Raw genomic sequence first — 115,343 nt, 5'->3', positions numbered from 1 at the left:
ATCCGTACGGCTGGTGACGAGCAGGCCGGTGAGACGGCCGTCGGTCTCCGCGACGTATCCCTCCTGGATCCCGGGATGGCCGAGGAGCCGGCGGCCGCCGAACTCGGGTCCGTGGGAGAGGTTGCCCGGCTCCTCCCGCGACACCGCGTCGTGCAGCTCGCGGATCGCGGGCAGGTCAGCCTCGGTGGTGGGCCGGACCTCGACCTCACGCTCGGGCCTGGGCAGGGAGGTGAGTGCTCGCAGGTCGATCCACTGCTCGGGATAGCTGCCGGCCACTTCCCAGCCGTTGCGGCGGTAGAGGGTGTGGTTCATCGGATAGAGCGACGCCACTACCTCGCCGCGGTCGCGCATGGCCCGGATCGCCTCGTGGACGAGGGTGCTCGCGACTCCCCTCCCCCGCGCGTCGGGAGCGACGGCCACGCCGGACACCCCACCCATCGGCACCCGGCGTCCGCCGAACCACTGGCCGAGCTCCCACACCGCCAGCCGTCCCACGATCCGCTCGCCCTCGGTGGCCAGCAGCCGCCGGTCGAGCGGGTTCGCCGCCCGGTCGTTGGTGTCGTCGTAGGGAGCCGGACGGGCCGCGAATGCCAGCTGGCCGAGATCGTGAAGGGCCTGTCGGTCGTCGTCGCGAGCGGTCCGCACCTGAAGCGCCATGGCTGGCACGCTAGCGCCGACCTCGCCGCGATGGTGACCCGGGCGGATCACCACGCCGGTTCAGGCCGTAGGGCAGACCTACGCCTCCATCGAGTCGGCAGCCCCGCTGAACTCGGCGACAGCGGCGCGGGCCTCCTCGTCGGACTCCCCCTCCAGTGCCTCCTGGACCACTCGGGCGGCGAGCCCCGGCGAGTAGCCCTTCCGGGCCAGCATCGCCGCGAGTCGGCGGACCCTGGTGCGCCCGTCGAGCCCCCGGGTGGCGGCGAGCTTGCGGGCAACCAGAGCCCGGGCTGTTTCCAGCTCGGTCTCCGGGGACAGCTGGTCGAGCGCCTCGCCGACCTCGGAGTCACCCACCCCCCGGCGGCGCAGCTCGTGGGCCAGCGCCCGGCGTGCCAGCCCGCGCCCGGTGTGGCGGGAGTCCACCCACGCCCGGGCGAAGGCCGCGTCGTCGATCAGGCCGACGTCGGTGAACCGCCCGAGGACGGACTCGATGACGTCCTCGGGCACCTCCTTGCGTCGCAACGCCTGTTCCAGCTCCGCTCGTGAGCGGGGCTGGCCGGTGAGCTGGCGCAGGACGATGGTGCGGGCTGTCTGCTCGGGATCGGTCGCGGCGCGCTCCTGGTCGTCGTCCGACCGCGATGTCGATGACCTCGATGACCTCGACCTCGAGGATCTCGATGAGTTCTGCCTCACCTGTTCGTCTGCTCCTCGGCGCTAGAAGTCCTCGGGCTCGGGCTCGGACTCGTTCGCGGGCTGGTCCACCAGCGGGCCGATGCCGACCTTCTCCTTGATCTTCTTCTCCAGCTCCTCGGCAAGGTCGGGGTTGTCGCGGAGGAACTTCCGCGCGTTTTCCTTGCCCTGTCCGAGCTGGTCGCCCTCGTAGGTGTACCAGGCGCCGGCCTTGCGAACGAGGCCGTGCTCCACCCCGAGGTCGATCAGGCTGCCCTCGCGGCTGACACCTTCGCCGAACAGCATGTCGAACTCCGCCTGCCGGAAGGGCGGAGCCATCTTGTTCTTCACGACCTTCACCCGGACTCGGCTGCCCACCGCGTCCTGGCCGTCCTTCAGCGTCTCGATCCGCCGCACGTCGAGCCGGACGGACGCGTAGAACTTCAGCGCCTTGCCGCCGGTCGTGGTCTCCGGCGAACCGAACATCACACCGACCTTCTCGCGAAGCTGGTTGATGAAGATGGCGGTGGTCTTGGAGGAACTGATGACGCCGGTCAGCTTGCGCAGCGCCTGGCTCATCAGCCGGGCCTGCAGGCCGACGTGGCTGTCGCCCATCTCGCCCTCGATCTCGGCCCGCGGCACCAGAGCCGCCACCGAGTCGATCACCACGACGTCGAGCGCGCCGGAACGGATCAGCATGTCGGCGATCTCCAGCGCCTGCTCACCGTTGTCCGGCTGGGACACCAGCAACGCGTCGGTGTCGACGCCCAGCTTCTTGGCGTATTCGGGGTCGAGAGCGTGCTCGGCGTCGATGAAGCCGGCGACCCCGCCCGACTTCTGCGCGTTGGCCAGCGCGTGCAACGCGAGGGTGGTCTTACCCGAGCTCTCCGGCCCGTAGATCTCCACGACCCGCCCACGGGGCAGGCCACCGATCCCGAGCGCCACGTCGAGGGCGATGGCCCCGGTCGGGATCACCTCGATCGGAGCGCGGCCCTCCTGGCCCAGGCGCATCACGGCGCCCTTGCCGAACTGCCGCTCGATCTGCGCTATCGCGGTGTCCAGCGACTTGTCGCGGTCTTGACCTGCCATGCTCGCCATCCCGGTCGGATCGGGGGCTCGCCGTGAGCCCCGGGACTTCTTCTGCGTGGTCTTTTCGTTCATCACATCCGAGACGTTAGAGGTGACCACCGACATACCTGGATCCGGGCGGTGAAACCTGTGGACGCCACGGCCGTGAGCCGCATTGTGGACAACTCGCCACCGGCGAGTGCGGCCCACCAATGACACTCTACGACGATATGGCGAACACGCGTTCGAAGAGGTACGCCACGCCGGGCCGAGCGGATCCGACCGGTCTCGTTGCCCTGCTCGGCCCCGGAAAGAAGATCAGCGCTCCGAAGGCGGAAGCTCGAGGGCCTGCCACACCGCGCGCCAGACGGTCTTGGCGTCGACACCGGCGTCGAGGGCCTGCTGGGGAGTGCGACCGCCCAGCTCGGCCAGGACCTGGTCGCGCGCCCACGAGCGCGCATAGCCCGCACCGAGGTGGTGTTCCATTCGTCGCCAGAATTCCGTCAGTCGCACCGGCCCAGTATGACTGTCGCCCCCGCCCGGACCAGCGGCGGTCGTGGGCCCACCGACCCTCGGCCGGTCCGCGCCGCCTGCTGTGCGTACGCGCTGTAGGAGGAGTACGCGAACGCCTCCCCCTGCATCGCGGACAGGGTGTTCTCCCTCGCCTGCGGGGAGACGCGGATCGACGCCTGCGCGGTGCCGACCAGGTCCAGCCCGAGCAGTGCCCCCATCGCCACGATGGGGAGCCTCCTGGCTGTGCGCATCGGGTTCCCCTCCTCGAAGTGCCCGTCCAGTGAGTCGTCATCACCGAACGTGGTAGATCGTGAGGGGATCGTGACGAGCGTCTGCCGCCTGTCCTCGGTTCGGCCGAAAGGTCTCGGGACAGAGCTAGGGACAGATCCAGGAACAGGCGTCGGGGAAGGGGGAAAGCCTGCGACCTCACCTCGAGCGTGACCAGCGAGCCACTTCGCGGAGAACCTTCCTCACCAGGTCCGCCTGCTCGTCGGGCAGTTTTCGCACCAGCTGGTGCACCCGGCGGCGCAGCTGCCGGTCCGATGCCAGCCGGGCCGGCAGCCGCCGCAACGGGGCGTTGTGACGGACAGCGCGGACGGCCACGATGCGCCCCCCGCGGACGACCGCCGTGCCGATCGGGACGGCCGGCCGCTCTCCTGTGCCGTTGGTACGCAGGGCGATCGGGTGCCGTCCTGCCGGCAGCGCGGGTACGTGCTCCAGCGCCAGCACCGTGGTGCCGGCGGGCTGGATCCGGCCCGGCAACGTGTGCGAAGCGCCGGCACGGCCGATCACCACCTCCGCCTGGTGGGCTCCCGCGCCCGGGCCGGTGCGTACCGGCAGCGACAGCTGCAGGTGCGTACCACCCTCACTGACGTGCAGCGGACCCACGCCGAGCGACGCCACCGCGCTCGCGAGCGCCTGGCCGCGGGCGTCCACCTCGAGGGCCAGCTGTCCGTCCGGAAGGGTGCGCTGCGGTACGACGATCCTGGCCGGGTCGCCGACCACCGCGGGCACCATCGCCTGCTTCCAGCGCGAGCTGCCGTCCAGTGTGATCCGGAGCGATCGCCCGAGACCGAGAATCTGTGCCGACAGCCAGAGGTCGTGGCGGCCGCCGGCCAGCGGGCCGCCCCCCGCCAGCCGGTCGGGGTCCAGGGTGAACACGCCCGAGGCGACCACCTGGTGGTGCACCTGCGTACCGTCGTGCACCACCCGCTCCAGCGAACCGTGCAGGGGCTCGGGGGCGAACCACCACGTGTCGGAGTCCCGGTGGTGCACTCGCAGGTCACCCTGCACGTGCTCGCACGGGTCACCGACGTCCCAGCCCTCGGCGAGAGTGGGCAGCCCGGCCGCCAACTCGTCGTCGAGGTAGTACCTGCCGGCGCGTTCGGTGACCACGACAGGGCGCCCGTCGGGGTGAAGGAGCCGCGCGCGCACGCCGACCCGCAACGCACCGGCGCGCCAGGTCACCTCCTCCACCTCGGCCTCGGCTCGTACCTTCTCGCACCGTCGCGCGAGCTCCATCAGCCCGTCGAGCCGGTCGCGCTGGAGCAGAGTCACGCGCAGCCGCATGACCGGTGCCAGGCCGTCGACCACACCGCCGGGGCCGGACCCGAAGCGTTCCAGGGTGAGCTTGCGTACTTCCCGATAACCGGCGTTGCGGTAACCCTCGGAGTAACGGACCAGTCTCGGCTCCCGCAGCCGGGACATCATCTCCACCCGCAGGAGCCGGCGGAGGAGCCGGTCGCGCACCTCGCCGGGATCGGTGCCCTCCTCGATGGCGTCCATGACCTCGCGGACGTTGGCGTAGTAGCCACGCAGGTTGAGGGCGTTGCCGCTGTTGTTGCCGCCGTCGTCGCGCCGGAGCCAGTAGTAGCAGACGTAGTCGCCGACGATGGAGACCGACTTCGCACGGGTGTACGCGCGGGCCATGAAGAGCTGGTCCTCCAGGCGTCGCCTGCCCTCGGGGAACCAGATGCCGTTGTCCATCAGGAAGGAACGCCGGAACATCTTGTGTGGCGTGAGGCTCTCGATCAACGGGGCGTCCGCGACGGTGCAGGACGGCACGGTCTGCGCGAACACGGTGCTGGGGCCGGTCATCGTGCCGCCGACCTTGCCGAGAACGATGTCGGCGTCGTTGCTCGATCCCAGGGCGTACATGCGCTCCAGGGCCTCCGGCGCGAGTACATCGTCCTGGTCCACGAACTGGACGTACTCCCCGCGCGCGAGCTCGACGCCGACGTTGCGCGGCTTGCCCGGCCAGCCGGAGTTTTCCTGGTGGTGTACCCGCACCCGCGGATGGGTGGCCGCGAGCTCGTCCAGGTGCCGGGGTGAGTCGTCGGTGGACCCGTCGTCGACGAAGACGATTTCGTACTCGTCAGGAGGAAGGCTCTGGTTCAGCAACGACTCTGCGCAGTGCTGGAGGTACGGTCCGGGGTTGTAGACGGGCACGACGACACTGGCCTTGATCATTGAAACCCCCGTACAGCTTGGTCCCCGCGGCACTGGCGTACGTGACGATGAGGTTCCCGGTCACGCACCAGGACAAACCGCGGTAGACGCCAACGGGTTGCGTACAGGCCACTACTTTTTGATCTCTTATCACGGCCCTGTGCATGCAGGGCCGGACGCGACCGGCCCGGCGGACCAGCCGGGCCGTCAGCTCAGCTGGCCTGGCTCTCCCCCATCGCCTCCGGTGCCGTGCTGGGCTCGACGAACGCGGTGACCTGCTCCAGTTGCGGGCCGGCGCCGTGCTGGCCGTCCCACTCCAGGTCGGCCGCTGCCATCAGGGCGTCCGCGGCGGCGTTCCAGCGTTGCTGCGCGGGCGGCTCGTCGGGCCCGAGGAGGTAGGCCCGCGCCTGCACCCGGGCCTCCGCCTGCGGGTCGGATGTCAGGATCGTGTCCACGAGCTCGTTGATGTCCGCCCCGGGGTTCAGCAGGTAGGAGGAGTACGCGCTCGGGAACGCCGCCCGGAACTCGTCCTCGGACAGGCCCTTGGGGTTGGCGACCACGCAGGGCTTGCCCGTGGCCAGGAAGTCCGACACGACGCTGGAGATGTCGGCGACCATGACGTCGGCCTGGTTGTACACGTCGAACAGGTTCGGCAGTGCCCCCTCGACCAGTACGTGCCGCGCGCCCTGCGCCGGCCAGAACACCTCGTGCCACCGCGCGGTCAGGCGCTCGGCCTCCGCCACGGTCACGTCGTCGCCGGCCAGGCGTTCCTTCAGCTCGGCCAGCTCGGCGGCGGCCCGCTCCGGCACCGGCGGCATCCCCCGGGTCGCCGCCGCGATCGCCGCCTGGATCTGCCGGTCGGCCTCGGCCGCCCGCGGGTCGCGGGTGCCGGTCAGCGGGTGCGGCTTGTAGATGAGGCGGACCGGCACCGGCGAGGCCAGCAGCCGGTTCACGAGCTCCAGCCCCATGACCGTCAGCGAGGTCTGGAAGTCGTCGTCGGTCCAGCCCTCCCAGGTGGGGAGGTAGAGAACGGTCAGCGGCCGCTCGGCGGTGATCGGGGGCAGGGTGCCCGTCAGGCGTTCGATCACGTCCAGCTGCGGGCGTCCGACCTCGACGATCTCGTCGTCGCGGACACCGACCTGTGCGCGGGCGTAGCGTTCGCGGCCCGCCGGGCCGGCCACCCAGATCTCGTCGTACACCTTGCTGAACGGGTTGAAGCTCGCGACCTTGTCGCTGTCGCCGTGGCCGATGAACACGTGCTTGACCCGCGGCTCGCGCAGCAGGTGGATGTTGTTGCCGACGTTGGAGACGAACAACGCGATCCGGGCGTCCGACAACGTGAAGTTCATCAGGTCGACCTGGTTCGGGATGCACACGATCGGCAGCGTGGTGCGGCCGAGGTTGCGGATCGCGTGCCGCTGGCGTACGACGACGACGCCCTGGTGCGGCATGCGCTCGACCGTCCGCAGCCACATCTCGGCCTGGTAGAGCGAGCTGGCCGAACCACTGAAGTACAGCACGACTTCGGGGTGGTACTGCTCGCGAAGCGCGGCGCTCACTCCGTCCAGGAGCGCCTGGCGTCCCGGCCTGGAGCCGAGCGCGAACAGTTGCCGCAGCAGCAGCAGGCTGGCCACACCGACGACCACGACGTAGAGAACCATCATGATGCCGAACGGCCGGAAGTCGCTGAGCCGGACGCTGACCGCCCCCGCGAGCACCGGCAGGAGCCCCAGGGTGAGCAGCCGGAACGTCAGGTTGTCCACCAGGATCCCCGGCAGCGACGTCGGCCGCAGCTCCGCCGGCAGGTCGATGTTGCGCACCTCCACCGGCGGCTGGGTGCGCCGGCGGACCAGGGTGAGCAGTCCGAGATAGCCGATCCGGCCCATCGGCACCAACATCGCCACCAGGCTGACCACCAGAAGCTCCGGGCGGCTCATGTCGCGGTTGGCGTCGGTGATCGCGATCAGGAGCAGCAGCAGGAAGATCTGCACGAACGCGCGGTGGGAGATGCCGAACTGCGCCCGGCGCAGCAACAGCACCACCGGCCGGAACCTGCGTTCGACCACGATGTCCATCACCGCGGCGACGAGCAGGAAGAGCGCGAAGATCATCGGGGTGGCCAGGACCGCGGTCACCACCAGCGCGGCGTAGCTCGCGACGAGTGCGAAGAGGACGCCGATCAGCGGCCCTCGGCGGACGAGCGTCTGCAGCACGGGCGGTTCTCCCAGGTGGTCGTGGACGACGGCTGGCCGGTAGGCGGATGGTCGGTAGGCGGATGGTCGGCGGATGGTCGGCGGCTGGTCAGCCGGCGGACGGCCGGCCGGAGACGGTGGTCAGGTCCCGGCCACCGCCTTTCGCATGCGTTCCAGCGCCGGGGGCTCGGCCGGGCCGAGGAGCTCCGCGCGCAGGTTCGTGCGTTCGGTCGCGGCCGGGTCGGCCTGCCCGCGCCCGGCCGCCAGCAGCCGGTCCAGGCCAGCGCCGTCGGCACCGAGCAGGTAGCCGCCGCGGCAGGAAGGGTACCGAACGCCGAACTCCTCCTCGGGGAGACCGGCCGGGTTGGTGACGGCGTACGGCCGCTCGCCGGCCAGGAAGTCGGTGATCACGCTGGACACGTCGCACACCAGGACGTCGGCCGCGGCGAAGCAGGCGTACAGGCTGAAGTCGGGTCCGGGGACCACCAGGTGGGCCGGCGGCCCAGGCCGGTCGGCGAGCTGGGCTCCGGCCCAGGCCGCCTGCGCGGTGACCTCCTCCACCCGCGAGGTGGTGGCCGGTGCCGTCACGACGTCCAGGTCGTCGCGCGCGACGGCCAGCCGCGCAGGGGACGCGGGCCGGCGCACCCGGCGGTCGCCCAGCAGCGCGACGATCTCCCGGTGCGCCCGGGCGACCGCGGGGTCGCGGGTACCGGCCAGCGGGTGCGGGCGGTACAGGATCCGGACGTCCCCCTCGGCCAGCAGGCGCTCCAGAAGCTCCCGGCCGCCGGCACCCAGCGAGGTCTGGTTCGGCTCGTCGCCATACCCCTCCCAGGTCGGTGCGTACAACACGGTCAGCCGGCCGGGCACCCGGTGGCTCGCGGCGCGCACCTCACCGCCGCCGGCCACCTCGTCGAGCTGGGGCCGGCCGATCTCCACCACGCGGGCGGGGTCGACGCCGATCCCGGCGACCGCGAACCGCTTCCGCGCGGCCGGGCCCGAGACCCACACCTCGTCGTACGCCTTGAGGAAGGGATTGGTGGTCACCGGCTTGTCGCTGTCGCCGTGCCCGACGAACACGTGCCGCACACCGCGGCGGCGGAGCAGGTGCAGGTTGCTCACCGCGTGCGAGACGTACATCGCCACCCGAAGGTGCGGCAGCGGAAGCTCCATCAACACCGTGCCGTGCTCCACGCACAGCACCGGCAGGGTGGTCGGGCCGAGGTGGCGGAAGGTCTCCCGGTCGCGCAGGATCAGCAGGACCGACACGTCCAGACGTTCGAGCGTCTCGACCCACATCTCCAGCTGGTAGAGCGTGTCCGGGGCGGAACCGAAGTGCACCGCGACCTCCGGTGCGGCCTTCGCCAGCGCCTTGTCCACCGCCGCGCGCAGTTTCGACCGGCTCAGCCGGCGCATCGCCATCGCGGCGTAGCCGAGCGCGGCAACGCCGGCCAGCACCACGGCGGCGGCCACCACCACACCTGCCACCAGCGGACCCGCCGAGCCGGCGAGGACGGCCAGCGCCGCGCCGGCCGACACGGTGACGTCCGGAAAGCCCAGCGTGGTGTCGGCATGCCGGCCCAGTACCGGCGGCAGCGCCCGGGGCACCCGGAGCCTCCCCAGGTCGAGCCCGCGGCTGAGCACCGGCATCTTCCGGGCCCGGTGCACCAGCTCGGCGAGCCCGGCCCCGGCCGCCCGCAGGACGGCCAGGGCGAGCAACCCGGCCAGCGCGGTCACGAACCAGCCCCGGGGTGCGTCGGTACGGACCAGGAACGCCAGCACGGCCACCGCGCGCAGCAGGCCGCGCCACTGGGCACCCAGGCCGATCCGGCCCAGTGCCCAGCCGACGAACGGCGCCCGCACCGTGGCTGCCACCTCCAGGGCGGCCACCGCCAGCGCGGTCACCAGCAGGCCGGCCGCGGTGGGCGCCAGCGCGGCCGCCAGCAGTCCGGCGTACGCGAGGACGAGACCACCGGCCAGGCCGAGCGCCAGGCGTCCGGTGTCCGGCGCGGGTGCCCGCTCGGTGACCTGAACCAGACGAGGGGTCATCCGCGGTGCCGGTCGTTCCCGTCGCCCGTGTGCGTGCTCTGCCCCCGGCTCTCCGTGCCCACGTCGTCGACGTCCACCGACTCCACGGTGTCCACCTCGTCGTCGGCGGCGTGTTCCTCCACGTGCTCCAGCGCGGTCGAGATGTCCCGGGCGTGGTCGTGGTCGCCGGGCGGTGTGGTGACCGGCGCCGGGGCGGGGTCGCGCCTTACGTCGACGACGTTGCCCGTCTGCTCCGACAACAGCACGTCGAGGGAGGCCAGGCCCACGTCGCGCGCCGGCAGCAGCGTGCCCGGCGGCTCCTCGCCGAACGCACGGGTGCGCATCGGCGTCTGGGTGCGTTCGGGATTGACGCAGTTGACCTGGATCCCGTCGGCGGCCCACTCGTCGGCCAGTGCCTGGGTGAGGTTGACCACGGCGGCCTTGGTCGAGGAGTAGAGGCTGTAGCCCGCCCGGCCCCGGGTGTAAGAGCTGGACGTGAACAGCAACAGGTGGCCGCCGGTCTCGGCGAGGTAGCGGTGCGCGGCCCGCGCGACGTAGACCGGGCCCAGCAGGTTGACCTGCAGGCTCTGGGCGATGAGGTCGTCGGGGGCCTCGGCCAGCGGCACGGTGTGCAGCACTCCGGCCGTCACCGCGACGTAGTCGATCCGGCCGGCCTCCGCGTACGCCTGCTCCAGCGCGGCACGGACGTGCTCGGGGTCCTCCACGTGGGTGCCCGTCGCGGACCGGCTGAAGCTGAAGACCCTGGCCCCGAACTCGCGGGCGGCGTCGCCGATCTCGGCGCCGATGCCGTAGCTGCCACCGAAGACGACCAGCGTCTTGCCCGCCAGGAGCTGGCCGGCCTGCTCCGTCGACACCGGGCTGGGCGGGGTGTGCGAACCGAGCCGGAAGAGCTGGTCGGCGAGGAACACGTCGATCGGGTAGGTCACCTTCATGTTGCGCTCGGAGCCCTCCACCACCGTGATGGGCACCTCGGGGAGGTAACGCAGGACCACCGCGCAGTCGTCGGTGGCGGCGAAGTTCGGGTCGTCCGCGGCGACCTCGTAGGCGCGGCGGATCGTGGACAGCCGGAACGCCTGCGGGGTCTGCCCGCGCCGCAGTCGCGCCCGGCTGGGAATGTCGGTGATGAGCCCGTCGTCGACGACCACGATGGTGTCCGCGGAGGGGATCGCCACGTCGACCGCCGAGAAGGTGTCCAGCGCCTGCACGCAGTCGGCGATGATGCGGTGGTCCAGCAGCGGGCGTACGGCGTCGTGGAACAACACCTTGGCCTCGCCCGGCCCGACCGCCTCCAGCGCCCGGCGGGTGGTGTCGTTGCGGGTCTCGCCGCCTTCGAGGACGCGGGTGACCTTGCGGAATCCGGCGTTCTGGATGATCTTCTCGGCGTCCTCGGTCCAGCCCGGCGCCATCAGGACGACGATCTCGTCGATGTCCGGCGAGGTCTCGAACACCTCCAGGGTGTGCTCGAGGAGCGGCTTGCCGGCCACCTTGAGTAGCTGCTTGGGGAGGCGAAGGCCCACCCGGGTGCCCTGGCCGCCGGCCAGCACCACTCCCACCGAGCGCAGTGGTTCACCTGTCGTCGGCGTCGCCGGCGCCGTCGGCGTGGTCTCGGGCCTCGTGTCGGCCACGGTCGGGTCACATCCCCTCTGGTCGTCACTTTTCGTACCCGTCGACGCACGCGGTGCGCCTTCGCGTCCGGATCTGCCGGAGCCGGGCGGGGTCTCCGCCCGCTTCCGGCGGCCCGGAACCGTCGATGGCGGCTCCCAGGTCCGGTAGGTACGGTTCCAGGGATGGTAGACGGCCGGTGCGCCAGGCGTCCGGTCGCCCGCCGTCCGCCTGTCGTCTGCTGCTCGTCGGCCGGACGGCCGACGCCGACTCGCTCGGCGCGGCCCGGCGCCCGGCCGAGCGCACTCGGCTACCCTCTCACTGCGCAGCGACAGGTGACGATCAACGCATTCGAGGCCCCGTGGGAGGGGCGGAGGACGGGGCTGATGGCGGAGGAACTCAAGGTCAGCGTGGTCGTTCCGGTCTACAATCCCGGGCGCTACATCGAGGACTGCATCGCGTCGCTGCTGCGCCAGAGCCTGCCGGCGGAAGAGTTCGAGGCGATCTTCGTCGACGACGGGTCGACCGACGAGACCCCGGACCGGCTGGACGCACTGGCCGCTGAGCACCCACACATGCGGGTGATCCACCAGGAAAACTCCGGCTGGCCGGGCAAGCCGCGCAACGTCGGCATCGACGCGGCCCGGGGCGAGTACGTCCAGTTCGTCGACAACGACGACTGGCTCGGCGACGAGGCCCTCGAGCGCCTGTACGCCTTCGCCCGGGAGAACGACTCCGACGTGGTGATCGGCAAGATGGCCGGCAAGGGGCGCGGGGTCCCCCGGGAACTGTTCCGGCGTACGTACCCCAAGGCGACCCTGTCGACGGCACCGCTGGTCGACAGCCTGACCCCGCACAAGATGTTCCGGAAGGCGTTCCTCGACAAGAACAACCTGCGCTTCCCCGAGGGCCGCCGGCGGCTGGAGGACCACGTGTTCGTCACCGCGGCGTTCTTCGCCGCCGAGACGATCTCGGTGCTCAGCGACTACGTCTGCTACTACCACGTACGCCGCGAGGACTCCTCCAACGCGGGCTTCCAGCGGCTGGACCCGCACGCCTACTTCGCCAACCTCAACGAGGCTCTGGACGTCGTCGAGGCCAACACCGAGCCCGGACGGTTGCGGGACAGCCTGTACCGCCGCTGGCTGCGGGTGGAGATGGTCGAGCGCCTGCGCGGCAACAAGCTCCTGGCGGCTCCGGCCGACTACCGCCGCGAACTCTTCGACGAGATCGCCGACACCTGTGAGCGCTTCGGGCCCGGCGTGGCCGCCGGACTGCCCCCCAGCCAGCGGGTGGTGGCGGCGCTGATCCGCGCGCGCCGGCTGGACGACCTGGTGCGGCTGGCCCAATGGGAGAGCGGCATCCGCAACCACGTGGAGCTGGAGGACCTCGCCTGGCACGACGGAGCGCTGCGGATGTCGCTGACCTCGCAGCTGCGGGCCGGCCGCGCGCCGGTGACCTTCCGGCACGCCGACGGGCGCGACATCCTCGACCCGCCCCTGTCCGCCGAGACCGCCCAACTGGTCTCCGCGGCCGAGCTCGACGCCACCGACCGACTGGCGCAGAGCAAGGTGGACGTCATCCTCCGATCCCGCGACAACGGCGCGGAGCACTACCTCCCGGTGACCTTCGCCGCGGACCGGCCGGCAGCCGGTGCGGGCGACTCGACGTTCGCGCTGGAGTTGCGCGCGGAGGCCACGCTGGACGCCGACACCGCGGCGGGCGGTGCACCGCTGGAGCGGGGCATCTGGGACGTCGTCGTCCGGATCGGCTCCTGCGGCTGGCGGAAGGACGCCCGGCTGGGCTCGGTCCGCACGGCCCGGGCCGGCGCACACCGTGTCTCCGCGGTGGCGGGCGCACCCCCGAGGGTGATCACGCCGTACTGGACCGACAAGGGCAACCTGTCCGTCGACGTCGCCCAGCGGACCACCAGCGTCGGCAACGATCTGCTCATTCCCGGCGCGTCCACACTGGGCCTCGCGGTGGACTTCGCCGACTCCGCTGCCTCTGCCGGGTCTGCCGGCACGGATCGGGCGGGTGCGCCCGAACTCCTGCTCGCGATGCCGCTGCGCACCGTCGTGGCGAACGACATCGACGTGGCCGCCGTCCAATTGCTGCACGAGGGCAGCGGCGTGGCCGTGCAGGTGCCCGGCCGCCTCACTCCGTACGTCCACGACGGGATGGGCTGCTCGCGGTTGTCGGCGCAGTTCTCCCGGGACGCCCTCAGTGCCGGCCGCTGGTCGGTGCGGGTCCGTCTCGTCGCCGCCGAACAGGGCACGTTCGTCCCGCTGCCGGTGACCGTGACGGTCCCGGCCGGTGCAGGCCTACCGGCGCTGAACGAGTTCAGCCGGCGGTCCGGAGCCAACGGCCAGGCTCCTTTCCGGGACTCCGAGGACGGCGCGGGATCGGCCCAGGGCCTGCGACCGGAGCTGCTCGCCTGGCTGCGCACAGGTGGACGGCTCGGCCGCCGGGCCGCTCGCCAGCTTGGCCGCCGGGCAGGCAGAGTGGTCGCCGCCCGGATCAGGCGCGTCCGTCCGGGCGGTCGGTGAAACCCAGTCACCATAGTCCGGCGACGATCAGACGCGCGGACGGCGACACGGAACGAGGAGTTGAACGTTGCAGCCACTGAGCATCGACGGCGCCTGGCTCGCCCAGCCGCCGGTCTTCCCCGACAGCCGAGGCCTGTTCTCGCCGTGGTTCTCCGGTGAGGAGTTCCGCAAGGCCACCGGGCACGACCTGGACCTTCGCCAGGCCAATCTCTCGGTGTCCGCACGGGGGGTGCTGCGCGGCGTCCACTTCGCCGACGTGCCGCCGAGCCAGGCGAAGTACGTCACCTGCGTGCGGGGCGCGCTGCTGGACGTGGTCGTGGACATCCGGGTCGGCTCACCGACCTACCGCCAGTGGGAGGCGGTACGCCTGGACGACCAGACCCGGCACGCGGTCTACCTCAGCGAGGGCCTCGGGCACGCGGTGATGGCGCTCACCGACGACGCGACCCTGCTGTACCTCTGCTCGGAAGGGTTCGCGCCCAGCCGCGAACACGGCGTCCACCCGCTCGACCCGGCGCTCGGGATCGACTGGCCGGCCGACCTCGAGCCGCTGCTGTCGGACAAGGACGCGGGTGCGCCGACGCTGGCAGAGGCCGAGCACCAGGGCCTGTTGCCGTCGTACGCGGACTGCCTGGCCTACCGCGAGCAGCTGCGCTCCCGGGCCGGGTAGCCGGGAAGTCTCCTCGTTGCGTGCGGGTCGCTGAGGGCCGTGGCCCTCGGCGACCCGCACGCTCCGTCCCGCACGTGGCCGCGCGGGATTCCTCCGCGGAAGACTCCGCGCGGTGACCAGCAGGCTCGGTCAGTCGTGCTCGTGGTGGCCGAACCCCTCCGGTGGCCGGTCGAGGAAGCCGGTGATCTCGGTGACGAGGCCCGCTTCGTCGAGCCGGAGCACGTCGGTTCCGGTGGCGAACGACGTGCCGCCGCCGACGACGATCTCCCACCGCAGGCGGGCCCGGCCGTGGTGGGCCTCCGGCTCCGCGCGGGCCCGGAACCGATAGTCCGGGAAGTGCTGCGCGAACTGGTTCCGGAACGCGACCAGCTCCTCCACACCCCGCATCAGGGCCACCGGCGTACGTGAACTCACCTCCTCGGCGAACGTCTGCGCGGCCAGCCGCTGCTGGTCCTCCGGTGCCGCCGCGTTCCAGAACTCGACGTACCGGTCGACCGCCGGTACGCCGGCGGCGGCCGGACGGGATCCTTCGGACGGCTCCTGGTCGGCACGGGTGGTGCCGGTGGTCCCCGTGGTGTCGGTGGTGTCGGTGGTGTCGGTCATCTGCAGGTTCCTCCGCAACGCCTTGACGTGGGCCGCCGCCCGGCGTTCGGGCGGCGACGGTCTCGCAACGCCCATACGGTCGCTCGACCGGCAGTAGCCCGGCAATAACCTCAGACGTCATTGCCGGGCCGGACGGAGGGACGTCATCGTGGCGAACATGACTGCCACAGCCGCGCCGGAGGAGACGATCGGGATGCTGGTGAAACGGTGGCGCGAACGACGCCGCCGTTCCCAGCTGGACCTGTCGCTGGCCGCGGAGATGTCGGCGCGGCACCTGAGCTACATCGAGACCGGGAGGTCGAACCCCAGCCCGGCGATGATCGAGCGGATCTGCGGCGAGCTGGACGTGCCGCTGCGCGAACGCAACCGCTTCCACCTCGCCGCGGGCTTCGCGCCGGTCTACCGCGAGCGGCCGCTCACCGACCTCGGGGCGGCCCGGGACGCGGTCCGCGCGGTGCTCGCCGGCATGGAACCCAACCCCGCGGTCGCCGTGAACGTGCACTGGGACCTGCTCGCCGCCAACGGCGCCATGGGTGCGTTCCTTCGCGACCTGCCCGGCGAGCTCGGGCAGGCGCCGGTCAACATACTGCGGGCGACCCTGCACCCGGACGGTCTGGCGGCGCAGATCGTGAACCTCGCCCAGTGGCGGTCGCATGTGCTGCGGCGGGTACGCCGGCAGCTCGAACGCACCGCCGCCGACGGGCTCGCACCACTTCTCACCGAGCTCGAGGGCTACGGGCCGCCGGCCGCCCAGTCCACACCAACCGCGGCACCCGCACCGTCCACACCGTCCACACCGTCCGCGCCCACGGACGCGACCACCGCCGACGACCTGGTTGTCCCGCTGCGGATGACCACCCCGTACGGCGATCTCGCGCTGCTCTACACCGCGACGGTGTTCGGGTCGCCCCGGGACGTCACCTTGGACGAGATCGCGATCGAGACGTTCTTCCCCGCCGACCGGGCGACAGCACGCGTGCTCCGCTCCCTGGCGGACACCCGCAACGCCACACCGGGCGGGACACCCGCCTGACCAGGAACGCGAGAAGCCCTCCCCCGCGCTCCGTGGCGCGAGTGAGGGCTTCTCCGCATGTCCGCTCCGGCCGGCCCAGGTGCCGGTCAGCCGCTCAGCTTGCCGTGCCGTACCGCTTCTTCAGGATCCGCCGCTTGTTCGTGCCTTCGGCGTTCTTGCCCTTCTCGATGATCACGAGGTTGTGGTAGAAGTGCACCGCGACGACGTTCAGATCGGTGTAGGTGGGCTCGTAGCCTTCGGTGACGAACTCCTCGTAGTTGAGGCCGTCGGCCAGGCCCTTGAGCAGCGCCATGCTCGTGTTGGGGGCGTTCAGGTCCTCGCTGCCCATCCACTCCGGCCAGTACGACGACTGGATGTCCTCCACGGCGTAGATGCCGCCGTCGACCAGGAGCGGGAACAACGTCTCGAACGATGTGCGCACGTGCGGGCTGCGGTGGCTGCCGTCGTCGATGATGACGTCCAGCTGACCGATCTTCTCCGCGATGGCGCGCAACGAGTCCGGGTCGGACTGGTCGCCGACGAACGTCGTGATGCGATCCTCGTCCACGAAGGACTTGTCCTGGATGTCCATGCCGTAGATCTCGGCCTTGGGGAAGAACTGCTTCCACATCCGCAGGGACGCACCGCCCTGACCGGCCCGGCTGTAGCCGCCGATGCCGATCTCCAGCAGGTTGAACCGCTCGTTCTTCAGGTGCTGGAGGTGGCGCTGGTAGTGCTGCGCGTAACGGTGCCCACCCCACTTGTCGGTCTTGTAGTGCCGGGCGAGCTTGCACAGGTCGTCGGAGATCGCCTCGACGCCACCGGGCTTGGCGATCGGCTTGGAGGCCTGGGGCGACCTGGCGGCCAGCCGGCGCTCCACCTTCCGCCGCGTACGTCGCAACGTCTGCCATCCGCGCTCGCCGACGACGGCGCGAACCCTCTGCTTCACGGCGGGCGGAACGCTCAACCCGCTCACGTGGCGGTCGGAAAGGATACCTGGACGCTGCACTGGACGCTCCTAGTCGTCGTCGGACGGACACACCATACGGGTTACTCACCGATACTCGCCGCCATCAGCGGCGTGGCGAGGGTAGTAGGTGATGCCCGGTGTCAGGTCATCACTGCGAACGCTTCCCTCAGCGCGTCCCGCCAGGGCCGGATCGGCCGCATTCCCAGCTCCGCCCAGCGATCGTGGCCGAGCACGCTGTAGGCAGGGCGCGGCGCGGGGCGCGGGAACTTGTCGGTGGTCGTCGGCCGGACCCGCTCCGGGTCCGCGCCGAGCAGCCGGAACACCTCGCGGGCGAGGTCGCACCAGGTGGCCTCCCCCGCGCTGGTGGCGTGGAACACCCCGTGAGCGTCCGGACGCGCGCCGAGTGCGACCAGCGCCTCCGCGACGTCTGCCGTCCAGGTCGGCTGGCCGCGCTGGTCGTCCACGACCTCGAGAGTGTCCCGCTCGCCCTCCAGCCGGATCATCGTCCGGACGAAGTTGGCGCCGTGCTCGCCGTACAGCCAGGCGGTGCGGACCACGGTCCCGCTCTCCGGCAGCGCGGCGAGCACGGCCTGCTCGCCGGCGAGCTTGGTGCGGCCGTACGCCGTGAGTGGCCCGGTCGGGTCGTCTTCGGCGTAGGGCCGGGTGCCGTCACCGGCGAACACGTAGTCGGTGGACACGTGCAGCAACCGGCCGCCGCGCTCGGCGCACGCCTGCGCCAGCACCCTGGGGCCCTCGCCGTTGATCGCGTGCGCGGCGTCCTCGTGCTCCTCGGCGTCGTCGACCGCGGTGTAGGCGGCGCAGTTGACCACGACGTCGGGGGCGTGGTCGGCCATCGCCTTGGCCACCGCGGCGGCGTCGGTGATGTCGAGGTCGGCGCGGGTCAGTCCGACGACAGCGCCGCCGTCGGCGTCAGCGGTCCCGACTGCGCGGAGCCGGGCCACGACGTCCCGCCCGAGCATCCCGCCCGCGCCGGTGACCAGCCACCTCACGCGAGCCCCGCCCGCTGCTTCAGCGGCTCCCACCAGGCGCGGTTGTCCCGGTACCACGCGACCGTCTCGGCCAGCCCGGACTCGAAGTCGTGCCGCGGCTCGTAGCCCAGCTCGGCGTTGATCTTGCGCCAGTCGACGGAGTAGCGGCGGTCGTGGCCCTTGCGGTCCTCGACGTAGGTGACGCTGTCCCAGGTCGCGCCGCACGCGGACAGCAACCGGTCGGTGAGCTCCTTGTTGGTGATCTCCGTACCGCCGCCGATGTTGTAGACCTCGCCGGCCCGGCCCTTCTCCAGGACCAGAGCGATGCCCTGGCAGTGGTCGTCGACGTGCAGCCAGTCACGGATGTTCAGCCCGTCGCCGTACAGCGGCACCTTCCCGCCGTCGAGCAGGTTGGTGATGAACAGCGGGATGACCTTCTCCGGGAACTGGTACGGCCCGTAGTTGTTGGAGCAGCGGGTGACGCGTACGTCCAGGCCGTGGGTGCGGTGGTAGGCCAGCGCGATCAGGTCGCTGGAGGCCTTCGAAGCGGAGTACGGCGAGTTGGGTGCGAGCGGGTCGGTCTCCGGCCAGGAGCCCTCGGGGATCGAGCCGTACACCTCGTCGGTCGACACGTGCACGAACGGCCCGATGTCGCGCCGGTGCGCGGCGTCCAGCAGCGTCTGGGTGCCCACGACGTTGGTGACCACGAAGTCGGCGGCACCGGTGATGGACCGGTCGACGTGCGACTCGGCGGCGAAGTGCACCACCGCGTCGTGGTCGGCCAGCAGGCTGTCGACCAGGCCGGCGTCGGTGATGTCGCCCTCGACGAACGCGAAGCCGGGCTGGTCGCGCACCGGGTCGAGGTTGGCCGGGTTTCCGGCGTACGTCAGCTTGTCGAGCACCGTGACCCGCGAGCCGGTCAGGCCGGGGTAGGCGCCTGCGAACAGGGAGCGGACGAAGTGGGAGCCGATGAATCCGGCGCCGCCGGTGACGAGAATGCGTGAGGTCGCGCCGGGTTGGGGCACGGTCAACTCCCTGATGCTCGCTCGGTCATGAACTCTCGGTCATGAGCTCGGTCATGAACTGATCTGGATCCGGCTGTGGTCGCCGAGGACCAGCCGGTGGGCCTTGGGTACGCGAGGCGCCGGGGTGACCTCCACGTGGTGGCCGACCAGCGACGCCTCGATCCGGCGTACGCCCGCGATCGAGGAGTCGTGCAACACGATCGAGAACTCGATCTCGGAGTCGATCACGCGGCAATCGTGCTGGACGGACGTGAACGGCCCGACGTAGGAGTCGACGATCTTCGTGCCCGCACCGATGATGACAGGTCCGACGATGCGGGACCGTGAAATCTCCGCACCTTCCTCGATCACGACCCGGCCGATGATCTCCGACACGTCGTCCACGGTGCCGTCGACACGAGGCTCGAGCGTCTCCAGCACCGAGCGGTTGACCTCGAGCATGTCGTCGACGTTCCCGGTGTCCTTCCAGTACCCCGAGATCACCGTCGAACGGACGTCGTGGTCGTTGTCGATCAGCCACTGGATGGCGTGGGTGATCTCCAGCTCGCCCCGCCAGGACGGTTCGATGCTGTCGACCGCCTCGTGGATGGCGCTGGTGAAGAGGTAGACGCCGACCAGGGCGAGGTCGCTCTTCGGGTGCTGCGGCTTCTCCTCCAGGGCCACCACCGCGCCGGAGGAGTCCAGCTCGGCGACCCCGAACGCGGTCGGGTTGGGCACCTTGGTGAGCAGGATCTGCGCCTCGGGCCGGTCGGCGCGGAACGCCTCCACCAGGGAGGTGATGCCGCCGACGATGAAGTTGTCCCCGAGGTACATCACGAAGTCCTCGTCACCGAGGAAGTCCCGGGCGATCAGCACCGCGTGCGCCAGCCCGAGCGGCGCCTCCTGCGGGATGTAGGTGACCGAGATCCCGAACTGCGCTCCGTCGCCCACCGCCTCCTTGATCTCCTGGGCGGTGTCCCCCACCACGATGCCGACCTCGGTGATGCCGGCCTCGGCGATCGCCTCCAGGCCGTAGAAGAGGACGGGCTTGTTGGCGACCGGCACCAACTGTTTGGCCGACGTGTGGGTGATCGGTCGAAGACGTGTGCCTGCTCCACCCGAGAGCACCAGTGCTCGCATGGGTCGACACCATAGCCGCCCGCACTGGACGCGCGCGGCCCGTGGCCCCGGCGACATGGGTACCAACGTGAGTATCGGGACGGATGCGAGAATTTCGGGGAGCCGGGCAACCTACGGTGAACGGTCCTGCGTCCGAAGGCACGGACCGCCAAAGGCGAAGGGGAGCCGAGTGCGGCGCGAAGAGGAGGATGCGTTCGATGCGTTCGTTCGTGGGCGTATGTCCGACTTGTTGCGGTTCGGCCACATGCTGACCGGCAACCCCGACGCGGCCGCGGACCTCGTTCAGGACGCACTGGAACGCACCCTGGCGGCCTGGCCGCGGGTGCGCAACCGCGACGACCCCGAGGGTTACGTACGCCGGACGATGGTCAACCGCAACGTCAGCGTCTGGCGCCGGCGTCGCCGTGAGTACCTCACCGACGACGTTCCCGAGAGCGGCCAGCACCACGACCCGCAGCTTCCCGACCAGGATCTCCAGGCCGCGCTGGACTCCCTGCCCCGCCGCCAGCGGGCCGTCATCGTGCTGAGGTTCGCCGAGGATCTGTCCGAACGCCAGACCGCCGACATGCTCGGCTGCTCCGTCGGCACGGTGAAGAGCCAGACCTCCAAGGCGCTGGCGAAGCTCCGGGTCCGGTTGCCCGAGGCCGCCGGCACGCTCGCCCCCGACAGCACGCCCATGCCGCGTCCGGCTCGGCCCATCCCCGAACCTTCGCTCGAATCCACCGTCGTCATGGAAACTCCGGCCGAACACCCCGCCGCCGTGGACCATCCGGCCGAGCGTCCCGCCGCCGGCGAGGGGGAGAACACACGATGGACCCGATAGAGGGCCGGTTGCGCGAGGCGCTACGCGACGACGCGTGGCGGTTGCCGGCCGATTCGGACCTGCTCGACCGGGTGCGGGTCAACGCCGCCGCGCGGCGCAGGCGCCACCGCACCACCGCGGTGACCGCCGTGGCGGTGTTCCTGCTCGTCGCCGGCGTGGGCGGAGTGGGATACATCTTCCGCCAGCCTGTCCTGACGACGGCAGCAGGCAAGAGCGAGTCCACCACCGCGGTCGAACGCGCGCGAAGCGGTGCCGCGACCCCGAGCCCGAAGGACGACGACGCCGCCGGCGCGCCGGCGTCCACCCCGCGCCCGAGTTCGACCCCGACCCCACCTCCCACCGCCGACTCCCGTACCCCCTCGCCGACTCCGCCGGGTAAGTCCGCGACGCCCGACGTCGCGACGGGGGCGGTGCCGGCGAAGTTCTCGCCGGTGTCCCTGACCGCGGCGAGCGACCAGAACTTCTGGGTCCTCGGGGAGTCCGCCGCCGGCTCCGATCGTGCCGCGGTCGTGGTCACCCGTGACGGCGGGGACCGCTTCACCGCCCTGCCGGAGTTCGCCGCACCGGTCGTCCGCGCCACCAACAAGGTCACCACCAAGACCGTCCACGACCTGCGGTTCGCCGCCGACGCCAAGGACGGCTGGGCCTACGGCGGTGCCCTGTGGAGCACCCACGACGGCGGCCGCGGCTGGCACCAGGTGCGCTCCGTGCCCGGCCTGGTGGAGCAGTTGGAGACCGCGAACGGCACGGCGTTCGCGCTGGTGCGCGACGGCTCCACCTGGACGCTGTGGCGCTCGCCGAGCGGCGAGGACACCTGGAGCCGGGTCGGCGTCGACCTGCACGCGCCCGCGAGCCTCGCGGTGACCCAGCAGGTGGTGGCGGTCACCGACCGGTCCGGCAACGACGCCTTCGTCCTCACCTCCGCCGACGGCGGCCGGACGTTCGACCAGCACCCGACGCCGTGCAAGGCAGACCTCGCGGCCGGCCGGCTGTCCGCGACCAGCGACTCGATGTGGCTGACCTGTCCCACGGGTACCGCCGCCGAGGTGCACGTGTCCCGCGACGACGGCGCCTCCTGGTCGCCGGTGTCCTCGGGCACTCCCGCGATCTCGGGCACCGCGGCCGCGCTCGGTGCCCGGAGCGGTCGGCAGGCGGTGGTGGCAGTTCCCGGGAAGGCGCTCGTGGTGAGCGAGTCCGACCAGCCGGCGCAGGCCAGAGTGGAGGGTCTCGGCACGCCGACGTACGCCGGGTTCACCAGCGACCGGGTGGGCTACATCCTCGACGTGGACGGCAGGTTGTTCCGTACCGCCGACGGCGGCGGCACCTGGGAGCCGGTCACGGTCAGATGACCTCTCTCGCCCGCCGGGCCGGACCGTGCGGCCGACGGGCAGGGACCTGGCCGGCCTGGACCTGACGCGGGACCCGAACCCGTGCCCGGCGGTCGGTGGGCGTCCCGATGTCGCCGGGATCTGCCCGCTTTGTACCGGAAATGGATGGTGCCTCCGTGCGGCTGACGTGGGCGGACGACGCCCGGAGGCGGGGGTTGTCGGTGGGCCGGGGCACCATGGAGCGGTGCCCGACGTTCTCGACCGCTTCTCCCCGGCCACCCAGGAGTGGTTCCGGTCCTCCTTTGCCGCGCCCACGGCGGCTCAGGAGGGTGCCTGGGACGCCATCAGCCGCGGCCACCACAGCCTGGTGGTCGCACCGACCGGTTCGGGCAAGACGCTCGCGGCCTTCCTGTGGGCGCTGGACCGGCTGGCCCGCGAGCCGGTCCCGGCCGAGCGCACCCGCCGCTGCCGGGTCCTCTACGTCTCGCCGCTGAAGGCGCTCGCGGTCGACATCGAGCGCAACCTCCGCGCGCCGCTGGCCGGTCTGCGGCACACCGCCGCCCGGCTCGGCCTGCCCGAGCCGCGCATCGACGTGGCCGTCCGGTCCGGTGACACCCCGGCCGAGGAGCGGCGGCGGTTCGCCCGGACCCCCGCCGACGTGCTGATCACCACGCCGGAGTCGCTGTTCCTGCTGCTCACCTCCCAGGCCCGGGAGTCGCTGCGCGGCGTGGAGACGGTGATCGTGGACGAGGTGCACGCGGTCGCGGGCACCAAGCGCGGTGCGCACCTGGCGCTGTCTCTGGAGCGGCTGGACGCGCTGCTCGGCGAGCCCGACCCCGCCACCGCGGACGGAGGCGCCGGCGAGGACGACGAGGCGCCCGGGGCCGCCACCGCGACAGCGCCGTCGTCGTCCGGTCGCCGGGCCCAGCGGATCGGGCTGTCCGCGACCGTACGCCCGGTCGAGGAGGTCGCGCGGTTCCTGGGCGGTGCCGACCCGGTGACGGTGGTCAATCCTCCGTACGCCAAGGAGTTCGACCTGCAGGTGGTCGTCCCCGTGGAGGACATGAGCGAGCTCGGCCGGCCGCTGCCACCGGAGGAGCAGCTGGGCGCGGCGGCCGGCGCCGACCGCCGGGTGTCCATCTGGCCGCACGTGGAGGAGCGGGTCACCGACCTGGTGGCCGCCCAGCGGTCCACGCTGGTGTTCGCCAACTCCCGGCGGCTCGCCGAACGACTCACCGCACGGCTGAACGAGATCGCCGAGGACCGCGCCGAGGAGAGTGCTCAGGATCGCGCGCCGGAGGAGGCGGGCGAGTCCGACCTGTTTCCCAGCGACCTCGTACGACCGCGGGTGATCGGGCGGCCGGCCGAGCTGATGGGCCAGGCAGGTGCGAGCGGAGGTGCCGCTCCCGTTCTGGCCCGCGCCCACCACGGCTCGGTGAGCAAGGAGCAGCGGGCCCTGATCGAGGACGACCTGAAGTCCGGCCGGCTGCCCTGCGTGGTCGCCACCAGCAGCCTGGAGCTGGGCATCGACATGGGCGCGGTCGACCTGGTGGTGCAGGTGGAGGCGCCGCCCTCGGTGGCCAGCGGCCTGCAGCGGGTCGGTCGCGCGGGCCACCAGGTCGGCGCAGTGTCCAGGGGGGTGATCTTCCCGAAGTACCGCGGCGACCTGATCGCCACCGCGGTGGTGACCGAGCGGATGCGCACCGGCTCGATCGAGGCCACGAAGGTGCCGGCCAACCCGCTCGACGTCCTCGCCCAGCAGGTCGTGTCCACGGTGTGCGTGGACACCTGGCCGGTGGACGAGCTGTACGACCTGGTCCGCCGGGCCGCGCCGTTCCACACCCTGCCCCGGTCGGCGTTCGACGCCGTGCTGGACATGCTGGCCGGCCGCTACCCCTCCGACGAGTTCGCCGAGCTGCGGCCCCGGCTGGTGTGGGACCGCGTGGCGGGGACGCTCACCGCCCGGCCCGGCGCCCAGCGGCTCGCGGTGACCAGCGGCGGCACCATCCCCGACCGGGGCATGTTCGGCGTGTTCCTGGTCGGTGAGAAGTCCAGCCGGGTGGGTGAGCTGGACGAGGAGATGGTGTACGAGTCGCGCACCGGCGACGTGTTCACCCTGGGCGCGTCGTCCTGGCGGATCGAGGACATCACCCACGACCGGGTTTTGGTGTCTCCGGCTCCCGGGCAGCCCGGGCGGCTGCCGTTCTGGAAGGGCGACGCGCTGGGCCGGCCGGCCGAGCTGGGCCAGGCGATCGGCGCGTTCGTCCGCAAGCTCGGCCGCCAGTCACCCGACGACGCGCGAGCACAGGTGCGCGCTGCAGGTCTGGACGAGTGGGCGGCCGACAACCTCGTCTCCTACCTCGAGGAGCAGAAGCAGGCCACCCGGCACGTGCCCGACGACCGGACGATCGTGGTCGAGCGGTTCCGGGACGAGCTCGGAGACTGGCGGGTCTGCGTCCACACGCCGTTCGGCGGTGGGCTGCACGCGCCGTGGGCACTGGCCATCGGCGCCCGCCTGCGCGAACGCTACGGCGTCGACGTCCAGGCCGCGCACGCCGACGACGGCATCGTGCTCCGCATCCCCGACACCGACGAGGACCCGCCCGGTGCCGACGTGGTGCTGTTCGAGCCGGAGGAGATCGAGCGGATCGTCACCGACGAGCTCGGCGGGTCGGCGCTGTTCGCGTCCCGGTTCCGCGAGTGCGCCGCCCGTGCCCTGCTGCTCCCCCGCCGCGACCCGCGCCGCCGCACTCCGCTGTGGCAGCAGCGGCAGCGCTCCGCGCAACTGCTGGCCGTCGCCGGCAAGTACGCCTCGTTCCCGATCGTCCTGGAGACCGTGCGCGAGTGCCTGCAGGACGTCTACGACCTGCCCGGGCTGGTCGAGCTGCTCCGCGGTGTGGCCGCCCGCCGGATCCGGGTGGTCGAGGTGGAGACGCAGGAGCCGTCGCCGTTCGCGAAGTCGCTGACCTTCGGCTACATCGCCGCGTTCATGTACGAAGGGGACGCCCCGCTGGCCGAACGCAAGGCCGCGGCGCTGGCCCTGGACAAGTCGCTGCTCGCGGAGCTGCTGGGCACCACCGAGCTGCGCGACCTGCTCGACGCGGAGGTGATCGAGCGGACCGAGACCGAGCTGCAGCGGCTGACTCCCGACCGCCGGTGCCGGGACGCCGAAGGAGTGGCCGACCTGTTGCGGCTGCTGGGCCCGCTGTCCGCGGCGGAGGTCGAGCAGCGCTGCACCGAACCCACCCAGGCGGCCGGCTGGCTCGCCGAGCTGGCCCAGGCCCGCCGGGTGATCGCGTTCCGAGGGCCGGGCCTTGCCGGTGAGGAACGCTGGGCCGCCGTTGAGGACGCCGCGCGGCTGCGCGACGCACTCGGCATCCCGCTTCCGGTCGGGGTGCCGGAGGCGTTCACCGAGCCGGTCGCGGACCCGATGGGTGACCTGGTGGCCCGGTACGCCCGCACGCACGGACCGTTCCACGCCGGGGAGGTCGCGGCGAGGTTCGGGCTGGGCGTCGTCGTGGTCGCCGACACGCTGCGGCGGCTGGCCGGTGAAGGGCGCGTGGTCGAGGGCGCCTTCCGCCCGGCCGGTGAAGCTCCGGCGTCCGGCGGCGGGGCGCAGGGATCAGGGGGTACGGAAGGGACGAACGGCACGGCCGGTGGTGAGGCGCCGGTCGTCCCGGTCGTCCCGGCCGCCCGGTCGGTGGGCACCGGCCACGGCACCGAGTGGTGCGACGCCGGGGTGTTGCGCACCCTCCGCCGCCGCTCGCTGGCTGTTCTGCGCAGCGAGGTCGAGCCGGTCGAGCCCGCCGTCCTCGCCCGCTTCCTCCCCACCTGGCAGCAGGTCGGCGGCCGGCAGCGCGGCACGGACGGCGTGCTGTCGGTGGTCGAGCAGCTGGCCGGCTGCGCGGTGCCGGCGTCCGCGCTCGAACGCCTCGTGCTGGCCACCCGGGTGCCCGACTACTCCCCCGCGATGCTGGACGAACTGACCGCCTCCGGGGAGGTGGTCTGGTCCGGCCACGGCACGCTGCCCGGCACCGACGGCTGGGTGTCGTTGCACCTCGCCGACACCGCCGACCTGACGTTGCCCGACCCCGATCCGGAGTTCGAGCCGAGCCCGGTGCACACCGCGATCCTGGAGGTGCTCGAGTCCGGCGGAGGGTTCTTCTTCCGGCCGCTGTCCAGCGCGGTCCAGACCCGGATCGGCGAGAGTCCGGTGCTCGACGACCAGACGCTGGTGACCGCACTGTGGGACCTCGTGTGGGCCGGACACGTGACCGGCGACACGCTGGCCCCGCTGCGGACGCTGGTGGGCAGCGGCTCCTCGACGCACCGGACCCGGCGCAGCGCGCCCCGGGCCAGGTTCGCCGCCGGACGGTCGGGCCTTCGCGGACGCGGGCGCCCGGCGATGCCGTCGCGGACCGGTCCGCCGACCGCCGCAGGACGCTGGTCGCTGCTGCCCGGGCGCGATCCCGACGCCACCCGGCGTGCGCACGCCGCGGCCGAGGCGCTGCTGGACCGGCACGGCGTGGTGACTCGTGGCGCCGTGATGGCCGAGCGCATCCCCGGCGGATTCGCGGCGGTCTACCAGGTGCTGTCGGCGTTCGAGGAGTCCGGCCGCTGCCGGCGGGGCTATTTCGTCGCCGGCCTGGGCGCGGCGCAGTTCGGTGCGCCCGGCGCCGTCGACCGCCTGCGTGGCATGGGCGACCCGAACGCCGACACCGGTGCGGAGCCCGGCGGGCTGTCCGGCCAGTACGGCCAGGGCGGCCAGTTCGGGCAAGGCGGGCGTGGATCGGGCCGCCGGTCCGCGGACGCGTCCGGCAGGACGCTGGTGCTCGCCGCCACCGACCCGGCCAACCCCTACGGCGCCGCGCTGGCCTGGCCGCCCCGGCCCGACCGCGCACCGGACGACCAGCACGGGCACCGGCCCGGTCGGAAGGCGGGCGCGCTCGTCGTCCTGGTCGAGGGCGAGCTGGTGCTGTACGTCGAACGCGGCGGCCGCACGCTCCTCACCTGGTCGGAGGATCTCCAGGTGCTGCAACCCGCCGTCGACGCGCTCGCGCTCGCCGTCCGTGACGGGGTGCTCGGCAAGCTGACCGTCGAACGCGTCGACGGCGAGGCGATCCTGCGACCGGCCAACCACCCCGACGGCACCACGCCGCTGGCCACCGCGCTGGCCGCGGCCGGCTTCCACGTCACGCCACGGGGCCTGCGGATGCGCGGCTGAACTCAGCCGCGCATCCGAACCCCGGAGGACTGCCGGTCAGCCCATGGCGCGGCCCACGGCGAGCTTGCGGGTGTCCGGCGCGAGCAGCCGCTCGGCGTCGGCGCCCAGGTCGTCGGGCTTGCGCTGCGACTCGCGCTCGGCGGCCACCCGGGCCTGGTAGACCTCCACCTCGTTGCGGGTGCGCGCGTCGTCCCACCCGAGCACGTCCGCGACGAGTTCGGCCGCGGGCTGCGCGGTCTCCGTACCCCGGTGCGGGGTCTCGATGGAGATCCTGGTCCGCCGGGCGAGGACGTCGTCCAGGTGCACCGCCGCCTCGTGCGTGGCGGCGTACCTCGCCTCCACCCGGAGGTACTCCCCCGCGCCGGGCAGCGGCTCCAGCAGGGACGGGTCGTCCTCGGCCAGCGTCATCAGTTCGTCGACCATCGAGCCGTACCGGTCCAGCAGCCGCTGCATCCGCCACACCGGGAGCCCGTGGTCCTCGGCCAGCCGGTCCACCTGGTTGATCAGCGCGTGGTATCCCTCGGCCCCGACCAGCGGGACGTGCTCGGTCACCGACGGCGGGAGTGAGTTCCCGAGGTCGGGCCGAGCCGCGTCGATCGCGTCCTTGGCCATCACCCGGTAGGTCGTGTACTTCCCGCCCGCGATCGAGACCAGGCCGGGCAGGGGCCGGGCCACCGCGTGCTCCCGCGACAGCTGGCTGGTCTGCTCGGACTCACCGGCCAGCAGCGGCCGCAGCCCGGCGTACACGCCCTCGATGTCGTCGTGGGTGAGCGGCACCGACAGGACCTCGTTGACGTGGGCGAGGAGGTAGTCGATGTCGGCGCGGCTGGCCGCGGGGTGGGCGCGGTCGAGGTTCCAGTCGGTGTCGGTGGTGCCGATGATCCAGTGGTTGCCCCACGGGATGACGAACAGCACCGAGCGTTCGGTCCGCAGGATCAGCCCGACCTCGGAGGCGATCCGGTCCCGCGGCACCAGGACGTGCACTCCCTTGGAGGCTCGTACGCGGAACCGCCCCCGCCCGCCGGTGAGGCGCTGCAGGTCGTCGGTCCAGACCCCGGTCGCGTTGATCACGACCTTCGCCCGGATCGTCGTGGTGGCACCGGAGTCGACGTCGCGCACCTCCGCTCCGACCACCCGGCCGCCCTCGTGCAGGAAGCCGGTCACCTCGCTGGAGTTGCGGACCGCGGCGCCGTAGCGGGCGGCGGTGCGCACCACCGTGAGCGTGTGGCGGGCGTCGTCGGCCTGCGCGTCGTAGTAACGCACCGCGCCGACCAGCGCGTCCTGACGCAGCCCGGGGCTGAGCTTGAGCGCACCGGTCCGGCTGAGGTGCCGGTGGGCGGGCACCGAGCGGCCGCGGCCCATGGTGTCGTAGAGGATCAGGCCGGCGCCGACGTACGGGCGTTCCCACAGCCGGTGCTGCAGCGGGTACAGGAACTCCACCGGCTTGACGAGGTGCGGCGCGATCCGGGTGAGCATGAGCTCGCGTTCGCGCAACGCCTCGGCGACCAGCCCGAAGTTCAGCTGTTCGAGGTAGCGCAGGCCGCCGTGGAAGAGCTTGCTGGACCGGCTGGACGTGCCGCTGGCGAAGTCGCGTGCCTCGACCAGGGCGGTGTTCAGCCCGCGCGTCACGGCGTCCAGCGCGGAACCGGCACCGGTCACGCCGCCACCCACCACGAGCACGTCGAACTGCTCGGCACCGAACCGGTCCCAGGCCTCGGCGCGTTCCTGCGGGCCCAACTTCCCGGAACTACTCACAACCAACTCCTCAGCCGATACGTGGACAGCGGACTCAAGCGGACACCTGCCGACCCCGATATCCGGGAATCACGCAGGATCGCAGAAGTCGGGGACTTTCGCGACAGCCGGTACGGCGGCGGGCAGGATCGGGCAGTGACGTTCGGCAGGCTCGTGGTCCGGGCCGCCGCTCGGCCGGCGTCCGTCGCGTGCCGCCGCCCGGAAGGGTCCTTCGATGTGGACGATCGTCGTCTCGGAGACGCTGGGGACGATGATGCTGACCCTGCTGGGTTGCTCGGCGGGGGCGAACGTGCTGCTGAAGAACACCTTCGGACACCGGGGCGGCTGGTTGCTGGTCAGCCTCGGCTGGGGTCTCGGCATCTTCGTCGGCGTGTACGTCGCCTTCGCCAGCGGCGCGCACCTGAATCCAGCGGTGACGTTCGGCATCGTCGTCGACGGCGCGCCGAGCTTCGCGCCGGGCATCCCGGTGACGCCCGTGAACACCCTCGCCTACCTGGTCGGGGAGTTCCTGGGCGCGTTCCTCGGCGCGGTGCTGTGCTTCCTGGCGTACCGGCTGCACTTCGAACACAGCGAGACCGAAGCCGACAAGCTGGCGGTCTTCGCCACCGCGCCCCGTTATCGTGCCTACGCATGGAACGTCGTGACCGAGGCGATCGCGACCTTCGTCCTGGTCTACGTCGTTCTGGTGCTCGGGCGCACGCCGTCCGGGCTCGGCCCGCTGGCCGCGGCGCTGGTGGTCGTGGGAATAGGCGCGTGCCTGGGCGGCCCGACCGGCTTCGCGATCAACCCCGCCCGCGACCTCGGCCCACGCTTCGCCCATGCCGTTCTTCCTATCAAAGGCAAGGGCGAAAGCGACTGGCAGTACGCCTGGGTGCCGGTGGTGGCGCCGCTGGTCGGAGGCCTCGTCGCGGGGCTGCTCGCCCGGGTCGCGTCCTGACATGCCACCTCCCCACCCGGCCCCGGCCCACCTACGCCGGTTCTACGTACGCTACCCCCGCACCATTTCAACCCAGTGGGAGCTCACATGACCGACTACGTCGCAGCCATCGACCAGGGAACGACCAGCACCCGGTGCATGATCTTCGACCATGCGGGTCAGGTCGTGAGCGTGCACCAACTGGAGCACGAACAGATCTTCCCCCGCGCGGGTTGGGTCGAACACAACGCGGAGGAGATCTGGCGCAACACCCGGCAGACGGTGGCCGGCGCGCTGGCCGGCGCCGACCTCACCGCCGCCAACGTGGCCGCGGTCGGCATCACCAACCAGCGGGAGACGGCTCTGGTGTGGGACCGCGCGACGGGCAAGCCGGTCTACAACGCGATCGTGTGGCAGGACACCCGCACCGACCGGATCTGTGAGCAGCTCGGCGCGCTGGGCGGAGGGGCCGAGCGCTACCGCGACCGCACCGGCCTGCCGCTCGCGACGTACTTCTCCGGCCCGAAGGTGCGCTGGATCCTGGACAACGTGGAGGGCGTCCGCGAACGCGCCGAGCGCGGCGAGCTGATGTTCGGCACGATGGACAGCTGGCTGCTGTGGAACATGACCGGCGGCACCGACGGCGGTCTGCACATCACCGACGTGACGAACGCGTCGCGGACGATGCTGATGGACATCGCGAGCCTGCAGTGGGACGAGAACATCGCCGAGGAGATGGGCATCCCGTTGTCGATGCTGCCGGAGATCCGGCCGTCGTCGCAGGTGTACGCGGAGGGCCGGCGCGGCGGCTCGCTGCCCGGTGTGCCGATCGCCGGCATCCTCGGTGATCAGCAGGCGGCGACCTTCGGCCAGGTCTGCTTCGAGGTCGGCACGGCGAAGAACACCTACGGCACCGGCAACTTCCTGCTGCTGAACACCGGCACCGAACGCGTGATGAGCCAGAACGGCCTGATCACCACGGCCTGCTACCAGATCGGCGACAACGCACCCGTCTACGCGCTGGAGGGATCGATCGCGGTCACCGGTTCGCTGGTGCAGTGGATCCGGGACAACCTCGGCCTGATCGGCAAGGCGGAGGAGATCGAGACGCTGGCCCGCTCGGTCGACGACAACGGCGGCGCGTACTTCGTCCCGGCGTTCTCGGGACTGTTCGCGCCGTACTGGCGTTCCGACGCGCGGGGTGCCCTGGTCGGCCTGACCCGCTACGTCAACAAGGGCCACATCGCCCGAGCCGTTCTCGAGGCCACGGCGTACCAGACCCGCGAGGTCGTCGACGCGATGAACGCCGACTCCGGTGTCACCCTGACCGAGCTCAAGGTCGACGGCGGCATGGTGGTCGACGAGCTACTGATGCAGTTCCAGTCCGACATCCTCGACGTGCCGGTGGTCCGCCCGCAGGTGGCCGAGACCACCGCACTCGGTGCGGCGTACGCGGCGGGCCTGGCGGTCGGGTACTGGTCCGGCGAGGACGACCTGCGCCGCAACTGGCAGGAGGACAAGCGCTGGACGCCGAAGATGGACGCCAAGGTGCGCGAGCGCGACTACGCACGCTGGAAGAAGGCGGTCACCCGGACGTTCGACTGGGTGGACGACGAGGACTGACCCGCCGGCACGTTCGTCCCTGGCGGCCCCGTGCCGTCAACCAGGAGTTGGCGCGGGCAACCCCGCCTTGCTTGCTCGATCGCAACCCCGGCCTTGCCTTGGCGCACCGCGGGCAAGGCGGGTTGCGCCCCGGTCACCACCGGCCGCGGTGCACCACCTCGTCCGTGCCGCGCCGACCGCGCCGCAGCGACGGCGAACGCCGGTCCGGTGCCCGGTGCCCGAGCGCGACCACGCCGATCGGCAGGTGGTCCTCCGGTACGCCGAACTCACGACGGAACGCCGGGATGCGTTCGGGCGGAATGCCGAAGAAGCAGGCGCCGAGCCCCTCGTCGGTGACGGTGAGGAGCATCAGCAGCGCGGCCATGCCGGTGTCGATGTCCCAGTACGGCACCGGCCACCGCGACTCGTCCCGGTCGGTCCAGCCCTTGTCGGGTTCGGCGTACCGGTCGAGATAGGCGCGCTTGCACGACAGCGGCACGATCAGCACCGGTGCCCGGCGCAGGCCCTGTGACCAGGAGTCGGAGCCGGCACCCTCCGGCGTGGCCGCGACCCAGAAGCGCTCCACGTCGGCCGGCTGGTCCAGCACCAGGAACCCCCAGCCCTGGCTGAAGCCGGCGGACGGGGCGTGCAGCGCGTTGTCCAGGACGCGTTCGACCACGGCCGGGTCCACGGGGCGGGGATCGAAGTTGCGCACCATCCGGCGGCGGCGTACGACGTCTGCGAAGTCCATGCCCGCCAGCATGGCCCACGCCCCGGGCCGTGCCGATCCCAGCCTCGGCCCGGGACCGAGCGTCGACGCGCCGGGAACGCGGGTGGGCTCGCGGTCGGGAAGAATGCGGCCCATGACCGACCTGCGGATCTGTTTCGTCGGTGACTCCTACACCGCCGGGGTGGGCGACCCCGAAGGCCTCGGCTGGGTGGGCCGGGTCGCCCGGGAGACCCTGCGCGGGGGCCGGGACCTCACCTTCTACAACCTCGGCGTCCGGCGGGACACCTCACGCGACATCCAGGCGAGGTTCGCCGCCGAGGTCACCTCGCGCCAGGCCGCCGGCTGCGACAACCGCGTCGTCTTGTCCTTCGGGACCAACGACACCGCGCTGGAGGCGCGCGAGGGAGGCGCCGAGCGGGTGCCGAGCGTCGGCACGCTCGCCGTGCTGGCCGACCTGCTGGAGTGGACCCGGCGGCGCGGGCTGGCCACGCTCGTGGTCGGCCCGCCCGCGCTGACCGACGACTCCCACAACGAGCGGCTGCTGGCGTTGACCGTGCTGATGCGGGAGCTCACCGCCCGGCGCCGTGTGCCGTTCGTCGCACTCACCCAGGCGTTCGCCGAGGACACCCGGTGGCGGGCCGAGCTGGCCATCGGCGACGGCGCCCACCCGCGTGCCGTCGGCTACGAACTGCTCGCCCGGCGGGTCCTCGACTCGGGCTGGTGGGACTGGCTGGACTCCCCCGCGACGGTGCCCGATTCCGCGGCGGTGCCCGATACCGCCACGGTGCCCGGGGTGCCCGGGGTGCCCGGGGTGTCCGGTGCCTGAGGGCGACACTGTCTGGCTGACGGCCAGGCGGCTGGGGGTGGCACTGGCCGGGCAGCGGCTGACGCACGCCGACCTGCGAGTGCCCCAGCACGCCACCGCCGACCTCGCCGGCCGGACGGTGACCGAGGTGCTCGCCCGCGGCAAGCACCTGCTGATCCGGATCGAGCCGGACCTGACGCTGCACACCCACCTGGGCATGGACGGTTCCTGGCGGTTGTTCCCGGCCGGTACGGCGTTCCCGGGGCCACGCGAACCCGTCCGCGTGGTGCTGGCCACCGACCGCGCCGTCGCCGTCGGCCGGAGCCTGGCCAGGGTCGACCTCGTACCCACCGACCGGGAGGACACGCTCGTCGGCCACCTCGGACCGGACCTGCTCGGCCCGGACTGGGACCAGGCCGAGGCGGTCCGCCGGCTGGCCGAGCAGCCCGACCGCACCATCGGCGAGGCGCTGCTGGACCAGCGCAACCTCGCCGGCATCGGCAACCTCTACCGCGCCGAGGTGCTGTTCCTGCGTGGCGTACCACCGACCGCCCCGGTGTCGGCGGCCGGCGACCTCACCCGGATGGTCCGGCTGGCCCGCCAGCTGCTGTGGGTCAACCGCGAGCATCCCGAACAGGCCACCACCGGCGATCTGCGGAGGGGACGCGGGCACTGGGTGTACGGCCGGGCCGGTGAACCATGCCGGCGGTGCCGGACCCGGATCCGGCGGGGCGAGCTGGGCCCGCCCGGCCAGGAACGGGTGACGTTCTGGTGCCCGCACTGCCAACCCGATCCCGCGGGGTCCCGGCCCGGCTGACGGGCGTACTACTCCCCCGTCACCCCGTCGGTGAGTTCGCGAACGATGTCGAGGTGGCCGTTGTGCCGGCACGTCTCCTCGACCATGTGGTGCAGGATCCAGCGAAGCGTCACGCCCTCCTCGCCGGGACGGCGCGGAGCGGCGCGGTGGTCCAGGGAGAACACGGCGGCGATCTCCCGTGAGCGCGCGACCTGCTTGTCGTACGCGGCGAGCAGGTCGGCGAGCGGCACGTCGGGAGACGGGCGCCACTCGGCGTCGGGGTCGGCGGGATCGACCGGCGCGGCGCCGGCCTCGCCGAGGAGTACGCGCTCGAACCAGTAGCTCTCCACCCAGCGGAGGTGGGACACCAGGCCGGCCGCGGTCATCAGCGGCGATGTCGGCACGGGGGCGTTGTGGGCGCCCTCCTGGGTCAGGCCGGCGCACTTAACCGCCACGGTCGCACGGTGGAAGGCGAGCCAGGACTCGAGCATGCCGCGCTCGTCCGCGGCATGAGGTGGGTCCTCGCGCGGAGGATCCGCGCGCGGCGGGTCCTGGGGTGGATCCGGGCGTGATGGTTCGTCGGGGCCGGAACCAGCCACCATCAGGCGGCTACGACGACGTCACGGTCGGCGTCGGTCGGCTCGATCCTCGAGGTGTCCAGTCGGGGCCCGTCGATCCGGTTGGCGGCGATCCGCTTGGACGTGACCTTCCGGATCACCTGCTGACGGGGCGCGGCGGTGAGGACGCTACGGGTCTGCGCCTTGTCGATCTCGTCGCTGACCTCACGCAACACGTCGGACAGCGGGACGTCCAGGGCGGTACAGATCGCGGCCAGCAGCTCGCTGGAGGCTTCCTTCTGACCGCGTTCGATCTCGGAGATGTAGCCCAGACTCACCCGGGCGTCGAGGGACACCTCGCGGAGAGTGAGCCCGCGGCGTAGGCGCTGGCGGCGGAGTACGCCACCCAGCAGGTGACGAACCAGGACCATTGGTGGCTCCCCTCGGTGTCCCTTCGTAGTGGTATCCGGCGTCGAATGGTCTGACACCGGACAACCGGGCAGTGGGCTGAACCCACCGTACCCGCCTTCGTACCCCGGTGACGACTCCGCACGCCCAGGACACGGAACGGATTGATCAGCTGGTGCGTGGCGTGGCCTGGAGTACGTCCAGGAGGAGCTCCAGAGCGGCGGTCACCGTGGACCGCCGGATCTGCTCCCGGTCGCCCCGGAGCCGCAGCCGTTCGCCCCGCGTACCACCGGGTCCCGCGCAGGCCACGTCGACCGTGCCGACCGGCTGGTCACCGTGCGGTTCGGGTCCGGCGACGCCGGTGGTGGCCAGTCCGTAGGTGGCCCCGAGCCGGTCGCGGACCCCCTCGGCCATCGCCCGGGCAGTGCTCGGGTGAACCGGTCCGTGTTCGGCCAGCTGGCCGGCGTCCACGCCGAGCAGAGAGGCCTTCAGATCCACGGCGTACGACACGACGCCGCCGCGGTAGGTGGCCGAGGATCCGGCCTGGTGGGTGAAGGCCGCACCCAGGAGTCCACCGGTCAGGGACTCCGCGGTGGCGGCGGTGGCGTGCTGCCGCTGAAGGAGTTCGTGGCAGCGGCCGGCCAGGACCTCCGCCGACGCCGCGCTCGACCCGTTCGTCCCGGCCTCGCTCGTCCCGGGTGCGCTCGTCCCGGTTGCGGCACTGCTTTCCGATCCCACCGGACTCCCCTCCGACGTCGACGTCACGCGGCCCGCGACCGGCGGGACCGCAGCACCTTCCACAGGTAGTCCACGCCGGTCACCACGGTGACCACCAGGGCCGCCGCCATCACCACAACCGCCGCGATGTGCACCGGACCGCCGTACGGCAGCAGGTACAACGTGATCGCCACGGTCTGCAGCACGGTCTTGGCCTTGCCGCCCCGGCTGGCCGCGATCACCTGCGACCGGATCACCAGGAACCGCAGCAGAGTGATACCCACCTCGCGGACGAGCACCACGACCGTCACCCACCAGGGCAGCTCGCCGAGGATCGACAGCCCGACCAGGGCCATCCCCATCAGCGCCTTGTCCGCGAGCGGGTCGGCGATCTTCCCGAAGTCGGTGACGAGGTTGTAGCGGCGGGCGAGCTCGCCGTCGAACCGGTCGGTCAGGGCCGCGAGCAGGAAGACCGCGAGCGCGGCGAACCGGTGGGTGGTGTCGGTGCCGTTGTCGTACAGCAGCAGCCAGCCGAACACCGGGACCATCACCACGCGGAGCGCGGTCAGGACGTTGGGGCCGTTCCAGACACTGGGCGAGGCCTTCGGAACTTCGGTCACCGTACGCCTCCCCGAGACCTCAACGACCCGCACCCGGAAGGGCCTCCGCCACGAGGTCCACACCCTCGGTGTCCACCACCAGGGCACGGACGAAATCTCCCACACCGACGCCGTTGACGCCGAGCACCCGGATGGTGCCGTCGACCTCGGGCCCCTGGTGCGCGGCGCGGCCCTCGACCGAGCCGCCCCTCCGGTCGTCCGAGTCGTCCGAGTCGTCCGAGTCGTCTGGGTCGACGGACTCGACCAGCACGTCGACGACCTCCCCGATCCGGTCCTCGGCCCGCTGCGCGGTGAGCTCCTCGGCCAGCTCACCGACCCGGGCGGCCCGCGCGGCTATCTCGTCCTCGTCCAGCTTGCCGTCGTAGCCGAGCGCCTCCGTACCGTCCTCGTCGGAGTAGCCGAACACGCCCACCACGTCCAGCCGGGCGGCCTCCAGGAACCCGCACAGCTCCTCGACGTCCGCCTCGGTCTCGCCCGGGAAGCCGACGATGACGTTGCTGCGGATGCCGGCCTCCGGCGCGACGGCGCGGATCTGCTCGATCAGGCCGAGGAAACGTTCGGTGTCGCCGAACCGCCGCATCCGGCGCAGGACGGTGGGGCTCGCGTGCTGGAACGACAGGTCGAAGTACGCCGCGACGCCCGGCACGGTGGCCATCGCCTCGACCAGGCCGGGGCGCATCTCGGCCGGCTGGAGGTAGGACACCCGGACCCGCTCGATCCCGTCGACGGCGGCCAGGGCGGGCAGCAGGCTCGTCTCCAGCAGCCGCAGGTCGCCGAGGTCCTTGCCGTACGACGTGGAATTCTCGCTGACCAGGAACAGCTCGCGGACGCCGTGCCCGGCGAGCCATTCCGCCTCGGCGAGAACGTCCTCCGGCGGACGGGAGATGAACGCGCCCCGGAACCGCGGGATCGCACAGAACGCGCAGCGCCGGTCGCAGCCGGACGCGAGTTTCAGTGGCGCGACGGGTCCGCCGCCGAGCCGCCGCCGGTGTACGCGGGGACCCGAGGCCGGGGCGATGCCGGCCGGCAGGTCCGGCGTCAGGTCGGCCGCCGCCGGGCGAGAGTCCGGCGTCACCACCCGGTGGCCGGGAACCACCGCGCCGCCGGCACCGGCGGAGTCCGCGGCGGCCGAACCGCGCGCGGCCGGTGAGATGGGGAGCAGCTTGCGCCGGTCGCGCGGGGCGTGCGGCACGTGCGGGGCGCCGGTGAGGATCGTGCGTACGCGGTCGGCGATGTCGGGGTAGTCGTCGAAGCTCAGCACGGCGTCCGCCTCGGGCAGCTCCCGCGCCAGCTCCTCGCCGTAGCGCTCGGCCAGGCAGCCCACGGCGACCACCGCCTGCGTACGCCCGCCCTCGGACTTCAGGTCGGCGGCACCGAGCAGCTGGTCCACCGAGTCCTTCTTCGCGGTCTCGATGAAGCCGCAGGTGTTGACCAGAACGGCGTCGGCGGACTCGGCGTCCTCGACGAGGGTGAAGCCGCCCTCGGCCAGTCGGCCGGCGAGCTCTTCGGAGTCGACCTCGTTGCGGGCGCAGCCGAGCGTGACGACGGCCACGGTGGTGGTCGTTTCGGGGGCCACGTCGGCGGTCGGGTGGGCATGGGAAGGCGCAGTCATCGCGGCCCATCCTCGCTTACCGGAGCTCGACCTGCGATCCCGGCGTCCCTCGCGCGCCGGTCCCGCCATCCGTACGCGGGTTCCGGGCGGGTTCCGGGCGGGGTTCAGATCGATCTGGCGGGGGTCCTCGTAGGCGTACCTTATCGATTGTCGATACGTCGTTCCCGGCAAATCCGGCCGTCTCGACGACGGTTCGACCAGCCACGCCCCAGCCAGGTTTTGGTACGCCGTGCTCTAACGACGGGGGATCAGCATGACCGGGCGCGTTCGCGACGTCCGCGACACAAGCGCCGAACCGGACCAACGTCCCAGCGAGACCGGCGCCACCATCACGGTCGCGGTACGAGGGGCCGCCGCGGCGCCTGGACTGCCTCCCTTGCCGAGGTGTTCCGGCGGGGACGCCTGATGAGCCGGGACGTGGAGGGGCTGGTGTGAGGGCGGCCCGTGGCGGACCTGACGACGGTGACGGTGACGCCGGCGAGGGTCACCGGGTGGAGTGCCGGCTGGACGAACCCCTCGCCCGGCGCGGAATGACCGTCACCCAGCTTGCCCGCCGGGTCGGCGTCACCGTCGTCAACCTGTCCGTACTGAAGAACAACCGGGCCAGGGCGGTGCGCTTCTCCACGCTCACCGCCCTGTGCGACGCGCTCGACTGCCAGCCCGGTGACCTGTTCCGGGTCGTGCCCGACCGGCCGGATCAGCCCGCCGGCAGGGCCTCGCCCTGATCCGACTGATCCGCCTGAGCCCACGCGGCCCCGTCCTGACCCGCCCGGGCCGACGCGGAGCCGTTCCGACCGGCCCGGCCCTCGCGCCCCACGCCCTCCATCAGCCCGCGGATGTAGCCGAGCGCGAACAGCCGTCCGTACAGCGAGTAACCGGGGTTGACGTTGCTGTCCCCCTCCACCGTCGGCACGTGGTCGGGCCGCATCGGCCCGTCGAAGCCCACCTCGCGGTAGGTGCGCAGGCATTCGTACAGGTCGGTCGGGCCGTCGTCGTGCCAGGTCTCGACGAAGTTCTCCACGGTGCCGCGGACGTCGCGGAAGTGGACGAAGAAGATCTTCCCCTGCTCTCCGAACTTCCGGATGGCGGCCGGGATGTCGTCGGTCATAAGCCGGAAGTTGCCCTGGCACAGCGTGACGCCGTTCACCGGGCTCGGCACCAGGTCGAGCAGCCGCTGGAAGTTGTCCACGCTGCGCATGATCCGGCCCACGCCGCGGACCGGGGAGATCGGCGGGTCGTCCGGATGCATGGCCAGCTTGACGCCCGCCTTCTCCGCGACCGGAACCACCCGGCGCAGGAAGTACTCGAGGTTCTCCCAGAGCTCGTCCTCGCTGATCGGTCCCGCCTCCACCGGCGGCGCCTGCTGCATCAGCGCGTGGTCGTACCCGCTCACCAGCGAACCGCCGCGGGAGGGTACGGCGGTGTCGGTACGCAGCCAGTTGAAGTCGCTCATCCACTCGTAGCACCACACCGGGATGCCGAGCCGGCCCATGTTCGAAAGCAGCGTGCACACCGCGTCGATCTCGGCGTCCCGTCCGGGCAGCCCGCGCTTGGCGTTCGCCAGTGGCGGCCGGGCCTCGATGACGGCCAGCCGCAGACCGGCGTTCTCGTACCGCTTCTTCATCGACAGCAGCGGGAGGTAGTCCCAGGGCGCGTCGGTGCCGCGCCGGTCCGCGCCGATGGTCTGCGGAAGTCCACCGACCGCCCACCCGACGCCGGCCTGGACCACGAGCCGGGCCAACGGTGCGGCCTCGGGTGCGGACGGAACCATTTCTGCGAGCTTCATGCCAACCCTTCCGGTCGTACGCCGGCGTCCTGGCAGATCTTGCGATCCGTGATGGGTACTGGTCCCCCGCGCCGGCGTGCTACCCGTCGTGGGACCAGCCGAGCACCCTCGCGGCCTTGCCGCAGTCGTAGAAACCCTGCTGCCCGGACAGCTCTGTCCGGACCTCCGCGTCGGGGTAGAAGCGCTGCCGCAGGTCGGCGGAGTCCAGCGCGCTGGTGGTGGTCGGCGCGACCACGAAGAACGCCTCGTGCCCGGTGAAGTCGGCGGTCAGCCCGAGCAGGCAGGCCCGCGAGGCCGCCTCCAGTCCGACCCAGCCCCACAGGTGCTTGGCCTCGAAGGCGAGCCGCTCCTCGTCCCGGGGCTCCAGCGCTGGCGGCTGCGGGGTGATGCCGTGGAAGCGGAGACTGGCGACCGTGAGGCCGGGCTCCAGGCGTACGAGCGCGTCCGCCTGCTGCTCACCGAGCCACTTCGACAGGCTGTAGGCGTCCTCGGCGTACGTCGGATGCGCCTCGTCGACCGGCAGGTAGTCGTAGTGGGCCTGCTTGCTGTAGATGCCGCCGATCGCGTTGATGCTGGAGGCGCACACGACCCGGCGGATGCCGAGCTCTACCGCCGCGCGCAGCGCGTGGTAGTTGCCGAGCACGTTCGTGGCGTGGACGAGGTGGTCCGGCGTGCCGCCCGGGCCGGGGATCGCGGCAAGGTGCACGAGCGCGTCGGCCTGGGCGGCCGTCAGGCGTTCGAGCAGGTTGTCGTAGCGGGTGACGTCGACGTCCACGACAGGAACCGTCAGCGTCCCGAACGCGGCCCGGACGTCGGGCTCATCCGCGGGTTGCTCGGTGACGCGGTCCAGCGCGACGACCTCGTGCCCCTCCTTGAGCGCGGCGGCCACCACTCCCCTGCCCAGCCGGCCGTTCGCCCCGGTCACCGCAATGCGCACGCCACCACTCCTCGCGTTCTCGCTGTGGGACGACCCTCGTCGGTTGTCCCTGGCGACATGATCGCGGGCCTGGTCTCTCGGGGGTACGCCGGGGCCCCACGCCGGTCGGCCGGGATCGGCACCTCTGCCTGGCAAGAGCGCCGCCCGAGACCGAGCCCGCGGATTCTTCCGCGGAGAATCCGGGCCGTAGATTCTTCCGCGGAAGAATCTACGGCCCGGATTCTCGTGAGCGGACCTACTCCGACCCGGGCTCGCCCTCGCCGCGAAGGATGATCAGGAAGCCCTCGAGGTCCTCCGGCTTGACCAGCACGTCGCGCGCCTTCGACCCCTCGCTCGGACCGACCACGCCGCGGCTTTCCAGGATGTCCATCAGCCGGCCGGCCTTGGCGAACCCGACCCGCAGCTTGCGCTGCAACATCGACGTGGACCCGAACTGCGTCGACACGATCAGCTCGGCGGCCTGCACCACGAGGTCCATGTCGTCGCCGATGTCGTCGTCGAGGTCCTTCTTGGCGCCCGGCGCGGCGGTGACGTCCTCGCGGTACGTCGGCTGCAGCTGGGTCTTGCAGTGCTCGACGACCTTGTGGATCTCGCTCTCGCTGACCCACGCGCCCTGGATCCTTATCGGTTTGCTGGCTCCCATCGGCAGGAACAGCCCGTCGCCCTGACCGACCAGCTTCTCCGCGCCGGGCTGGTCGAGGATGACCCGGCTGTCGGCCATGCTGGACGTCGCGAACGCCAGCCGGGACGGCACGTTGGCCTTGATCAGTCCGGTCACCACGTCGACCGACGGCCGCTGGGTGGCCAGCACCAGGTGGATTCCCGCGGCCCGGGCCAGCTGGGTGATCCGGACGACCGAGTCCTCCACGTCGCGCGGGGCGACCATCATCAGGTCGGCCAGCTCGTCGACGATGACGAGGAGATAGGGGTACGGCGCGAGGACGCGTTCGCTGCCCGGAGGCGGGGTGACCTTGCCCGTGCGGACGGCCTTGTTGAAGTCGTCCAGGTGCCGGAACCCGAAGGCCGCCAGGTCGTCGTAGCGGCGGTCCATCTCCGACACCACCCACTGCAGGGCCTCGGCGGCCTTCTTCGGGTTGGTGATGATCGGGGTGATGAGGTGCGGGATGCCCTCGTAGACGCTCAGCTCGACCCGTTTCGGGTCGACCAGGATCGCGCGTACCTCGTCCGGCGTGGACCGCATCAGGATCGAGGTGATCATCGAGTTGATGAAGACCGACTTGCCGGATCCGGTGGCGCCCGCGACGAGCAGGTGCGGCATCTTCGCCAGGTTGGCGACGACGAAGCCACCCTCGACGTCCTTGCCGAGCCCGGCCAGCATCGGATGGTGGTCTCCGCGCGCGACGTTCGAGCGGAGCACGTCGCCGAGGCTGACGGTCTCCTTGTCGGTGTTGGGGATCTCCACCCCGATCGCGGACTTGCCCGGGATCGGCGACAGGATCCGCACGTCGGTGCTGGCCACCGCGTAGGCGATGTTCTTGCTGAGCGCGGTGACCTTCTCCACCTTGACGGCGGGGCCGAGCTCGACCTCGTACCTCGTCACCGTCGGCCCGCGGGTGTAGCCGGTCACCTGGGCGTCGATCTCGAACTGCTCCAGCACCTCGGTCAGCCGGTCGACGATCGCGTCGGAAGCCTTGGTGCGCGCCTTGTGGGCCGAACCCGGGGCGAGTACCTCGTTGGCCGGCAGGGTGTACGTCACGTCGCCGGACAGGGCGAGCTGCTCGACCCGCTGCGGCAGCGGGCTGTGCGGCGGCGGCTCGCTCTGCTTGCCGTCGCCGTCGTCCTTTCCGGACGCGGCCCCGGCGGCGGCCGCCGCGGCCGCGCCAGCTCCGGTGGCCGCAGCGGCGCCGGCACCGGAGGACTTGGCGTCGCCGGCGGGCTTGCCCTTACCGCGTTTGCCGAGCTCGCGGCCCTCCAGCACCGGGCTGTCGTACGGGTGGTCGCCGGTGAAGCCGGACTCGTCGCCGTCCTCGCCCTTGGCGGACGCACCGACCCGCCGCCGGGACCGCGACCGGCGCAGCGGCTGGGTCGGCGCGTCCCCCTTCACGTCGGTCTCGCCGTCGGCCCCGTCGGCGTCCTCGCCGGTGTCCTTACGGAGGATGTGATGGTTCCAGACGTCCCGGAGCCGCTCGGGCAGCGCGTGCAGCGGCGTGCCGCCCACCACGACCACACCGAACAGCGTCAGCAGGATCAACAGCGGAACGGCGACGTACACGGTGAGCAGATCAGCCGGGAGCGACGACATCACGAAGCCGATGGCGCCGCCGGCGTGTTCCAGGCTCTGGATGCCGTTGGTGGGACGGGGCAGGCCGTCCTTGATGTGGACCAGGCCGAGGCCGCCGCCCAGGATCGCCGCCCACCCGATCGCCTGCCGGCCGCCGGGGCCGTTGCGGTCGGGGTGGCGCAGCGTCCGCCAGGCGACCAGAGCGAGCAGGATCGGGATCGACCAGTCGAGCACGCCGACGGTGCCGGCGACCACCCCGCGGACCGCCCTGCCGACGTCGTTGGGCATCCGCCACCAGACCGCGGCCGCGACCACGATCGCCAGGCCGACGAACGCCAGACCGACGCCGTCGCGGCGGAGCTCGGGGTCGAGCTCACGCGCGCTCGACCCCATCCGCCGGACGATCCCGCCGAACAGGTGCGCGATGCCGAGCCAGATCCCGGCGACCAGCCGGACGATCCCGGTCAGCAGCTGACCGAGGACGCTGCCCACCGAACCCGAGCTCTTCCCCCGGGGTGGCGGGCGTCTGGCCTGGGCCTTCTTCGCCGGAGCCTTCTTGGCCGGAGGCTTCTTACCGGACCCGCCGGAACGGCCCGACCGCGCCGGCGCCGGGGACGCCGAACGGGTGCGGGTGCCGGTGCGCGTGTCCGAACGTGCCGGGCCCGCCGTGCGGGATTGTCCCCGGCGTACGGGGGAAGACGTCCGGGCCATGGTCAACGAGACTACGGGATCACGTCGGCTCCCTCACGCCTCACACGCCGCGAGCGGCCCTCCGAACCGCCCTCCGGCCCGCTCCGCGACCGGCCGATCGCGACCGCTCGGGCGTACAGGCCGACCGCCGGGAGTACGAGCAGACCGGTCACCGCCAGCGCGGCACGGATGCCGACCCGCTCGCCGACCAGCCCGACCGGCGGGCCGCCGAGGATCTGACCGGCCGCGTCGACCTGGCCCGACATCGAGAACACCGTCGCCCGGGTGCGCTGCTCGGTGTTCGCCACCAGCCAGCTCGCCACCAGCGGGTGGCACACCGACCGCAGCAGGCCCACCAGGACGCTCGCCGTCGCGGCGAGCCAGAACTCACCGGCCGCCGCGAACACCAGCACCCCCGCGACCACGCCGAGCTGAGCGACCACCAGCATCGTGCCGAGCCGCCTGGGACGCGACGGGTCGAGCCGGCGCCGAACGACCTCGGTGACCGCGACCGAGCCGAGCAGGCCGACGACGCTGAACACGCCGAACCACACCACCGGCGTGAACAGCGACGGGAACCGCAGGTTCTCCAGGAAGTGCGCCTGCTGCAACCGGTCCCAGCCCTCCCCGCCGAGGCCGAGGAACAGCCCGGCGGCGAGCAGGCACACCAGGACCGGCCGGCCGCGCACCACCCGCGCACCGGCGACGAACTGCCCGCGCATCGCGACGAACGACCCCCGCTCGGCGGGTGCGGCCGGCTCGAAGGAACGCTCCGGCATCACGAATACCAGCGTGACGCCCAGCAGCAGCCACACCGCGGCGCCGGCGACGATCGGGACGTTCAGGCCGACCCCGGCGAGCAGGACGCCGGCACCGATGCCCGCGACGGTGGCCACCTGGCCGACCTGGGCACCCCGGGTGAACACCCCCGGCGCCCGGTCCTCGCCGAGCTCACCGCTCACCCAGGCCTCCTCGGCGCCGTCGACACAGGTGGAGCCGATGCCCCACACGACGTTGCCGATCACGATGGCGAGAAAGGCGGGGACGATCCCCTCGAGGAGGGTGCCGGTCCCGATGAGCAGGTAGCCGACGATCACCGAGAGCCGGCGGCTGTACAGGTCGGCGATCACCCCGGTGGGCACCTGCGCGAGGAAGCAGGTGACCTCCAGGACGGTGCCCACGAGGACGAGCTCGAGGGGACCGAGGCCGACGGTCTGGATCTGGTAGACGAGGTTGAGGGTGAACGCGCAGGCACCGGCGAAGGAACCGAGCCCGCGGATCAGGAGGTAGACGGCGTACGCGCGCATACGTGGAACTCCGGACGCGAGGAAGGGACGGGCGAACAGCCCTCCGGCGTCGAGTGAGTCGACATGGCGCGGGCGCGGGCGAACGCAGCCGGCGAACCAGCGTGCGGACGCCGAACGTGAGAACGCGGTCGGGCACCGGCGGGCGAGAGATCTCGCCGCCGGTCAGGACGGAGCCGGCAGGTCAGCGAGGGGTCGCCGACATACCCTTCGTCACGGCACCGGAGGTCGGAGACGTGGTGCTGGCTCGCATGCGCTGAGTCCTCTCGCTCGGCCGGGCGCCGCGGGCAGCGGCGGTACGTCGCGGGACGGCTGGGAACCGGACCGCCCGGGCAGCGCGAGGATAGCGCTCCGACCCCTCGGTCGCATCCGGATCTGCCGCCCTCGGCGGGCCGGCCCGGGCGGAGCGAGATTTCCTCCTCACGCAGGATCACGGGCCGACCCTCGGACGTTCATCCTGTGCGGGGGCCCGGCAGCCGCCCGGACCGGTCGGTCCGGTGCCCAGACGAGGCCGGGGACACGAGGGAGGACGACAGATGACCAAGCCAGGAGTGGTCGGTTCGACGCAGGCCGCACCCGCCACGGAGTCCACCAGATTCACCAGGCTCACCACGGCGGACCCCGACGGCGAGGTGCCGGCTCTGGGCACCGAGTACTTCCAGGACCCGGAGGCGGTGCACGCGGCCCTGCGCGAACAGGGCCCGGCCCGCAAGGTCGTACTCCCCCACGGCTGGGAGACCTGGATCGTGACCAGGTACGACGAGGCCCGGGCCGCGCTCGCCGACCCCCGGCTGCTGAAGAACGGCCGGGTGCTGGACCAGTACATGGACCCCGAGCAGCTCGGTGACGAGATGGTCTTCGCCGAGGCGCTGCGGGCGCACATGCTGAGCTCGGACCCGCCCGACCACACCCGGCTTCGCAAGCTCGTCAACAAGGCGTTCACCTCCCGCCGGGTCGAGGCACTCCGCCCCCGGATCGAGGCGATCACCGAGGAGCTCCTGGACGCCATGGCCGCGCGCGGAGCGGACGGCGAGCCGGTGGACCTGATCGACGCGTTCGCGTTCCCGCTGCCGATGACGGTGATCTGCGAGCTGCTCGGCGTTCCCTTCGAGGACCGCGAGGACTTCCGTACCTGGTCGGCGGTCGTGCTCGCCGACGACCCGACCGACGACGAGGTGCGCACCGCGTCCCACGCCATGGCCGCCTACCTCAGCCAGCTGATCGCGGCCAAGCGCGCCAACCCCGGGGAGGACCTGCTCACCGGCCTGGTGCAGGCCCGCGACGACAACGACCGGCTGGACGAGTACGAGCTGATCGCGATGGCGTTCCTGCTCCTCGTCGCCGGGCACGAGACGACCGTCAACCTGATCGGCAACGGCGTCCTCGCCCTGCTGCGCAACCCCGACCAGCTCGACCGGCTGCGTGCAGACCCGTCCCTGGTGGGCGGGGCGGTCGAGGAGTTCCTGCGCTACGACGGGCCGATCAACCTCGCCACCATGCGGTTCACCTCCGAACCGGTGCAGCTGGGTGACGTGGAGATCCCGCGCGGACAGTTCGTGCTGGTGTCACTGGCCTCGGCCAACCACGACGAGAGCAGGTTCCCCGGGGGCGGGCAGCTCGACGTCACCCGACGGGGCGGCGGGCACCTGGCGTTCGGCCACGGGATCCACTACTGCGTGGGCGCGCCGCTGGCCCGGCTGGAGGCGGAGGTGGCGTTCCGCCGGATGCTCGACCGCTTCCCCGACCTGTCGCTCGGAATCGATTCCGACGAGGTGCGGTGGCGGCATAGCAGCCTCATCCATGGCGTGGAAAGCCTTCCCGTACGCCTGTCCTGACCGCGGCGGCCGGGCATGGCCGGTTTCCGCACGACCGCGCTGGTTGTCGGTGATCTTGGGTAGGGTCGGCGCGCGCCCTGGTAGCTACGGAACGGAGATCCATGCGCGTCGCCGGCATCGACGTCTGGGTTGTCAACGTCCCCTTGACAACCACGTTCGCCAGCAGCTTCGAGTCGAAGGCCGGCACCACCCGCACGGTGGTCCGCGTCCGCGACGACGACGGGCTGGAGGGCTGGGGCGAGACCATGCACGGCCGGCCGACGGCGGCGCTGGTCGACCGGATCAAGGACCAGTTCGTGGGTGCCGACCCGCGGGCGAGCGCGACCATCCGGCGTACGTGCGCGATGGTGCCGTTCTTCTACGGCTACATCGGTTACTGCGCGCTGGCCGGGCTGGAGATGGCGTTCCTCGATCTCGCCGGCAAGGCCGCCGGGGTGCCACTGCACCTGCACCTCGGCGGCGCGGTCCGCGACGTCGTACCCCTCACCGGGCTGCTCACCCGCGGCGCCGCCGGTGACGTGGCCCGCGCCGACCAGCCCGCGGTGCTCGCCGACAAGGCGGCCGAGATCGTGGCGGCGCACGGGTTCACCGCGCTGAAGTTCAAGGGATCCACCGACGCGCGGTTCGACGTGTCGGTGATGGAGGCGCTGCGAGCGAAACTGCCCGGCACCGCGCTGCGGGTGGACCCCAACGCCGTGTGGTCGGTTCCGGAGTCGGTGTGGGCGGGCCGGCGCCTCGACGCCCTCGACCTTGAGTACCTCGAGGACCCGTGCGCGGGCCTGGAGGGGATGGCGCAGGTCCGCGCGCAGATCGCCACTCCCCTCTGCACCAACATGTGTGTCGTACGCGAGGAGGACCTCGCCCCCGCGGTGCGGATGGGTGCGGTCGACATCATCCACGCCGACGTGCACAAATGGGGCGGCGTGGGCCCGACGATGAACCTCGCCGCCACCTGCCGGGCGTTCGGCCTCGGCCTGAACTTCCACAGCGGCGGCGAACTGGGTATCTCCACCGCATGCCATCTCCAGGTCGCCGCGGCACTCGACCGGCTGGACCATGCCGTGGACGCGATGTACTACCTCGCCGACGGCGACGTGCTGACCGAGCGCATCGAACTGTCCGACGGAAGCCTGCCGGTACCCCAGGGTGCCGGCCTCGGCGTCGACGTCGACCTCGACCGGCTCCTCCACTACGCCCGCCGCAACGAGAAGGAGGGCGACCACACGCCGTGAGGTCGCACACTTCGCCGTCCCTCCATCCGTACCTCCCCCACGATCCGCACCTCGCCCACGATCCGGAGCCGACGCCGTGACCCCGCCGCCGACCGACCCGCTGACCGCTCTGCTGGAACAGGCCCGCACCGACCGGGTGTTCTCCGGGGCGGCGTGGTCGGCCGGCACCGCCGAGGGCCCCGTCCGACGCGGGCGGCTCGGCACACTCGCCTGGGGCGGCGATCCGGTCACCGACGACACCGGCTGGGACCTCGCCTCGCTCACCAAACCCGTAGTCGGACTGGTGGTGATGGCGCTGGTCGAACGCGGCCTGCTCGGGCTCACCGACCCGGTGGCCATGCACCTGCCCGAGTACGCCGGAACGGACAAGGCCGACCTCACCGTCTGGCATCTGCTGACGCACACCTCCGGCATCCCGGGCGGGCAGCGTCTCTACCGCGACCACCCCGACCGGGACGGCCTGCTGGCCGCCGTCCGCGACCTTCCGCTGCGCGACGGCCGGCCGGGCACCCGGGTGGAGTACAGCTCCCAGGGCTTCATCGTGCTCGGCCTGGTCGCCGAGGCGGCCGCGGGACGACCGCTGGACACGCTGGTACGCGAGTACGTCGCGGAGCCGCTCGGCGCCACCGACCTCACCTTCAACCCGCCGCGGGAACGCTGGAGCCGTACCGCCGCCACCGAGGAGTGCGCCTGGCGCGGCCGGCTGATCCAGGGCACGGTGCACGACGAGAACGCCGAGGTGCTCGGCGGGGTGTCCGCACATGCGGGGCTGTTCGCCACCCTCGCAGACGTCGAACGCCTCGCGCTGGCGCTCGTCCGCGGCGGCCGCGGCGAGCACGGCCGGCTGCTGGCGCCTCGTACGCTCGCGGTGATGACCAGGCCGGCCACCGACCACCTGAACCTCCGCAGATCCCTTGCCTGGCAGGGAAACGAGCTGCTGTCGACACTGCCCGGCGACCTGATGAGCGGATCGGCGTACGGGCACGCGGGGTTCACCGGCACCAGCCTGTGGGTCGACCCCGAACTCGGGCTCTACGTCACACTGCTCACCAACCGCGTCCACCCCGAGCGTGACCCCAGCACGATGCCCCGGCTGCGGCCGCGCTTCCACAACCTCGCGGTGACGGCCGTCCTCGGCGCGTGAGGCCGAGCGGGATCAACCGCGGCGAAACGCGAGGTTGGCGGTACGGAACAACGACCCCAGCTGCCAGGCGGAGACCACGCCGGTGGCCAGGGAGAGCGCGACGGCCGGGGTGGAGGCGGCCAGCATCCACTCGATCTGTTCGGCGTTGGCGACGTTCATCACCGCCGAGGAGACGGTGGACACCAGCACCGCGCCGCCGCACAGCACGACCAGCAGGGCGAGAACGAGCCGGACCGGCACCGTCCTGCGCGCCGACACCATCAACAGCGCGGCGAGGACGCAGCCGGCGATCCCGCCGGCGATGCCCGCCCAGTCGGTGAGGTCGGACAGAACGCCCAGCCGCCACTGGTGGTGTGGCCCCGGCGCACTCGGCACCTCCGCACTCCACGTGAGTGCCCAGGCGAGCACCGTCGCCGGCATGGACACCGCGCACACCGCGGCCGTCCGCCGTCCCTGCACCGCCGCGAGTTCGGGGGCGTACGCCGCCGCGACGTCCTCGACCGGCCCGCACTCCCGGACTGCCCGCAGCTGTGCCTCCCGCGCTGTCATCCCGGCCTCGACGTAGGCGTCGGCGGCGTCGCGCAGCCCGTCGGCGAGTTCGGTGGCGATGTCACGCCGGGCGCCGCGCGGACCACGAAGCGCCCGGCCGAGCGCCGTGACGTACGCGGTGACGGGTCCGTCGTCACCGCGGCTTCCGTGTGCCGGCGTCCTCGGCGTCCTCGGCGTCCTCGGCGTCCTCGGCGTCCTCGGGTTCAGGGTGGTCACGGTCGTCACCGCCCCACCCGGTCGGCTCGTCCCGGGGGCTGGGCGGCGGCACTGGCCGGCACGAGACCCGACGGCGTACGGGCACAGGCGAACGCCGCGCGCAGCGACCGGGCCAGTGACCGGACCAGCAGGCACGCACAGGCGATGGTGACCGAACCCACCAGCAGCCCGATCCACGAACTCGCGAACGCCTGGCTCGGGCCGTCGGCGTTGACGACCATCAGCGCCACCGAACAGCTCAGCGTGACGGTGAACGCGAGGACGCCGACCACTCCCACGGCGCCCGTCAGCGAGGCGGCCGGCCGGCCGCGCCGGGCCGCGAGCACCATCAGCAGGACCAGCGCCACGGCGGATCCGCCGGCCAGCAGATCCGAACCGGTGACGACCCTGGACAACGCCGACACCACGGGATTCGGCGGGGCGTTCCACGGGCCGGAGATCATCCACGGCACGTCCCACAGCAGGTTGAGGCCGGGCATCAGCACCGCGACGAGCATCGCGGTGTGCCGGCCCTGGACCGCGGTGAGCTCGGGGCGGTACGCGGCCGCGGTGTCCTCGGCCGGCCCGCACTCGGCGACCGCCCGGACCTGCGCCTCCCCCGCCGGCAGACCGGCTCGGACGTGGGCCCGCGCGGCGTCGTACAGACCGTCGGACAGCTCGCACAACATCTCCGCCCGGGCCGACGCGGGGCCGGGCAGCAGCTGACGCACCCGCCGGACGTACCCGTCGATCGGCCCGCTCATCCCGGCTCCCCCAGGATGCCACCGATCGCCGTGGTGAAGCGGCTCCAGTCGGCCCGCTCACGGGCCAGCTCCTGCCGCCCGGCGCGGGTGAGCTGGTAGGTGCGTCGCCGGCGGCCGCCGACGACGCTCCAATGGCCGGAGATGTACCGCGCACGCTCGAGGCGGCGCAGCGCCGGATAGACGCTGCCGGTGGGCAGATCGAGGACGCCGCCGCTGCGGGCCTGCAGGGCCTCGATGATCGCGTAGCCGTGCAGGGGTCCGTCGGAGAGCGTCGCGAGCAGCAGCGCGTCCAGGTGCCCGCGTACGATGTCGGCCTTCACAAGTATGCAGCCTACTCATCCTCCCGGCTGCCGGACAGGTCCGCGGCACGGCCCTCAGGGACGATCTCCGGTATTCCCCTGAGTGGACTTCGGGGTGGACGCGGGCAGCGAAGACCAGGGAACAACCCGATTCATATGTAGGCTGCCAGCACATAGCCTGGGTCGCGTCCACATCCGAACCCGGGAGGTCCGTTGCCGTCCGCCGTCCTCACCGCCAGCCCCCGGCCCAGTCCGCCGGGCGTCCCCGCGGGCGGGCCCCGGGCCACGCTGTGGCTGCTGCGGCTCGTCGCGCTCGTCCACGCCGGTCTGGTGGTCGGCCAGCCCGTGCTCGCCGGGATCTACCTCAGCGGCCGCTTCGACGCGCTCGCCACCCACTCCCTCAACGCCGGCCTGGTGATCCTCGCCTGCCTGTGGCAGGTCGGCGCCGCGCTCGTCTACGTCTGGCCCGGCCGGGGACGCGGCTGGCCCGTCCTGGTGAGCGCGCTGCTGTTCTTCGCCGAGGGAATCCAGACAGGCATGGGGTACGCCGGCAAGCTCGCCGTGCACGTACCCCTCGGCGTCACCGTCGTCACCACCCAGGTGGTGTTCGTGGTCTGGCTGTTCCGACCGGGCGCCCGCCGCCCCCGGCGCACCCTGCAGAGGCAGCCGAAGGCGGGTGAGCAGGCATGACCGCGACGACCGATCTTCTCCAGACACCACCCGGCACCCGGCCGCGCCGATCCCTGCTGGTGCTGCGGATCACCGCACTGGTCACGGCCGCGGTGTTCTTTCTCCAGCCTGTCCTGGCCGGAAGCTATCTCTCCGGGGACGTGGGCGCACTGGGCACGCACGAGACGAACGCACACGTGGTCACCTCGACGACGTTCGTGCAGTTGGTGGCCGCACTGGTCTACGCGTGGCGGGGCCGCGGGCGCTGGTGGCCGGCGGCGCTGTCAGCGGCGCTGCTGGTGGCCGCGGAGACGCAGGTGTTCCTCGGCTACGCCCAGACCCTCCTCGTGCACGTCCCCCTCGGAGTGGGCCTCGTCCTCACCCAGATTCTCTTCACCTGGTGGCTGCTGGGTTCGCACGCACGCCGGGCCCGACTGCGTAGGGAGAACCACCGATGAGTACGCCGCTGTCAAGGCGAGGTTTCCTCGGACTGGTCGGCGCGGCCGGAGCCGCCGGGGTCGCCGGGCCGTTCGGCCTGGCCGGCTGTGGCCGGGACACCACCGGGCAGACGGCCCAGCTGCTCACCACCCTCGCTCCGAGACCACGGCCCTACGCCGTACCGTTGCCGGTGCCCACTGTCAAGAAGCCCTTGCGCAGCGACGCGACCACCGACTACTACGAGATCGTCCAGCGGGTCGCCGACGCGGAGATCCTGCCCGGTCTGCGCACACCGATCCTCGGGTACGACGGCACGTTCCCCGGGCCGACGCTGGTGAGCCGCAGCGGCCGGCGGACCGTCGTACGTCACCGCAACACCCTCCCCGTGCCGACCGTGGTGCACCTGCACGGCGGGCACACACCGCCCGACCACGACGGCTATCCCGTCGACCTGCTGCTGCCGGTCGGCGGCTGGAACCCGGGCGCCGGGCACGGCTCCGGTGGCCACCGGACCGGCTCGATGGCCGGCTCGACGGCGAGCTCCATGGCCGGCGACGTCCGCAGAGGCGAGCGCGACTACGCGTATCCGTTCCACCAGCGCGCGGCGACGTTGTGGTACCACGACCACCGGATGGACTTCACCGGCGCGCAGGTCTACCGCGGCCTGGCCGGCTTCCACCTGGTGCACGACGACGAGGAGCAGGCCCTCCCGCTGCCGAGGGGTGAGCGGGACGTGCCGCTGATGATCTGCGACCGGGCGTTCGAGGAGAGCGGCGCGTTCCGCTATCCCGCGCTGGACCGCGAGCTGCGGTCCACGCCCGGTGTCACCTCCGCCTACATGGAGGGTGTTCTGGGCGACGTCATCCTGGTCAACGGCGCGGCGTGGCCGGTGATGGAGGTGGCCGCCGCGCGCTACCGCTTCCGGATCCTGAACGCCTCCAACGCCCGCCGCTACCGGCTCGCGCTCGACCCGGTGCCCGGTGAGGGCGCGCCGTTCGTCCAGATCGGCGGGGACGGCGGCCTGCTGGAACGCCCGGTGGACCAGGACACCATCCTCGCCGCGCCGGCCGAACGCTTCGACGTGGTGGTGGACTTCTCGGCGTACAAGCCCGGAACGGTGGTGACGATGCTCAACCAGCTGGGCAGCGGACCGACCGCGCGGGTGATGCGCTTCCAGGTGACCCACCAGGTGAAGGACGACAGTGCGATCCCGGCCAGGCTCACCCGGATCGACAGGCTCGACCCCGCCAAGGCGGTGCGCACCCGGGTGTGGCGGTTCGCGAAGGGAGACGTGCACGGCGAGAGGGGCTGGACCATCAACGGCCGGCCGTTCGACCCCCGCCGGATGGACGCCCGGCCCCGGCTCGGCGACATCGAGATCTGGCGGTTCCAGGCCGACCTGCACCATCCGGTGCACATCCACCTCGACCCGTTCCAGGTGGTCCGCCGGGGCAACCGCGGTCCCGGGCGCTTCGACGGAGGCTGGAAGGACACCGTCGACCTGCGGCCCACGGAGTACGTCGACGTCGCGGTGCGCTTCACCGACTACCGCGGCCCGTACCTCCTGCACTGCCACAACCTCGAGCACGAGGACATGGCGATGATGGCCGCGTTCGCCACCACCTGACCCCGGGCACTCAGGCCCGGGCGGTCAGGCCCGGGCGGTCAGGCCCGGGCGGTCAGGCCCGGTCGGTCAGGCATCGCGCGCCGGCGCTACCCGGCCGTGAACGCGCGGTGCACCTTGCGGACCGCGCGGGCGATGTCGTCCACGTCGGCGTCGGTGTAGCGCTCGTTCCAGGACACCACCAGCAGCCGCTCGCCGATCAGGAGTTCGGCCTGCGGGCACAACCCGACGTCGTACGTCGGCTCCACCCGCGCAGGCGGAGAGTGCAGCGGAAAGCCGGACCGGCCGTAGGTGCGGCGTTCGGTGAGCACCGGCGTGCGGTAGACCGGCCGGGTCAGGTAGCCGCCGTTGGCGGGGATGCCCTCGGCGGCCAGCGCCTTGCCGTAGTCGTGGCAGGTGCCGCCGGCCTGGCCGGGGTCGACGACGAGGGGGTACTGCCAGTAGCTCACGCCGCCCTCGTCCGGCGGAGTTGCCAGCCCGGCCAGGCCGGACAGCGCGGTGCTCAGCCGTTGCGCACCGGCCCTCCGGTCGGCCACCACGCCGGCCAGCTTGGGCAACTGGGCGCGGGCAACCGCCGCCTGCAGCTCCGTCATGCGGTAGTTCGTGGACAGGAACAGGTGCGTGCGCTCGTCGGTGTCGCGCGGCCAGCCCTTGTCGGCGAACAACCGCATCCGCCGGGCCAGGTCGTCGTCGCCGGAGATGCACAGACCGCCGTCGCCCGCGGTGATGTGCTTGGACTGCTGCAGGCTGAAGCAGCCGATCTGGCCGACGGTGCCGGCCAGCCGCCCGTCGGAGCAGCGGGTGAGGTACGCCTGGGCGCAGTCCTCGACCAGGATCAGGCCGTGCTCGTCGGCCAGCGCCCGTAGCTCCACCACCGGGGCCGGCGCGCCGAACAGGTGCACCGCGATGATCGCCCGGGTGCAGGAGGTGATCCGCGAACGCACCGACTCCACGTCCAGGTTGCCGGTGCGCGGATCCACGTCGGCGAAGACCGGAACGGCGTTCTGCATCAGGATCGGCAGCACGGTGCCCGCGTCGGTGATCGACGTGGTGATGACCTCGTCGCCGGGCTCGGGGTCGACCGCGGCCACCGCGAGGTGAAGGGCGGCGGTGCCCGAACTCGACGCGACCGCGTGCGGGAGCCCGTAGTAGTCGGCGAACTCGCGTTCCAGCTGCCGGGTCTCGTCGCCGACCGTGCTGTTCAGCCGGCCGGAGGCGACCACGCGGGTGACCGCCTCGATCTCCTCCGCGCCGAGGGTGCGGCCGGCCGCGTTGCCGACGCTCGGGAACGCAGCCGTGCGTACCGGGGTGCCGCCGTCGATCGCGAGGGGCTCCTCGCCCGGCCGGCTCATGCGTACCTCACCATGCCTACCTCACCATGCGTGTCGGAGAAGGGGATCCGTCCCGCGTGCGTACTGCAGTGGCCGAACCACAATCTATACGGTCTTGACCTAAAGTCCAGTACGCGGCAAGCTCCTTGGAACGCCTCGGCACCGGCCGGAGCCACTCACCCGTACGCCCACCGCGGGCCGGGTCCGCGCTTCCCCGCATGTCACCGCACGTCCGAAGCACGTCCGAAGCACGTCCGAAGCACGTTCCCGCATGTCCCCCGCCCGGAGGAGACAGCAATGACCAGTTCCGGCCCCGCCGACAGCACCGCGTACGGCACCGCCACCGGCCCTGCTCGCGGCCCACGCCGGCGGGACGTCCTTCGCCTCGCCGCCTTCGGGGCGGTCGGTGCCGCAGGCGTACTCTCACCTCTCGCCAGGCCGGCCCGCGCCGACGCCGCCACCTCCGCGGCAGCGCGCACCCAGGCGACGGCCTCCTCGGTCCTGACCGCTTCCACGCTGACGCCCTCGACGAAGTCCGGCTCGACGTACTACACCCCGGAGAAGGTGGCCGCGGTCCGGCGCAACATCGCCGCCTACGACTGGGGCGCGCGGCTGCGCGACAGCACCGTGGCGGCCGCGAAGCCATACCTCGACAAGGGTGACGAGTGGCTGTGGAGCCTGGTCACCACCCAGCGGCTTCCCCGCAGCTACGCCGTCAACCAGGCGCTCGGCTCCCCCGTCACCGGCAAGGACATCTTCCGGTTCGGCAACTACCCCTTCACCGCCGACCCGATGAACCGCCCGTGGAAGATCGTGGACCCCTCCTGCGACTACGTCTTTCCCACCAACGACTTCGGCGCCTACTACGCCAGCGGCCTGGACGAGCACGGCGAGTTCGATCCCGCCCGCGCGGACCGCTCCCTGCTGGTCAACGAGCTCTACCCCGAGAAGGGCCCGACGTGGGGTGTCGACGACGGGTTCGGCTGGGTCGACGGCAACGGCGACAAGTGGACGTTCGTCGCCTACTACCACCACTGGCACCTGTGGTACGCCGCGGTGGAGACCGCCAGAGGTGTCATCCAGAACGCGCTACGGACCCTGCGGGACGCCTACATCTACACCGGTGAGACGAGGTACGCCCACGCCGGCCTGATCCTGCTGGACCGGATCGCCGACGTCTATCCCGCGATGGACGCGGCGGCCTACAAGCGCGCGGACGGCTACCTGCAGTCCGACGGCCTGTCCGGGCAGGGAAAGATCCTCGGCTGCATCTGGGAGGTGCCCCTCGCCAAGGACTTCGTGACCGCCTACGACGCGTTCTTCCCGGCGATCGCGACCGCCGACGACGCCGACGTGCTGGGGTTCCTGTCCGCCAAGGCGCAGAAGTACTCCCTTCCGGCAAAGGACTCCGTGGCCGCGGTCAAGCAGAACCTCGAGGACGGCCTCGTCCGCCAGGTCTACCCGGCGGTGAAGGCCAGCCAGATCGCCGGCAACTTCGGCACCCACCAGGCCACCCTGGCCACCGCGGCGGTGATCCTCGACTCCGACACCGAGACCAAGGAGCAGATCGACTTCGTCTTCAAGACCGGCGGCCGGGTCAGCGACCCCAAGCTGCACATCACCGGTGGAAACCTGAGCGCCACGCTCGTCGACGACGTGGACCGCGACGGCATGGGTGACGAGGGCGCGCCGCACTACGACTTCATCTGGCCGGTGGCGATCGCCGGTGTGGTGGACGCGCTCGAGGGCTACCCGAAGTACGCCGCTGCCGACCTGTGGAAGCACCCGAAGTACCTCCGCATGGTCAGGGCCGCGCCGATGGTGACGATGCTCAACCGCTACACGCCGAGCATCGGTGACACCGGCACGACCGGCGGGCCGGAGCTGTACGGCAGCGCGACGGTCTACACCGGGCAGTTCGAGCGGACCGGCTGGCTGGAGCTCGCGCAGTCGGCGTACCTCCTCAACGGCAACAAGGTCGACGGGCTGTACGGCAGCATCTGGTCCGCCGACGTGGAGGGGACCCGGGACAGGGTCGCCGCGCTGATCAAGGAGCACGGCCCGCTGAACCTCGGCTCGGAGAACCACACCGGCTTCGGGTTCGCGGCGTTGCGGGTCGGGCAGGGCGCCACCCGCCGGGAGCTGTGGACGTCGTACGGCCGTACCACCGGGCACGGGCACGCCGACGCGCTCAACCTCGGGCTGTTCGGCTTCGGTGTCGACCTGCTGCCCGACCTCGGCTACCCGGAGTTCGCCGACAGCAACGCCCGCCGGGTGGAGTGGACGTCCAACACGGTCGCGCACAACACCGTGGTGGTCGACGCGACCCGGCAGGCGGTGGAGTGGGTCGGCCTGCCGTACGGGTTCGCCGCGGGCGAGCGGGTGCGGGTGTTCGACATCGCCGCACCGAAGGCCTACCCCAAGACCAGCCTCTACCGCCGGGTGACCGCGCTGGTCGACATCGACGGCGACAACTCCTACGCCGTGGACGTCTTCCGGGTGATGGGCGGCAGCCAGCACCACTTCTCCTTCCACGCCGCCGAGGGCCCGGTCACCACCACCGGTCTCACACTCACCGACCAGCCGACCGGAAGCTACGCCGGTCCGAACGTCGAGCCGCCGGCCGACAACGCCAAGCCGCGCGCGACCGCGAGCGGTTTCGACTGGCTGTCCCACGTGTCCCGCGACGCCGACCCCGATCCCGCGTACAGCGTGGACTGGGCGGTGAAGGACACCTGGAACGTGCTGGATCCCGACCCGGACCTGCACGTGCGGCTCACCATGCTGGGCGACGTCGACGAGGTGGCGCTGTGCGACGGCGTCCCGCCGCGCAACAAGCCCGGCAACCCTGCGAAGCTGCGCTACCTCCTCGCCAGGCGGACCGGCACCGACCTCGCCAGCCAGTTCGTGTCGGTGGTCGAGCCGTACGTCGGCGACCGCCTGGTGAAGTCGGTGGAGTCGGTACGCGTGGAGGCCACCGACGGCACCATCGCGCCGCACGAGGCAACCGCCGTCAAGGTGACCTTGACAAATGGCCGGATCGACTACGTGGTGAGCTCCTTGCGCACCGACGTGGTGCTCCGGGTGGACGGGCGCTTCGTCTTCCGCGGCTCGTTCGGGGTCTACTCGCTGTCGGGCGGACGCCCGATGTACGCGTTCGGCCACGACGCCTCGATGGTGGCCGCGGTCAACCAGGTGCGCGGACCGGCCGCGCTCACCGGCACGGTCACCGGGTTCACCCGCGACCTCAGCACCGTCAACTCCCTCACCCTCCGGCTCGCCGGCGCCGCCCCCGCACCGGAGTCGGTCGCGGGCAGCTACGTGTACGTCGACAACGACGGCGTACGCAACGCGGTCTACCGGATCCTGGGCGCCACCCGCCCGGACACCCGCACCCTCGTCCTGGACATCGGTGACGTCACCACGATCCGTGGGTACGCCGACCCGGAGGACTTCGACAAGGGGTACGTCTACGACGTGGCCGAGGGCGCGGCCGCCCGCATCCCGCTCACCCGGGAGTGGACGGCATGACCTTCCGCCGCGGCGTACCACCCGCCGAGCCACATCCGTCCCAGCCTCACGACCACCAGCCGTACGACCCGACGAACCACACGAGGTGACCGCACTCATGGCCAGCACGCTCGCCCTCCGGGGCGGCACTCCCGTCCGCACCCAGCCCTTCCCCGCCTGGCCGCGAGCCGACCGGCAGGTGGGCGCCGAACTGCTCGACGTCCTGGACTCGGGCAGGTGGGGCAGCACGCACGGCGACCGGGTGGCCGCGTTCGAACGCGACTTCGCGGCGTACCAGCAGGCGGCGCACTGCGTCTGCGTGAGCAACGGAACCCTCGCCCTGGTCGCCGCGCTGCGTGCGGCCGGGGTGGGGATCGGCGACGAAGTGGTCGTTCCGCCGTACACCTTCATCGCCAGCGCGGCGGCGGTGGTCCTCGTCGGTGCGGTTCCGGTGTTCGCCGACGTCGACCCGGCCACCCACCTGCTCGACCCGGCAGCGGCGGCGGCCGCGATCACCCCGCGCACCCGGGCGGTGATGCCGGTGCACATCGCCGGCCGGCCGTGTGACCTGGACGCGTTCGCGGCACTCGGGCGCGAGCACGGGGTGGCGATCGTCGAGGACGCCGCCCAGGCCCACGGCGCGGAGTGGCGGGGCCGTCGCGTCGGCGCGCTCGGGGACCTCGGGACGTTCAGCTTCCAGACGTCGAAGAACATCAGCGCCGGCGAGGGTGGCGCGGTGGTCACCAACGACGACCGGCTGGCCGAGCACCTGTACGCGCTCGCCAACGTCGGCCGGGTACGCGGCGGCGGGTGGTACCAGCACGAGCACCTGGGCTACAACCTGCGGCTGACGGAGTTCCAGGCGGCGATCCTTGCAGGACAGCTGCGCGACCACCCGGCGACCCAGGCGACCCGGGACGTCAACTCCCGGTTGCTCGGGTCGTTGCTGGGCGAGGTGGAGGGCGTGTGGGTGCCGGCCGACGACCCGAACGTCACCGCCCACGGCCGGCATCTGTTCCTGATGCGCCTGCCCGAGCTGGGTGCGGCCGGGAGGCGGGACGCGTTCGTGCAGGCGCTGGCCGCCGAGGGCATCCCCTGCTCCGGCGGTTACGTCGGACTGCACCGCAACAACGCCCTGCGGGAGGAGATCGCGGCGCTCACCAAGCGACTGGACCAGCCGTACGCCGAGCCGCGGGTCCCGGGCGCCGATCAGGTCGCCGCCGACACCGTGTGGCTGCCGCAGCACGCACTGCTCGGAACCGAGGGCGACGTACTCGACATCGCCGCGGCGGTTCGCAAGGTGCTGAGCCAGGCGCACACGCTCTGACTGCTCGAAGGGTGTCCCGCGCCGGTGGCGGGAGTGCCGTCCACCCCTCGGACACGTGGGGACGTGGAGACTTACGGGTGCTGTAGGCCCCGTAAGTCTCCACAGCTCCCCAGGGACAGCGTCTAGGCTCGGGGACGCAGCAGGGCCGCCGACCTCCGCGGGGTGGGTCGGCGGTCCTACTGTCTTCTGCGGCCCCGTAAGTCAACTGCGGTCGGCGGTCCTACTGTCTTCTGCAGCGTCGCAGTCCAACTGCGGTCGGCGGTCCTACTGTCTTCAACCGTTCAAGAGCCGACTGCGGTCGGCGGTCCTCGCTGCCATTCAACCGCGGCGGGCGTACCAGTTGAGGTTGGCGACGTTCAGCAGGCTCGAGCCGAAGCCCGGCTGGACCTGGTGGTCGTCGTAGATCGCCCGAGCGTGGGTGAACACCCGCTCGTCCCACCACGCGACCGCCATCCACCGGGGCGCCTGGAGGTACTGCCCGGATGCCGCCAACCCACCGCCACCGTCGACGCGGGTGTTGGTGGTGGCGATGCCCTCGGGTGTGGTGGTGGCGAGGTTGCGGGTGTACGTCGCGGCCAGCGCCGCCATGTCCGCACCGCGGAAGACCACTCCGGACCGGAACGCCCGGACCGCGAAGTCCACCTCGATCGCGCCGTGGCTCACGTCCTCGTACTGCTGGGCGCCGCGCCCGCCCGACCCGTACGCCGGGGTGTAGATCGACACGTCCGTGGCCGGGTCGCCGGTCTTGGCGTAGCCGTCGTACATCCGGCTGGTGGTGGGCCAGTAGTGCCAGGTGGCCGCACCGCCGCTGTCAACCTCGAGTTGCGTGGCGAACATCCGGGCCAGCCGGCTCGCCCGGTCGCGGTAGGTGCGGTCCCGGCCGATCTCCGCGAGCGCGAGATAGGTGCGGCCGAGAGCGACACTCTGGTTGATGGGCTGGACGTTACCGTCGTACGGGAGCGGCATGCCCCTGGGCCACTGGAACCATCCGGTGCCGTCGGATCCGTCCCGCCACTCCTCGTCGTGCACGGCGGCCGCGTCCCGTGCGGCCGCGGCGTACTCCTCGGCCTTGCGGCAATAGCGCGGGTCGCGGCGCAGCCGCGCGTCGGTGAGCACCGTGGCGGCGAACCAGGCGAGCGGGTAGCTGATCATCCCCGTGTGCACGGCGAACACGACCGGCGCGGACACGAGGGCGGTGTCACCCGGCGCCGGGGGATCACCCGCCGTGGGTGAAGGACGCAGGTCGCGCACGGTCACCATCGTGCCGGTGGGGTACGCGTCGTACACCCGGGTGACCACGTAGTCGGGACTGCCCGGGTCCATGGTCACGTCGGCGAAGGTGTCGGTCCGGGCGTACTGCGCGTTGGTCACCGCGAGGGTGAACCGCCCGCCCCCTTCCGCCTGCACAGTCGCGGTCGCCCGGTCGGCGTAGGCGAGTGCGCTCCGCACCTCCAGCACTGGTGTGCCGGCCGAGTCGGCCAGCCGCGCGATCCCCACGGTGTAGGGGTTCATCGCCCGCCACGCCGGCCGGGAGCGCCCGGCGTAGTCGGTGACGCCGCGCTCGCTGTCCCGGTTGGCGAGTACCAGGTCGGCGTTGTGGACGAACCTGTCGAGGTAGTAGCTGTCGCGGTAGGCGTCGTACATACGCAGGAAGCTCGCCAGCACGTACGACTGACCCCAGGCCAGGCCGCCGGCCTCGTTCGGCTCGTCCGGCTGCCCGGAACTCCCGCTCTCGTGGAAGGTGCGGTCGAAGACGTCGTACGTCTCCCGCGCGGTGTAGTCGTACGCCGATGACGCCGATGACGCCGCGGCCAGCGCGTGGCGGGTCGGTGCGAGAACGGGCAGGCCCCCGCCCGTCACACCGGCCCCGGCCGCGCCGAGCACGATCGCCGAGGAGCCGCACCGGCGCAGGAACGCCCGGCGGCCGAGTTGCCCACTGCTCATGGATCCTCCCTCGTTCGAGGCTGAGTCGAACCGGCCGCGCGGCCCGCCGCGTCAGCCGGGCTGTCCCGCGGTGGTGACGGTGAACACCGACGTACCGGCCGGCAGGTCGGCGGCGAGCTCGAGCAGGCGGCGCCCGTGGCGGGTCACCACGGCACAGGTCGCGTCACCGGTCAGCACCCGCGGAGCGGTCCCGGGGCCGGCCCGTCCTGGCACGGCAACCAGCACACCCGCACCCTTCACTGCGGTGGTCGCGGTCACCTCGACCCGCAGTTCACCGCTGCCGGCACCGGGCTCCACGGCGACGCGGACGCCGCGCCGGGCACGCTCCCAGTCGTTGAGCTGTTCGGCGGTCCACCACTGCATGCCGAGCCGCCGGGCTTCCTCGGCCACCTCCCGGCAGGCCTGCGCGACGTCGGGCTTGGTGTGCAGGTGCGCGGCGTGGAACAGGAAGTGTGCGACGCCGTGTACCTCCAGCGCCTCCGACAAGATGACGTCCCGGATGGCGGTGTGCCCGGCCCAGGCGAGGTCCTGGGTGTGCAGCGGGAGCTCGAGGACGTCGATCCGGCGGTTGTGCTCGCCCACGCCGGCGATCGGGAAGCTCAGGTGGCACGACCCGAACGGGAACCCGACGTTGCCCTGCTTGCTCGGACCGCGCGACTCGTCGATCCGGATGCCGATCCGCTCACACCACAAGAAGAACTCGTCCCAGCCCTCCCAGCGGGTGTAGTGGTTCTTGTTCGAAACGATGTCCTCGCGCCCGGTCAAGGCCTGCGCCCAGGCGTACTGCGCGCGGAGCTGCGGCCAGCCCCAGGAGGCGATGTCGGCGTCGCCCATCGCGTTGTAGTGCAGCGCCTGTTCGTGGCCGCGGGCGGCGATCTCGGCCACCACCTCCGGCCGGTAGCCGCCGGGGAAGCAGTGGCACCACGTCACGTGGACGCCGGCCTGGTCGAAGACGTCGAGCGCGCTGAGCGCGGCCTCGGAGTCGTTGCCGTCGGAGTCGTGGGACATGTGTGCCACGGCGGGGACACCGGCCGGCCAGTAGTACAGCCACGGTACGGCGATCCCGGCCGCCTCGGCCGCGTCGAACAGCAGGTGGAGGAAGTCCAGCCGGAGCCGGTCGGCCTTCGCCCGGTGGAACATCGGCGCGGCGGCCGGCGGCGGGTAGGTGTGGGAGAACGCGCCCTCCAGCGCGGGCTCTCCGGGCGGCACCATCCGGTCCTCCTCGTACGACAGCGCAAGCCCGTCGTCACACTTGAGGATGCCGTCGTCGACCGGGCACGACCCGTCCGGTGCAGGCGGGCCGTCCTCGTGCACCGGGGTGCCCTGCTGGATGGTGACGATGCGCTCCCACAGGTCGGCCGGGAACGCTGTCTCACCGGCCGGGCTCACGATCCGGCCCTCCGCCGGGTGCACCACCACGGAGCCGCCCGCGGCCAGCCGGGCGGCCGCCTCGTCCGGGCGGATGACGTCGTACGGCACCCGTAGGTGGTCGAGGACCTCCGTGGAGTAAAGCCACCACGCGTTCTCGTTCCGGGCATGCGCGGCGGCTCGAAGGTCCGGATCGAGCACTACCGCGACGGGACTGGTGCCACTCACGTGACTTCCTCCTTGGGGCCGGCGTGAAAGATCCCGGCGGACCTTCCGTACGACCGGACAGAACGGGTTATCCGCGGACGGGCAGGACCGCGCCCAGCAGGGCGCGGGTGTAGGGGTCTTGCGGCGTACGGAAAAGTTCCTCCGTCGGCGCCAGTTCGACGATGTGTCCCTGGCGCATCACCGCGACCCGGTTGGCGAGGCGTTCCACCACGGCGAGGTTGTGCGAGATGAACAGGCAGGTCAGGCCGAGGCGTTCGCGCAGATCGTCGAGCAGGTTGAGGATCTGCGCCTGGATGGAGACGTCCAGCGCCGACGTGGGTTCGTCGCACACCAGCAGGTCGGGTTCGAGTGCCAGGGCGCGGGCGATCGCGATGCGCTGCTGCTGGCCGCCGGAGAACTGCCGGGGATACAGGTCCGCAAAGCGCGGGTTGACGCCCACCAGGTCCAGCAGCTCCAGTGCCCGCGCCCGCCGGCTCTCCTTGTCGCCGATGCGGTGCAGTCGCAGCGGCTCGGCGACGTTGCCGGCCGCGGTGTAGTGCGGGAGCAGCGAACCGTAGGGGTTCTGGAACACCATCTGCATCCGCCGCCGGACGGTACGCAGATCCCGGCCGGGGACGGCAGCCAGGTCGGTGCCGTCGAACAGCACCCGGCCCGACGTCGGCTCCTGCAGCCACATCAGCAGCCTGGCCACGGTCGACTTGCCGCTGCCGCTCTCCCCCACCAGGCCGAGCGTCTCGCCGCGCACGACGTCGAACGACACGTCGTCGACCGCGACCACGTCGCCGGCCGGGGTGGAGAACGTCTTGCCGAGGTTCTCCGCACGCACGAGCACGTCCTCAGGCATCCGGCACCACCTTCCAGCACGCGGCCTCCCGGCCACCCGTACCCCCGGAACCACCGGCACCGCTGCCGCCGGAACCACTGACGCCGGGACCACCGCCACCGAGCGGAAGCAGCGGCTGGTCGGTCAGGCAGCGCGGCGCCTCGGCCAGTCCGCACCGGGGATGGAACGCGCACCCCTGCGGCCGGCGGGCCAGGTCCGGCGGAGCGCCCTGGATCGGTGCCAGCGCCCGGCCGCGGTCGCCGATCTCCACGCACGAGCCGAGCAGGCCGACGGAGTACGGGTGGCGCGGTGAGTCCAGCAGCTCCGGCGTGGTCGCCCGCTCCACCACCCGGCCGGCGTACATCACCACCACGTCGTCGCAGAAGTACCGCGCTACGCCGAGGTCGTGGGTGATCATCACGATCCCGGTGCCGCGGTTCTTCACCTCCACCAGCAGGTCGAGGATCTGCCGCTGCACGGTCACGTCCACGGCGGTGGTGGGTTCGTCGGCGATCAGCAGGGCCGGCTGGGTGAGCATCGCCATCGCGATCATCGCCCGCTGGCGCATCCCGCCGGACAGCTGGAAGGGGTACGTACGGATCCGGCGTTCGGGGTCGGGGATGCCGACGTCGCCGAGCGCCCGCACCGCCCGGTCACGGGCCTCGGCCTTTCCACAGATCCCGTGCCAGAGCAGGTGTTCGGTCAACTGGCGTTCGAGGGTGAGGGTGGGGTTCATCGCCTCCATGGCGTTCTGGAACACCATGCCGATGTCCCGCCCGCGTACCCTCCGCATCTCCCGCTCACCGAGCCGGAGCAGGTCGCGGGGGCCGGCGGCACCCCGCTCGCGCCGGCCACGGCCACCCGGTCGGTCTCCTCCGGCCACGGCCGGATCGCCGTCCCGGCCTCCGGCGGCGTGGTTGAACCACACCTGACCGTCCGCGATCCGCGCGGTGCGCGGCAACAACCGCAACAGGCTGCGCGCGGTCACCGTCTTGCCGCTGCCGCTCTCTCCCACGATCGCCAGCGCCCGGCCGGCGCGCAGGTCGAAGCTCACGCCGTCCACCGCGCGCAAGGTCTCCTTGCCCCGGCGGAAGTGCACGTGCAGGTCGCGGACCGACAGCAGCGGCGCGTCCGGACCGGGATCGGAACCAGAGCCCGCGCCGGCGTCGTGGCCGGGGCGGCGCCGGCGGTCGTCCGCGCGGGACCGGGTCGGTGTGCTCATCGTTGCTCCGCCGTCGGGTCGAAGGCGTCCCGCAGCCCGTCGCCCACCCAGGTGAACGCCAGCAGCGTCAACGCGAACAGGGTTGCCGGGAAGACCATCACGTGCGGTGCGGCCAGGAGGTAGCGCATTCCGTCGGTGATCATCGCGCCCCACGAGGGCGTCGGCGGCTGGACGCCCAGCCCGAGCAGGGCGAGACCCGCCTCGGCCGAGATCGCCGCCGGGATGGCGAAGCTGGTGGTGACCAGGATGGGCCCGATCGCGTTCGGCAGGATGTACTTCACCGCGATCGTGGTGCCACGCGCCCCCATCGCGCTGGCGGCCTCGACGTACTCCCGCTGTTTCAGGGTCAGCACCTGCGCCCGGACCAGCCGGGCCTGGGTCACCCACGAGGCGATGCCGATGGCCAGGATCAGCGCGAACAGGCTGCGGCCCAGCACGGTCACCAGCACCACCGCGAACAGGTAGCTGGGGAACGCGTACATGACGTCCGTGAGACCCATCAGGGCCTGCTCGACCCGGCCGCCGCGGTAGCCCGCGACCAGGCCGACGAGCAGCGCGAGCACCAGCGCGGTGATCTCCGCGCCGAACGCCACGACCAGCGCCGTCCGCAGGCCGTAGACGAGCCGGCCGGCGATGTCGCGGCCGAGCAGGTCGGTGCCGAGAGGGTGGCCGGGCGCGCCGATCGGTGCGAGTCGGGCGGTGTAGTCGACCTCGGCGTAATGGTGCGGCGCGACCAGGGGTGCCGCGATCGCGGCCAGCACCAGCAGGGCACAGAACACCAGGCTGCCGAGGGCGAGCCGGTTCGCCCGGAACCGGTCCCACGCCCGGGCCCACTGTCCCCTGGGCCGCTCCTGTTCGGTCACAGTGTTTCCTGCGGTGAGATCCGCTGCGACGCCTTCCGAGAGCGCGATCGTCCCCACCCCCCTTCGGCCCGGATCCGTGGATCGAGTACGCCGTACACCAGGTCGACCAGAAGGTTGGTGACCATCAGGATGACCGCGAAGAACAACGTGCTGCCCATCAGCAGCGGCATGTCCCGGCTGGCCGCCGCGGCGGCGAAGTAGAGGCCCAGCCCGGGGATGCGGAACAGCGCCTCGATGAACACCGTCCCGGTCATCAGCCCCGCCAGCAACGGGCCGACCACCGTCACCAGCGGGATGAGGGAGTTGCGCAGCGCGTGCCGGACGATGACCGTGCGGCGCGGGCCACCCTTGGCGTAGGCCGCGGTGACGTACTCCTCCCGCAGCGTCTCCAGCATGCTCGACCGGACGTAGCGGGCGAGCACCGCGGCCGGCCCGACGGCCAGCGCGAGCACCGGCATGATCAGGTTGCGCGGCCCGGAGAACCCGCTGGAGGGCAGCACGTGCAGCGTGGCGGTGAACAACAGCACCAGGAACGCCGCGCTGAGGAAGCCCGGCAGCGCGTGCCCCAACGTGACCAGGAACATCGTCCCGTGGTCGGCCGGGGAGTTCTGCCGCAGCGCGGCGAAGACACCGACCGGCAGGGCGATCAGCAGCGCCAGCAGCACCGACAGCAACGCCAGCGTGGCCGACACCGGGAACGCCTTGGCGATGATCTCCTGGACGTCCAGCGTGGGGTACTTGTACGACGGGCCGAAGTCCCAGGTGACCGCGCCCTTCATGAAGATGAGGTACTGCTTCCAGACCGGGACGTCGGCGCCGTAGCGGGCCTTGAACGCGTTCGCGACGTCCTCGGTGCCGGCCGACCCGATGGTGCTGGCGCCGCTGCTGATCCGCTGGATGTCGGCGAAGTTGCCCGGCGCCAGCTGCAGCAGGACGAACGTGATCAGCGACACCGCGACCAGCGACGCCACCAGCCGCAGCAACCGGCGGCCGAGGTACGCCGCGAACCCGAACACGCTCAGTCCCCGGCGAGGACGGACGCCACGCTCACCTTGGCGCCGTCGCGTTCGGCCGACAGGACGCCGGCCCGCAGCACCGCGAGGAGTTCGAGGGTCTCCTCCGGCCGGACCGGCGGCGTGCCGGTGCGGGCCATCTCCACCGCGGCCCGTGCCTGGCCGGCGTAGAACCCGTCGAAGTCGGCGATCCGGACCGCGTGCATGTCCTGCGCGCCGTACATCGTGAGGTGGAAGCGGTACGCCGCGTCGCGCAGGGTCTGCACCACCGCGGTGGGACCGCCGTCGGCGTAGGACATCACCGCGACGTCCCGGTCGGGCCAGGTGAACCGCTGCACCCACTCCACACCGCCACCGACAGCAGCGAAGAGCTGCTCGACCGCGTGGACGCCGTAGTAGTACCACTCGCCCGGGCCCACGCTCACCACCGACGACAGTGCGCCGAGCTCGGCGATCCGGTCCTTCTCCGCGGCGAGCTCGACGGCGTAGCGCAACGCCGAGGAGCTGGTCACCGGGGTCCCCTTCGCCGCGGCCAGGTCGAACAGCTCCTTCGCCGCGCCGAGGTCGACCGCCATCGGCTTGTCCAGGAAGGCCGGTACGCCCGCCTCGACGAACGGCCGGGCCAGCGGCACGTGGTTGGCGCCGCCGCCGGTGTCGTCGACGACCAGCACCAGGTCGGTGTCGCCGATCCGGTCGGTGGGGTCGTTCACCACCTCGGGGATGTCGTACTTCGCGGCCAGCGTCGGCGCGTCCGGCTGGTCCGCACGCAGCTCACCGCCCCAGACCCAGGTCACCCGGGCGCCCGGTGCGACCTCGCGCTCGTTCAGCAGGCGCGCGAACGCGCTCGCATGGGAGGTGTTGACGCCGACCAGACCAACTCGCAGGTCACTCATGCACTGCCCTTCCCGATGCTGATTCCCTTGAAGTAGAAGAAGTCCGGCGCCGCCCGCAGGTGCAGGTCATGCACCTTCGGCGCGACGGCGAACATCGCGGAGTTCCACAACAAGGGAACGTAGAGGAACTGCTGGTCGCGTAGCTTCGCGGCCTCCTTGAACAGCTTCAGCTGCTCGTCCTCGTCGCGGGTGGCCGAGGCCTGCTCGACGAGCTGGCCGAGCCGCTTGGACTCGGGGCTGGCCTTGTCCGCCAGCATCGCGTCGAGCTCGGCGTTGCGCTTGGCCGGGCTGAGCTTGGTGTCGCTCTCCACCTGCTGGTACGCAGCCCAGTCGGCGGCGGGCAGGCTGATCTTCTGCACGTCCTTGGGTCCCCACAGGACGCCGACCATCACCGGCCAGGTGTGCAGGCCGGCGAACGTGCCGAAGTAGAAGCCGATGTAGTCGTCGGCCTGCACCGCCCACCGGCGCTCGACGTAGACGCCGGCCTCCACGATGTCGGCCTTGGCCTTGATGCCGAGGTTCTTCTGCCAGGCCTGCACGAGCGCGTCGATGATCGGCGACTGGACACCGGCGAGGATGCGGACGGTCGGCAGGCCCTTGCCGCCGGGGTAGCCCGCGTCGGCGAGCAGCTTCTTCGCCTGCGCGACGTCGTCCTTGATGGCCAGGCTCGAGTCCCAGCCGGGCACGTTGTCGACGACCAGCGAGGTGCCCTGCGCCATGCCCGGGCCGATCTTGGTCAGGTCCGCGCGCCCGGCCGCCAGCGACAGCGCCTTGCGTACGCGTACGTCGTCCAGGGCGGGATTCTTGCTGCGCAGCTTGGCGAGATAGACGATGGAGTACTTCTCCACCGCGTGCACCTGCTTGGCGAGCGTGGGGTCCTTCTGGAAGCGGATCGCGTCGGCGTCGGCGATGCCCACCATGTCGACCTCGCCGTTCTCGTACGGCACGGTCGCGGTCCCGGTGGCCACCGCCTCCTGCAGGTTGATCTCGATCCGGGACAGGAACACCTTGCCCTTGTCCCAGTAGTGCTCGTTGGGCACGAGGACCATCGAGGCGTTCTGCGTCCACTTCGACAGCTTGAACGGGCCGTTGGAGACGAGGTTGCCGGCGTTCTGCCAGCCCTTGGGGTCCTTCTCCACGCTGTCCATGTGCAGCGGGAGCATCGACGGGTGGGTGAGCCCGAGGAGGAAGCCCGCGTTGGGGTTCTCCAGGGTGATGACGAGCTCGTGGTCCCCACTGGCCTTCACCCCGACCTTCGACCAGTCGGTCAGCGTGCCGGCGAGGAACTCCGCGGCTCCCTTGATGCCGGTGGCCGCCTGGTAGGAGTTGGCGCCCATCGTGGTGCCGCCGGCCGAGGCCTGGCTCGGGGTGAACAACCGCTTGAGCGTGCGCTCGAAGTCCGACGCAACCACCGGGTCGCCGTTGGACCACTTGGCGTTCGTGCGCAGCGTGAAGGTGTAAGTGAGGCCGTCAGGGGACATCGACCACTTCTCGGCCACCGCAGGGACGACGTCGGTGCCCTGGTCGTTCTGGGAGACCAGGCCCTCGAAGATGCCGCGCAGGGACAGCCACATGCCGTCGGTGATGACCTGCGGGTCGAGGACGGCGAAGTTGTTGAAGCCCAGCCGCAGCACCTGCTTGGGCTTGCCGCCGCCGGCGTTGCCCGCGTCGGCGGCGTCGGCGGGTCCGGGGTCGGAGCTGTCGGAGAAGACCGAGCAGCCGGTCAGGGCACCCGCACCGGCGGCGAGGGTGAGGAAGCTGGCGCCGCGCAACAGGTCGCGCCGGGTGGGACCGGACACCGGCGCGCCGGGGGAGCGAAAACGCTCGAACATGGGTGCCCCCAGGGGGAAGGGATTCAGCGATCTTGGAGAATTCCGGTCCTGACCGTAGGACCCCCTCTCCGCCGCTGTCAATGGCGGATCCTCGGACGTAACGCAACTGTCGCGAGCAGGTCGAGGTGAACGTCGACGACGGCGTCCGGCAACTGGTGCGGGAATGCCGTACGAAGGGAGCCTCGGCGCGTCGTTCCGGACCGGACGTTGACGCGGGAACGCCCGCTAGATACGGTCTCGACCGTAATGCCGGTGCAGGCCGGCGGTGAGGAAAGGAAGACAACGGTGTTCGAGTCCGACGACGACCTGGAACGGCGGTTGGCCGAACCCCCACCGCGGTTGGTCACCGACCTCGCCGAGCTGACCGGCGACCTGGTGGTGCTCGGCGCCGGCGGCAAGATGGGCCCGAGCCTGTGCCACCTCGCCCGGCGCGGCCTGGACGCCGCGGGACGCACCGACGTCGACGTGATCGCGGTGTCCCGCTGGAGCGACCGCGAGGTCGAGAAGCGGCTGCGCGACCGCGGTGTCCGTACGGTCTCCTTCGACCTGTCCCCCGACGCCGACCTCACCGACCTGCCCGACGCGGGCAACGTCGTCTACATGGTGGGCGCGAAGTTCGGCTCCTCCGCCGATCCCGCGCAGACGTGGGCGGTCAACGCGTTCCTGCCGGTGGCGGTCGCCCGCCGCTACGCGGATGCGCGGATCGCGGCGTTCTCCACCGGCAACGTCTATCCGCTGGTCCCGGTCACCGCCGGCGGGTGCACCGAGTCCGACCCGCCTGACCCGGTGGGCGAGTACGCCATGTCGTGCCTGGGCCGCGAGCGCGCGTTCGCCTACGCCAGTTCCCGGCACGGCACCAGGGTGGCCCTGCTCCGGCTCAACTACGCGGTCGACCTGCGCTACGGCGTCCTCGCCGACATCGCCCGCTCGGTGCGGGCCGGTGAGCCGGTCGACGTCACCACCGGGCACGTCAACGTCGTCTGGCAGGCGTACGCCAACGAGGTCGCCCTCCGGTCGCTGCTCCACGCGTCCAGCCCCGCACTCACCCTCAACCTGACCGGGCCGGAAACCCTGTCCGTACGCCGGGTCGCGGCGAGGTTCGGCGAACTGTTCGGCGTCGAGCCGCACTACTCCGGCACCGAGGCGCCCACCGCGCTGCTGTCGGACGCGTCCCGCTGCCACGCGCTGTTCGGCTACCCCGAGATCTCCGCCGGCGCGCTGGTCGAGGCGCAGGCGGCGTGGGTCGCCGCGGGCGGCACGCTGTGGGACAAGCCGACGAAGTTCCAGCGACGGGACGGACGGTTCTGATGGCAGCAACTCTCCCGGCCGCGCAGGCGCGGTTGATCGCCGACGGCTGCGTGATTCCGGCGCACCCGCTGGCCCTCACCGCCGACCGGACCTTCGACGAACGCCGCCAGCGCGCCCTCACCCGCTACTACGCCGCGGCGGGCGCGGGCGGGGTGGCGGTCGGCGTCCACACCACGCAGTTCACGATCAGGTCCGCCGGCCTGCTCGAACCCGTCCTCGACCTGACCCGGGAGACACTCGACGAGGCGGTCGCCGGCCGGCCGTTCCTGCGCGTCGCCGGCGCCGTCGGCGACGTACGCCAGGCGGTGCGCGAGGCCGAGCTCGCCGCCCGGCTCGGCTACCACGCCGTCCTCCTCGGCCCGGCCGGTCCCGACCTGGACGAACAGGACCTCCTGCTGCGGGCCAAGGCCGTCGGCGAGGTGCTGCCGGTGTTCGGGTTCTACCTGCAGGAGGCCGTGGGTGGGAGGTACCTCTCCCGGCAGTTCTGGCGGGAGCTCGCCGACCTGCCGTGCGTGGTGGCCGCCAAGCTCGCGCCGTTCGACCGCTACCGCACGATGGAGGCCGTACGCGGGATCGCCGAGGCCGACCGGGGCGGCGAGGTCGCGCTCTACACCGGCAACGACGACACCATCGTCACCGACCTGCTGGCGCCGATCTCGGCACAGGTCGGTGGCCAGGTGGTGCAGCGCCGCATCGTCGGCGGGCTGCTCGGGCAGTGGGCGGTGTGGACCCAGCGGGCGGTGCGGATGCTGGAGCAGGTACGCCGGGCCTGGGCCGGCGACGACGGCGAGCTGCGGGCGCTACTGGCGGAAAGCACCCGGCTGACCGAGGCCAACGCCGCGGTGTTCGACGCCACCGGCGGCTTCGCCGGCTGCATCGCGGGCGTGCACGAGGTGCTTCGGCGACAGGGTCTGCTGGCCGGGACCTGGTGCCTCGATCCGCACGAACGCCTCTCCCCCGGCCAGGCCGAGGAGATCGCCCGGGTCTGCGCCGCCTACCCCGAGCTCACCGACGACGAGTTCGTCGCCGAGCACCTGGACGACTGGTTGCGCTGAGTTTTCGGCGCGGCCGGTGCGGCCTGCCGGCACAGATCTGCCGGTCAGCCCAGCTCAACGTGGTAGACGACCGGCGGGCGGCCCATCTGGCCCTCGTTCAGGGTGCCGACGGGTACCGCCGCGCCGGCGCGCTCCAGCCGCTTGAGCAGCCGGCGCGCGCTGCGCTCCTGGATCTCGAACGCCAGGGCGAGTTCGGTCGCGGTGACCCGGCCCTCCTCCACGCCCTCCAGGAACTGCCGCAGCGACTGCAGCGTCGCCCGGCTCATGCCCAGCCGCTGGGCGAGCCGGCCGAGGTCGGTCGGGCCGGCGCCCTCGGCGGGTTCGCCGACGGCGAGGATGATGTCGGCGTCGTGGGGCGCGGCGAGGACGGCGGCGACGTCACCCTGTGCGCGGGCCCGGGCCAGTGCGCGCGAGGCGTGGGCGGCCGCCTCCCCCGCCGAACGCCCGATGCCGAGTCCGACGTGCACGTGGTCGTGGCGCTCGGCCAGCCGGCCGAGGAACGGCGCGGCGCGGAACCCGTCGGTGACCCGTTCCAGCGGGCCGCGCGTGGTCACCAGCAGATAGCGTTCGGCGTCGATCCGCACCACCGCGCCGCCGAGTTCGCCGAGGTCGCGTTCGAGCGCCGGGTCGGCCTCGGCCAGCTCCACGAACCCCAACGCCACCTGCGCGTCGGAGTGGTGCGCGTTCCGGGTCTGCAGAACGAGGTCGTCCACCGCGTCGCGGATGTCGCGCGGTGAGGGCGCGAGGCGTACCACCGGCATCTCCTTGCGGAGCACGTCGTACGCCGATCGCAGGCAGGTCACCGCGACCGTGGCGCCTTCCTCCTCCCGCGCCTGCCGGTGGAACGCCACCACGTCGCGGGACCGGACCTCCGGCGCGTAGACCATCGTGCGGGCGGCGTCCGCGGCCAGGCCCGCCTCGGCCAGTGTCTCGCGTACCTCCAGCGGGTCGAGGGTGTCGATGCTGATCCTGGTCAGGTCGCGGCCCTCCCGGCCGAGCCGGAACAACGCCGCCAGCAGGGTGAGGCCGCTGTAGGACACGTGACCGGCCGGCGCACCGGCCGCGTGCTCGGCGTCGGCGATCGCGTGCGGCACAACGCCGGTGAACAGCCAGGCGTCCACCTCGTCGGCGTGCTCGCGCAGGATCCGGGCGGTCTCCTGTTCCTGCCGGTACGGCAGCCGCACCGCCCGCAGGGCCGGTGTCGCCTCGGCCACCGCCGCCACCCGGGGCACCAGGTCGGCCGGGCCCACGATCCCGAAGACCAGGGTCCGATCCGGGCGCGGTGCCACCCTCCGGCCCTGGTCGGGGCGTGCCGTGGACGGCCGCTGGGGTGTCTTCATGGCGCGTACGTTACGGCCTGCGCCGGAACCCCGCCCGCACTCCCGGCCGGTGGGCCGGTGCCGGCTATTTTCGAAGACGGCACGCCCATCGGCATCCGGCCCCGGACAGGGCAGACTCGGGACCATGACCAGCAGTCCGAGATCGCCCGGAAACCCGGCGCCCGGCGCGGCCACGGCCGTCGCACAGGTGCGCGACCTGCTGCGCGGCGGGCTCGTCGCCGCGACACTCACGCCGTTCCACCCCGACGGCACCGTGGCCCGCTCGGCCGTCGCGCCGTACGCCGCCGCGCTCACCGACGGAGGCGCGCGTGGCCTCGCGGTCGGCGCGCACACCGGCCGCGGTGTCCACCTCCCCGCCGACGACCTGACCTACCTGGTCCGCGAGAGCGCACAGGCCACCGGGGCGCCCGTCGTGGCCGGTCTGTCGTTGCCGACCGGCGCCGGCAACCCGGACGAACTCGTCGCCCTCGGCGCCCGGCTGCGTGACGCCGGCGCCCGGGCGCTGCTGGTGTCCCCCGTGCCGTACGCCGACCGGGCCGCGACCGTCGACCTGCACGTCCGGCTCGGCGAGGAGGTCGGTCTCCCGCTGGTGGCGTTCGTGTTGTACGAGCGCGCGAGCCGCCTGCAGTACGACGTGGGTACGCTCGCTGAGCTCCTCGCGCTGCCGTGGGTGTGCGGTGTCAAGCTGGCCTTGCTGGACGACGCGATGGCCTGTCAGGACCTGCTCGAGGTGACCACCGCCACGGCCCCGGACGCGCTGGTGTTCACCGGCGAGGACCGGATGTACGGCCCGTCGCTGATGTGGGGAGCCCAGGCCGCGCTGCTCGGGATCGCCGCCGCGCTGCCCGCGTGGTCGGCCGCCGTCCTGGACACCTGGACGCGCGGCGACCTCGCGGAGTTCGTCCGCGCTTCCGAGAGGCTGGACGCCCTTGCCCGGTTGACGTTCCGGGAACCGATGGAGGGCTACGTCCAGCGGATGGCCTGGGTGGCGGCATGGCAGGGCCTGCTGCCCGCCGACGTCGCGTTCGACCCGTACGCCCCGGTGCTGCCCGCCGGTGAACGCGCCTCCCTGCTCAAGCAGCTGGAAGCCCTCGCCGGCTGAGCGCCCGCACACGCGCGGGCGCTCGCGGGCGCTCGGAGCCTCAGACCTCCACGACCACCGGAATGATCATCGGCCGGCGGCGGTGGGTGTCACTCACCCACTTGCCGATGGTGCGCCGGATCAGCTGCTGCAGCTGATAGGTGTCGTCCACGCCGTCGCGGCCGGCCCGGTCCAGCGCGTCGGAGATCTTCTCCAGCACCGGATCGAAGACCGAGTCGTCCTCGGCGAAGCCACGGGCCTTGATCTCCGGTCCCCCGGTCACCTTCCCGGTCACCGAGTCGACCACCACGATGACGGAGATGAAGCCCTCCTCGCCGAGGATGCGGCGGTCCTTCAGAGACGTCTCGGTGATGTCGCCCACGGTCGAGCCGTCGACGTAGACGTAGCCGCAGTCGACCTTCCCGGCGATCCTGGCGACACCGTCGATCAGGTCGACCACCACTCCGTCCTCGGCGAGCACGACGCGTTCGCGCGGCACCCCGGTGGACACCGCGAGGTCGGCGTTGGCGCGCATGTGCCGGATCTCGCCGTGCACCGGCATGACGTTGCGGGGGCGGATGATGTTGTAGCAGTACAGCAGCTCACCTGCGGACGCGTGACCGGACACGTGCACGAGCGCGTTCCCCTTGTGCACCACGTTGGCGCCCCACCGCGACAGCCCGTTGATCACGCGGTAGACGGCGTTCTCGTTGCCGGGGATCAGCGACGACGCCAGTACGACCGTGTCGCCGACCTCGATCCGGATCTGCGGGTGGTCGCGGGCGGCGATGCGGGACAGCGCCGACAGCGGCTCGCCCTGCGAACCGGTGGAGATCAGTACAACCTCGTTGGGCTCGTACTTGTCCACCTCGCGTACGTCGATCACGGTGTTCGGCGGCACCCGCAGGAACCCCAGGTCGCTGGCGATACCCATGTTGCGGACCATCGACCGCCCGACGTAGGCCACCTTGCGGCCGTGCTCGACGGCGGCGTCCATCACCTGCTGGACGCGGTGCACGTGCGAGGCGAAGCAGGCGACGATGATCCGGCGGTCGGCCCGGGCGAACACCCGGTCGATCGTGGGGGTGATGTCGCGCTCGGAGACAGTGAAGCCGGGCATCTCGGCGTTGGTGGAGTCGACCAGGAAGAGGTCGACGCCCTCCTCGCCGAGCCGGGCGAACGCCCGCAGGTCGGTGAGCCTGCGGTCCAGCGGAAGCTGGTCCATCTTGAAGTCACCGGTGTGCAGGACGGTCCCCGCGCCGGTGCGGATGGCCACCGCCAGCGCGTCCGGGATCGAGTGGTTGACCGACACGAACTCCAGGTCGAACGGGCCGAACCGGGTCCGCTGGCGTTCGCGGACGACGTGGTGCGGTACGTCCTTCAGCCGGTGCTCGCGCAGCTTGCCGTCCAGCAGCGCCAGGGTGAGCTGGGAACCGACGACCGGGATGTCGGGACGCTCGCGCAGGAGGTACGGCACGGCGCCGATGTGGTCCTCGTGCCCGTGGGTGAGGACGAGCGCCTCGATGTCGTCCAGGCGGTGCCGGATCGGCTCGAAGTCGGGCAGGATCAGGTCGACGCCGGGGTGCTTGTCCTCGGGGAAGAGCACGCCGCAGTCGACGATCAGCAGCCGGCCGTCGTGCTCGAAGACCGTCATGTTGCGGCCGATCTCGCCGAGACCGCCGAGAGGGGTGACGCGGAGCGCGCCGGGAGGAAGCTGGGCAGGGGCGCCGAGATCGGGGTGCGGGTGGCTCATGAGGTGAGTCCAGCCGCCCGCAGGTCGGCTTCCAGACCCCGGATCTGGTCCTCCGTGGCGGGAACCAGCGGAGGTCGGACAGTACGGCCGGGCAGGACGCCCAGCACTTCGAGCGCGGCCTTGGCCATGATCGCTCCTTGGGTTCGGGTCATGATCGCCTGGAACGCCGGGACCAGGCGGCGGTCGATCGCCCGGGCCGACGCGAGATCACCCGCGTCGACGGCGGCAAGCATGTCGGCGTACTCCCTGGCCGCGACGTGCGCGACGACGCTCACCACGCCGACGGCGCCGGTCGCCAGCAGGGCGAGGTTCCACTCGTCGGACCCGCTGTAGTAGGCGAGATCGGAGCGCGCCAGCACGGCGGTGGTGCCGGCGATGTCGCCCTTCGCGTCCTTCACCGCGACGATCCGGTCGTGCTCGGCGAGCCGGATCAGCGTCTCGGTCGCGATCGCGGTGCCGGTGCGGCCCGGGATGTCGTACAGCATCACCGGCAGGCCGGTGGAGTCGGCGACGGTGCTGAAGTGCGCCAGCAGGCCTTCCTGCGGGGGCTTGTTGTAGTACGGCGTCACCACGAGCAGGCCGTGCGCGCCGGCCTTCTCGGCCTGGACCGACAGCTCGACCGCGTGCCGGGTGTCGTTGGTGCCGGTACCGGCGAGGACGGTCGCCCGGTCGCCGACCGCCTCCACGACCGCCCGCAGCAGCGCGTCCTTCTCGGCTTCGCTGGTGGTGGGCGACTCTCCGGTGGTGCCACTGACCACCAGGCCGTCGTTGCCGGAGTCGACCAGGTGGGAGGCCAGGCGCTGCGCGGCGGGAAGGTCGAGGTCGCCACCGGCGGTGAACGGCGTGACCATCGCGGTGAGGACGCGGCCGAGGGGGGCGCGGGGCGCCTCGGCTGGCGTTGAGCTGGGAGCCATGAGACCTCACGCTACCGGTCGGGGGTTGACCGGCGGAGCCGGTGGCGGCACGAACAGCCGCGATCTCCGCTACTCTCGGCGTGTGAACATCGCGCCGGTCCTGTTCAGCACGACGACGCCGCAGTCGCTTCCCGCGACGCGGCGGCCTCGTCCCGACGATCTTTTCTCGACGATCAGTCGGTAACACGGCCCACGCGGACCGCCCGGGAGCACTTCCCGGGCCGTCCAGCACTCGGGGTGCTCCCTCCCTCACCCGAAGGAGACGAACCCCGATGTACGAATCCCAGTCCCGGCCGAAGTCACTCGACCAGGTTCACGACGTTCCCGGCGAACCGGTCGAACCGTTCGAACCCGGACAACCCGGCGCGCCCGGTGAGTCCCGGCAGGACGAACCGGTCGACCACCGCCGGCTCGGCCGCGACCTCGACATCTTCACCGGCGACGAACTCGTCGGCGCCGGCTTCCCGCTCTGGCTGCCCGACGGCGCCGCCGTCGTCGCCGAACTCGAGCGCTACGTCCTCGACCTGGAACGCCGCCAGGGCTACCGGCACGTGCGTACCCCCGCCGTGGGCAAGCGCGCGCTGTACGAACGCTCCGGACACTGGCAGCACTTCGGGCCGGACATGTTCCCGCCCTTCCGGGTGGGCGGTGAGGACCTCGTCCTGCGGCCCGTGTTGTGCCCGCACCACGCCCTGGTCTACCGCTCCCGGCTGCGCAGCCACCGGGAGCTGCCGCTGCGGATCGGCGAGGTCGGGTCGATGTACCGGATGGAGCGGTCCGGGGTGGTGGGCGGCCTCACCAGGGTGCGGGGCATCACCCTGAACGACGCGCACATCTTCTGCCCGCCGGAGGAGGCCGCGCGGGAGGCGGTGCGGGCGCTGGCGATGATCGACGAAGCGTACGACGTGCTCGGCATCCGCGCGGCGTACCACCGGCTGTCCCTGCCCGGCCCGCCCGAGGAGGGCAAGTCCTACGCGGGCGAGCCGTCGATGTGGGAGCGGGCCGAGGCGATCCTGCGGGACGCGCTGGACCAGCACGGCGTGCGGGTGCGCGAGGTGCGGGGCGAGGCGGCGTTCTACGGCCCGAAGATCGACGTCCAGGTGTACGACGCGCACGGGCGGGAGTTCACCTTGTCGACCGTGCAGGTGGACCTCTTCCAGCCGGAGCGGTTCGACCTGGAGTACGTCGCTCCCGACGGCAGCCGGCGCCGGCCGGCGATGGTGCACCGGAGCGTGCTGGCGTCGATGGAACGCATGATGGCCTACCTGCTGGAGGCGCACGCCGGTGCACTCCCGCCGTGGCTCGCGCCGGTGCAGGTGCTCGTCCTCCCGGTGAGCCCGGAACAGGCGGAGGCGGCCCGGGCGGTGGCGCAGCGGGCCGAGGGGGCGGGCCTGCGGGTGGACGTGGACGACCGCGACGAGAGCCTGGGCGCGCGGGTGCGGGCCGCTCGCCCGCGCCGGGTGCCTTACCTCGCGGTGGTCGGCGGGCGGGAGGCCGAGGCAGGCACCGTGGCGGTCCGGCTGCGGGACGACCGCCGGCTACCGGCGATGCCGGTCGACGCCTTCGTCGACGCCGTGGCGTCGGTCGTCGCCGACCGGCGCCTCGACCTCGGGCTCACCGACTGAGCGGGTCATCCGCGCCCGCTCGGCAAGCCGGAGGAGAAGTCGCGTAGCGGTGTTCTATGCGCGACGACGACGCGGCCGGGCGGGATGCGGGGGCCCGCTCAGGGGGACACCCGGCCGTTGCGGACGAAGGCCGCGTGGCTGAGTGGCATCAACCCCGCCCAGGCCGCCTCCATCCGCTCCGCCACCATCTCGATCTCGCGCTGCGGGTAGGACGGGACCGCGGACTCCTCCCGGTTGGTGCGCAGCGACAGGATGTTCATCAGCGAGCGGGCGTTGACGGTGACGTAGGCCGAGGAGTAGATCGTGAGCGGCAACACGATCCTGGCCACCTCGCGGGCGACGCCCGCCGCGAGCATGCGCTGGTAGGACGCGTAGGCCCGGGTGCACTGCTCGCGGGTCTCGCGTTCGACCAGCGCGTGCTGCTCCGGAGTGCCGGACACGAACTGGTAGTGGCCGGGCTTGCCCTCCTGCACCAGCCTGCGCTCGGGACCGGGGACGTAGAACACCGGCCGCAGCTCGCGGTAACGCCCGGACTCCTCGTTATAGGAGGCGATCCGGTGCCGCATCAGCTCGCGGAAGACGAAGATCGGCGCGTGCACGTAGAAGGTCATCGAGTTGTGCTCGAAGGGGCTGCCGTGCCGGGACCGCATGAGGTAGTTGATCAGGCCGCGGGACCGCTCGGCGTCGGCCTCCACGTCGTCCAGGGACTGCTCGCCCTTGGTCGACACCCGGGCCGCGAAGAGCACGTCGGCGTCGCGGGCGGCCGACCGGACCAGCTCGACCGACACGTCGTCGCGGAACTCCGCCTCCGCGCCGTCGGCTTCTGCGGCCACCGGCTCGCTCCTCTCCCCCGTCACGGCCTGGTCATCCGTCCGTGCGTCCACGTCGGTCGCCGCCGTCGCACCACCCATGCCTGTTCCTCCCGGGAAGTCGTGTGCCGGATGTCGTGAACTGTCCCGTTCACGCCCGACCCGCGTCAGCTTAGGGTGCCGCTCCGACAGGGCGGGGACCCGCGCCGGGTCGGCCACCGGCGCCCGCCAGACCTCGCGAACCCACCCGAACCCCTCGCTGACCAGGCGTTTCCGCATATCTGAACTTTCATCGAACTGTAACGACTACTTTCCGGTTATCACTTGTCACTCTTCTCACATAGGAGTACCCAGAACCCAAGGCCCCGGAAGTCAACACCCCCGGGACCCCTTGGAGGGCGTCCATGGAGACGTCGCAGAGCACCGGGCCCGCACGCTTCGGCGGCCCACCGAACGGCGCCGTCGACCCGCGCCACGGCCCCGTGCTCGTCTCACCAGTTCGTTCCACCCCCAGCCCCACCCAGACCGGCCGCCGGGCCCGCACCGGCGTACCCGCAGGCGACCGGAATCCCCGATCCACCGGACCGCCCACGGAAACGCCCACGGGGGAACCATGCCTGTTCACCAGCCCCTCGACCTGACCGACCTCGATCGGATGCTGACCGGAGCCGGCACGTCCTGGGAGATGGCGCGCAACCCGATGACGGCACTGTCGGAGAGCGAGCGCGCCGGTCGGGTTCGCGTCCCGCTGCCGAGGCCCCGTGCGGCCGGGGCCGGGCCGGGCGGGCGCCGGGGCACCGTGCCGGCGACGCGCGTCCCTCCGGCTCCGCGCTCCGGGGACGGGCCGACCGGAGCGGGCGGCGACGCCGACGACGCGGGCCACTTCGACCTACGTGACGTGGGCGGCGTCGACTACACCACTCCGGTCAAGGACCAGGGACCCTGCGGCAGCTGTGCGGCGTTCGCGACGCTCGCGGCCGTCGAGCACGTCGCGCGGTTCACCAGGCGGATGCCCGACCTGCCGCTGGATCTGTCCGAGGCACACGCGTTCCACGGTTACGGCCGGTCCGACGGCGCGGGCGCGGACACCGGATGGTGGCCGGGCCGGCTGCTGCCGTCGGTGACGGAGTACGGCGTGGCGTTCGAGGACTGCTTTCCGTACTCCCCGAACGACGCCGACGACGCGGGCCTGGACCCCGGCTGGCTCGACCGGCGGGTGCGGGTCACCGGCTTCACCCGGATCGGCGCCGGCCCGGGTGCGATCAAGGAGCATCTGCGCACCTACGGCGCCGTCATCGCGTGCCTCGTGGTGTACCAGGACTTCTTCAGCTACCGGTCGGGTGTCTACCGGCACCTGTCCGGTGCGGCGACCGGCGGTCACTGCGTCGTACTGGTCGGCTACGACGACGCCCAACAGTGCTGGATCGCCAAGAACAGCTGGGGAACCGGCTGGGGCGAGCAGGGATTCTTCCGGATCGGCTACGGCGAGTGCGACATCGAGTCCTACCCCGGTCCCGGTGGTGCCGAGGTCTACGGCATCACCGGCGTCACCCTGCGCGCCCTGCTACCGGAGATGACGGTCCTCGCCCTGTGGGCGGGCGAGGACGACACCCACGTGTGGGTGTACGGCGCCGACCGCGGCTGGCTCAGCCTCGACGGAGCCGACATGGCGTCGGAGCACCCGCTGCTGGCGGAGCTCGCGACGTCCCAGGCCCTCGGGCGGCCGGTCCGGTTGTTCGAGGACGACGGACGCATCACCTCGCTCCATCCTTCGTGAGGATCTGCACATGGCGACCACTTTCACCGAAGGAAGCTCCGCACGGGCTCCCGTTCCACGGACGGCGGCGACCTCGGCGGTCAGCGCCCCGGGCACCCGCCCCGAGCCGTCGTTCACTCCCCCGCTGGTGCCGCCGCCGCGGCGCCGGGCGGGCGACGTCACCGAGGCCGACCTGGCCGCCGCGACCGGGGGCGCCCAGACCGGCGCCCCGGCCGGCGGGCGGGGCGGGCACTGGCACGCGAACGTCCGCGTCGAGGCGTACCGGCCGGCGGAGGGGCCGGGCACGCCGTGGCTGTTCCTGCGCGGGCCCGGCTGGCGGCGGCTCCCCCGCGCGCACGAGCACGCCGGCACGGTGCTGGCGTTCCTGGGCGCGCAGGCGCACCGCACCGGCCGGCCGGTCAGCGTCTGCGAGGACGCGGAGGGAGTGATCCGGCAGATCTACCTGTGGTGAACGGCCAGGACATGCCCTGGTGAGCACCCGCCGCGCCGGCCGGTCCCGGTGGTCGGGCCGTACGGCGGGCGGGTGCTCAGGCCACGTGGACGCCGCAGGTGGACAGGGCCGGGGCACAGTGCTGTCGTGGACCGCGTCAGGAGCTCGCGGGCTCGGCGCGTACCTCGACCTCGAAGCGTTCCAGCGAACTCGTCTCCCACGAGCGGCTGAGGACGAGCTCGGCCGCGCCCAGTCCGGGGGCGACGACGGCGAGCCGGACCAGCCGCTGCCCGCCCGCGCCGACCGGTGCCACACCGGGGCCTGCGCCGGGAAGCGCCAGCTCCGACGACACCACCTCCAACGGCCCGGACACGCGTTCGACGCTCCACTGGTAGCCCGTGGTGGCGTTCTCCGGCAACTGCACGAGGATCTCGTCGCCGACGGCCGCGACGGTCGACGTCCCGGTCTTCGTGACCACGATCTCGGCGATGGCGCCCACCCCCTGACTGCGAGGTCGGATGAGTCAGCTCGGCAGGTGCTGGCCCACGCCACAGATCGGCCGGGTGCCGTCGAACTGCACACGTCAATTGGTTCCTTTGGCCGCTCACCATAGTGCTTGGCCAGGCGTGCGCGGGGGTTATCAACAGGCTCGTTCGGTCGGATCCTGATCAGGGACGGATCATGCCCGACTCGTCTCCCGTCAGGCCCGGATGCCGGCCACGCCTTCGAGCAGTCGGTCGACGTCGGACCGGTCGGTGTAGTGCGCCAGGCTGGCCCGGACGGCGCCGCCGTCGTCGCGCAGGCCGAGCACGGCGGCGAGCTCCCAGGCGTAGTTGGAGCCGTTGGAGACGTTGACCCGAAGGTCCGCGAGGTGTTCGGCGACCTCGCGCGGTGTGTGGCCGGCGACGGTGAAGTAGGCGGTGGGAGTACGCCGGGCTGCCTTGCCGTAGGTCGTCACGTGCGGCATCGCGTCGAGGGAGCCGAGGAGGTGGGCGAACAGGTCCGTTTCGTACGCCTCGACCGCGGCCATCGACGCCAGCAGCCGCGCCCGCCGCGAACCCGCGGCGCCGGCGTCCAGGCAGGCCAGGTGGTCGACGGCGGCGACGGCACCTGCCAGGTCGGCGAACGGCAGCGTGCCCCGCTCGAACCGTCCGGGCGCCTCCTCCGGCGCGGGCAGCAGCCGGTCCGGGCGCACGCCGTCCAGCGCAACCGGGTCGGCGACCACGGCGGCCAGGTGCGGCCCGGACCACTTGTAGGCGCTGGTGGCGTAGAAGTCGGCGCCGAGCGCGCGGACGTCGACGGCGGCGTGCGGCGTGGAGTGCACGCCGTCGACGTAGACCAGCGCCCCGACCGCATGGGCCCGGGCCGCGATGGCGGCGACGTCGGGACGGGTGCCGACGAGGTTGCTCGCACCGGTGACCGCCACCAGGCGGGTGCGGGCACCGAGCAGGTCGTCGTACTGCTCGACCGGCAGCTCACCCGTGGCCGCGTCGACGTCCGCCCAGCGCACCGTGGCCCCGGCGCGTTCGGCGGCCTGGACCCAGGGCCGGACGTTGGCGTCGTGGTCCAGCCGGGACACCACCACTTCCTCACCCGGCCCCCACTGCCGGGCCAGCGCGTCGGCCAGCCGGTAGGTCAGCGCGGTCATGCTCGGGCCGAGGACAACGCCGTCGGGTTCGCCGCCGACGAGGTCGGCCACCGCGCGCCGGCACTCGGCGACGATGCCGTCCGACCGCCGGCTGGTCACCGACGCCCCGCCGACGTTGCTGATCCCCTGGCGGTAGGCGTCGGCGATCGCGTCGATCACCGGCTGCGGCACCTGGGTGCCGCCCGCGCCGTCGAGGAAGGCGTGCCCGTCCGCGAGCGCGGGGTAGGCCGCGCGGATGCCGTCGATGTCGTAGCCGTCGTGAGCGCCGTAAGCCATCTACCCACCGTAGCGGCGTGCTGACGGATCGGACCCGCCCGCTCCCGATTTCCCGCACCCGCTCCACACCGGGACCTCACCCGGTCGCGGGCGTCAGGCGTCGTAGTCGACCACGAGGCGGTCGCCGGTCGGATGGGCCTGGCAGGTGAGGACGTACCCGCGGGCCACCTCCTCCGGCTCGAGCGCGTAGCAGCGGTCCATCCGTACGCCGCCCTCGAGCACGCGGGCTCGGCAGGTGCCGCAGACTCCGCCCCGGCACGCGAACGGCGCGTCCCCGCGTACCCCCAGAACGCCCTCCAGCACCGGCGGTCCCGGCGTCGGCAGCCGGAACGACGACCGCCGGCCGTCCATCACCACCTCGACCTCGCAGCCGCCCGCCGGGCCGGGCTCCGCGGCCACCGGCTCGGCCGTGACCGGTGCGCCGACGTGGAACAGCTCGGTGTGCACCCGGGCGCGAGGTACGCCGCGCTCGCGCAGCAACGCGCGGATCTCCTCGACCATGGCCAGCGGGCCGCAGAGGTACCACTGCTCCACCGACTCCACCGGCAGCAGCGTGTCCAGGAAGCCGCCCAGCTTCGCCGCGTCCAGCCGCCCGCCCAGCAGGGCGATCTCGGGCAGCTCGCGGGACAGCACGTGCACCAGGTGGAACCGGTCGGGATAGCGGTCCTTGAGGTCGGCGAGCTCCTCCACGAACATCACCGAGGAGCTGGTCCGGTTGCCGTACAGCAGCGTCACCCTGCTGGCCGGCTCGCCCGCCAGCACGCTGGCCACCATGGACAGGATCGGCGTGATGCCGCTGCCCGCGGCCACGAACGCCAGGTGCCGGGCCGCCGCCGGATCGGGTACGACCGTGAACCTGCCGGTCGGCGTCATCACGCCCACCTCGTCGCCTGCCGCCAGGTCGGTCAGCGCGTACGACGAGAAGCCGCCGCCGGCCACCCGCTTCACCCCGATCCGGAGGTGGGCCGGCGGCCGCTGACTCCACGGCGAGCAGATCGAGTAGCTGCGGCGCAGGTCGTCGCCCGCGCGCGGTGTGGAGACGTTCAGGTGCTGGCCCGGCACGAACCGGTAGTCCTCGGCGAGCTCGGGCGGCACCTCGAACGTCACCGCGACCGCGTCGTCGGTCAGCGGGTCCACCCGGGCCACCCGCAGCTGGTGGACGACGGCGTGCCGCCGGACGCCTCCGCGCCGGGTCCGCGGCTCGGCCGGGTCCCTCGCGGGGTCCGTGGGTGGGGCGCTCACAGCGTCTTCACGTGTTCGAAGGGTTCCCGGCAGGACGCGCAGGTACGCAACGCCGTGCACGCGGTGGGCCCGAACCGGCTGAGCTCGCGGGTGTCCGCCGAACCGCAGCGCGGGCAGCGCACCGTGAGCGTCAGGTCGACCGGGGCGGAACCGCGCCCGCCGCCCGGACCCGCCGGGGACGGCGGTGCCATACCGGCCGTGGCGAGCTTGGCGCGCCCCCCTTCGGTGATCCAGTCGGTGGTCCAGGCCGGCGCCAGCACCCGGCGTACGCGGACCTCACCGGCGCCGGCCGCATGCAAGGCGGCCTTGACATCGGCCTCGATCGCTTCCAGGGCGGGGCATCCGGCGTACGTCGGGGTGAGTTCCACCTCCACCACACCGTCCTGCCCGACCCTCACCGCGCGCAGGATGCCGAGGTCGGCGATGGTCAGCACCGGCAGCTCGGGGTCGGCGACGGCGGCGGCCGCGGCGCGGGCGGTCTGCGGGTCGAGCACTCGGGTCGCCATCACCACGTCGCCCCCGGATGCGAACGCACCAGGTGCTGCATCTCCGCCAGGAGATAGCCCATCGCCTCGGTGTGCACGCCGGCCCGTCCGCCGGTGGCCGGTGCGACCGCGGGGTCCGGCACGGACAGGGTCGCGCGCGTCAGCACGTCACGTACGTACGTCTCCCACTCCGTCCGCAGCGCGGGGCGGTCGACCGCGACACCGTCCGCCACCAGGGCGCGTTCGAGGTCGTCGGTCTCGAACAGCTCGTCGACGTGCGGCCACAAACTGTCAATCCCGGCTTGCATCCGGTGGTGGCTCTCCGGCGTCCCGTCACCGAGCCGCAACACCCACTGGGTGGCGTGGTCGCGGTGGTAGGCGACCTCCTTGACCGCCTTGCCCGCGATCGCGGCCAGCGTGGGATCGGTGGACGCGGACAGCCCGCGGTACAACGGCAGTTGGTACGCCGAGAACACCAGCAGCCGGGCCATCGCCTCACCGAAGTCGGCGTCGGCCCGCTCCACCAGCGTGACGTTGCAGAAGCCGCGCTCGTCCCGGGAGTAGGCCAGGTCGTCCTCGTCGCGGCCGAGCCCCTCCCGCTCCCCCGCGTAGGTCAGCAGCATCCGCGCCTGGCCCAGCAGGTCCAGCCCGAGGTTGGCCAGCGCGACGTCCTCCTCCAACTGCGGCGCGTTGGTGATCCAGCCGCCGAGGCGCTGGGCGAGGATCAGCGCGTCGTCGCCCAGCCGGGTGGCGTACACGGCGACCGGCGGGTCCACCACCGCGCCGGCCGGGCCGGGAGCACCGGGCGTCTTCCCGTGCGCCTTCCCCTGTGCCGTCACAGGTGCGGCGCCCCTTCCGGCACGTCGTAGAACGTCGGATGGCGGTAGGCCTTGTCCGCTGCCGGGTCGAAGAACGCGTCCTTCTCGTCCGGGCTGCTGGCGCTGATCGCGGCCGCCGGGACGACCCAGATCGACACGCCTTCCTGCCTACGGGTGTAGAGGTCGCGGGCGTTGCGCAGCGCCATCACCGCGTCGGGTGCGTGCAGGCTGCCGGCGTGCACGTGGGACAGCCCGCGCCGCGCCCGGACGAACACCTCCCACAGCGGCCAGTCGGCCCGGCCGTGCTCACTCGCGCCGTGCTCACTGGCGCCGTGCTCGCTCATGCCGCCGGCCCGCCGTTCGTCTCGTTCGTACGCCCGGCGTGCTTGCCGGCGTACGCGCTCGCCGCCTCGCGTACCCACGCACCGTCCTCGTGCGCCCGGCGCCGATGCGCCATCCGCTGAGCGTTGCAGGGACCGGCGCCCTTGATGACCCGGAGGAGTTCGGCGTAGTCGGGCTGGGTGAAGTCGTGATGCCCGCGCTCGGCGTTCCACCGCAGGTCCGGGTCGGGAATCCGCACGCCGAGCACCTCCGCCTGCGGGACCGTCATGTCGACGAACCGCTGCCGTAACTCGTCGTTGGAGAACCGCTTGATCCCCCAGGCCGCCGACTGCGTGCCGTGGGTGGACTCCGCGTCCGGCGGACCGAACATCGCCAGGCTGGGATACCACCACCGGTCCACCGCGTCCTGCGCCATCGCCCGCTGCCGCTCGGTCCCCCCGGTCAGCGCCAGCAGCAGGTCGAAGCCCTGCCGCTGGTGGAAGGACTCCTCCTTGCAGATGCGCACCATCGCCCGCGCGTAGGGGCCGTAGGAGCAGCGGCACAACGGCACCTGGTTGGTGATGGCCGCGCCGTCCACGAGCCAGCCGATGGCGCCGACGTCGGCCCAGGTGAGGGTGGGGTAGTTGAAGATCGAGGAGTACTTCTGCCGTCCGGTGTGCAACTGGTCGAGCAGGTCGGCGCGGTCGACGCCGAGCGTCTCGGCGGCGGCGTAGAGGTACAACCCGTGACCGGCCTCGTCCTGGACCTTGGCCATCAGGATCGCCTTACGGCGCAGGCTCGGCGCGCGGGAGATCCAGTTGGCCTCCGGCTGCATGCCGATGATCTCCGAGTGCGCGTGCTGGGCGATCTGCCGGACGAGGGTACGGCGGTAGCCGTCGGGCATCTCGTCGCGTGGCTCGATGCGCTCGTCGGCGGCCAGCAGCGCCTCGAACGCGGGCGCGCCGTCGGGCCGCTCCGTCGCGTCGACACCCGTGGTGGCATCGGTCCGGACCCTGGCGACCATGCGGTCAGCGTACCGCCGGATGTGACGGGTTCCCACAGATTCGGCGGGAAGGTGTCATATCGAGGCTCCCGGTACAGGCTGCTCGGCGGGCCGATCACGGGCACCGGGCCGGTCCGGGCGGAATGCCTGCACCGGCGTGCGGATTATGGTGGTGTCGAGGTGTCCGGCAGCCGGGCCGGGCCCGTCACGAGGGGCGCCGAGGGGGTGGGCCGGTGACCGAGTCGCCCGCGGACCGCGTTCCGCCGCCCGCCGAGCTCCTGACCGCGTTCGTCAACACCTACGACGTCGACCTCGCCGAACCCGAGCGGCTGCCCGACCCGGCGGCACTCACCGCCTGGTTGCGTTCCCAGGCCCTGCTCGCCGCGGAAGGCGCCCCGCCCCCGGCCTCCCCGGCTGCCACGGCCTCGACGGCCGCGACGGCCTCCCCGGTCGCAGCCACGGACGACGACCTCGCCCTGGCCCGCGTGCTCCGCGCGGGGCTGCGGCAGGCGATGCGCCAGCACCACGACGGCGACCTCACCGCCGTCGTACCCGAGCTCGACCGGGCCGCCGCCCGCCTCCCCCTGCGGGTCACCTTCACCGGCACCGCACCGGCACTCGTCCCCGCCGGCCGGGGCGTCCCCGCCGCCCTGGCCGCGCTGGTCGCCGCGGTCGCCACCGCCCAGGCCGAGGGCAGCTGGCAGCGGCTGAAGCTGTGCGCAGCACCGGACTGCGAGTGGGCCTTCCTGGACTCCTCCAAGAACCGCTCCCGCCACTGGTGCTCGATGGGGTCCTGCGGCAACCGGCAGAAGACCCGGGCCTACCGCGCCCGCCAGAAGGCGGCTGACAGGATGGACGGATGAGCCAGCAGCCCAGCGCCGACACCAGTGTCCGTATCGCGTGGGCCGCCGACGCCCCCGAGGTCGCCCGGGTCCAGGTGGCGGCCTGGCGGCAGGCGTACGCCGATCTTCTCCCGGCCGAGGTCCTCGACCAGCTCGACGAGGAGGCCTTCGCCGAGCAGTGGCGGCGGTCCCTGGCGTCGCCGCCGGACGCCCGGAACCGGCTGCTGGTCGCGCTCGACCACCAGCAGGTGGTCGGGTTCGCCGCCACCGGGCCGGCCGAGGACCCCGACGCCGACCCGATCGCCGACGGGACGATCACGGCGTTCCACGTCGATCCCGCCCAGACCCGGCACGGCCACGGGTCCCGGCTGCTGCAGGCCTGCGTCGACACCCTGGTCGCGGACAACTTCCGCCGGGCGCTGATCTGGCTGCAGTCCACCGACGACGTGCTGCGGACGTTCCTCACCGAGGCCGGCTGGGGTCCCGACGGCGCCCACCGCGAGCTCGACCTGTACGGCGACGGGAGTGTCCGCGCCAAGCAGGTCCGCCTGCACACCGCCCTGGTCGACGACTGACGATGCCCCCGTCCCGATCCGCATCGGCGGTCCCGGAGACCCGGCGCGCCGTCGTCCGCGACGCGGCCGCCATCGGCATCGCCACCGGTGCGTACGGCATCTCCTTCGGCGCCCTCGGGGTGGCCGGTGGCCTGTCCGTCTGGCAGACCTGCGCCCTGTCCCTGCTCGCGTTCACCGGGGCGTCGCAGTTCGCGTTCGTCGGGATCGTCGGCGCCGGCGGAGCAGGTCTGTCGGCCGTGCTGGCGGCGTTGCTGCTCGGCACCCGGAACACGTTCTACGGCCTGCGGCTGACCGAGCTGCTCCGGCTGCGCGGACTCCGCCGGCTGGCCGGAGCGCACTTCGTCATCGACGAAACGACCGCGATGGCGGTCGGGCGGCGCTCGCCGGAGCTCGGCCGGGCCGGCTTCTGGTACACCGCGCTGATCCTGTTCACGCTGTGGAACGCCGGGACGCTGCTCGGCGCGGTGGCCGGGGCCTCGCTCGGTGACCCGCGCACCTACGGGCTGGACGCCGCCGCTCCGGCCGCGTTCGTCGCCCTGCTGTGGCCGCAGCTGACCACCGCGCGGACGCGGGCGGTCGCGGCGGCCGGTGCGCTGGTCGCCGTGGCGCTGGTGCCACTGGTGCCCGCGGGGGTTCCGGTCCTCGCCGCGGGTGCGGTGGCGGTCGCCTTCGGGCTGCGGTCCGCGTCGCCCACGCCGGCCGGCCCGGGCCGCTCCGACGCCCCGGCCGAGCCGGAGTCCTCGCCGGAGTCCTGGCCGGAGCGACTGGCTGGCGAGGAGGGCCGGTGACACTCTGGGTCGCGGTCGCGGCCACCGCGCTCGGCTGCTACCTGCTCAAGCTGGCCGGGGTGTCGGTGCCCCGCCGGATGCTCGACCAACCGGCCGTACGACGGTCCGCGGCCCTGCTCCCGGTCGCTCTGCTGGCCGCGCTGGTCGGTGTGCAGACCCTGAGCTCGGGCACCCGGCTGGTCGTGGACGCCCGGCTGGCCGGGGTCGCGGTCGCCGTGGTCGCGCTGTTGCTGCGGGCGCCGTTCATCGTGGTGGTGGCGCTCGCGGCACTCACCGCGGCGCTGGTGCGGCTGGTGTTCTGACCGGGTTCGCGCCGCCGGGTGCCGCCCACTGACCAGGCGCGGACAACCGTCTCGCGCACCGAGACCAGCGAGCGAACGTACGAGCCGGCCGGCGCGCACCCGCCTAGCGTCGAAAGCGGACCAAGACGAACGAATCACCGCGACGGACGGACTCTCATGGCTTCGGGCTATCAGGTACTCACCGACGAACAGGCGCAGGCGTTCCTCGAACAGGGCTTCGTGGTCATCCACGACTGCTTCACCCCCGAGGCCGCGGCGGAGTACACCGACCAGGTGTGGACCCGGCTCGGGTACGACCCGGACGACCAGTCCACCTGGGAACAGTCCTCGATCCACATGCCGACGCACCGCCGGATCGACGTACGCGAGTTCGCCCCCAAGGCCTGGCAGGCCGCCTGCGACCTGCTGGGTGGCGAGGACCGGGTGGCCAAGCCGTACTCCTGGGGCGACGGCTTCATCGTCAACCTGTGGGAGGGCGAGGACCGGCCCTGGACGCCCGCCTCGGCCGCGGCTCCCGGCTGGCACAAGGACGGCGACTTCTTCCGGCACTTCCTCGACTCACCCGAGCAGGGCCTGCTGACGCTGGTGTTGTGGTCGGACGTACGTCACCGGGGCGGTGCGACGTTCGTGGCCGCGGACTCGGTGGGACCGGTGGCGCGCTACCTCGCCGAGCGGCCGGGCGGTGTGCTGCCCACGGAGTTCGACACCCCGAGCCTGGTCGGGCAGTGCCAGAACTTCGTGGAGGCCACCGGACGGGTCGGCGACGTGTTCCTGCTCCACCCGTACGTCCTGCACGCGAAGGCGCAGAACCTGCTGCGCGTGCCCCGGCTGATCACCAACCCGCCAGTGCACCTGGCCGAGCCGATGCGCTTCGACCGCGAGGACCCCGCCGACTTCTCCCTGGTGGAGCGGGCGGTGCTGCGCGGCCTGGGCGTGGATCGGTACGAGTTCACCCCCACCGCGCCGCGGGAGGCCGTCGTCCCCGAGCGGGTGCGCCGGCAGGAGCGGATGAAGGCCGAGGAGGAACGCCGGCTCAGCGCGCGCCGGTGACGCGTGTGCCGCGGCGACGCTTGTGACGCCGTGACACCCGGGGGGACGGCTCAGTCCAGGTCGAGATAGTGCTCCAGCCCGACCGTGAGGCCGGGCCGCTCCCCCACCGTCCGGGCACCGAGCACCACGCCCGGCATGAACGACGTCCGGGCCATCGAGTCGTGCCGCAGCGTCAGCGTCTCGTCCTCGCCGCCGAAGAGCACCTCCTGGTGCGCGACCAGGCCGGACAGCCGGACGCTGTGCACAGGTATGTCGGCCACCCTGGCCCCGCGCGCCCCGTCCACCTCCTGGGTGGTGGCGTCCGGCACCTCGCCCAGGCCGGCCTCGCGCCGGGCGGCGCCGATCAGCTCCGCGGTCCGTGAGGCCGTGCCGGACGGCGCGTCCGCCTTGCGCGGGTGGTGCAGCTCGATCACCTCCACGGAGGGGAAGAACCGCGCGGCCTGCTCGGCGAACCGCATCATCAGCACCGCACCCACGGAGAAGTTGGGAGCGATCAGTACGCCGACCTTGGGCGCGTCGGCCAGCCAGCCGCGCACCTGGTCCAGCCGCTCCGGTGTGAAGCCGGTGGTGCCGACCACGGCGTGGATGCCGTTCCCCACACAGAACCGCAGGTTGTCCAGCACCGCGTCGGGGTGGGTGAAGTCGATCACCACCTCCGCGCCGGCGGTGCGCAGGTCGGTCAGCTCGTCGTCGACGTCCAGCCCGGCCACCAGGTCGAGCCCGTCGGCGGCCTCGACCGCACGGCAGGCCTCCGCGCCCATCCGGCCACGGGCTCCGAGTACGGCAACCTTCACCACGTACGACTCCTCCCCTTCGCCGCCGGCGGCGAACCACCGGCGGCATCCACGGCACTCAGCGAACCGCGCCCGCGAACCGGTCGGCGTCCTCGAACGGACCGACCACGGCCAGCGTCGGCGCCGCCTCCAGCAGTTCCTTCGCGATGTGCCGAACGTCGTCCAGCGTCACCGCGTCGATCCGGCGCAGGATCTCGTCCACGCTGAGCAGCTCGCCGTACACCAGGTCGGCCTTGGCCAGCCGGCCCATCCGGGAGCCGGTGTCCTCAAGACCCAGCACCAGCGAGCCCCGCAACTGTCCCTTGCCCCGCTCGAGTTCCTCGTCGGTCAGCCCCGAGGAGACGACCTTCGCCAGCTCGTCGCGGCAGATGTCGAGCACCTCGTCGATCTTGCTCGGCAGGCATCCGGCGTAGATGCCGACCATGCCGGAGTCGGCGTAGTGGGACGCGAACGAGTAGACGCCGTAGGCCAGCCCGCGCTTCTCGCGTACCTCCTGGAACAGCCGGCTGGACATGCCGCCGCCGAACGCCGCGTTGAGGACGCCCAGCACGAACCGCCGGTGGTCCGAGCGCGGCACGCCCGGAACGCCCAGCACGAGATTGGCCTGTTCGGTGGGCCGGTGAGCCAGCCGGACCGAGCCCCGGGCAGCCGCGGCTGCCGCGGACGCTGCGGCCATCGCCCTGGCCGGGTTGCCCGACCGTGGCGGCGTCGGCTCGCTGACCTGGCCGTTGAGCCGGCCGGCGCGTTCGAACGCCTGCGTCACCAGGCGCACCACGGCACGGTGCTCGACGTTGCCGGCGACCGCCACCACCAGGGACTCCGGGCGGTAGCGGCGACGGTAGTAGCCGTGCACCTGGCGCCGGGTCAGCGCCTCGATCGACTCCGTGGTACCGAGGATCGGCCGGCCGAGCGGCGAGTCACCCCACAACTCCTCGGCGAACAGGTCGTGCACCGCGTCGGAGGGGTCGTCGTCGTGCATGGCGATCTCCTCCAGGATCACGCCACGCTCGCTGTCCACGTCGGCCGCGGTGACCAGGGACGAGGTCACCATGTCGCAGATGACGTCCACCGCCAGCGGCAGGTCGGCGTCCAGCACCCGCGCGTAGTAGCAGGTGTACTCCTTGGTGGTGAACGCGTTCATCTCACCACCGACGGTGTCCAGGGCGGAGGAGATCTCCATCGCGTCCCGGCGCCGGGTTCCCTTGAACAGCAGGTGTTCGAGGTAGTGGCTGGCGCCGGCGAGCGCCGGGGTCTCGTCGCGCGAGCCGACGCTCGCCCAGATCCCGAAGCTCACCGAACGAACCTGCGGCATGGCCTCGGTGATGATCCGCAGCCCACCCGGCAGGACCGTGCGCCGCACGACCCCGCCGTCGCCCTCCTTCAGGAGGGTCCGAGTCGAGCCCGACGGCTGGCTCCCCGCAGCCAGCCGTGCCAGTCGTGGGCTCACTTGTCGGCGGACTTCTCGGCGTCCTCGACCACCGGCACCAGGGACAGCTTGCCCCGGTCGTCGATCTCCCCGATCTCCACCTGGAGCTTGTCGCCGACCTTCACGACGTCCTCGACGTTCTCGACCCGCTTGCCGCCGGACAGTGCCCGCAGCTTGGAGATGTGCAGCAGGCCGTCCTTGCCGGGAACCAGCGAGATGAACGCACCGAAGTTGGTGGTCTTCACCACCGTGCCGAGGTAGCGCTCGCCGACCTCGGGCATCGTCGGCGTGGCGATCCCGGCGATGACCGCGCGAGCGGCCTCCGCGGAGGGACCGTCGGCGGCACCGATGAAGATGGTCCCGTCGTCCTCGATGGCGATGTCGGCGCCGGTGTCGTCCTGGATCTGGTTGATGACCTTGCCCTTCGGCCCGATCACCTCGCCGATCTTGTCGACCGGGATCTTCATGGTGATGATCCGCGGGGCGTACGGCGACATGTCGCCGGGCGCTCCGATGGTCTTCTCCATCAGGGTGAGGATCGTGAACCGCGCCTCGCGCGCCTGCTGCAGGGCGGACGCGAGCACCGACGCGGGGATACCGGTCAGCTTGGTGTCCAGCTGCAGGGCGGTGACGAACTCACGGGTGCCGGCGACCTTGAAGTCCATGTCGCCGAACGCGTCCTCGGCGCCGAGGATGTCGGTCAGCGTGACGAACTGCGTCTGGCCGTCCACCTCGTCGCTGATCAGGCCCATCGCGATGCCGGCCACCTGCGCGCGCAGCGGGACACCGGCGCTGAGCAGCGCCAGCGACGACGCACACACCGAGCCCATCGAGGTCGAGCCGTTGGAGCCGAGCGCCTCCGACACCTGGCGGATGGCGTACGGGAAGTCCTCGCGGCTGGGCAGCACCGGGTTGATCGCCCGCTCGGCGAGCGCGCCGTGCCCGATCTCGCGCCGCTTCGGGGAGCCGACGCGGCCGGTCTCGCCGGTGGAGTACGGCGGCATGTTGTAGTTGTGCATGTAGCGCTTGGTCGTGTCCTCGGCGAGGGTCAGACCGATGCGCCGCTCCAGCGACAGCATGTTGAGCGTGGTGACGCCGAGGATCTGCGTCTCGCCGCGCTCGAACAGCGCCGAGCCGTGCACGCGGGGGACGACACCGATCTCCGCCGACAGCGGACGGATGTCGGCGAGGCCGCGGCCGTCGATGCGGACCTTGTCGCGGAGCACCCGCTCGCGCACCAGGGTCTTGGTCAGCGACCGGAACGCCGCGCTGATCTCCTTCTCGCGGCCCTCGAAGTCGGCGCCGATCCGCTCCAGCGCGAGTCTCTTCACCTCGTCCAGGCGGGACTCGCGGGTGGCCTTGTCGGCGATGGTGAGGGCCTCGGCCAGCTCACCGCGCACCGCGCTGGACAGCGCCTCGAGCACGTCGTCCTCGTAGTCGCGGAAGACGGGGAACTCGGCGGTCGGCTTGGCGGCCTTCGCGGCGAGCTCGTTCTGCGCCTGGCACATGGTGCGGATGAAGCCCTTGGCGGCCTCCAGCCCCTCGGCGACGACCTCCTCGGTCGGCGCCTGGACGCCGCCCTGGACGAGGTCCCAGGTCTGGTCGGTGGACTCCGCCTCGACCATCATGATCGCCACGTCACCGTCGTCGAGCGCGCGGCCGGCGACCACCATGTCGAACACGGCGTTCTCCAGCTCGGAGCGCCGCGGGAAGGCGACCCACTGGCCGTCGATCAGCGCGACGCGGACGCCGCCGATCGGGCCCGTGAAGGGCAGGCCGGCGATCTGCGTCGACGAGGCCGCGGCGTTGATCGCGAGCACGTCGTACAGCACGTCGGGGTTGAGCGACAGAACGGTGACGACGACCTGGACCTCGTTGCGCAGGCCCTTGACGAACGACGGGCGCAGCGGGCGGTCGATCAGCCGGCAGGTGAGGATCGCGTCCTCGCTGGGCCGGCCCTCGCGGCGGAACACCGAGCCGGGGATCTTGCCGGCGGCGTACGCCCGCTCCTCGACGTCGACCGTCAGCGGGAAGAAGTCGAACTGTTCCTTCGGGTGCTTGCCGGCCGTCGTGGTCGACAGCACCATGGTGTCCTCGTCGAGATAGGCGACGACGGACCCGTTTGCCTGGCGGGCCAGGCGTCCGGTCTCGAACCGGACCGTTCGGGTGCCGAAGCGGCCGTTGTCGATGACGGCTTCGGCGGTGTGAATTCCGGGACCCTCCACGGGGCTCCCTCCTCATGACATCGGGGAGCGATCTGCCGCGGGGTGCGTGGGGTACAGGATGTGCCGGTCTTCGATCGAGGCTCTCGGGTACGTCTCGGGGTGATCGCGTCGTTGGTGATCTCGCCCGGAGGACTCCCGGAAGCCACTACCGAGGACCGGCGGCCTGGCTACCGCCTCGCGCGGGGACCGCTCCGGTCCTTGTTGTGTACCGGGAGCGGCGCCACGAAGGCGACCGCTCCCGGAGCTTTTCCAGCTATCGGCGCAGGCCGAGCCGCTCGATCAGCGAGCGGTAGCGCTGGATGTCTTCCTTCATGACGTAGTTGAGCAGCCGGCGGCGCTGACCCACGAGGAGTAGCAGGCCGCGACGGCTGTGGTGGTCGTGCTTGTGGGCCTTCTGGTGCTCGGTCAGATGAGTGATCCGATGCGTGAGCAGCGCCACCTGGACCTCGGGCGAACCGGTGTCGCCCTCTTTGGTCGCGTACTCGGAGATGATCTGCTTCTTGGTCGCAGCGTCTAGCGACACGAGGCTCCTTTCGGGATCCGTTGCGCGGCGCGCCAGGGCGGGTTCACCTGGGCACTCTTTGTCCGCGGCCGGCGTACGGCAGTGGTCAGGTTACCAGCCCACGGGTGGCCGGCCGGTCAGCCGGGGCGGCGGAAGCCCTGGCCGGGGCACCCGCCCGTCGGCGTGGCCGGCTCCCGGCCTCACCCAGGACCTTTCCTAGACGGGCCGGTCAGCCTGGTCCGCGGCGAGGAGGCGGCGTACGCGCTCCACGTCGGCACGAATCTGGGTGACCAGGGCGTCCACGGAGTCGTAGGTCTCCTGCCCGCGCACCCGGTCGACGAACTCCACCGCGACCGGCCGGCCGTACAGGTCCAGATCGTCCCGATCCAGGACATACGACTCGACCCGGCGCGGCTCGTTGCCGAACTGCGGGTTGGTCCCCACCGAGATCGCCGCGGGGAAGACCTGCGGGCCGGGGGCGTCCACGTCGGCGACCCGCAGCCACCCGGCGTACACGCCGTCGGCGGGCAGCGCCAGGGCGGTCGACGACGGCACGTTGGCGGTGGGAAACCCCAGCTCGCGACCCCGGTGGGCGCCCTCGACGACCACGCCGTCCACCCGGAACGTGTGCCCGAGCAGGGCCCGGGCGCCGGCCACGTCGCCGGCGGCGAGCCGGTCCCGGACCGCGGTGGAGGACACGGCGTCGACGGGTACGTCGGCGGTCGCCGCGTCTCCGGGCGCGGGGTCGGGAGCCGGGTCGGCGGTCGAGGGGACCTTCGCCGCCCGGGCCAGGCCCTCGACGGTGAACCCGAGTTCGGCGCCCAGCGTGCGGAGCAGGTCGACGTTGCCGGCCGCCTTGTGCCCGAAGCGGAAGTCGTCGCCGACCACCACCGCCACCGGACGCAGCGCGCGCACGAGTTCGCGGACGAACTCCTCGGCGGGCTCGCGGGAACGTTCCTTGTCGAACGGCACGACGACCACACCGTCCATGCCGTACGCCTCGAACAACTCCAGCCGCCGCTCCACGGTCGCCAGCAGCGGCGGCACCGCCTCCGGGCGGACCACGGAGGCCGGGTGCGGGTCGAACGTCACCACGACGGAGCGGGCGCCGTGCTCGCGGGCCAGCTCACGGGTACGGGCGAGAACCCGCTGGTGACCGCGGTGCACGCCGTCGAAGACGCCGATCGTGACGACCGTCGGCCCGAACCGCGGGTCCACCCCGGTCAGGTCTGTCCAGCGCTGCATCGTGTCCTCGTCGCCCTTCCGTCCTGGTACCTGCCAAGAAGCCCGCCTCAAAGGGTGCCAGACGGTCGCTTCCGGACCCTCGGTCCGGTCCCGGCATCGGGCAACCGGTTGTGTGACCGGCGGTCAGCTCGCGAACACCGCGACCGGCCGGGCGCCCTCCTCGACGTCCTCGTACAGCGCGAGGAACGCGCCGTCCGGGCCGAAGACACCCACCGGCTGACCGTCCCCGCCGACCCGCACGCCGGGCAGCTTCTGCCCGAACGAGACCAGCCGCGCCGTGTGCTCGTCCACGTCGAACCTGGCGAACGTCCGCGCCGCCACGTCGGCGATCGGCACCACCTCGAAGGCACCCTCGAGCTGCTCGATCGTTCGGGCCTGCTCCAGCCCGTAGGGTCCGACGCGGGTACGCCGCAGAGCCGTCAGGTGGCCGCCCACGCCCAGCCCCGCACCCAGGTCACGGGCCAGCGCCCGGACGTAGGTCCCGCTGGAACACTCGACCACCACGTCGACGTCCACGATCTCCCCCGCCGGCCGGACGTCGGTCACCTCGAACCTGCGGACCACCACCTGGCGCGGCGCCAGCTCGACGTCCTCGCCCTTGTGCGCCTTGCGGTAGGCGCGTTCGCCGCCCACCTTCACCGCCGACACCGAGGACGGCACCTGGGAGATCTCGCCGGTCAGCGCGGCGACCCCCGCCCGGATGTCCTCGGGGCGTACCCCCCGGGCGGACGTCTGGGCGAGCACCTCCCCCTCGGCGTCGTCGGTCCGGGTGGTCACCCCGAGCCGGATCGTCGCGTCGTAGGCCTTCTCGGTGAGGGTGAGGTAGCCGAGCAGCCGGGTGGCGCGTTCGATGCCGAGGACGAGTACGCCGGTCGCCATCGGGTCGAGGGTGCCGGCGTGGCCCACCCGCCGGGTGTGCGCCAGCCGGCGGACCTTGCCCACGACGTCGTGGGAGGTCCAGCCGGAGGGCTTGTCCACGACGACGATGCCGCTTCGGGTCACGTCGGGCCGCGCCGCGCCGGGTGGAGTCGCGTCGGGTGGGGTCACGTCAGCTCCTGCCGTGACCGCCAGGGCCGGACCGGTCGTCCGCGAAGCCGGCCGCCTCGTCAGTGGTGTCGGTGCTGTCGGTGCCGTCCTCGTCGTCGAGATCGTCGTCGGTGCGGGGCACGCGGTACGGGTCGGCCTCGCCAGCCGGGCTCGCCTGGGCGGCCCGGCGGGCCACCTCGGCGTCGGAGTCACGGGCGCGGCGCAGCAGGTCCTCGATGTGCTTGGCGTTCTCGGGTACGGCGTCGGCGACGAAGGCGAGGCTCGGCGTGTGCCGAAGCCCGAGCCGGCGGCCGACCTCGGAGCGGATCAGGCCCTTCGCGCTCTCCAGCGCCACGGCGGTGCCGGCGTGGTCCTGGTCGCCGCCGAGCACGGTGTAGAACACGGTGGCTTCGCGCAGGTCACCGGTCAGGCGGGCCTCGGTGACCGTCACGAAGCCGAGCCTGGGGTCCTTCACCCGGCGCTCCAGCATCTCCGCGACGATCACCTGGATCCGGTCCGCGAGCTGGTTCACCCGTGTCTGGTTCATCGCCATCCTCTCCTCGGCCGACGCGGTCCGGCCGGGGTCGTCCCCACCGGTCCGGGTTCGCGTGCTTCGCGCCGCTCACTGTCCCACTGGTCCTGCTCGGTCCTGCTGGTCGCACTGGTCCTGCTGGTCCTACTCGTCCTCCTCGGAGAACAGCTGCCGGCGTACCTGCAACAACTCCACCTCCGGGCGCTCGGCGATCAGCCGCTCCACCGCGTCCAGGACGTCGCGGCAGTGCGCACTCTCACCACTCACCACGGCAACACCGATCTCCGCCCGACGGTAGAGGTCATGGTGCCCTGTCTCGGCGACGGACACGGCATGGCGGCGCGCGATCTCCGCCACGATCGGCCGGAGCACCGAACGCTTGTCCTTCAGCGACCGCACGTCGCCGAGGCGCAGGTCGGCGCAGAGCGTTCCGGTGAACATCGGCTCGCGTCCTCCGGCGGGTACGACATCGACGGCTGCTACCGGTCCGGGCCTGCCGGCGTCACCGCCATCGGGCCCGCAGCACACAGCCAACCACTCCCGCGCCGACCCCGTGGCGACCGGGTCGCCCGGACCGAGACGAAGCCCCGAAGCTCCCCGGCGAGGGTCCGCACAGGCGTGCTGTTCGGTCCTCTCCGGAAGCGCTCCGGGGCTTCGTCCAACGGTCGGTCCCGACCGGCCGGCCGACCTGGGTTCACGAGGTCGGCCGACAGGTGGCCGGGGTCAGCCGCGCGGCTTCTCCCGCATCTCGTACGTCTCGACCACGTCACCGACCCGCACGTCGTTGTAGTTGTGCAGGGTGAGGCCGCACTCGTAACCCTCGCGGACCTCGGTGGCGTCGTCCTTGAACCGGCGCAGGGACGCGATGTCGCTGCTTTCCACGACGACAGCGCCGTCGCGGAGCAGCCGCGCCTTGGAGTTGCGGCGGATGGTCCCGCTGGTGACCAGACAGCCGGCGATGGTGCCGAACTTGCTGGAACGGAACACGTCCCGCACCTCCGCGGTGCCGAGTCGCGCCTCTTCGTACTCCGGCTTCAGCATGCCCTTCAGGGCCGCCTCCACCTCGTCGATGGCCTGGTAGATCACCGAGTAGAACCGGATCTCCACGCCTTCGCGATCGGCCAACCGCTCCACCGACCGGCCCTGGGCCCGGACGTTGAAGCCGATGATGATCGCGTTGTCGATCGTCGCGAGGTTGACGTCGTTCTCGGTGACCGCACCCACACCGCGGTGCAGGATGCGAAGGTCGACCTCGTCGCCCACGTCGATCTTGGCGAGCGCGTCCTCCAGGGCCTCCACGGACCCGGACACGTCGCCCTTGATGACGAGGTTGAGCGACTGGCGCTCCTCGAGCAGCTTCGACAGGTCGTCGAGGCTGACCCTCTTGGTGCGCTGTGCGAACGACGCGTTGCGCTCGCGCGCCTCGCGCTTCTCCGCGATCTGCCGGGCCATCCGGTCGTCGGCGACCACCATGAAGGTGTCACCGGCGCGGGGGACGGCCGACAGGCCGAGTACGAGCACCGGCCGCGCGGGCGGAGCCTCGTCCACCGACTGGCCGTTCTCGTCGAGCATCGCGCGCACCCGGCCGTATGCCGGACCCGCGATGATCGAGTCGCCGACCCGCAGCGTGCCGCGCTGCACCAGCACGGTCACCACCGGACCGCGGCCCTTGTCCAGGTGCGCCTCGATCGCGAGACCCTGCGCGTCCTGGTTGGGGTTGGCCCGCAGGTCCAGCGAGGCGTCCGCGGTGAGCACGATCGCCTCGAGCAGCCCGTCGAGGTTGGTCCGGGCCCGTGCGGAGATGTCGACGAACATCGTGTCGCCGCCGTACTCCTCGGGGACCAGGCCGTACTCGGTGAGCTGGCCGCGGACCTTCGCCGGGTCGGCGTCGGGCACGTCGATCTTGTTGACCGCCACCACGATCGGCAGGTTGGCCGCCTTGGCGTGGTTGAGCGCCTCGACGGTCTGCGGCATCACGCCGTCGTCGGCCGCCACCACGAGCACCGCGATGTCGGTCGACTGCGCACCACGGGCACGCATGGCGGTGAACGCCTCGTGGCCCGGGGTGTCGATGAACGTGATCTTGCGATCCTGTCCGTCCACCTCGGTGGCGACCTGGTAGGCACCGATGTGCTGGGTGATGCCGCCCGCCTCGCCGGCTACGACGTCGGCGTTGCGGATCGCGTCCAGCAGCTTGGTCTTTCCGTGGTCGACGTGACCCATCACCGAAACGACCGGCGGCCGGGCGATGATCTCGGCGTCCTCGCCCTCGTCCTCACCGAACTCGATGGAGAACGACTCCAGCAGCTCGCGGTCCTCGTCCTCGGGCGAGACCACCTGGATGTCGTACTCGAGCTCGGCACCCAGCAGCTGCAGCGTCTCGTCGCTGACCGACTGCGTGGCGGTTACCATCTCGCCCAGGTGGAACATCACCTGGACCAGCGACGCCGCGTCCGCACCGATCCGCTCGGCGAAGTCGGTCAGGCTGGCGCCTCGCGGCAACCGGACCGTCTGGCCGCCACCGCGGGGAACACGCACACCGCCGACGGACGGCGCCTGCATGTTGTCGAGCTCCTGGCGCTTCTGCCGCTTCGACTTGCGGCCACGGCGCACCGGTCCACCCGGACGCCCGAAGGCACCGGCTGTACCGCCACGACCGCGCGCGCCACCGGGACGGCCGCCGAAGCCGCCGCGCGGAGGAGCGCCGGCGGGAGCACCGCCACCGCCACCACCGGGACGACCGCCACCGCCGCCAGGACGGCCACCGCCGCCGCCGGGACCGCCACGACCGGGCGCGCCGGTACGGCCACCGGGACCACCGGTACGGCCACCGGGACCACCGGTGCGGCCACCGGGACCACCGGGACCACCGCTGCGGCCACCGGGACCACCCGAACGGGCGGCCGGACGCGACGGCATCATGCCGGGGTTCGGACGGGGGCCACCCGGACGGTCGCCGGAGCTTTCCGGCCGGGTCGGCATCATCGCGGGGTTGGGTCGCGGAGCGCCGGGGACGCCGCCGCCCTGCTGGCCGGAGCCGCCACCGTCACGGCGGGGACCACCCGGACCACCCTGACTGCCACGATCCCGCGGTCCGCGCATGCCCTGGGTGGAGGTGAAGGGGTTGTTGCCCGGACGCGGAGCCCCACCCTGACGAGGGCCGGACGGGCGCTGCCGGGAGTCGCCGCCCTGACCACCACGGCCACCGGGGGCGCCGGGACCACCCGGGCCACCCGGACCGGGCTGGCGCGTGGGGCGCTGACCGGGAGGTGCCGGACGGGCGCCGGACGCGGCCGGACGCTCGGGACGGTCGGTGCGTTCGGGACGGTCGGTGCGTTCCGGACGGTCGAAGCGCTCCTGGCGTTCGGGACGCTCGCGACGGTCGGAAGGACGGCCGCCGTCCGGCCGCGGCCCCGGACGGGGACCCTGCGGCTGGGGGGTGGGCCGTTGCGGCGCCTGCGGCGCCGGGGCGCTCGGCTGGGCCGTGGCCGCCGGGCGCTCGGTCACCTCCGGTGCAGCCTCGCGAACCACCTCGACGGGCTCGGGGGAAGGCTTGGCCGGAGCCGGTCGCGGCGGCGCGGGCTTCGCGCCGGGGACCGGAGTCGGTTTGGGTGTCGTCGGGGCCGAAGCGCCCGATGCGGCCTGCGCCGGCGACGCCGGTGCGGCCTGCTTGCTCGCGGACTTGCGCGCCGATCCCCGTCCGCCGGCCTTGCCACCGGATTCGGTCGCGAAGGACTCCTTGAGCTTGCGAACGACGGGTGCCTCGACGGTTGACGAAGCGGAGCGAACGAATTCACCCAGCTCCTGAAGCCTGGCCATGACGGCCTTGCTTTCGATGCCGAACTCCTTGGCGAGTTCGTAGACCCGGACCTTTGCCACTGCTCTCCTTTGCCGGCCCGGGCCCCTTGTGGGTCCAGGCCGCTAGTAACCAGGCGTGCTCATTGCTCGGTTCTCATCGAGTGCTCATGAGCCGCTCGACCCACTTTCTTTGCCTGGGCGGCGCCCCTGGTCGCGCTGGGCGTCGCCGGTGTTCGGTGCGTTGCTGGCCAGATCGGCGGCATCCGCCTGGCCGGTGTCGACTGGATCCTGCTGCTCGACGTGACGTCGGAGCGGGCCGACGTCGATCGGGGCCCGCGCACGCAGGGCGCGCGCGAACGCTCTTCGGCGTTCGGCGAGTCCGAGGCATTCTCTCGTGGGATGCAGATGCGCCCCACGACCCGGCGCGTGGCCGGAGACGTCCGCGACCAACCGCATGGCGGTCTCGTCACGTGCGAGGACGACCCGGAGCAGGTCAGACTTTGCCGTACGTTGCCGACACCCCACACACGTGCGCACCACGTGCGGACGCGTGTTTGGTTCCAGACCCGTACGACCCACCTCGTGAGAGTGTACCCAGACCGCCGGGCTCGGCGGGCGCTGGATCTCTTCATCCGGATCGGAGGTGGGTCCGATTCCGGCCGGATCAGCCGGATTCGCCTGGTCAGGGCGGGTCGGACCGGTCTCGGACCGGTGTGGTGCCGTCGGTCCGGTGCCGGTCCCCGATGCCGGCCGGTGTTCCGTACAAGTCTACCTACTGCTGGTCACCCTGCCGGGCGGCCTGCTGGTCACCGGCCGCGCCCGCCTCGGCCGGGTTCGCGGGCTCGGTGGAGTCGCCGCCCGCGGCAGTGCCCGGCGCCGGCTCGGCCTCGGCGGTGTCGGAACGGATGTCGATCCGCCACCCGGTCAGCCTGGCGGCGAGCCGGGCGTTCTGGCCCTCGCGTCCGATGGCGAGGCTGAGCTGGTAGTCGGGTACGACCACGCGAGCCGACCGGGCGGCGGCGTCGACGACCTCGACGCTGCGCACCCGCGCCGGCGACAGGGCCTGCTTGACGTACTCCGCCGGATCCTCCGACCAGTCGACGATGTCGATCTTCTCGCCGTGCAGCTCGTTCATGACGTTGCGTACGCGCGAACCCACGGGGCCGATGCACGCGCCCTTGGCGTTGACCGACGGGTTACGCGAGTGCACCGCGACCTTCGTGCGGTGCCCGGCCTCGCGGGCGATCCCGCTGATCTCGACGGTGCCGTCGGCGATCTCGGGGACCTCCAGCGCGAACAGCTTCCGGACGAGGTTGGGGTGGGTGCGCGACAGGGTGATCTGCGGGCCGCGGAAGCCCTTGCGGACCGCGACCACGAAGCACTTGATCCGGTCGCCGTGGTTGTACCGCTCGCCCGGCACCTGCTCCTGCGGCGGAAGAACGCCCTCCACCCGGCCGAGGTTGACGTACACCAGCCGGGGGTCCTTCCCCTGCTGGATCACGCCGGAGAGGATGTCGCCCTCCCTGCCGACGAACTCGCCGAACATGTGGTCTTCCTCGGCATCGCGCAGCCGCTGCAGGATGACCTGTTTCGCCGTTGTCGTGGCGATCCGGCCGAAGCCGGTCGGGGTGTCGTCCCACTCCCGCGCCGGCTTGCCCTCTTCGTCGAGCTCGGAGGCGTAGACCGTCACGTGCCCGCTCTTGCGGTCGAGTTCGACCCGGGCGCGCTGCTGAGCTCCCTCGGTCCGCTGGTAGGCGATCAGCAGGGCCTGCTCGATCGCCTCGCAGACGGCCTCCAGAGGGACGTCCTTCTCGCGCTCCAGAGCGCGCAGGACCGCCATGTCGATGTCCATGGGCCTATCCCTCCTTGTCCGTGCCGTTCGTGCCGTCTGTGGTGTGTGCGCCGTCTGAGTCGTCCGCGTCGTGATCGTCGTACGTGTCGTCGTCCGGCTCGTCGCCGGAGTCGGTGTCGTCGGAGTCGGTGTCGTCGGCCGGTGGCATCTTGGCGAACTCGACCTGCACCCGTGCCTTGGCCACCCGGGCGAAGTCGACCCGGTGGGTCGTCCCGTCGACGTCCAGCTCGGCGCTCTGCTCGCCGGCGTCGGTGACCCGTCCGAGCAGCTGGCTGCCGTCGGCGTGCACCACCTTGACCAGCCGGCCGACGTTGCGGCGCCAGTGGCGGGGTTCGGTGAGCGGGCGGTCGACGCCCCGCGAGGTCACCTCGAGGGTGTAGGAGCCGGCGCCCATCACGTCTCCGGCGTCGAGCAGCTTCGCGACGGTGCGGGAGATCTCGGCCAGCTGGTCGAGGGTGACGCCGCCGTCGGCGTCCACCACGATGCGCAGGACGGTACGGCGGCCGGCCGGCGTGAGGTCGACGGACTCCAGATCGAGTCCGGACTGGGCGAGCACCGGCGCGAGGAGGTCGGCCACCTGGTCACGAGCAGCAGGGCCGCTTGCCACGGGAGCCTCCCTCTCTAGTTGTGCGGACGGTGCGGACGCGACGCCGACCGGGGGCCGGATGCCGCGGTGAGCGGCGCCGTCGCGACCACCTGGGTGCCGGCCCGGCCGCCCCGCTGACTGACGCGAAGCCGGTACGAACTGGTGCGAAACCGAGGGCCGGCCAGGGTGGCTCGTGGTCACCGCGACCCGGCCTCGGCGTGGTCAGCGTACCCGTCCCCGGAATTGCCCTTCAAACGGCGCCACGCCGTGTCCGGGTGCGGTTCGATCTTCGTCCCGGCGGGCACCTGCGAGCCAGGAATTCCCCAGGACCCAGAAGCGGGACGTAACGTGCCGAGGCCCGAAATCGCTCGGGTAACGTCACGGTCGTGAACGCGCCCACCAACGCTCCGTTCCCGGCGTCCCCGGCGTCCCCGGCGTCCGACGAGGTGCCGCCGACCCGGCGTGGAGTGCTGCGGACGACCCTGGGAGCCGGCCTGCTCGGCCTGACCGGCAGCTTCCTCTCGGCCTGCACCTCCGGCCCCGGAGCGACCAAAGGTGGCCGGCGCGGCTCGGCGGCCACGCCGACGCCCGACCCGGACCTTCCGGTGCTCACCTCGGCGCTGACCGAGGAGCGGGCACTGCTGGCCGCCTACGCCGCGACCATGGCCGGGAATCCTGACCTGCGCGGGAAGCTGTCGGCGTACGTCCGGCGCCACGAGCAGCACCTCGCGGCGCTCACCGCGCTGACCCGGCGAGCCGGTGGGTCGACGGCCAGTCCCTCCCCCACGCCCGGCCGGACCGCGAGCCCGGGGCCGAGCTCCACGGTCGTTCCCGACGCGGGCGCGGATACGGTTGCCGACCTGCTCGGGCTGGAGAAGGCCGCCACCGCCGCGCGCCGGACCAACGTCCGGGTCGTACGCGATCCCGAACACGCCCGGATCCTGGCCTCGATCGGCGCCTGCGAGTCCACGCACGTGCTGACGCTGGGCACGGAGACGTCCTAGATGTTCGATATTCGAAGCCGCCACGGGGGAGGCTGACCGATGAGTGACCGCGAGGTCGCCGGCCTGCAGGAGGCGCTGGCCGGTGTGCACGCCGCGATCTGGGGTTACCAGGTGCTGACACCCCAACTGCGCTCGGACGACCGGAGCCGGGGCGAGAGCTCGATCGAGTTGTACCGCGAGCTGCGGGAACGCCTGCGCGCACTGCTCCGCTCGCGTCACGAGACCCCGGTCGCGGCGGACGCGGGCTACCGGCTGCCGTTCCAGGTGACCGGTGGCAGCAGTGCGCGGCGGCTCGCGGCGTACCTCGAGGACGGATGTGCCGGGGTGTTCGCCGACCTGGTGGCCGCGGCGACGAGTTCGAGCGTGCGCACTCTGGGCACCGACCTGCTGGTGGACTGCGCCCGACGGCGCCTGGACTGGGGCGCGGACCCGGTGGCCTTCCCCGGCGTCGCCCACCCGCCCGGCGCGGCGCCCTCACCGTCCGGGTCCCACCACGTCTCCGGTGCCCGGAGCGCCCGCTGAGCGCACGGTCGCCCGGTGCTCAGCCGAGGTGGTGGCGAACCAGCGCGTAGAACGTGTGCGCGTCGACGAACTCCACCGCGGCATCCGGTGCCTGTGCGTGCACCGTGTCCACCACGTCGCGGTGCCACGACGGGCTTTCCAGGATGGTGCGCACGCTGAGGAACCGAGGCCCCGCGGGCGGCCCGGCCAGGTCGCCGCCGAGCGCGTCCTCCAGCGTCCGGGCGGCGGTCGACGGGTCGGCGCGCGGAAGGTCGGGCCCCATCCGGACGAACGGGGTGGTGCCGACCAGCCCCATGGGTTCGATCTTCTGCGCGGCGAACCCGCCGGGTGAGAAGTCCGCGTACGCCGCCCTGGTCTCGGCGTCCATGCCCGGCGCGTAGCCGTCGATGACGAACCCGGTGACGGTGAGATCCCAGCGGGCGTAGCGGGGCCGGCAGTGCCGCCTCCACGCCTCGACCCCCGACGGCAGGCCGGAGAACTCACGTGGCTCGGCCAGCATGCCGGGGTTGAGGTAGCCGGCGCCGCTGTCGCCGGCCACGAAGGTGTCTGCCGAGGTCGCCGTCCGCCGGGCGAGGTCCAGCGCCACCGGCATCCGCTCGGCGAGGTTGGGGTTGAACGCCCAGTTGAGCGGGACCTCGCCGCGGGCGGCGTCGTCCCAGACGTAGGGCATGACCTGGTACAGCCAGGCCGCGGAGTCGTAGTCGCCGACGTAGAACATCACGTAGCGGCGCGGGACGACCGCGCCCGAGGCGTCGACGAAGCCGCGGGCGCGCAGGTCGGCGGTGGTCGGGCGAGGACGTTGCGGGTACGCCGCCCGCAGCGGCGCGTGCCGGAACACCGAGGCGTTGGCCATCGCGTCGAGGTTCTCCGCGTCGGCGTCGAGGTAGGCGTTGTACGCCGACGCGACGTGCACGAACCTCCATTCCGTCGCCACCGGGTCGTGGTGCCCACCTGCCGGGTCGACCGTCGTGTACTTGTAGCCCCACGGGACGAACCCGTGCACCGGGACCATCGCGCCCCGGGCCCGCTCGTAGGCGACCCGGAGGATCTCCTCCAGGGTGGCCTGGTCGGTGCCGACGGGCTGGTCCGGGTCGTCGACCGGAGTCTCGTCGTCCCAGGGCAGCAGGTCGAAGAAGAACCCGCGCCGGCTGACCAGGTAATCGTGGTTGGTGAGCAGCGCCTGCTGCAGCTTGCCCAGGGGGCGGCGTAGCCAGTAGCCGTCGAGGTAGTAGCCGAGGTCCGGTGCGGACCGTCCCGTGCGGAGGTAGTGCTCGATCGCCCAGACGTAGGCGTCGCACTTGGCGCTGCCCGTCGACCTGCGCCGGGTGCCGGAGATCTCCCCACGACCGGTGAACAACGGGCTCCCGTCGTCGCGCACCAGTCGTACGACGGCCGGCAACCGCCCGTCGGACGCGGTGTTCTCGGCGGTGTTCCGGCTTCCGGGACCGCCGACGTAGCGGGTGTGCAGCGAGTCCGGCGAGGGGTCGTACCGAACGGCCACCAGGTCACGGGCACCGGCCACCGTCGACGCGACGTTGGAGGTGGCCGGGACGTTCGGGTCCCACACCACGGCGCCCCGGAGTGCGCGGCGGAAGGTCCTGACCAGCTCCTCGAGGCTGTCGAGGTGGCGAAGCGGGCGGCCGGCGAGCAGCCCGCCGTCCCGGCGCAGCACGGCGAGCCAGTAGTCGTCGATGTCGATGCTGCCGAGCTCGCTGTGGTCGACGAAGTGAACGTAGAGCCGGGGAAAGTCGCGGTTGACGATGCCCTGCAGGGTGGAGACGAAATGGAGTTCGTCGTGGGCCCGGGCCGCCTGTGCCGGGTCGGCCAGGTCGAGGGCGTACAGGTGCGTCAGGTCGTAGTGGAAGATCGGCTCGGTGGCCGCTTCGGCAGGCGCCGGCCGCGCGGCCGCCAGCGCCGACGCACCGGCGGCGAGGCCGCCCAGTCCTCCGATGAAACCGCGGCGGTCGAGCTCGGGCATGGGTCCTCCCCCGTACGACGGTCGTCGGCGCCGCCCGGCGTCTCGCTGAGCACAGGCTCACGACGTCGGCATGGCACGTGCCGACCGCCATCGCATCGCTGTCCGGCAGGGAGGTTCAATCGCAGCGACCGGAAACGGCTGACCGGATCGGCGCAGCGGCGGTGACCGAGCCCGATCGCCAGCCGTCGACGAGCGGGAGGACGTCGGCCAGTCGCTGGACCACCGCGTCAGGCTCGCCGTCGGTGTGCCCGCGCTGGGCCGCGGGGATCTCGCTGTGCGGCACGTGGACGGCTCGCATCCCCACCGAGCACGCACCGTGGATGTCGTCGAAGAGCCGGTCACCGACGAACACGCAGTGCTCGGGGCGGTCGACGCCCACGGCGGCCATCGCCGCGCGGAACGCCTCCGGATGCGGCTTGGTGTGCGCGATCTCGCTGGTGTAGACGGCGCCGTCGATCAGGTCCAGCAGGCCGTCGCGGGCGAAGACCAGCTCGTGGTCGTCGCGCGGCCAGACGGTGTTGGACAACACACCGACCCGGATGCCCCGCTCCCGCAGCGCCCGGAACAGCGGCGCGGCGTCCGGGTCGGAGAGGGTGTGCGGCTCCCACCACGCTCGGTAGGCCTCGACCCCGCGCTGGTGTGCGGGTCCGGACGGCTCCAGCCCGGCCGCCCGCACGATCGCGTCGAACGCGGTCGCGCGCTGCTCCTCCCTGGCCCGCCGCCAGGCGTCGTCCTCGGCCGCCCGCAGCGCCGCCGACACCTCCTCGCCGTGGGCCGGGTCGTAGGCCCGGGCGTAGTGCCGCCACTGGTCGTGCAGGTCGACCGTGTGCCAGGGCGTGAGTGTGCCGCCCCAGTCGAAGATCACCGCACTCACTGTCGTCGCAGTCGTCGCCGTCGTCATGCCGGGATGGTGCCAGCCGGCACCGACAACCGGGTGTCTCCTTCTGGTGTCTCCCGCCGTGCTCGCCGATCGGAGGACGGACGACGGGTGCCGAGATCGGCGTCGCACCTGCCGGACGGAGAACTCAGCGTTAGGGTCGGGCGCACCAACCCGGTCGCACCCGCACGTCGCCGCCGCCGTGTCGAGGCCGCCGGCCGGCTTCCTCCTTCGACGACGAGGACGGTTCATGACGTTCACCACCCGCCCGACCCTCCGGGGCACCTTCGGCATGGTCGCGTCCACGCACTGGCTGGCGTCGCAGAGTGCCATGAGCGTGCTCGAACGCGGCGGCAACGCCTTCGACGCGGCTGTGTGCGCCGGCTTCGTCCTGCACGTGGTCGAGCCGCACCTGAACGGCCCCGGCGGTGAAGTCCCCGCCGTGGTGGCCACCGCGGACGACCCGGCGCCCCGGGTGCTGAACGGCCAGGGGCCCGCACCGGCGGGCGCCACCATCGAGCACTTCCGCGGCCTCGGCCTGGACCTCGTGCCCGGCTCCGGCCCGCTGGCGGCGACGGTCCCCGGCGCGGTGGACGCCTGGCTGCTGCTGCTCCGCGACCACGGCACCTGGCCGCTGCGCGACGTGCTCGAACCCGCGATCGGGTACGCCCGCGCGGGTCATCCGCTGGTGTCCGGCGCGGTGACGACGATCGCCACCGTCGAGCGGCTGTTCGCCGAACACTGGCCGACCTCCGCGGCACTGTGGCTGGGCGACGGCAGGCCGCCGACGGCGAACGCGATGTTCGCCAACCCTGCGTACGCGGAGACCCTGGAGCGGCTGGCCGCCGAGGGCGAGGCCGCGGGCGCCGGCCGGGAGGCCCAGATCGACGGCGCCCGGCGGGCCTGGCGGGAGGGGTTCGTGGCCGAGGAGGTGGCGGCGTTCTCCCGGCAGCCGCACAGGGACTCCAGCGGCGCCGACAACCCCGGCCTGCTCACCGGCGACGACCTCGCCTCCTGGTCGGCGTCCTGGGAGGAGCCCGCGACGCTGGAGTGGAACGGCCTGACGGTGGCCAAGACCCAGGCGTGGGGCCAGGGTCCGGTCCTGCTGCAGTCGCTGGCCCTGCTGGACGCGCTGGACGCTCCGTCGGATCTGGACCGGGGAGGCGAGCTCGGCGTCCACCTGACGGCCGAGGTGCTCAAGCTCGCCCTCGCCGACCGGGAGGCGTGGTACGGCGACCTGCCCGACTCCCCGCTGCCGGCCCTGCTGTCCAAGGAGTACGCCGCCGAGCGCGCCGCGCTGGTGGGCGACCAGGCCTCCGGTGACCTGCGCCCGGGCTCACCGGACGGGCGTACGCCCAGACTGCCCGCGGCGCACGCCGACCCGGACCGGACCGCTCTCGCCCGAGGACGTGGAACCGGCGACACCGGCGAACCCACCGTCGACCTCACCGGGCGTACCCGCGGCGACACGTGTCACGTGGACGTGGTCGACCGCTGGGGCAACATGATTTCGGCCACGCCGAGCGGCGGATGGCTGCAGAGTTCGCCGACCATTCCCTCGCTGGGGTTCTGCCTGGGCAGCCGGGCGCAGATGTTCTGGCTGGAGGAGGGTCTGTCCTCCTCTCTCGTTCCCGGGCGCCGTCCCCGTACGACCCTGTCTCCCACGCTGGTGCTGTCCGAGGGGCGGCCGGTGCTCGCCTGCGGCTCACCCGGTGGCGACCAGCAGGACCAGTGGCAGCTGCTGTTCCTGCTGCGGCACCTCGGCGCGGGGCAGGACCTCCAGCAGGCGATCGACGCGCCGGCGTGGCACACGACGAGCTTCCCGGGTTCGTTCTACCCGCGGACGATGGAGCCGCGGGGCCTGGTGGTCGAGGACCGGCTCGGCGAGGAGGTGGTCGCCGCGCTGGAACGCCGCGGCCACGTCGTCAGCCGTTCCGGCCCCTGGAGCCTCGGCCGGCTGTGCGCGGTCGCCCGCGACCCGCGGACCGGCGTGCTGTCGGCAGGCGCCAACCCGCGCGGGATGCAGAACTACGCCGTCGGCCGCTGACCGCCGTGTCCTGGGGAACCACCCTTGCCGGCTGGTGACAGGGGCCCGGGCGCTCGCCTAGTGTGGGCCCCGGCGCCCTGCCGCGCCCAACCTCCGCGATCCACCCCAGCGGGATCTGCCAGGGAGGCAAAGGGGAACCGACCTCGGCAGCGGGCATGATCACCTGTCACCGCTGTCGTGCTCGGCTCCGCTGGGGGGCGCCGGCGCGGCACGAAGGGACAGGTTCGACATGACCCGAGACGCCGCGTTCAAGCGCCGTGTCCGCGCACGAATGGCCAGGACGGGTGAGCGGTACGCCGCCGCCCGTGCCCAGGTGGACGACCGGACCACCGAGGCCGCCGCGAGGACCGGCGACACCACTCACGTCCTACACGTCACCAACGGCGACTGCGCCGCGGAGGTGATGCGGGCGGCGGGGCTCACCGAGCCGATCCTGCCCTGGCGCGACGTCCTCCACGACGGTCCGGTGCCCGGGGGGCTCTCCGACGCCGAGCTGCGTGCCGTACGCGCGGACTTCATCGCCGGAGCGAGGCTGGATCCGGCCTCGGTACGCGCCGACTTCGATTCCCGCGACGCGACGCTGGCCGCCGCGGCTGCTCGGGCCGCCCACCGCGACGGCCGGGTCGTGCTGTGGTTCGAGGCCGATCTGTACGACCAGCTGCAGGTGGTGCAGGTGATCGACCGGCTGCACCGCGCCGGTGTGCCGCCGGAGGCGGTCTCGCTGGTGTCGGCCGGCGAGTTCCCCGGCGTCGCGCACTTCGGAGGGCTGGGTGAGCTCTCCCCTGCCGAGCTGCTGCGGCTGCGGACGGACGAGCTGCCGCTGACCGCCGAGGCGTACGACGTCGCGGTGGCCGCCTGGGCGGCCTTCACCGCCCCCGACCCCGCCGGACTTGCCCCGATCGCGCGGATCGCCTCGCCTGTCCTGCGTCACCTCGGGGAGGCGTTCGGCCGGTTGGCGCAGGAGTACCCCGGCCGCTCGGACGGGCTCTCCCTGACCGAGCGCCGGATCGTGCTCGCCGTCGAGGGCGGCGCGGGCACCGCGGGCGCGGTTTTCGCGGAGGTACGGCGCCGCGAACGCCGGCCCTACCTCGGCGACACCTCCTGCTTCGACCGCATCGCCGAGCTCGCCGGTGCTCGTCGACCGCTGCTTGCGGTTGGCCCAGGGACGACGGATGACGGCTCGTACGCCGACCGCGCGGTGGAGCTCACCGCGACGGGGCGGGACGTGCTCGCCGGCCGGGCAGACCACGTCGAGCTCAACGGCGTGGACCGCTGGATCGGTGGCGTCCACCTGAGCGGTACGCGTCCGGCCTGGCGGTACGACGAGCGGCTGGAGACGCTCCGGCCGAGCTGAGTCACGCCTCCTGTCCGGCCGAGGACAGGTTCGGGACGTACGACGGAGCGGGCGGTGCGCCGCCCGCGGAGGACACGGGTGGAGCCGCCCTTTCCGGGCCGCGGTCCCACGTGCGGGTGATCGACACCGCCGACCAGCGGGAGACGGTGTTGGCGGGAACACCTGCGCCGACCTCCGCGAACGCCTGGCGGCGGCATCCACGCCGCGGGCGAAGCTGGACGTGATGGAGCAGGTCCTGCTGAGCCGGACCGGCCGGTCGACTGGGGCGAGATCGCCCACCGGACCGGCCACTTCGACCAGGCCCACTTCGTCAAGGAGTTCCGGGCGTTCACCGGTCTGGTGCCCTCGTGGCGTACAAGCCGCGCTCGGCGACCACCTGCAACCACGTACCACTCGGCTGAGCGGCCGGGTCGGGGACGGTCAGGAGGCGCAGACCTCCACGAGATGGTCGACGACCTCGGCGATCGGCAGGTCGATGCGCTCGCTGGTCCGCCGGTCCTTGATCTCCACCTTGCCGTCCACGATCCGCCGCCCACACGTAACGATCGTGGGGACGCCCAGCAGGTCGGCGTCGTTGAACTTCTCCCCCGGGCTCGCCCCGCGCCGGTCGTCCAGCAGCACCCGGATGCCCCGGGCGTCCAGCTCCGCCGCGAGGTGCTCGGCGGTCTCGAACGGCGCGTCGTTCTTGCCGGTGGCGATCACGTGCACGTCGGCCGGGCTGATCTCGCGCGGCCAGATCAGGCCCTTGGCGTCGTGGTTCTTCTCCGCGATCGCGGCGACTGCGCGGCTCACCCCGATGCCGTAGGAGCCCATCGTCACCACGACCTGCTTGCCGTTCTCGTCCAGGACCGTGAGGCCCAGCGCCTGCGCGTACTTGCGGCCCAGCGCGAAGACGTGCCCCATCTCCATGCCCTTGGCCGACGCCAGCGCACCGCCACAGCGCGGGCACGGGTCGCCGTCGCGTACCTCGGCGGCGTGGATGGTGCCGTCGGGGGTGAAGTCGCGGCCGGCGACGAGGTCCACCACGTGCCTGCCGGGTTCGTTGGCGCCGGTGACCCAGCGGCTGCCCGAACCGACCCGCGGGTCGACGAGGTAACGGACCTTGGCCGGCTTGTCCGCACCCAGCGCGTCAGGTCCGATGTATCCACGCACCAGCTCCGGACGGGCCTCGAAGTCCTCGTCGGTCGCCGCCTGGACGGTGGCCGGGTAGACCTGGGCCTCCAGCCGTTTCTCGTCCACCTCCCGGTCACCGGGTACGCCGACGGCGAGGAGCTCGCTGTCGCCGCCGGGGTGGACGAGCTTCACCACGACGTTCTTCAACGTGTCGGACGCCTGCCAGGGCCGGTCGTCGCGGCGGAGTTTCTGATCGTCGTTCAGCAGTGCGACAAGCGACTCGATGGTCGGGGTGTCCGGGGTGTCCTCGACGTGTGCGGCGGGTAGCCCGGCGTGGGACACCGGCTCGGTTGCGGGCACCTCCACCGCCTCGGTGTTGCTGGCGTACTCGCAGGAGGTGCAGCGGACGTAGGTGTCCTCGCCCACCTCGCTCGGCGTCAGGAACTCCTCGCTGAGCGAGCCGCCCATCGCCCCGGCCATCGCCTTGACGATCACGTGGTCCAGGCCGAGCCGGTCGAACGTACGGACATAGGCCTCGCGATGGCGCCGGTATGAGCGTTCCAGTCCCGCGTCGTCGACGTCGAAGGAATAGGAGTCCTTCATCGCGAACTCCCGGCCGCGCAGGATTCCCGCTCGCGGGCGCGGCTCGTCGCGGTACTTCCACTGGATCTGGTAGATCGACAGTGGGAGGTCCTTGTAGGAGGAGAAGAGGTCCTTCACCGCGAGGGTGAACATCTCCTCGTGGGTGGGGCCGAGGAGGTAGTCGTTGCCCTTGCGGTCCTTGAGCCGGAACATGTCGTCGCCGTACTGCGTCCACCGCCCGGTGCGTTCGTACGGATCACGCGGCAGCAGGGCCGGGAAGTGAACTTCCTGGAATCCCGCGGCATCCATCTCCTCCCGGACGATGCGCTCGACGTTGAGGTAGGTGCGCCA

The 115,343-nt window shown here is 72.2% G+C and carries 96 protein-coding genes and 1 pseudogene (2 of these 97 cut by a window edge); 34 read left to right on the top strand and 63 right to left on the bottom strand.

Features of this window, described 5'->3' with window-relative positions; all coding sequences use genetic code 11:
* The 9 genes from ABZV93_RS15340 to ispD form a co-directional block, all read right to left on the bottom strand.
* On the bottom strand, positions 1-657 hold the 5' portion of the coding sequence (locus tag ABZV93_RS15340) for a GNAT family N-acetyltransferase (RefSeq protein WP_354935534.1). 540 nt of this gene lie to the left of the window's left edge; only the first 657 of its 1,197 coding nucleotides appear in the window; its start codon is at positions 655-657; the stop codon falls past the left edge of the window.
* A gap of 78 nt (positions 658-735) precedes the next feature.
* Positions 736-1,350 carry a regulatory protein RecX gene (locus tag ABZV93_RS15335; protein ID WP_354935531.1) on the bottom strand — a complete coding sequence of 205 codons (615 nt, stop codon included), beginning with the start codon at positions 1,348-1,350 and terminating at the stop codon, positions 736-738.
* A gap of 21 nt (positions 1,351-1,371) precedes the next feature.
* Complete coding sequence (recA, locus tag ABZV93_RS15330) at positions 1,372-2,415, bottom strand: recombinase RecA (RefSeq protein WP_354935528.1); 1,044 nt, start codon at positions 2,413-2,415, stop codon at positions 1,372-1,374.
* A gap of 297 nt (positions 2,416-2,712) precedes the next feature.
* A complete protein-coding gene (locus tag ABZV93_RS15325) occupies positions 2,713-2,907 on the bottom strand; it encodes a DUF3046 domain-containing protein (RefSeq protein WP_354935525.1) in 195 nt (64 codons plus the stop codon).
* The gene (locus ABZV93_RS15320) at positions 2,898-3,158 is read right to left on the bottom strand and encodes a hypothetical protein (protein WP_354935522.1); all 261 of its coding nucleotides are present in this window, start codon (positions 3,156-3,158) and stop codon (positions 2,898-2,900) included. The genes ABZV93_RS15325 and ABZV93_RS15320 overlap by 10 nt, the downstream gene beginning before the upstream one ends.
* 175 nt (positions 3,159-3,333) lie before the next feature.
* Positions 3,334-5,376, bottom strand: a complete 2,043-nt coding sequence (locus tag ABZV93_RS15315; protein ID WP_354935519.1) for a glycosyltransferase family A protein — start codon at positions 5,374-5,376, stop codon at positions 3,334-3,336.
* Positions 5,377-5,567: 191 nt separating this feature from the next.
* On the bottom strand, positions 5,568-7,568 hold the full coding sequence (locus ABZV93_RS15310; RefSeq protein ID WP_354935516.1) for a hypothetical protein: 2,001 nt from the start codon (positions 7,566-7,568) through the stop codon (positions 5,568-5,570).
* A 120-nt stretch (positions 7,569-7,688) separates the two neighbouring features.
* Complete coding sequence (locus ABZV93_RS15305) at positions 7,689-9,593, bottom strand: hypothetical protein (RefSeq protein WP_354935513.1); 1,905 nt, start codon at positions 9,591-9,593, stop codon at positions 7,689-7,691.
* Entirely contained in the window at positions 9,590-11,218 is a 1,629-nt protein-coding gene (gene ispD / locus ABZV93_RS15300; RefSeq protein ID WP_354935510.1) for a 2-C-methyl-D-erythritol 4-phosphate cytidylyltransferase, read from the bottom strand. Before ispD ends, ABZV93_RS15305 begins: the two co-directional genes overlap by 4 nt.
* 363 nt (positions 11,219-11,581) lie before the next feature.
* Between ispD and ABZV93_RS15295 the strand changes: the two genes are divergently transcribed.
* Both ABZV93_RS15295 and rfbC read left to right on the top strand, forming a co-directional pair.
* A complete protein-coding gene (locus tag ABZV93_RS15295; protein WP_354935507.1) occupies positions 11,582-13,744 on the top strand; it encodes a glycosyltransferase in 2,163 nt (720 codons plus the stop codon).
* Between the two features lie 67 nt (positions 13,745-13,811).
* Entirely contained in the window at positions 13,812-14,414 is a 603-nt protein-coding gene (gene rfbC / locus ABZV93_RS15290) for a dTDP-4-dehydrorhamnose 3,5-epimerase (protein ID WP_354935504.1), read from the top strand.
* A gap of 129 nt (positions 14,415-14,543) precedes the next feature.
* Here the strand turns inward: rfbC and ABZV93_RS15285 are convergent, their stop codons facing one another.
* A complete protein-coding gene (locus ABZV93_RS15285; RefSeq protein ID WP_354935501.1) occupies positions 14,544-15,017 on the bottom strand; it encodes a nuclear transport factor 2 family protein in 474 nt (157 codons plus the stop codon).
* Positions 15,018-15,174: 157 nt separating this feature from the next.
* On the opposite strand from ABZV93_RS15285, the gene ABZV93_RS15280 reads away from it, so the two are divergent.
* Positions 15,175-16,050 carry a helix-turn-helix transcriptional regulator gene (locus ABZV93_RS15280; RefSeq protein ID WP_354935498.1) on the top strand — a complete coding sequence of 292 codons (876 nt, stop codon included), beginning with the start codon at positions 15,175-15,177 and terminating at the stop codon, positions 16,048-16,050.
* Between the two features lie 94 nt (positions 16,051-16,144).
* Here ABZV93_RS15280 and ABZV93_RS15275 read toward each other — a convergent pair whose 3' ends face one another.
* The 4 genes from ABZV93_RS15275 to ABZV93_RS15260 form a co-directional block, all read right to left on the bottom strand.
* Positions 16,145-17,038 (bottom strand): class I SAM-dependent methyltransferase, encoded by an 894-nt coding sequence (locus ABZV93_RS15275; RefSeq protein ID WP_354935495.1) that lies wholly within the window; start codon positions 17,036-17,038, stop codon positions 16,145-16,147.
* Positions 17,039-17,139: 101 nt separating this feature from the next.
* Positions 17,140-18,009, bottom strand: a complete 870-nt coding sequence (gene rfbD / locus ABZV93_RS15270; protein WP_354935492.1) for a dTDP-4-dehydrorhamnose reductase — start codon at positions 18,007-18,009, stop codon at positions 17,140-17,142.
* Positions 18,006-19,013 (bottom strand): dTDP-glucose 4,6-dehydratase, encoded by a 1,008-nt coding sequence (rfbB, locus tag ABZV93_RS15265; RefSeq protein WP_354935489.1) that lies wholly within the window; start codon positions 19,011-19,013, stop codon positions 18,006-18,008. Before rfbB ends, rfbD begins: the two co-directional genes overlap by 4 nt.
* A 51-nt stretch (positions 19,014-19,064) precedes the next feature.
* Positions 19,065-20,132: a glucose-1-phosphate thymidylyltransferase gene (locus ABZV93_RS15260; RefSeq protein WP_354935486.1), complete on the bottom strand. Its 1,068-nt coding sequence runs from the start codon at positions 20,130-20,132 to the stop codon at positions 19,065-19,067.
* A gap of 169 nt (positions 20,133-20,301) precedes the next feature.
* Here ABZV93_RS15260 and ABZV93_RS15255 point away from each other — a divergent pair, with 169 nt between their 5' ends.
* The 3 genes from ABZV93_RS15255 (at position 20,302) to ABZV93_RS15245 (ending at position 27,507) form a co-directional block, all read left to right on the top strand.
* Complete coding sequence (locus ABZV93_RS15255) at positions 20,302-20,955, top strand: SigE family RNA polymerase sigma factor (protein ID WP_354935483.1); 654 nt, start codon at positions 20,302-20,304, stop codon at positions 20,953-20,955.
* On the top strand, positions 20,943-22,304 hold the full coding sequence (locus ABZV93_RS15250; RefSeq protein WP_354935480.1) for a hypothetical protein: 1,362 nt from the start codon (positions 20,943-20,945) through the stop codon (positions 22,302-22,304). The genes ABZV93_RS15255 and ABZV93_RS15250 overlap by 13 nt, the downstream gene beginning before the upstream one ends.
* A gap of 223 nt (positions 22,305-22,527) precedes the next feature.
* Positions 22,528-27,507: a DEAD/DEAH box helicase gene (locus ABZV93_RS15245; protein WP_354935477.1), complete on the top strand. Its 4,980-nt coding sequence runs from the start codon at positions 22,528-22,530 to the stop codon at positions 27,505-27,507.
* 36 nt (positions 27,508-27,543) lie between these two features.
* Here ABZV93_RS15245 and ABZV93_RS15240 read toward each other — a convergent pair whose 3' ends face one another.
* Entirely contained in the window at positions 27,544-29,262 is a 1,719-nt protein-coding gene (locus ABZV93_RS15240) for a glycerol-3-phosphate dehydrogenase/oxidase (protein ID WP_354935474.1), read from the bottom strand.
* A gap of 214 nt (positions 29,263-29,476) precedes the next feature.
* On the opposite strand from ABZV93_RS15240, the gene ABZV93_RS15235 reads away from it, so the two are divergent.
* Together ABZV93_RS15235 and glpK are read left to right on the top strand one after the other, a co-directional pair.
* Positions 29,477-30,199, top strand: a complete 723-nt coding sequence (locus ABZV93_RS15235; protein WP_354935472.1) for an MIP/aquaporin family protein — start codon at positions 29,477-29,479, stop codon at positions 30,197-30,199.
* A gap of 87 nt (positions 30,200-30,286) precedes the next feature.
* Positions 30,287-31,801, top strand: a complete 1,515-nt coding sequence (glpK, locus tag ABZV93_RS15230) for a glycerol kinase GlpK (RefSeq protein WP_354935469.1) — start codon at positions 30,287-30,289, stop codon at positions 31,799-31,801.
* A 133-nt stretch (positions 31,802-31,934) separates the two neighbouring features.
* Here glpK and ABZV93_RS15225 read toward each other — a convergent pair whose 3' ends face one another.
* A complete protein-coding gene (locus ABZV93_RS15225) occupies positions 31,935-32,531 on the bottom strand; it encodes a nitroreductase family protein (RefSeq protein ID WP_354935466.1) in 597 nt (198 codons plus the stop codon).
* A gap of 112 nt (positions 32,532-32,643) precedes the next feature.
* Here ABZV93_RS15225 and ABZV93_RS15220 point away from each other — a divergent pair, with 112 nt between their 5' ends.
* Positions 32,644-33,336 (top strand): GDSL-type esterase/lipase family protein, encoded by a 693-nt coding sequence (locus ABZV93_RS15220; protein WP_354935463.1) that lies wholly within the window; start codon positions 32,644-32,646, stop codon positions 33,334-33,336.
* Positions 33,329-34,132 (top strand): DNA-formamidopyrimidine glycosylase family protein, encoded by an 804-nt coding sequence (locus tag ABZV93_RS15215; protein ID WP_354935460.1) that lies wholly within the window; start codon positions 33,329-33,331, stop codon positions 34,130-34,132. The genes ABZV93_RS15220 and ABZV93_RS15215 overlap by 8 nt, the downstream gene beginning before the upstream one ends.
* 8 nt (positions 34,133-34,140) lie before the next feature.
* Here ABZV93_RS15215 and ABZV93_RS15210 read toward each other — a convergent pair whose 3' ends face one another.
* The 5 genes and pseudogenes from ABZV93_RS15210 to rimO all read right to left on the bottom strand — a co-directional run bounded on the left by ABZV93_RS15210 (position 34,141) and on the right by rimO (position 38,025).
* On the bottom strand, positions 34,141-34,602 hold the full coding sequence (locus ABZV93_RS15210) for a DinB family protein (protein ID WP_354935457.1): 462 nt from the start codon (positions 34,600-34,602) through the stop codon (positions 34,141-34,143).
* Positions 34,603-34,865: 263 nt separating this feature from the next.
* Positions 34,866-35,099 (bottom strand): annotated as a pseudogene (locus ABZV93_RS15205) (helix-turn-helix transcriptional regulator); the annotation flags it as partial.
* 145 nt (positions 35,100-35,244) lie between these two features.
* Positions 35,245-35,814 carry a CinA family protein gene (locus tag ABZV93_RS15200; RefSeq protein ID WP_354935454.1) on the bottom strand — a complete coding sequence of 190 codons (570 nt, stop codon included), beginning with the start codon at positions 35,812-35,814 and terminating at the stop codon, positions 35,245-35,247.
* 23 nt (positions 35,815-35,837) lie between these two features.
* Positions 35,838-36,413 carry a CDP-diacylglycerol--glycerol-3-phosphate 3-phosphatidyltransferase gene (gene pgsA / locus ABZV93_RS15195; protein ID WP_354935451.1) on the bottom strand — a complete coding sequence of 192 codons (576 nt, stop codon included), beginning with the start codon at positions 36,411-36,413 and terminating at the stop codon, positions 35,838-35,840.
* 19 nt (positions 36,414-36,432) lie between these two features.
* Positions 36,433-38,025 (bottom strand): 30S ribosomal protein S12 methylthiotransferase RimO, encoded by a 1,593-nt coding sequence (rimO, locus tag ABZV93_RS15190; protein WP_354935448.1) that lies wholly within the window; start codon positions 38,023-38,025, stop codon positions 36,433-36,435.
* Positions 38,026-38,516: 491 nt separating this feature from the next.
* On the opposite strand from rimO, the gene ABZV93_RS15185 reads away from it, so the two are divergent.
* Entirely contained in the window at positions 38,517-38,750 is a 234-nt protein-coding gene (locus tag ABZV93_RS15185; protein ID WP_354935669.1) for a helix-turn-helix transcriptional regulator, read from the top strand.
* Here the strand turns inward: ABZV93_RS15185 and ABZV93_RS15180 are convergent.
* The 4 genes from ABZV93_RS15180 to ABZV93_RS15165 form a co-directional block, all read right to left on the bottom strand.
* Positions 38,723-39,811: a mannonate dehydratase gene (locus tag ABZV93_RS15180; protein WP_354935445.1), complete on the bottom strand. Its 1,089-nt coding sequence runs from the start codon at positions 39,809-39,811 to the stop codon at positions 38,723-38,725. The genes ABZV93_RS15185 and ABZV93_RS15180 overlap by 28 nt on opposite strands.
* A 79-nt stretch (positions 39,812-39,890) precedes the next feature.
* Positions 39,891-40,748, bottom strand: coding sequence for an NAD(P)-dependent oxidoreductase (locus ABZV93_RS15175; protein ID WP_354935442.1), 858 nt, complete (start codon positions 40,746-40,748; stop codon positions 39,891-39,893).
* A gap of 235 nt (positions 40,749-40,983) precedes the next feature.
* The gene (locus ABZV93_RS15170; RefSeq protein WP_354935439.1) at positions 40,984-43,701 is read right to left on the bottom strand and encodes a DNA translocase FtsK 4TM domain-containing protein; all 2,718 of its coding nucleotides are present in this window, start codon (positions 43,699-43,701) and stop codon (positions 40,984-40,986) included.
* Between the two features lie 11 nt (positions 43,702-43,712).
* Complete coding sequence (locus ABZV93_RS15165; protein ID WP_354935436.1) at positions 43,713-44,987, bottom strand: MFS transporter; 1,275 nt, start codon at positions 44,985-44,987, stop codon at positions 43,713-43,715.
* 533 nt (positions 44,988-45,520) lie between these two features.
* On the opposite strand from ABZV93_RS15165, the gene ABZV93_RS15160 reads away from it, so the two are divergent.
* The 3 genes from ABZV93_RS15160 to ABZV93_RS15150 all read left to right on the top strand — a co-directional run bounded on the left by ABZV93_RS15160 (position 45,521) and on the right by ABZV93_RS15150 (position 49,195).
* Positions 45,521-46,819: a cytochrome P450 gene (locus ABZV93_RS15160; RefSeq protein ID WP_354935433.1), complete on the top strand. Its 1,299-nt coding sequence runs from the start codon at positions 45,521-45,523 to the stop codon at positions 46,817-46,819.
* A 101-nt stretch (positions 46,820-46,920) separates the two neighbouring features.
* On the top strand, positions 46,921-48,051 hold the full coding sequence (locus ABZV93_RS15155; RefSeq protein ID WP_354935430.1) for an enolase C-terminal domain-like protein: 1,131 nt from the start codon (positions 46,921-46,923) through the stop codon (positions 48,049-48,051).
* A gap of 76 nt (positions 48,052-48,127) precedes the next feature.
* Positions 48,128-49,195, top strand: coding sequence for a serine hydrolase domain-containing protein (locus ABZV93_RS15150; RefSeq protein WP_354935427.1), 1,068 nt, complete (start codon positions 48,128-48,130; stop codon positions 49,193-49,195).
* Between the two features lie 12 nt (positions 49,196-49,207).
* Here ABZV93_RS15150 and ABZV93_RS15145 read toward each other — a convergent pair whose 3' ends face one another.
* From ABZV93_RS15145 to ABZV93_RS15135, 3 genes are read right to left on the bottom strand one after another with little or no spacing between them, the layout of a single operon-like run.
* Positions 49,208-49,960, bottom strand: coding sequence for a permease prefix domain 1-containing protein (locus tag ABZV93_RS15145; protein WP_354935424.1), 753 nt, complete (start codon positions 49,958-49,960; stop codon positions 49,208-49,210).
* A 5-nt stretch (positions 49,961-49,965) separates the two neighbouring features.
* Complete coding sequence (locus tag ABZV93_RS15140; protein WP_354935421.1) at positions 49,966-50,703, bottom strand: hypothetical protein; 738 nt, start codon at positions 50,701-50,703, stop codon at positions 49,966-49,968.
* Positions 50,700-51,023: a helix-turn-helix transcriptional regulator gene (locus ABZV93_RS15135; protein WP_354935418.1), complete on the bottom strand. Its 324-nt coding sequence runs from the start codon at positions 51,021-51,023 to the stop codon at positions 50,700-50,702. Before ABZV93_RS15135 ends, ABZV93_RS15140 begins: the two co-directional genes overlap by 4 nt.
* Positions 51,024-51,215: 192 nt before the next feature.
* Between ABZV93_RS15135 and ABZV93_RS15130 the strand changes: the two genes are divergently transcribed.
* The 3 genes from ABZV93_RS15130 to ABZV93_RS15120 are packed head-to-tail and all read left to right on the top strand — an operon-like array spanning position 51,216 to position 53,736.
* Positions 51,216-51,692, top strand: a complete 477-nt coding sequence (locus ABZV93_RS15130; RefSeq protein ID WP_354935415.1) for a hypothetical protein — start codon at positions 51,216-51,218, stop codon at positions 51,690-51,692.
* Positions 51,689-52,129: a hypothetical protein gene (locus tag ABZV93_RS15125; RefSeq protein WP_354935412.1), complete on the top strand. Its 441-nt coding sequence runs from the start codon at positions 51,689-51,691 to the stop codon at positions 52,127-52,129. Before ABZV93_RS15130 ends, ABZV93_RS15125 begins: the two co-directional genes overlap by 4 nt.
* Positions 52,126-53,736: a multicopper oxidase family protein gene (locus ABZV93_RS15120; RefSeq protein WP_354935409.1), complete on the top strand. Its 1,611-nt coding sequence runs from the start codon at positions 52,126-52,128 to the stop codon at positions 53,734-53,736. Before ABZV93_RS15125 ends, ABZV93_RS15120 begins: the two co-directional genes overlap by 4 nt.
* Before the next feature lie 86 nt (positions 53,737-53,822).
* On the opposite strand, the gene ABZV93_RS15115 is transcribed toward ABZV93_RS15120, so the two are convergent.
* A complete protein-coding gene (locus ABZV93_RS15115; protein WP_354935406.1) occupies positions 53,823-55,085 on the bottom strand; it encodes a DegT/DnrJ/EryC1/StrS family aminotransferase in 1,263 nt (420 codons plus the stop codon).
* A 276-nt stretch (positions 55,086-55,361) separates the two neighbouring features.
* On the opposite strand from ABZV93_RS15115, the gene ABZV93_RS15110 reads away from it, so the two are divergent.
* Positions 55,362-58,595 (top strand): heparinase II/III family protein, encoded by a 3,234-nt coding sequence (locus tag ABZV93_RS15110; RefSeq protein WP_354935403.1) that lies wholly within the window; start codon positions 55,362-55,364, stop codon positions 58,593-58,595.
* A gap of 97 nt (positions 58,596-58,692) precedes the next feature.
* Positions 58,693-59,901 carry a DegT/DnrJ/EryC1/StrS family aminotransferase gene (locus ABZV93_RS15105; RefSeq protein WP_354935400.1) on the top strand — a complete coding sequence of 403 codons (1,209 nt, stop codon included), beginning with the start codon at positions 58,693-58,695 and terminating at the stop codon, positions 59,899-59,901.
* Positions 59,902-60,219: 318 nt separating this feature from the next.
* Here ABZV93_RS15105 and ABZV93_RS15100 read toward each other — a convergent pair whose 3' ends face one another.
* The 8 genes from ABZV93_RS15100 to ABZV93_RS15065 all read right to left on the bottom strand — a co-directional run bounded on the left by ABZV93_RS15100 (position 60,220) and on the right by ABZV93_RS15065 (position 70,087).
* Positions 60,220-61,845: a hypothetical protein gene (locus ABZV93_RS15100; RefSeq protein WP_354935397.1), complete on the bottom strand. Its 1,626-nt coding sequence runs from the start codon at positions 61,843-61,845 to the stop codon at positions 60,220-60,222.
* A gap of 51 nt (positions 61,846-61,896) precedes the next feature.
* A complete protein-coding gene (locus ABZV93_RS15095) occupies positions 61,897-63,441 on the bottom strand; it encodes a hypothetical protein (RefSeq protein ID WP_354935394.1) in 1,545 nt (514 codons plus the stop codon).
* A gap of 67 nt (positions 63,442-63,508) precedes the next feature.
* Complete coding sequence (locus tag ABZV93_RS15090) at positions 63,509-64,285, bottom strand: ATP-binding cassette domain-containing protein (RefSeq protein ID WP_354935391.1); 777 nt, start codon at positions 64,283-64,285, stop codon at positions 63,509-63,511.
* Entirely contained in the window at positions 64,278-65,486 is a 1,209-nt protein-coding gene (locus ABZV93_RS15085) for an ABC transporter ATP-binding protein (protein WP_354935388.1), read from the bottom strand. Before ABZV93_RS15085 ends, ABZV93_RS15090 begins: the two co-directional genes overlap by 8 nt.
* A complete protein-coding gene (locus ABZV93_RS15080) occupies positions 65,483-66,349 on the bottom strand; it encodes an ABC transporter permease (protein ID WP_354935385.1) in 867 nt (288 codons plus the stop codon). The genes ABZV93_RS15085 and ABZV93_RS15080 overlap by 4 nt, the downstream gene beginning before the upstream one ends.
* A complete protein-coding gene (locus ABZV93_RS15075) occupies positions 66,346-67,365 on the bottom strand; it encodes an ABC transporter permease (RefSeq protein WP_354935382.1) in 1,020 nt (339 codons plus the stop codon). Before ABZV93_RS15075 ends, ABZV93_RS15080 begins: the two co-directional genes overlap by 4 nt.
* 2 nt (positions 67,366-67,367) lie before the next feature.
* Positions 67,368-68,255 carry a Gfo/Idh/MocA family oxidoreductase gene (locus tag ABZV93_RS15070; RefSeq protein WP_354935379.1) on the bottom strand — a complete coding sequence of 296 codons (888 nt, stop codon included), beginning with the start codon at positions 68,253-68,255 and terminating at the stop codon, positions 67,368-67,370.
* Positions 68,252-70,087 carry a peptide ABC transporter substrate-binding protein gene (locus ABZV93_RS15065; RefSeq protein WP_354935376.1) on the bottom strand — a complete coding sequence of 612 codons (1,836 nt, stop codon included), beginning with the start codon at positions 70,085-70,087 and terminating at the stop codon, positions 68,252-68,254. The genes ABZV93_RS15070 and ABZV93_RS15065 overlap by 4 nt, the downstream gene beginning before the upstream one ends.
* Positions 70,088-70,372: 285 nt before the next feature.
* Here ABZV93_RS15065 and ABZV93_RS15060 point away from each other — a divergent pair, with 285 nt between their 5' ends.
* Both ABZV93_RS15060 and ABZV93_RS15055 read left to right on the top strand, forming a co-directional pair.
* On the top strand, positions 70,373-71,395 hold the full coding sequence (locus ABZV93_RS15060) for an NAD-dependent epimerase/dehydratase family protein (RefSeq protein ID WP_354935373.1): 1,023 nt from the start codon (positions 70,373-70,375) through the stop codon (positions 71,393-71,395).
* Positions 71,395-72,450 (top strand): dihydrodipicolinate synthase family protein, encoded by a 1,056-nt coding sequence (locus ABZV93_RS15055; RefSeq protein WP_354935370.1) that lies wholly within the window; start codon positions 71,395-71,397, stop codon positions 72,448-72,450. Before ABZV93_RS15060 ends, ABZV93_RS15055 begins: the two co-directional genes overlap by 1 nt.
* A 44-nt stretch (positions 72,451-72,494) precedes the next feature.
* Here ABZV93_RS15055 and ABZV93_RS15050 read toward each other — a convergent pair whose 3' ends face one another.
* Complete coding sequence (locus ABZV93_RS15050) at positions 72,495-73,790, bottom strand: hypothetical protein (RefSeq protein ID WP_354935367.1); 1,296 nt, start codon at positions 73,788-73,790, stop codon at positions 72,495-72,497.
* A gap of 124 nt (positions 73,791-73,914) precedes the next feature.
* On the opposite strand from ABZV93_RS15050, the gene ABZV93_RS15045 reads away from it, so the two are divergent.
* A complete protein-coding gene (locus tag ABZV93_RS15045) occupies positions 73,915-74,892 on the top strand; it encodes a dihydrodipicolinate synthase family protein (protein ID WP_354935364.1) in 978 nt (325 codons plus the stop codon).
* 40 nt (positions 74,893-74,932) lie between these two features.
* On the opposite strand, the gene ABZV93_RS15040 is transcribed toward ABZV93_RS15045, so the two are convergent.
* Together ABZV93_RS15040 and dapA are read right to left on the bottom strand one after the other, a co-directional pair.
* Positions 74,933-76,624 (bottom strand): ribonuclease J, encoded by a 1,692-nt coding sequence (locus tag ABZV93_RS15040; protein WP_354935361.1) that lies wholly within the window; start codon positions 76,622-76,624, stop codon positions 74,933-74,935.
* Positions 76,621-77,538 (bottom strand): 4-hydroxy-tetrahydrodipicolinate synthase, encoded by a 918-nt coding sequence (dapA, locus tag ABZV93_RS15035; RefSeq protein ID WP_354935358.1) that lies wholly within the window; start codon positions 77,536-77,538, stop codon positions 76,621-76,623. The genes ABZV93_RS15040 and dapA overlap by 4 nt, the downstream gene beginning before the upstream one ends.
* 272 nt (positions 77,539-77,810) lie before the next feature.
* Between dapA and thrS the strand changes: the two genes are divergently transcribed.
* Positions 77,811-79,163: a threonine--tRNA ligase gene (gene thrS, locus ABZV93_RS15030; RefSeq protein WP_354935355.1), complete on the top strand. Its 1,353-nt coding sequence runs from the start codon at positions 77,811-77,813 to the stop codon at positions 79,161-79,163.
* A 98-nt stretch (positions 79,164-79,261) separates the two neighbouring features.
* Here thrS and thyX read toward each other — a convergent pair whose 3' ends face one another.
* Complete coding sequence (thyX, locus tag ABZV93_RS15025) at positions 79,262-80,074, bottom strand: FAD-dependent thymidylate synthase (protein WP_354935352.1); 813 nt, start codon at positions 80,072-80,074, stop codon at positions 79,262-79,264.
* 511 nt (positions 80,075-80,585) lie between these two features.
* On the opposite strand from thyX, the gene ABZV93_RS15020 reads away from it, so the two are divergent.
* Positions 80,586-81,749, top strand: coding sequence for a C1 family peptidase (locus ABZV93_RS15020; protein ID WP_354935349.1), 1,164 nt, complete (start codon positions 80,586-80,588; stop codon positions 81,747-81,749).
* Between the two features lie 10 nt (positions 81,750-81,759).
* Positions 81,760-82,200, top strand: a complete 441-nt coding sequence (locus ABZV93_RS15015) for a hypothetical protein (RefSeq protein WP_354935346.1) — start codon at positions 81,760-81,762, stop codon at positions 82,198-82,200.
* A 136-nt stretch (positions 82,201-82,336) separates the two neighbouring features.
* Here the strand turns inward: ABZV93_RS15015 and ABZV93_RS15010 are convergent, their stop codons facing one another.
* The 7 genes from ABZV93_RS15010 to paaA form a co-directional block, all read right to left on the bottom strand.
* Entirely contained in the window at positions 82,337-82,678 is a 342-nt protein-coding gene (locus tag ABZV93_RS15010; protein WP_354935344.1) for a protease inhibitor I42 family protein, read from the bottom strand.
* A gap of 201 nt (positions 82,679-82,879) precedes the next feature.
* Complete coding sequence (locus tag ABZV93_RS15005) at positions 82,880-84,103, bottom strand: cysteine desulfurase-like protein (protein WP_354935342.1); 1,224 nt, start codon at positions 84,101-84,103, stop codon at positions 82,880-82,882.
* A gap of 93 nt (positions 84,104-84,196) precedes the next feature.
* The gene (gene paaE / locus ABZV93_RS15000) at positions 84,197-85,345 is read right to left on the bottom strand and encodes a 1,2-phenylacetyl-CoA epoxidase subunit PaaE (RefSeq protein ID WP_354935340.1); all 1,149 of its coding nucleotides are present in this window, start codon (positions 85,343-85,345) and stop codon (positions 84,197-84,199) included.
* Positions 85,342-85,851 carry a 1,2-phenylacetyl-CoA epoxidase subunit PaaD gene (gene paaD / locus ABZV93_RS14995; protein WP_354935337.1) on the bottom strand — a complete coding sequence of 170 codons (510 nt, stop codon included), beginning with the start codon at positions 85,849-85,851 and terminating at the stop codon, positions 85,342-85,344. The genes paaE and paaD overlap by 4 nt, the downstream gene beginning before the upstream one ends.
* Positions 85,851-86,669: a 1,2-phenylacetyl-CoA epoxidase subunit PaaC gene (paaC, locus tag ABZV93_RS14990; protein ID WP_354935334.1), complete on the bottom strand. Its 819-nt coding sequence runs from the start codon at positions 86,667-86,669 to the stop codon at positions 85,851-85,853. The genes paaD and paaC overlap by 1 nt, the downstream gene beginning before the upstream one ends.
* A complete protein-coding gene (gene paaB / locus ABZV93_RS14985; protein ID WP_354935331.1) occupies positions 86,666-86,992 on the bottom strand; it encodes a 1,2-phenylacetyl-CoA epoxidase subunit PaaB in 327 nt (108 codons plus the stop codon). The genes paaC and paaB overlap by 4 nt, the downstream gene beginning before the upstream one ends.
* Positions 86,989-87,993, bottom strand: coding sequence for a 1,2-phenylacetyl-CoA epoxidase subunit PaaA (gene paaA / locus ABZV93_RS14980; RefSeq protein WP_354935328.1), 1,005 nt, complete (start codon positions 87,991-87,993; stop codon positions 86,989-86,991). The genes paaB and paaA overlap by 4 nt, the downstream gene beginning before the upstream one ends.
* A 212-nt stretch (positions 87,994-88,205) precedes the next feature.
* Here paaA and ABZV93_RS14975 point away from each other — a divergent pair, with 212 nt between their 5' ends.
* The 5 genes from ABZV93_RS14975 to ABZV93_RS14955 all read left to right on the top strand — a co-directional run bounded on the left by ABZV93_RS14975 (position 88,206) and on the right by ABZV93_RS14955 (position 91,529).
* A complete protein-coding gene (locus ABZV93_RS14975) occupies positions 88,206-88,835 on the top strand; it encodes a CGNR zinc finger domain-containing protein (RefSeq protein ID WP_354935325.1) in 630 nt (209 codons plus the stop codon).
* Positions 88,832-89,389 carry a GNAT family N-acetyltransferase gene (locus ABZV93_RS14970; protein ID WP_354935322.1) on the top strand — a complete coding sequence of 186 codons (558 nt, stop codon included), beginning with the start codon at positions 88,832-88,834 and terminating at the stop codon, positions 89,387-89,389. Before ABZV93_RS14975 ends, ABZV93_RS14970 begins: the two co-directional genes overlap by 4 nt.
* 2 nt (positions 89,390-89,391) lie before the next feature.
* Positions 89,392-90,177, top strand: coding sequence for an AzlC family ABC transporter permease (locus ABZV93_RS14965; protein ID WP_354935319.1), 786 nt, complete (start codon positions 89,392-89,394; stop codon positions 90,175-90,177).
* Positions 90,174-90,479 carry an AzlD domain-containing protein gene (locus tag ABZV93_RS14960; RefSeq protein ID WP_354935316.1) on the top strand — a complete coding sequence of 102 codons (306 nt, stop codon included), beginning with the start codon at positions 90,174-90,176 and terminating at the stop codon, positions 90,477-90,479. Before ABZV93_RS14965 ends, ABZV93_RS14960 begins: the two co-directional genes overlap by 4 nt.
* 156 nt (positions 90,480-90,635) lie before the next feature.
* Positions 90,636-91,529, top strand: a complete 894-nt coding sequence (locus ABZV93_RS14955) for a phytanoyl-CoA dioxygenase family protein (RefSeq protein WP_354935313.1) — start codon at positions 90,636-90,638, stop codon at positions 91,527-91,529.
* A 50-nt stretch (positions 91,530-91,579) separates the two neighbouring features.
* Here ABZV93_RS14955 and dapB read toward each other — a convergent pair whose 3' ends face one another.
* The 12 genes from dapB to rimP all read right to left on the bottom strand — a co-directional run bounded on the left by dapB (position 91,580) and on the right by rimP (position 105,536).
* Positions 91,580-92,326 carry a 4-hydroxy-tetrahydrodipicolinate reductase gene (gene dapB / locus ABZV93_RS14950; protein ID WP_354935310.1) on the bottom strand — a complete coding sequence of 249 codons (747 nt, stop codon included), beginning with the start codon at positions 92,324-92,326 and terminating at the stop codon, positions 91,580-91,582.
* Positions 92,327-92,381: 55 nt separating this feature from the next.
* A complete protein-coding gene (locus ABZV93_RS14945; RefSeq protein WP_354935307.1) occupies positions 92,382-93,683 on the bottom strand; it encodes a pitrilysin family protein in 1,302 nt (433 codons plus the stop codon).
* An 83-nt stretch (positions 93,684-93,766) separates the two neighbouring features.
* A complete protein-coding gene (locus ABZV93_RS14940; RefSeq protein ID WP_354935304.1) occupies positions 93,767-95,974 on the bottom strand; it encodes a polyribonucleotide nucleotidyltransferase in 2,208 nt (735 codons plus the stop codon).
* Between the two features lie 253 nt (positions 95,975-96,227).
* On the bottom strand, positions 96,228-96,497 hold the full coding sequence (gene rpsO / locus ABZV93_RS14935) for a 30S ribosomal protein S15 (protein WP_179787175.1): 270 nt from the start codon (positions 96,495-96,497) through the stop codon (positions 96,228-96,230).
* Between the two features lie 195 nt (positions 96,498-96,692).
* Positions 96,693-97,721: a bifunctional riboflavin kinase/FAD synthetase gene (locus ABZV93_RS14930; RefSeq protein WP_354935301.1), complete on the bottom strand. Its 1,029-nt coding sequence runs from the start codon at positions 97,719-97,721 to the stop codon at positions 96,693-96,695.
* A 123-nt stretch (positions 97,722-97,844) separates the two neighbouring features.
* Positions 97,845-98,768, bottom strand: coding sequence for a tRNA pseudouridine(55) synthase TruB (gene truB, locus ABZV93_RS14925; RefSeq protein WP_354935298.1), 924 nt, complete (start codon positions 98,766-98,768; stop codon positions 97,845-97,847).
* Between the two features lies 1 nt (position 98,769).
* The gene (rbfA, locus tag ABZV93_RS14920) at positions 98,770-99,300 is read right to left on the bottom strand and encodes a 30S ribosome-binding factor RbfA (RefSeq protein WP_354935295.1); all 531 of its coding nucleotides are present in this window, start codon (positions 99,298-99,300) and stop codon (positions 98,770-98,772) included.
* A 123-nt stretch (positions 99,301-99,423) separates the two neighbouring features.
* Positions 99,424-99,720: a DUF503 domain-containing protein gene (locus ABZV93_RS14915; RefSeq protein ID WP_354935292.1), complete on the bottom strand. Its 297-nt coding sequence runs from the start codon at positions 99,718-99,720 to the stop codon at positions 99,424-99,426.
* Positions 99,721-100,002: 282 nt separating this feature from the next.
* Complete coding sequence (gene infB / locus ABZV93_RS14910) at positions 100,003-103,158, bottom strand: translation initiation factor IF-2 (protein WP_354935289.1); 3,156 nt, start codon at positions 103,156-103,158, stop codon at positions 100,003-100,005.
* Between the two features lie 84 nt (positions 103,159-103,242).
* Positions 103,243-103,602: a YlxR family protein gene (locus ABZV93_RS14905; RefSeq protein ID WP_354935286.1), complete on the bottom strand. Its 360-nt coding sequence runs from the start codon at positions 103,600-103,602 to the stop codon at positions 103,243-103,245.
* Positions 103,603-103,849: 247 nt separating this feature from the next.
* A complete protein-coding gene (nusA, locus tag ABZV93_RS14900) occupies positions 103,850-104,929 on the bottom strand; it encodes a transcription termination factor NusA (protein WP_354935283.1) in 1,080 nt (359 codons plus the stop codon).
* Positions 104,930-104,933: 4 nt separating this feature from the next.
* A complete protein-coding gene (gene rimP / locus ABZV93_RS14895; RefSeq protein WP_354935280.1) occupies positions 104,934-105,536 on the bottom strand; it encodes a ribosome maturation factor RimP in 603 nt (200 codons plus the stop codon).
* A gap of 365 nt (positions 105,537-105,901) precedes the next feature.
* Between rimP and ABZV93_RS14890 the strand changes: the two genes are divergently transcribed.
* Together ABZV93_RS14890 and ABZV93_RS14885 are read left to right on the top strand one after the other, a co-directional pair.
* Positions 105,902-106,519 (top strand): ferritin-like domain-containing protein, encoded by a 618-nt coding sequence (locus ABZV93_RS14890; protein WP_354935277.1) that lies wholly within the window; start codon positions 105,902-105,904, stop codon positions 106,517-106,519.
* Between the two features lie 39 nt (positions 106,520-106,558).
* Positions 106,559-107,041, top strand: coding sequence for a ferritin-like domain-containing protein (locus ABZV93_RS14885; protein WP_354935274.1), 483 nt, complete (start codon positions 106,559-106,561; stop codon positions 107,039-107,041).
* Between the two features lie 19 nt (positions 107,042-107,060).
* Here the strand turns inward: ABZV93_RS14885 and ABZV93_RS14880 are convergent, their stop codons facing one another.
* Positions 107,061-109,019 carry a hypothetical protein gene (locus ABZV93_RS14880; RefSeq protein WP_354935272.1) on the bottom strand — a complete coding sequence of 653 codons (1,959 nt, stop codon included), beginning with the start codon at positions 109,017-109,019 and terminating at the stop codon, positions 107,061-107,063.
* 115 nt (positions 109,020-109,134) lie between these two features.
* Positions 109,135-109,920: an HAD family hydrolase gene (locus ABZV93_RS14875; protein WP_354935269.1), complete on the bottom strand. Its 786-nt coding sequence runs from the start codon at positions 109,918-109,920 to the stop codon at positions 109,135-109,137.
* A gap of 226 nt (positions 109,921-110,146) precedes the next feature.
* Here ABZV93_RS14875 and ABZV93_RS14870 point away from each other — a divergent pair, with 226 nt between their 5' ends.
* Positions 110,147-111,943: a gamma-glutamyltransferase family protein gene (locus ABZV93_RS14870; protein WP_354935266.1), complete on the top strand. Its 1,797-nt coding sequence runs from the start codon at positions 110,147-110,149 to the stop codon at positions 111,941-111,943.
* A 229-nt stretch (positions 111,944-112,172) separates the two neighbouring features.
* On the top strand, positions 112,173-113,297 hold the full coding sequence (locus ABZV93_RS14865) for a DUF1835 domain-containing protein (RefSeq protein ID WP_354935263.1): 1,125 nt from the start codon (positions 112,173-112,175) through the stop codon (positions 113,295-113,297).
* A gap of 420 nt (positions 113,298-113,717) precedes the next feature.
* On the opposite strand, the gene ABZV93_RS14860 is transcribed toward ABZV93_RS14865, so the two are convergent.
* A protein-coding gene (locus tag ABZV93_RS14860; RefSeq protein ID WP_354935260.1) for a proline--tRNA ligase crosses the window boundary here: on the bottom strand, positions 113,718-115,343 show its 3' portion. The gene runs 144 nt beyond the window's last position; the window shows 1,626 of its 1,770 coding nt (coding positions 145-1,770); its start codon lies beyond the right edge, outside the window; the stop codon is at positions 113,718-113,720.

It is taken from the genome of Actinopolymorpha sp. NPDC004070 (assembly GCF_040610475.1).
Classification (GTDB): Bacteria; Actinomycetota; Actinomycetes; order Propionibacteriales; family Actinopolymorphaceae; genus Actinopolymorpha.
This window is presented reverse-complemented; position numbering and strand designations above follow the sequence as displayed.

Bases quoted from the DNA above. Each gene is read 5' to 3' on its own strand.
- ABZV93_RS14885 (WP_354935274.1), top strand. From the start codon at position 106,559: ATGAGTGACCGCGAGGTCGCCGGCCTGCAGGAGGCGCTGGCCGGTGTG.
- ABZV93_RS15160 (WP_354935433.1), top strand. From the start codon at position 45,521: ATGACCAAGCCAGGAGTGGTCGGTTCGACGCAGGCCGCACCCGCCACG.
- ABZV93_RS15140 (WP_354935421.1), bottom strand. From the start codon at position 50,703: ATGAGCGGGCCGATCGACGGGTACGTCCGGCGGGTGCGTCAGCTGCTG.
- ABZV93_RS15020 (WP_354935349.1), top strand. From the start codon at position 80,586: ATGCCTGTTCACCAGCCCCTCGACCTGACCGACCTCGATCGGATGCTG.
- ABZV93_RS15105 (WP_354935400.1), top strand. From the start codon at position 58,693: ATGGCCAGCACGCTCGCCCTCCGGGGCGGCACTCCCGTCCGCACCCAG.
- ABZV93_RS14965 (WP_354935319.1), top strand. From the start codon at position 89,392: ATGCCCCCGTCCCGATCCGCATCGGCGGTCCCGGAGACCCGGCGCGCC.
- thrS (WP_354935355.1), top strand. From the start codon at position 77,811: ATGTACGAATCCCAGTCCCGGCCGAAGTCACTCGACCAGGTTCACGAC.
- ABZV93_RS14875 (WP_354935269.1), bottom strand. From the start codon at position 109,920: ATGACGACGGCGACGACTGCGACGACAGTGAGTGCGGTGATCTTCGAC.
- ABZV93_RS14930 (WP_354935301.1), bottom strand. From the start codon at position 97,721: ATGCAGCGCTGGACAGACCTGACCGGGGTGGACCCGCGGTTCGGGCCG.
- ABZV93_RS15305 (WP_354935513.1), bottom strand. From the start codon at position 9,593: ATGACCCCTCGTCTGGTTCAGGTCACCGAGCGGGCACCCGCGCCGGAC.
- nusA (WP_354935283.1), bottom strand. From the start codon at position 104,929: ATGGACATCGACATGGCGGTCCTGCGCGCTCTGGAGCGCGAGAAGGAC.
- ABZV93_RS15050 (WP_354935367.1), bottom strand. From the start codon at position 73,790: ATGAAGACACCCCAGCGGCCGTCCACGGCACGCCCCGACCAGGGCCGG.
- paaA (WP_354935328.1), bottom strand. From the start codon at position 87,993: ATGGTCGCCAGGGTCCGGACCGATGCCACCACGGGTGTCGACGCGACG.
- rimO (WP_354935448.1), bottom strand. From the start codon at position 38,025: ATGACTGCGCCTTCCCATGCCCACCCGACCGCCGACGTGGCCCCCGAA.
- ABZV93_RS15045 (WP_354935364.1), top strand. From the start codon at position 73,915: ATGACCAGCAGTCCGAGATCGCCCGGAAACCCGGCGCCCGGCGCGGCC.
- ABZV93_RS15085 (WP_354935388.1), bottom strand. From the start codon at position 65,486: ATGAGCACACCGACCCGGTCCCGCGCGGACGACCGCCGGCGCCGCCCC.
- ABZV93_RS14915 (WP_354935292.1), bottom strand. From the start codon at position 99,720: ATGTTCACCGGAACGCTCTGCGCCGACCTGCGCCTCGGCGACGTGCGG.
- ABZV93_RS14865 (WP_354935263.1), top strand. From the start codon at position 112,173: ATGACCCGAGACGCCGCGTTCAAGCGCCGTGTCCGCGCACGAATGGCC.
- ABZV93_RS15280 (WP_354935498.1), top strand. From the start codon at position 15,175: ATGACTGCCACAGCCGCGCCGGAGGAGACGATCGGGATGCTGGTGAAA.
- ABZV93_RS15220 (WP_354935463.1), top strand. From the start codon at position 32,644: ATGACCGACCTGCGGATCTGTTTCGTCGGTGACTCCTACACCGCCGGG.
- dapA (WP_354935358.1), bottom strand. From the start codon at position 77,538: ATGGCTCCCAGCTCAACGCCAGCCGAGGCGCCCCGCGCCCCCCTCGGC.
- ABZV93_RS15320 (WP_354935522.1), bottom strand. From the start codon at position 3,158: ATGCGCACAGCCAGGAGGCTCCCCATCGTGGCGATGGGGGCACTGCTC.
- ABZV93_RS15090 (WP_354935391.1), bottom strand. From the start codon at position 64,285: ATGCCTGAGGACGTGCTCGTGCGTGCGGAGAACCTCGGCAAGACGTTC.
- ABZV93_RS14955 (WP_354935313.1), top strand. From the start codon at position 90,636: ATGGCTTCGGGCTATCAGGTACTCACCGACGAACAGGCGCAGGCGTTC.
- ABZV93_RS15005 (WP_354935342.1), bottom strand. From the start codon at position 84,103: ATGGCTTACGGCGCTCACGACGGCTACGACATCGACGGCATCCGCGCG.
- ABZV93_RS15235 (WP_354935472.1), top strand. From the start codon at position 29,477: ATGTGGACGATCGTCGTCTCGGAGACGCTGGGGACGATGATGCTGACC.
- ABZV93_RS15040 (WP_354935361.1), bottom strand. From the start codon at position 76,624: ATGAGCCACCCGCACCCCGATCTCGGCGCCCCTGCCCAGCTTCCTCCC.
- ABZV93_RS15015 (WP_354935346.1), top strand. From the start codon at position 81,760: ATGGCGACCACTTTCACCGAAGGAAGCTCCGCACGGGCTCCCGTTCCA.
- paaD (WP_354935337.1), bottom strand. From the start codon at position 85,851: ATGGCGACCCGAGTGCTCGACCCGCAGACCGCCCGCGCCGCGGCCGCC.
- ABZV93_RS14870 (WP_354935266.1), top strand. From the start codon at position 110,147: ATGACGTTCACCACCCGCCCGACCCTCCGGGGCACCTTCGGCATGGTC.
- ABZV93_RS15180 (WP_354935445.1), bottom strand. From the start codon at position 39,811: ATGAAGCTCGCAGAAATGGTTCCGTCCGCACCCGAGGCCGCACCGTTG.
- ABZV93_RS15260 (WP_354935486.1), bottom strand. From the start codon at position 20,132: ATGCGAGCACTGGTGCTCTCGGGTGGAGCAGGCACACGTCTTCGACCG.
- rbfA (WP_354935295.1), bottom strand. From the start codon at position 99,300: ATGGCGATGAACCAGACACGGGTGAACCAGCTCGCGGACCGGATCCAG.
- glpK (WP_354935469.1), top strand. From the start codon at position 30,287: ATGACCGACTACGTCGCAGCCATCGACCAGGGAACGACCAGCACCCGG.
- ABZV93_RS15295 (WP_354935507.1), top strand. From the start codon at position 11,582: ATGGCGGAGGAACTCAAGGTCAGCGTGGTCGTTCCGGTCTACAATCCC.
- ABZV93_RS15110 (WP_354935403.1), top strand. From the start codon at position 55,362: ATGACCAGTTCCGGCCCCGCCGACAGCACCGCGTACGGCACCGCCACC.
- thyX (WP_354935352.1), bottom strand. From the start codon at position 80,074: ATGGGTGGTGCGACGGCGGCGACCGACGTGGACGCACGGACGGATGAC.
- ABZV93_RS15065 (WP_354935376.1), bottom strand. From the start codon at position 70,087: ATGTTCGAGCGTTTTCGCTCCCCCGGCGCGCCGGTGTCCGGTCCCACC.
- ABZV93_RS14880 (WP_354935272.1), bottom strand. From the start codon at position 109,019: ATGCCCGAGCTCGACCGCCGCGGTTTCATCGGAGGACTGGGCGGCCTC.
- ABZV93_RS15070 (WP_354935379.1), bottom strand. From the start codon at position 68,255: ATGAGTGACCTGCGAGTTGGTCTGGTCGGCGTCAACACCTCCCATGCG.
- ABZV93_RS15155 (WP_354935430.1), top strand. From the start codon at position 46,921: ATGCGCGTCGCCGGCATCGACGTCTGGGTTGTCAACGTCCCCTTGACA.
- ABZV93_RS15115 (WP_354935406.1), bottom strand. From the start codon at position 55,085: ATGAGCCGGCCGGGCGAGGAGCCCCTCGCGATCGACGGCGGCACCCCG.
- ABZV93_RS15125 (WP_354935412.1), top strand. From the start codon at position 51,689: ATGACCGCGACGACCGATCTTCTCCAGACACCACCCGGCACCCGGCCG.
- recA (WP_354935528.1), bottom strand. From the start codon at position 2,415: ATGGCAGGTCAAGACCGCGACAAGTCGCTGGACACCGCGATAGCGCAG.
- ABZV93_RS15210 (WP_354935457.1), bottom strand. From the start codon at position 34,602: ATGCTCGAGTCCTGGCTCGCCTTCCACCGTGCGACCGTGGCGGTTAAG.
- ABZV93_RS15100 (WP_354935397.1), bottom strand. From the start codon at position 61,845: ATGAGCAGTGGGCAACTCGGCCGCCGGGCGTTCCTGCGCCGGTGCGGC.
- ABZV93_RS15170 (WP_354935439.1), bottom strand. From the start codon at position 43,701: ATGGCCCGGACGTCTTCCCCCGTACGCCGGGGACAATCCCGCACGGCG.
- ABZV93_RS15055 (WP_354935370.1), top strand. From the start codon at position 71,395: ATGGCAGCAACTCTCCCGGCCGCGCAGGCGCGGTTGATCGCCGACGGC.
- ABZV93_RS14970 (WP_354935322.1), top strand. From the start codon at position 88,832: ATGAGCCAGCAGCCCAGCGCCGACACCAGTGTCCGTATCGCGTGGGCC.
- ABZV93_RS15285 (WP_354935501.1), bottom strand. From the start codon at position 15,017: ATGACCGACACCACCGACACCACCGACACCACGGGGACCACCGGCACC.
- ABZV93_RS15250 (WP_354935480.1), top strand. From the start codon at position 20,943: ATGGACCCGATAGAGGGCCGGTTGCGCGAGGCGCTACGCGACGACGCG.
- ABZV93_RS15165 (WP_354935436.1), bottom strand. From the start codon at position 44,987: ATGCGCGCGTACGCCGTCTACCTCCTGATCCGCGGGCTCGGTTCCTTC.
- ABZV93_RS15225 (WP_354935466.1), bottom strand. From the start codon at position 32,531: ATGGACTTCGCAGACGTCGTACGCCGCCGCCGGATGGTGCGCAACTTC.
- ABZV93_RS15315 (WP_354935519.1), bottom strand. From the start codon at position 5,376: ATGATCAAGGCCAGTGTCGTCGTGCCCGTCTACAACCCCGGACCGTAC.
- ABZV93_RS15120 (WP_354935409.1), top strand. From the start codon at position 52,126: ATGAGTACGCCGCTGTCAAGGCGAGGTTTCCTCGGACTGGTCGGCGCG.
- paaB (WP_354935331.1), bottom strand. From the start codon at position 86,992: ATGAGCGAGCACGGCGCCAGTGAGCACGGCGCGAGTGAGCACGGCCGG.